Annotated in this window: 83 protein-coding genes (2 of these 83 running past the window's edge); 20 read left to right on the top strand and 63 right to left on the bottom strand. The window is 45.0% G+C overall.

The features are described from left to right. Positions 1 to 265: the end of a hypothetical protein gene (locus tag SIO70_RS12470; RefSeq protein WP_320581185.1), read on the top strand. It extends 1568 nt beyond the left edge of the window; 265 of the gene's 1833 nt are visible here — the last part of the coding sequence; its start codon lies off the left edge, out of view; the stop codon is at positions 263 to 265. A 64-nt stretch (positions 266 to 329) separates the two neighbouring features. On the opposite strand, the gene SIO70_RS12465 is transcribed toward SIO70_RS12470, so the two are convergent. The 5 genes from SIO70_RS12465 to SIO70_RS12445 all read right to left on the bottom strand — a co-directional run bounded on the left by SIO70_RS12465 (position 330) and on the right by SIO70_RS12445 (position 6697). Beyond that, the gene (locus SIO70_RS12465; protein ID WP_320581184.1) at positions 330 to 1316 is read right to left on the bottom strand and encodes a lytic transglycosylase domain-containing protein; all 987 of its coding nucleotides are present in this window, start codon (positions 1314 to 1316) and stop codon (positions 330 to 332) included. A gap of 41 nt (positions 1317 to 1357) precedes the next feature. After that, positions 1358 to 2227 carry a hypothetical protein gene (locus SIO70_RS12460; protein ID WP_320581183.1) on the bottom strand — a complete coding sequence of 290 codons (870 nt, stop codon included), beginning with the start codon at positions 2225 to 2227 and terminating at the stop codon, positions 1358 to 1360. A 129-nt stretch (positions 2228 to 2356) separates the two neighbouring features. Beyond that, the gene (locus SIO70_RS12455) at positions 2357 to 3739 is read right to left on the bottom strand and encodes a DUF5458 family protein (protein WP_320581182.1); all 1383 of its coding nucleotides are present in this window, start codon (positions 3737 to 3739) and stop codon (positions 2357 to 2359) included. Between the two features lie 23 nt (positions 3740 to 3762). After that, positions 3763 to 4206: a hypothetical protein gene (locus tag SIO70_RS12450; RefSeq protein WP_320581181.1), complete on the bottom strand. Its 444-nt coding sequence runs from the start codon at positions 4204 to 4206 to the stop codon at positions 3763 to 3765. Between the two features lie 49 nt (positions 4207 to 4255). Beyond that, positions 4256 to 6697 (bottom strand): ATP-dependent Clp protease ATP-binding subunit, encoded by a 2442-nt coding sequence (locus SIO70_RS12445; protein WP_320581180.1) that lies wholly within the window; start codon positions 6695 to 6697, stop codon positions 4256 to 4258. Positions 6698 to 7285: 588 nt separating this feature from the next. On the opposite strand from SIO70_RS12445, the gene tssD reads away from it, so the two are divergent. The 5 genes from tssD to SIO70_RS12420 all read left to right on the top strand — a co-directional run bounded on the left by tssD (position 7286) and on the right by SIO70_RS12420 (position 10953). Further along, positions 7286 to 7678, top strand: coding sequence for a type VI secretion system tube protein TssD (tssD, locus tag SIO70_RS12440; RefSeq protein ID WP_083720391.1), 393 nt, complete (start codon positions 7286 to 7288; stop codon positions 7676 to 7678). Between the two features lie 112 nt (positions 7679 to 7790). After that, entirely contained in the window at positions 7791 to 8084 is a 294-nt protein-coding gene (locus SIO70_RS12435) for a hypothetical protein (protein ID WP_320581179.1), read from the top strand. 289 nt (positions 8085 to 8373) lie between these two features. Beyond that, positions 8374 to 9702, top strand: coding sequence for a hypothetical protein (locus tag SIO70_RS12430; RefSeq protein WP_320581178.1), 1329 nt, complete (start codon positions 8374 to 8376; stop codon positions 9700 to 9702). Positions 9703 to 9956: 254 nt separating this feature from the next. Next, positions 9957 to 10604 carry a redoxin domain-containing protein gene (locus SIO70_RS12425; RefSeq protein WP_320581177.1) on the top strand — a complete coding sequence of 216 codons (648 nt, stop codon included), beginning with the start codon at positions 9957 to 9959 and terminating at the stop codon, positions 10602 to 10604. 61 nt (positions 10605 to 10665) lie between these two features. Next, on the top strand, positions 10666 to 10953 hold the full coding sequence (locus tag SIO70_RS12420) for a hypothetical protein (protein ID WP_320581176.1): 288 nt from the start codon (positions 10666 to 10668) through the stop codon (positions 10951 to 10953). On the opposite strand, the gene SIO70_RS12415 is transcribed toward SIO70_RS12420, so the two are convergent. From SIO70_RS12415 to dnaK, 3 genes are all read right to left on the bottom strand, one after another. Further along, positions 10922 to 12154 carry a PmoA family protein gene (locus SIO70_RS12415; RefSeq protein WP_320581175.1) on the bottom strand — a complete coding sequence of 411 codons (1233 nt, stop codon included), beginning with the start codon at positions 12152 to 12154 and terminating at the stop codon, positions 10922 to 10924. The two genes, SIO70_RS12420 and SIO70_RS12415, sit on opposite strands and share 32 nt — an antisense overlap. Positions 12155 to 12160: 6 nt before the next feature. After that, the gene (locus tag SIO70_RS12410; protein ID WP_320581174.1) at positions 12161 to 13171 is read right to left on the bottom strand and encodes a dipeptide epimerase; all 1011 of its coding nucleotides are present in this window, start codon (positions 13169 to 13171) and stop codon (positions 12161 to 12163) included. A gap of 407 nt (positions 13172 to 13578) precedes the next feature. Next, positions 13579 to 15480 carry a molecular chaperone DnaK gene (dnaK, locus tag SIO70_RS12405; RefSeq protein WP_320581173.1) on the bottom strand — a complete coding sequence of 634 codons (1902 nt, stop codon included), beginning with the start codon at positions 15478 to 15480 and terminating at the stop codon, positions 13579 to 13581. Between the two features lie 186 nt (positions 15481 to 15666). Between dnaK and SIO70_RS12400 the strand changes: the two genes are divergently transcribed. After that, positions 15667 to 16251, top strand: coding sequence for a porin family protein (locus tag SIO70_RS12400; RefSeq protein WP_320581172.1), 585 nt, complete (start codon positions 15667 to 15669; stop codon positions 16249 to 16251). Between the two features lie 84 nt (positions 16252 to 16335). Continuing rightward, positions 16336 to 18261 (top strand): arginine--tRNA ligase, encoded by a 1926-nt coding sequence (locus SIO70_RS12395; protein ID WP_320581171.1) that lies wholly within the window; start codon positions 16336 to 16338, stop codon positions 18259 to 18261. Positions 18262 to 18415: 154 nt separating this feature from the next. Here the strand turns inward: SIO70_RS12395 and SIO70_RS12390 are convergent, their stop codons facing one another. The 6 genes from SIO70_RS12390 to SIO70_RS12365 form a co-directional block, all read right to left on the bottom strand. Beyond that, entirely contained in the window at positions 18416 to 19030 is a 615-nt protein-coding gene (locus tag SIO70_RS12390; RefSeq protein WP_320581170.1) for a tetratricopeptide repeat protein, read from the bottom strand. A 36-nt stretch (positions 19031 to 19066) separates the two neighbouring features. Next, positions 19067 to 19555, bottom strand: a complete 489-nt coding sequence (gene cdd / locus SIO70_RS12385) for a cytidine deaminase (RefSeq protein WP_320581169.1) — start codon at positions 19553 to 19555, stop codon at positions 19067 to 19069. 42 nt (positions 19556 to 19597) lie between these two features. Then, complete coding sequence (locus SIO70_RS12380) at positions 19598 to 20083, bottom strand: nuclear transport factor 2 family protein (RefSeq protein WP_320581168.1); 486 nt, start codon at positions 20081 to 20083, stop codon at positions 19598 to 19600. A 150-nt stretch (positions 20084 to 20233) separates the two neighbouring features. Further along, complete coding sequence (gene lepB, locus SIO70_RS12375) at positions 20234 to 21415, bottom strand: signal peptidase I (RefSeq protein ID WP_320581167.1); 1182 nt, start codon at positions 21413 to 21415, stop codon at positions 20234 to 20236. A 102-nt stretch (positions 21416 to 21517) separates the two neighbouring features. Further along, a complete protein-coding gene (locus SIO70_RS12370; protein ID WP_320581166.1) occupies positions 21518 to 22180 on the bottom strand; it encodes an alpha/beta hydrolase in 663 nt (220 codons plus the stop codon). Positions 22181 to 22238: 58 nt separating this feature from the next. After that, entirely contained in the window at positions 22239 to 23423 is a 1185-nt protein-coding gene (locus SIO70_RS12365; RefSeq protein WP_320581165.1) for a sigma-54 dependent transcriptional regulator, read from the bottom strand. 161 nt (positions 23424 to 23584) lie between these two features. Between SIO70_RS12365 and SIO70_RS12360 the strand changes: the two genes are divergently transcribed. After that, positions 23585 to 24394 carry a serine O-acetyltransferase gene (locus SIO70_RS12360; protein WP_083720407.1) on the top strand — a complete coding sequence of 270 codons (810 nt, stop codon included), beginning with the start codon at positions 23585 to 23587 and terminating at the stop codon, positions 24392 to 24394. Positions 24395 to 24410: 16 nt separating this feature from the next. Next, positions 24411 to 25298, top strand: coding sequence for a cysteine synthase CysM (gene cysM, locus SIO70_RS12355; RefSeq protein WP_320581164.1), 888 nt, complete (start codon positions 24411 to 24413; stop codon positions 25296 to 25298). A gap of 139 nt (positions 25299 to 25437) precedes the next feature. On the opposite strand, the gene SIO70_RS12350 is transcribed toward cysM, so the two are convergent. After that, entirely contained in the window at positions 25438 to 26421 is a 984-nt protein-coding gene (locus SIO70_RS12350) for a pyruvate dehydrogenase complex E1 component subunit beta (protein ID WP_320581163.1), read from the bottom strand. Between the two features lie 184 nt (positions 26422 to 26605). On the opposite strand from SIO70_RS12350, the gene SIO70_RS12345 reads away from it, so the two are divergent. Further along, a complete protein-coding gene (locus SIO70_RS12345; protein WP_320581162.1) occupies positions 26606 to 27244 on the top strand; it encodes a hypothetical protein in 639 nt (212 codons plus the stop codon). Positions 27245 to 27298: 54 nt separating this feature from the next. On the opposite strand, the gene SIO70_RS12340 is transcribed toward SIO70_RS12345, so the two are convergent. From SIO70_RS12340 to SIO70_RS12305, 8 genes are all read right to left on the bottom strand, one after another. Beyond that, a complete protein-coding gene (locus tag SIO70_RS12340) occupies positions 27299 to 28471 on the bottom strand; it encodes an acetyl-CoA C-acyltransferase (protein ID WP_320581161.1) in 1173 nt (390 codons plus the stop codon). Between the two features lie 144 nt (positions 28472 to 28615). After that, positions 28616 to 29257, bottom strand: a complete 642-nt coding sequence (locus SIO70_RS12335) for a DUF3575 domain-containing protein (protein WP_320581160.1) — start codon at positions 29255 to 29257, stop codon at positions 28616 to 28618. 7 nt (positions 29258 to 29264) lie between these two features. After that, positions 29265 to 30008 (bottom strand): hypothetical protein, encoded by a 744-nt coding sequence (locus SIO70_RS12330; RefSeq protein WP_320581159.1) that lies wholly within the window; start codon positions 30006 to 30008, stop codon positions 29265 to 29267. Continuing rightward, positions 30008 to 30544, bottom strand: a complete 537-nt coding sequence (locus SIO70_RS12325; protein ID WP_320581158.1) for a hypothetical protein — start codon at positions 30542 to 30544, stop codon at positions 30008 to 30010. The genes SIO70_RS12330 and SIO70_RS12325 overlap by 1 nt, the downstream gene beginning before the upstream one ends. A gap of 221 nt (positions 30545 to 30765) precedes the next feature. Further along, positions 30766 to 32340, bottom strand: coding sequence for a RagB/SusD family nutrient uptake outer membrane protein (locus tag SIO70_RS12320; RefSeq protein WP_320581157.1), 1575 nt, complete (start codon positions 32338 to 32340; stop codon positions 30766 to 30768). 12 nt (positions 32341 to 32352) lie between these two features. After that, positions 32353 to 35769 carry a TonB-dependent receptor gene (locus tag SIO70_RS12315; protein ID WP_320581156.1) on the bottom strand — a complete coding sequence of 1139 codons (3417 nt, stop codon included), beginning with the start codon at positions 35767 to 35769 and terminating at the stop codon, positions 32353 to 32355. Positions 35770 to 35929: 160 nt separating this feature from the next. Then, positions 35930 to 36892, bottom strand: a complete 963-nt coding sequence (locus SIO70_RS12310) for a FecR family protein (protein ID WP_320581155.1) — start codon at positions 36890 to 36892, stop codon at positions 35930 to 35932. Positions 36893 to 36924: 32 nt separating this feature from the next. After that, positions 36925 to 37518: an RNA polymerase sigma-70 factor gene (locus SIO70_RS12305; protein ID WP_320581154.1), complete on the bottom strand. Its 594-nt coding sequence runs from the start codon at positions 37516 to 37518 to the stop codon at positions 36925 to 36927. Between the two features lie 241 nt (positions 37519 to 37759). Between SIO70_RS12305 and dnaG the strand changes: the two genes are divergently transcribed. Beyond that, positions 37760 to 39739 carry a DNA primase gene (gene dnaG / locus SIO70_RS12300; protein WP_320581153.1) on the top strand — a complete coding sequence of 660 codons (1980 nt, stop codon included), beginning with the start codon at positions 37760 to 37762 and terminating at the stop codon, positions 39737 to 39739. 36 nt (positions 39740 to 39775) lie between these two features. Here the strand turns inward: dnaG and SIO70_RS12295 are convergent, their stop codons facing one another. The 3 genes from SIO70_RS12295 to SIO70_RS12285 form a co-directional block, all read right to left on the bottom strand. Further along, positions 39776 to 40267: a dihydrofolate reductase gene (locus SIO70_RS12295; protein WP_320581152.1), complete on the bottom strand. Its 492-nt coding sequence runs from the start codon at positions 40265 to 40267 to the stop codon at positions 39776 to 39778. 29 nt (positions 40268 to 40296) lie between these two features. Further along, a complete protein-coding gene (locus SIO70_RS12290) occupies positions 40297 to 41091 on the bottom strand; it encodes a thymidylate synthase (RefSeq protein WP_083720420.1) in 795 nt (264 codons plus the stop codon). Positions 41092 to 41432: 341 nt separating this feature from the next. Next, entirely contained in the window at positions 41433 to 42611 is a 1179-nt protein-coding gene (locus tag SIO70_RS12285) for a proline dehydrogenase family protein (RefSeq protein ID WP_320581151.1), read from the bottom strand. A gap of 201 nt (positions 42612 to 42812) precedes the next feature. On the opposite strand from SIO70_RS12285, the gene SIO70_RS12280 reads away from it, so the two are divergent. Continuing rightward, complete coding sequence (locus SIO70_RS12280) at positions 42813 to 43592, top strand: DUF4974 domain-containing protein (protein ID WP_320581150.1); 780 nt, start codon at positions 42813 to 42815, stop codon at positions 43590 to 43592. Between the two features lie 26 nt (positions 43593 to 43618). Beyond that, the gene (locus SIO70_RS12275; RefSeq protein WP_320581149.1) at positions 43619 to 44896 is read left to right on the top strand and encodes an MgtC/SapB family protein; all 1278 of its coding nucleotides are present in this window, start codon (positions 43619 to 43621) and stop codon (positions 44894 to 44896) included. A 1-nt stretch (position 44897) separates the two neighbouring features. Here the strand turns inward: SIO70_RS12275 and SIO70_RS12270 are convergent, their stop codons facing one another. The 13 genes from SIO70_RS12270 to SIO70_RS12210 form a co-directional block, all read right to left on the bottom strand. Beyond that, on the bottom strand, positions 44898 to 45395 hold the full coding sequence (locus SIO70_RS12270; protein ID WP_320581148.1) for a hypothetical protein: 498 nt from the start codon (positions 45393 to 45395) through the stop codon (positions 44898 to 44900). 162 nt (positions 45396 to 45557) lie between these two features. Further along, positions 45558 to 46595, bottom strand: a complete 1038-nt coding sequence (locus SIO70_RS12265; RefSeq protein ID WP_320581147.1) for a sugar phosphate isomerase/epimerase family protein — start codon at positions 46593 to 46595, stop codon at positions 45558 to 45560. A gap of 272 nt (positions 46596 to 46867) precedes the next feature. Beyond that, positions 46868 to 47779 (bottom strand): bile acid:sodium symporter family protein, encoded by a 912-nt coding sequence (locus tag SIO70_RS12260; protein ID WP_320581146.1) that lies wholly within the window; start codon positions 47777 to 47779, stop codon positions 46868 to 46870. Positions 47780 to 47880: 101 nt separating this feature from the next. After that, positions 47881 to 48795, bottom strand: coding sequence for an RraA family protein (locus SIO70_RS12255; RefSeq protein WP_320581145.1), 915 nt, complete (start codon positions 48793 to 48795; stop codon positions 47881 to 47883). A gap of 3 nt (positions 48796 to 48798) precedes the next feature. Beyond that, complete coding sequence (locus SIO70_RS12250) at positions 48799 to 50034, bottom strand: amidohydrolase/deacetylase family metallohydrolase (protein ID WP_320581144.1); 1236 nt, start codon at positions 50032 to 50034, stop codon at positions 48799 to 48801. Between the two features lie 89 nt (positions 50035 to 50123). Further along, entirely contained in the window at positions 50124 to 51362 is a 1239-nt protein-coding gene (locus SIO70_RS12245; RefSeq protein ID WP_320581143.1) for an aminotransferase class V-fold PLP-dependent enzyme, read from the bottom strand. Positions 51363 to 51440: 78 nt separating this feature from the next. Further along, on the bottom strand, positions 51441 to 51902 hold the full coding sequence (locus SIO70_RS12240; RefSeq protein ID WP_320581142.1) for a RidA family protein: 462 nt from the start codon (positions 51900 to 51902) through the stop codon (positions 51441 to 51443). Between the two features lie 20 nt (positions 51903 to 51922). Continuing rightward, positions 51923 to 53443: a SusD/RagB family nutrient-binding outer membrane lipoprotein gene (locus SIO70_RS12235; protein ID WP_320581141.1), complete on the bottom strand. Its 1521-nt coding sequence runs from the start codon at positions 53441 to 53443 to the stop codon at positions 51923 to 51925. Between the two features lie 24 nt (positions 53444 to 53467). Next, entirely contained in the window at positions 53468 to 56914 is a 3447-nt protein-coding gene (locus tag SIO70_RS12230; protein WP_320581140.1) for a SusC/RagA family TonB-linked outer membrane protein, read from the bottom strand. A 52-nt stretch (positions 56915 to 56966) separates the two neighbouring features. Continuing rightward, a complete protein-coding gene (locus SIO70_RS12225; RefSeq protein WP_320582065.1) occupies positions 56967 to 57995 on the bottom strand; it encodes a FecR family protein in 1029 nt (342 codons plus the stop codon). 45 nt (positions 57996 to 58040) lie between these two features. Then, entirely contained in the window at positions 58041 to 58655 is a 615-nt protein-coding gene (locus SIO70_RS12220) for a sigma-70 family RNA polymerase sigma factor (RefSeq protein ID WP_320581139.1), read from the bottom strand. A 43-nt stretch (positions 58656 to 58698) separates the two neighbouring features. Continuing rightward, on the bottom strand, positions 58699 to 59763 hold the full coding sequence (locus tag SIO70_RS12215; protein ID WP_320581138.1) for an acyltransferase family protein: 1065 nt from the start codon (positions 59761 to 59763) through the stop codon (positions 58699 to 58701). A 53-nt stretch (positions 59764 to 59816) separates the two neighbouring features. Then, positions 59817 to 60254 carry a hypothetical protein gene (locus SIO70_RS12210; RefSeq protein WP_320581137.1) on the bottom strand — a complete coding sequence of 146 codons (438 nt, stop codon included), beginning with the start codon at positions 60252 to 60254 and terminating at the stop codon, positions 59817 to 59819. Between the two features lie 254 nt (positions 60255 to 60508). Here SIO70_RS12210 and SIO70_RS12205 point away from each other — a divergent pair, with 254 nt between their 5' ends. Both SIO70_RS12205 and SIO70_RS12200 read left to right on the top strand, forming a co-directional pair. Then, on the top strand, positions 60509 to 61081 hold the full coding sequence (locus tag SIO70_RS12205) for an RNA polymerase sigma-70 factor (protein ID WP_320581136.1): 573 nt from the start codon (positions 60509 to 60511) through the stop codon (positions 61079 to 61081). A 2-nt stretch (positions 61082 to 61083) separates the two neighbouring features. Next, positions 61084 to 61959, top strand: a complete 876-nt coding sequence (locus SIO70_RS12200) for a FecR family protein (protein WP_320581135.1) — start codon at positions 61084 to 61086, stop codon at positions 61957 to 61959. 90 nt (positions 61960 to 62049) lie between these two features. Here the strand turns inward: SIO70_RS12200 and nfi are convergent, their stop codons facing one another. The 3 genes from nfi to SIO70_RS12185 all read right to left on the bottom strand — a co-directional run bounded on the left by nfi (position 62050) and on the right by SIO70_RS12185 (position 64556). Then, entirely contained in the window at positions 62050 to 62715 is a 666-nt protein-coding gene (gene nfi / locus SIO70_RS12195) for a deoxyribonuclease V (RefSeq protein WP_320581134.1), read from the bottom strand. Between the two features lie 74 nt (positions 62716 to 62789). After that, on the bottom strand, positions 62790 to 63092 hold the full coding sequence (locus SIO70_RS12190) for a RagB/SusD family nutrient uptake outer membrane protein (protein ID WP_320581133.1): 303 nt from the start codon (positions 63090 to 63092) through the stop codon (positions 62790 to 62792). A 72-nt stretch (positions 63093 to 63164) separates the two neighbouring features. Next, on the bottom strand, positions 63165 to 64556 hold the full coding sequence (locus tag SIO70_RS12185; protein ID WP_320581132.1) for an alpha-L-fucosidase: 1392 nt from the start codon (positions 64554 to 64556) through the stop codon (positions 63165 to 63167). A 225-nt stretch (positions 64557 to 64781) separates the two neighbouring features. On the opposite strand from SIO70_RS12185, the gene SIO70_RS12180 reads away from it, so the two are divergent. After that, a complete protein-coding gene (locus tag SIO70_RS12180; RefSeq protein WP_320581131.1) occupies positions 64782 to 65639 on the top strand; it encodes a flagellar motor protein MotB in 858 nt (285 codons plus the stop codon). Positions 65640 to 65942: 303 nt separating this feature from the next. Then, on the top strand, positions 65943 to 68021 hold the full coding sequence (locus tag SIO70_RS12175) for a tetratricopeptide repeat-containing sensor histidine kinase (protein ID WP_320581130.1): 2079 nt from the start codon (positions 65943 to 65945) through the stop codon (positions 68019 to 68021). Between the two features lie 6 nt (positions 68022 to 68027). Here SIO70_RS12175 and SIO70_RS12170 read toward each other — a convergent pair whose 3' ends face one another. From SIO70_RS12170 to SIO70_RS12070, 21 genes are all read right to left on the bottom strand, one after another. Continuing rightward, on the bottom strand, positions 68028 to 68615 hold the full coding sequence (locus tag SIO70_RS12170; protein ID WP_320581129.1) for a sigma-70 family RNA polymerase sigma factor: 588 nt from the start codon (positions 68613 to 68615) through the stop codon (positions 68028 to 68030). A gap of 89 nt (positions 68616 to 68704) precedes the next feature. Further along, on the bottom strand, positions 68705 to 69238 hold the full coding sequence (locus tag SIO70_RS12165; RefSeq protein ID WP_320581128.1) for a collagen-like protein: 534 nt from the start codon (positions 69236 to 69238) through the stop codon (positions 68705 to 68707). Positions 69239 to 69368: 130 nt separating this feature from the next. After that, the gene (locus SIO70_RS12160; protein WP_320581127.1) at positions 69369 to 70394 is read right to left on the bottom strand and encodes a type IX secretion system membrane protein PorP/SprF; all 1026 of its coding nucleotides are present in this window, start codon (positions 70392 to 70394) and stop codon (positions 69369 to 69371) included. A gap of 6 nt (positions 70395 to 70400) precedes the next feature. Next, a complete protein-coding gene (locus tag SIO70_RS12155) occupies positions 70401 to 72167 on the bottom strand; it encodes an OmpA family protein (RefSeq protein WP_320581126.1) in 1767 nt (588 codons plus the stop codon). Positions 72168 to 72183: 16 nt separating this feature from the next. Then, positions 72184 to 73191, bottom strand: a complete 1008-nt coding sequence (locus SIO70_RS12150) for a PorP/SprF family type IX secretion system membrane protein (protein WP_083720457.1) — start codon at positions 73189 to 73191, stop codon at positions 72184 to 72186. Between the two features lie 17 nt (positions 73192 to 73208). Further along, positions 73209 to 77366: a PKD domain-containing protein gene (locus tag SIO70_RS12145; RefSeq protein ID WP_320581125.1), complete on the bottom strand. Its 4158-nt coding sequence runs from the start codon at positions 77364 to 77366 to the stop codon at positions 73209 to 73211. A gap of 21 nt (positions 77367 to 77387) precedes the next feature. After that, positions 77388 to 86312 (bottom strand): gliding motility-associated C-terminal domain-containing protein, encoded by an 8925-nt coding sequence (locus tag SIO70_RS12140; RefSeq protein ID WP_320581124.1) that lies wholly within the window; start codon positions 86310 to 86312, stop codon positions 77388 to 77390. Positions 86313 to 86348: 36 nt separating this feature from the next. Further along, positions 86349 to 87629, bottom strand: a complete 1281-nt coding sequence (locus tag SIO70_RS12135) for a DUF4302 domain-containing protein (RefSeq protein WP_320581123.1) — start codon at positions 87627 to 87629, stop codon at positions 86349 to 86351. Positions 87630 to 87635: 6 nt separating this feature from the next. Next, complete coding sequence (locus SIO70_RS12130) at positions 87636 to 88547, bottom strand: putative zinc-binding metallopeptidase (RefSeq protein ID WP_320581122.1); 912 nt, start codon at positions 88545 to 88547, stop codon at positions 87636 to 87638. 22 nt (positions 88548 to 88569) lie between these two features. After that, positions 88570 to 90021 carry a RagB/SusD family nutrient uptake outer membrane protein gene (locus tag SIO70_RS12125; RefSeq protein ID WP_320581121.1) on the bottom strand — a complete coding sequence of 484 codons (1452 nt, stop codon included), beginning with the start codon at positions 90019 to 90021 and terminating at the stop codon, positions 88570 to 88572. A gap of 16 nt (positions 90022 to 90037) precedes the next feature. After that, on the bottom strand, positions 90038 to 93673 hold the full coding sequence (locus SIO70_RS12120) for a SusC/RagA family TonB-linked outer membrane protein (protein ID WP_320581120.1): 3636 nt from the start codon (positions 93671 to 93673) through the stop codon (positions 90038 to 90040). 413 nt (positions 93674 to 94086) lie between these two features. Next, positions 94087 to 95085 carry a FecR family protein gene (locus tag SIO70_RS12115; protein ID WP_320581119.1) on the bottom strand — a complete coding sequence of 333 codons (999 nt, stop codon included), beginning with the start codon at positions 95083 to 95085 and terminating at the stop codon, positions 94087 to 94089. A gap of 226 nt (positions 95086 to 95311) precedes the next feature. Then, the gene (locus SIO70_RS12110) at positions 95312 to 95902 is read right to left on the bottom strand and encodes an RNA polymerase sigma-70 factor (protein WP_320581118.1); all 591 of its coding nucleotides are present in this window, start codon (positions 95900 to 95902) and stop codon (positions 95312 to 95314) included. A 331-nt stretch (positions 95903 to 96233) separates the two neighbouring features. Further along, positions 96234 to 98315 carry a T9SS type A sorting domain-containing protein gene (locus SIO70_RS12105; protein ID WP_320581117.1) on the bottom strand — a complete coding sequence of 694 codons (2082 nt, stop codon included), beginning with the start codon at positions 98313 to 98315 and terminating at the stop codon, positions 96234 to 96236. A 36-nt stretch (positions 98316 to 98351) separates the two neighbouring features. Further along, positions 98352 to 99509 carry a carbohydrate-binding protein gene (locus SIO70_RS12100; protein WP_320581116.1) on the bottom strand — a complete coding sequence of 386 codons (1158 nt, stop codon included), beginning with the start codon at positions 99507 to 99509 and terminating at the stop codon, positions 98352 to 98354. 58 nt (positions 99510 to 99567) lie between these two features. Further along, entirely contained in the window at positions 99568 to 101172 is a 1605-nt protein-coding gene (locus SIO70_RS12095) for a glycosyl hydrolase family 18 protein (RefSeq protein ID WP_320581115.1), read from the bottom strand. Positions 101173 to 101199: 27 nt separating this feature from the next. Beyond that, positions 101200 to 102996, bottom strand: coding sequence for a carbohydrate-binding protein (locus tag SIO70_RS12090; protein ID WP_320581114.1), 1797 nt, complete (start codon positions 102994 to 102996; stop codon positions 101200 to 101202). Between the two features lie 275 nt (positions 102997 to 103271). Continuing rightward, a complete protein-coding gene (locus SIO70_RS12085; RefSeq protein ID WP_320581113.1) occupies positions 103272 to 107378 on the bottom strand; it encodes a glycosyl hydrolase family 18 protein in 4107 nt (1368 codons plus the stop codon). A gap of 537 nt (positions 107379 to 107915) precedes the next feature. Beyond that, a complete protein-coding gene (locus tag SIO70_RS12080) occupies positions 107916 to 110249 on the bottom strand; it encodes an OmpA family protein (protein WP_320581112.1) in 2334 nt (777 codons plus the stop codon). Positions 110250 to 110270: 21 nt separating this feature from the next. Then, positions 110271 to 111281, bottom strand: coding sequence for a type IX secretion system membrane protein PorP/SprF (locus SIO70_RS12075; protein WP_320581111.1), 1011 nt, complete (start codon positions 111279 to 111281; stop codon positions 110271 to 110273). Between the two features lie 31 nt (positions 111282 to 111312). Beyond that, positions 111313 to 113040: a gliding motility-associated C-terminal domain-containing protein gene (locus SIO70_RS12070; protein WP_320581110.1), complete on the bottom strand. Its 1728-nt coding sequence runs from the start codon at positions 113038 to 113040 to the stop codon at positions 111313 to 111315. 1350 nt (positions 113041 to 114390) lie between these two features. Between SIO70_RS12070 and SIO70_RS12065 the strand changes: the two genes are divergently transcribed. Beyond that, complete coding sequence (locus SIO70_RS12065; protein ID WP_083720487.1) at positions 114391 to 115056, top strand: response regulator transcription factor; 666 nt, start codon at positions 114391 to 114393, stop codon at positions 115054 to 115056. Positions 115057 to 115208: 152 nt separating this feature from the next. After that, positions 115209 to 115343 carry the 5' end (the start) of a S9 family peptidase gene (locus tag SIO70_RS12060; protein ID WP_320581109.1) on the top strand. 1956 nt of this gene lie beyond the right edge of the window, so the window shows 135 of its 2091 coding nt (coding positions 1-135); it begins with the start codon at positions 115209 to 115211; the stop codon falls past the right edge of the window.

The following is a 115343-nucleotide window of genomic DNA, read 5'->3' as shown; positions in this document are numbered from 1 at the left end:
ACCTGAAGATATCAAAGCACTGGTCAGGTATGTGATGGGGAAAGAGCTGAGAGAGGTGAGCATTGTGAAAGGGGTGTCAGTAAAACCCGGTGCTTCAGAAGGATATAGCAGAACGCTGGATATAAAAATCACTTTATCTAAACCAGCGAATTTGTATGCAGAAGGAAGTTTGTTGTATATGAAAGATGAGATGTTACAACAATTGAAGGAGAATGGGACAAATAATTATCCGTATAGAATTTTCATGAATGATGTATTAATGTGATTAATACTATCCTTTTCAATAAAAGCGCTTTTGCCTGCGGCAAAAGCGCTTTTATTGAATGTAGCTATATTTTCTGTAAGCGAACTTCTCCTCCTGCTTTAAGCGTTTCGGGCGAAACACCTTTCTTCCCTCCAGCATCGCACAATACCACCATGTTACCAAAACCAAGATCTACATAGATACGGTTACTCACCAGCCAGCCCCTCCCCGACAGTTTTGTTTGCTTCCGGATATAGACACCATTTGCCTGCAAATCGTCCAACAACAATATACTTACCAGCTGCCCGTCTTCAAAGCTTGTACTGCTCTGCATCTTAGCGGCCAGTGTCGTGATAGCTGTTTTTTCTGACTTACCGCCGATATTGATTTTGATACTTCTGAATCGTTTATCTGACTCTACCGAAGGTCCTGAATTAAAAACAGAGGCATTCACCGTTGTCTTGTTGAATACATTGTATCCAAATTCAGGAATGTACACTTCAGGATATTCGAACAATTGCTTGATCGCAATGATCTTGTAAATGTACTGTGCCGTTTCGCTGTTCAGCATCAGCTGATAATAATCGCTGCTGCCCTGCTTACGGATATTGCGCGAGATATTGCCCGCACCACAGTTGTAAGCAGCAGCGGCCAGTGTCCAGGAGTGTAACTGATTGTATAATTGTACGAGGTATTTACACGCTGCATGTGTTGATTTCAGCAGCTCATTCCGCTCATCATTTGAATTACTTACGTCCAGTCCCAAAGTAGTAGCGGTAGCCGGCATCAGCTGCCAGATACCCTGTGCACCTACGACGGAGGTAGCATTGGTAAAGCCACTTTCCACCACAGGTAAATATTTAAAATCTTCCGGTATATGGTATTGCTGTAAGATGGGTACAATGAGCGGAAAATACTGTTCTGACCGGGCTTTCAGCGCTGGCAAAAAATTACGGTGACGGAGGTGGCCCTTAATCACATCCATCAACCGGTAATTTACAAAGTCCCGTTCCATGGGCACAGATTCGCCACAAAAGGCCACCTGCTGTGCAGACAGTACTTCTGTGATCACACAAAAGGTGCAAACAAGGATTATATGGAGATAACGCCGGATCATTTAGTGATCATGTATTTTGGCAAACCGCTCATTGGTACATACAAAACAATCTGGTTCTTTGTGGCTGCATTGTACATGATGAAGATGAGCTCATCGGACTTCTTCAGTACAGGTGCAGGTGTTACAAACACTACGTTTTCTTCATCTCTGCCGCCAAAAAAGGAAGGCCCTTTTCTATAGGCGATTGGCAAATGATGCAGGGTGGTTGTATCAGTATGCACTTTATGCATGATCGTTACTTTCTCTACCTGGTAGGGTGTACCACCCTGGTTCTTTATCCTGAAACACAAATACATCAGGTTGTTCAGACTCATCGCCTGCGAAAACGTGACCGTAATATCTTCCGAAGTGGTTTCATACTGCCGCTGTACCTTTCGTTGTTTCATAAAGTCTGTTGCGATGTTTCCTACTGTTAAGGTATCGACATCCGGCAATGGTGTGTTATTATCAGCTACGGGTTCCGCAGTGGTAGCGGCTGTTGAAGTGCCACCTCCGGCGCCTGCCCCACTAGTAGGTGTCTTTGCCGTAGCACCGCCTGACAGGTTGTACTTCAGTTTTGACAGTTCTACCTTTTCCCGGTAGGCCAGGATCATGTAAAAAATATTTTCTCCTTCCCTGATTACCAGATTGGTCGGGCGTGGGTTTGCCACTACCGGCCGGATAAATACGACATTTCCATCTACGATGCGATAGTCGTAATCTGAATTTTTTCCATCTCCGATTTGAAAGGTACTGATGGAAGATCCACAGGTAATAAGGGTGACGGCGCCTTTCGTCGTGATAATACTGTCTGGCTGCGCTTGTCCTGAAGCATTGCTCCATGACAAGAAGCAACAACAGAAAACGCCTAATAGCAATTGCTTCATCTGACTTTTTCCTTGCTTTTGATTTTATGTTTACACAAAAATGCTCCCGGCTTAAAAAACAGGCTCCCCCTCCAGGAGGGGGAACTACAGTTTGTTTATCATCAATAAGTTGAATCGCGGGTAACCATTTTATGCTTTGTCCTGCTCATATTCAGTATTCCATTCGTTCGCATCTTCCCCTTTGTGACCATCCATTTTGATGAGGAAGTTCTTGGCAGGGAAGTATGGTTTCAGGTGTATATCGAGGTGAATACGGTCTTTTTGTAAAGGGTCCTGTTCGAAACGGCGGATGTTGAAATCTTCGATCAGTTTATCCGGCCCAGTGATGCTATCCAGGAAGCGGATGATCTGTTTCATCAGGTCTTTGCGGGTATTGGCATTGAAGTTTTCAAATGCACGACGGTTCAGGAAGTCCATCAGTACTTTGGTCACGTAGTCAAATACACGAACGACAGAGTAGGTTTGTAAACCGATATTATCTCCATTGAACAATGTCTTTGCACTGAAGGCCATGACCTTGCCGTATTCCTTTACCATTGGGATGAGGCCCATTTTTTCAAGGCTGGCAATTTCACTTTTCTTCAGTTCAAACTTCACACCATCTACTTCGTTGATACCACCGAATTTCTTACCGGCAGTTACCTGCGACATGAGGGTTTTATAGATCTTACCTGCCAGCGCGCCGGAAGGTGGAACGTATAGGTTATCCTGCTCATTGATCTCGTCGAACTTACCACGGCCTACGAGCCAGTTGGCAGTCATGATCACATTGGAACGATGCACTTCGCCACCGGTCAGGTTCGCCAGTTCAAACATTTCCATTACGTCATCCGGAGCATCCAGGTGAGAGAAGTCTGTGACCAGCATGGCTTTGTTTTCATAGGCGATCTTCGCCCATTTTTCCAGCACCTTGTTGGAACCCAGGTAACCAGGCAGGATCAGTAAACTGTAGTTATCACGCAGATCGAGACGATCGTAGTTAGCAACCAGTTCCTGCTGAATGGCGTCAATGAAGCGGGTATTGTCCAGGTCTTTTATCTGATCGGCCTCCACGTTGATGAAGGAGATGTTTTTCACTTTGTCAGACTCAGTATTTTTAAAGAACAGGGCCACGTTGCGGTAAGAAGTTTCCAGTTCTTTGGTAGCTTCTACAGCTTCGGCCAGGTTATGGGTCAGAACTTTGCCTGCCTGTTCGGAATGTTCAGTACAATAGGTCACCATATCCGGGAGGTCCTGTGCTTCGGTGAGCACTTTTTCCCAGAGTTCCAGTGTTTTTTTCAGGTAGTCTCTTTCTCCTTTTTTGGAGCTTTCGGTCAGGAAGATATTGCGGCGGGCTTTACGTTCGGGATTGAGGTTTTGTACGCCTTCGATGGTGCCTTCCAGCAGATCAAATCCGCCGTATTTGGCCAGTATATCGAGATTTTCCTGTAGTGATGCGGATTGTTTTTGTCCGGGCGCGGTTTGCAGTTGTTCTTCCTGCTGTCCCCCCTGTTGTTTTTGTAATTCTGTCATGGGTAAGAATTAATTGGTACGAACTACTTTTTCAGATCTGCCAGCAGCTCTCTGATGGAACCCAGCAGGGCTTCTCTGGCTGAAGGATCTGCCAGTGCAGCTTTCAGGATCTTGTTTGTTTTCAGGTGTTTCATGATCCTGAGATACTGTTCTTTCTCAGTAGAGAGATCGTTCAGGAATTTGCTCTGGGCAGTAATACCTTTCACGCCAAAATCACCCAGGTTATGGAATTCCAGGTTTTCAGGTATGGTACGGCCGTCGGCATCGTGATAGAGCATGTTTACAGTGGGTTTGTAATGCTCAAACACATCTTCTACAGAAGTTAATCCCTGTACTATCTCCGGTTTAACAGGGGTTTGCTGGGTCAACTTTTCAGCAAACAGGGTCCGGTTATGGGAGATTTCAACAATGGCCTCATTGGCGTCGAGCTTCACCTCGGTGCCGCCAATTCCGTAATTATCATTCATAATAAATGGTTTTTACTACAATAAATGCGCTATGGTTCTACATTCTAAGTTAACGAATATCCCAGACTAATCCGCCATTTCCGTCCACGTCCAGTGCTACTTTCTGGTGTGGTTGCAAACTCCCTTCTATGATCATTTTTGAAAGCGGTTTCCGCAGTTTGGCACGGATCACTTCTTTCAATGGTCTTGCCCCGTACTGTGGCGAGTATCCTTCTACTGCCAGCTGTTCCTTTGCAGCAGCAGACACTTCGAGTTCTATTTGTTGTTGTCTGAGCAATTGCAACAGGTGTTGCAAATGGATGTCAAATATCCTGACTACATTTTCGGCTTGTATGGGTCCAAACGGCACGATTTCGGTCAGACGACCCAGGAATTCAGGGCGGAAATTTTTTGCCATTATTTCCATCAATTGTTGTGATGGCGGGATGACTCCCTGCCGGAAAGAATGAGCAATGATTTCACTGCCTATATTGGAAGTGAACAGAACGAGGGCATTGGAGAAATCGCCTGTTTTACCGAGGCGGTCATGCAATTTACCTTCATCCATGATCTGTAAAAAAATATCGAATACTGAAGGGTGGGCCTTTTCAATTTCATCAAACAGTACAACAGCATAGGGTTGCTGACGGATCTTATTTACCAGCAGACCACCTTCTTCATAACCAACATAACCCGGAGGGGCTCCATACAACAATGCGGCTGAATGTTCTTCTTTGAATTCAGACATATCAAACCGGATCATGCTTCTTTCATCCTGAAACAAAAAATTTGCCAAAGATTTGGCCAGTTCTGTCTTCCCGGTACCTGTAGGGCCAAGAAAGAAGAAGGAACCGATAGGCTGTCCGGGCCGGCTCAGGCCGGAACGGGATTCCAGGATGGCATCAGATACGGTTTTCAGGGCGTGGTCCTGCCCTACCACACGCTTGCGCAACTCCACATCCATGTTCACTAACCGTTCACGTTCACTGGATTGGATCTTTCCGAGGGGAATGCCGGTGCTTTCTGCAATCATGGTAGCCAAATCCACGGTTTTAACCGCATTGTGGACTTCCATGACGTGGTGATCCAGTTGGGTCAGCATATCGCCTAAAACAGCCTTTAAAGTCGCAATATCTTCGATCTTAGTGACTTCCTGATCAATATGCAGCCTTGTGGTGAGCAAAGCACTTAACCGCTGCATACATTGCTGGTACCACCATTGTAGTTCCGTACGATCGTCTTCGATAGCTTCAAATTGCTTACGCAGATCATCTACTACCTGCTTACCTGTATCTTCGGTAGTACGAATAGCCGCCAGCGTACGGTCTAATAAATTGATTGCACTATCCGGCAAACTACGTTCTTTGAGATAACGGCGTGACAGGCGGATAGCTTCTGTAATCACTTCATTATCCACTGTGAGGTTGTAATAACTTTCATAATCAGGCATCACTGCTTTGATCATTCTCGCGGCCAGGGTTTCATCTGGTTCAGCCAGGTTCATGGTTTCAAAACAATGACGGAGCAGGCTATCGGGTTCTATCATTTTGCGGAAACCTTCAGGGGTGCAGGAACCGATCACGATGAGTTCACCTTTGCCAATAGCGGCTTTGAGCACATTGCCCATACCACCGGCAGAGCCGGGTTGCTTGTCCAGCAAAGTATGGAGGTTATCGATGAATAACACATGACGACCTCTCTCCTGCAAATGGGAGATGATTTGCTGAAGCCTGTCTTCCAGTTCATTTTTATAGGCAGCACCGGCTATGAATGCGCCATAATCGAGTGCGTAGATATCAGTTTGTTGTAACTGTGCAGGAGCTTGTTTTTGCACGATGGCACGCGCGAGTGCTTCGGCCATACTCGTTTTGCCCACACCTCCTTCACCTATCATGAGAATGCTGGAACGTCCCTTACGGGAGAGGATTTCCAGCATGGTACGTACTTCAGCATCTCTGCCTGCCAGTGCATGCTTCATTTGCAGGTACTGGGGGTCAGTGAGGCGATAAATGTATTTCAGTTTTCCTGCGGCAGCGGGTTGTTTGGGAATGCCATTCAGGTTTGGCTGCGGTACATCTTTAATAAAATGCGTGAGCAGCTGTGTACGCTGTACAGGAAATGATTTGAGTTGTTCGAAAGTAAAACCTACACCCGGGGTACTGATAGCTACCAGCAAACACCAGGCATCTGCCATATCCATATCGTATTCCAGGCGGATAGAATCGGCTTCCTGCAGAACATTTCCGGCATTGTCATCGGCCTCAGGCTCATCCGGAATACGGGCACCTTTTGGCAAACCATCCAGTCTTACTTCGGCCCATTCTTCGAGGTAATACACATCGACCCCCATTGCCTGTAACGGGGCAGTGAGATTTAATTCTTTATGCAAACATGCCAGTAATAGGTGTGCAGGAGTATATTGCACATGCTGATGTTCTTTGGCGAGGGCCTGGGCAATACGTATGGCAGCCTGCACCTCCGGAGCTTGAATTGTATAAGTAGCCAGGGTCATTTGGGTGATTCAAGGTTTTTCTAAAAATATTATCCTATCAAGGGTTAATACTATTTTGGGTCATTATTACGCCCTAAAGATACGCGAAAATGTATATAAATTATTTATTAAGCGGTTTATCATTGCCCTTTTGCTCATAGCTGTTGAAACGATAAAAGTTTTGCCACTTCCCTGTTTTTATTACGGTAATAGTTAAACGACTACAATTCAATCAGATTTAATCACAATGTAATTCTAATACACATACATTTAAATCATCACTTAATAATTAATCATTAAACGATAACCATTAATTTTTTATTTTATTAACAGGGGTAGCGGATGTAATTTTAATCGAAGAAACGTCGAACTAGCATCGAACTAGCGTCGAAGAACACTCGAAGAATACTCGAACAACATTCGAACAACATTCGAAGAAAGCTTAAACAACATTCGAACAAATGCCTGACAAAAAAAATTTCCAATATCTCACAGAATAAATATCTTCGTGGTGACCATATTTCTCGTTAATCCGGCAATTGAAATTGATATAACCCCAATTCATTGCCTACACCATAAATTTATTGTTAAAAACAAAACCTTCAAGGTATGTCATTCAAAGCAGTAATGCGATTAGACGGTGAAGAAATCAATGTACTGGACTGTCAGTTTTCTTTTACCCAACACACAGATCATAATGGTAAGCCCGCCGCCCGCCCCATCGGAGGCTCATTGACCGTTCTGCTTGAGTCAGACGGCGACACCAATCTGTTTGATTGGATGATCTCTAATACGCAGACAAAGAGTGGCAGTATCATCTTCTATCGCCGCGATGCTATGTCCAAAATGAAAGAGCTCAAATTTACCGATGCCTACTGTGTAGAATATTTTGAGCATTTTCAGGCAAGCGGCGAAATTCCTATGCAGGTAAAGCTGGTACTCTCTGCCAGGGAAGTACAGCTTGGTAGCTCTACCTTCCAGAATCCATGGCCACAGGCTTAACATAATTACGTATGGCACAGTGATCTTTTTTGCACTGTGCCATACGTTTTTTTGGCCCAAAAATGGTATCAAAGTCTGACAGATTTGGTTTGGGAAAGTAACCTAATACTGTATGAGAAGATTTATGATACTTTCGGGGTTGCTATCTGCAATATCCGTTCACGTTATATATCAGGTGAATGTCACGCCAGGTGTCTGGATACCCAAACAATATCCTGAGATGCGTAAAGCACATGCGCCCAAAGATGACTATTGGTGGTCTATTGACTTTGCTACTTTTCTCAGCCCGGGCTCTGCGCGTACAACAAAGGCAGACAAGTTTACAGCCCTACGGCACAGACAATTTTCCGCTTACGGTAAAACACACGATCACCACACCCGGCCGTACAGAATGGGTGCTGGATAAACCTGTGTTCAATGGTGTGCAGGTCACGCTGTTTGAAAAGTTTAGCCATTAGTACTAGAGGAGAAACAATAACAATATGAATGAACAGCATCTTATCGCCCGAACAGTTCTGAAGAAAAAACAATAACTGTATGAATAAATAGCATCCAAACTCCCTAACAGTTCTGAAGGAGAAACAATAATGAATAAACAGCATCCAATCGCCTGAACAGTACTGAAGGAGAAACAATAATGAATGAACATCATCCAATAGCTAAACCACTACTAAAATAGAACCAATAACTGTAGCATGAATGAACATAATCCAATCGCCCAACTGGTGCTGAAAATCCAGCAGGCCTGGATGGACAAAGTCGCTAATAAACCTACATTCAAATTTGTACGTGTGCTGATCAGGCCCGAAGAATCGCGGGTGTATGAAGGATTTTGTAAACTGGAATCGACTGCGAACGGCCGGTTACCAGAGGTGTTTGTAACACAGCTGACAGCATTCACAGATACCGATACTTTCAGTGGTGCATTGATAACAGATTGGTTAGCGGAATATGATAAGAGTTCATCCATCATTACACAAGCAGCATTTAAATGGGATGCACAGCCTTACAGGAATTCTGTTTTGAATGATGAATTGTTATTAAAAATGCTTGCTTCCTTTCGACATGCATTGTCACGTGATTTAGTATTAGCACTGATTCCCAGAGAAGTCAGCAATACACTACATCTAAAAAAATGGATCAGTAATTTATTAAAAAAAGGTATTCCTGATGGTGTAAAAATCATGCTCATTGATCATGTAGGCAATGAACAATTCACCATTGCTGATAAACAATTTCCCGGTATGATCTGCAACCTGCATGTGCCCATGGATCTATCTAATGCCATTCAGAAATTAGCAGGACAAGGCGATCCGAACAATCCTGAAATTATGCTGCGAAAATGTGTATTTGAAATGGGAAATGCACTGAAGGATAAAGATGTGAAACGACTGCATAAGTGGGGCCAGCAGGCATTAGATTGTACACAGCGTAGCGGAAACAAAGGATTGTTTGCTACCGCACATATCATGTATGCAGGTTTGCTTTTCCATTTAAAACGGGAACCACAGATCCCACAATTATTAGAAAGAGGATTACGGATTGCAAAGCAAGGGATGTTGCAAAAAGATCCTGCCTGCTTACCACTTGTTATACAATTTTACGGTTACCAGGCAGCCTATGCACAAATCAGGAGACGATTCTCTGAAGCCATTCCTTTATATATGCAACAGGCAGAATTTGCGGAACAGCAAAATTTGCCAACTTCAGCACTGAATGCCTGGTACCAGGCAGCAGAGTTGTGCAGGCGTAAAGACGCTGGCAGACATTATGATGTGTTGGAAAGAGGCTACAAAGCAGGCGCACATTTATCGGATGATGAAATCAGTGCCTCTCTATATATCTATATTCTACGTGACTACTACGAGTATGCGTTTGCAAATAAGCTGTCTACTATAATAGAAGATATAGATGTTAAAATGCACCGTTTATTCGGTCCGGAATGGAAGGCGGATGTAGATAAAGTCAGGAAAACCCGCGCCCCAATGTTACTCCCTACCGAAATTTCGAATACAAATAATTGAAAATCAATCATAAAAAATATTACCCTACAAAGTTGGTGGGGTAATAGAAATTCCATTATCTTTGTGTTGTTAATAACAGGCAATCATCTAAAAATTTAATCACATGCCTAACAGAACAACATCAGAAAAATTCAATGGCCAATTTTGTTCTACACCCCCAAATGCCTGCTGTTGTATGTGCATGTGACACTAGCCTTTTATACCGTTTCTTAAAAATCGAACTACCATTAACAAATCAAATCAACCTTACTAACATGGCCACTATCAATAACAATTTATACAGATACGCTGACATCGCTCCTGAATTCGAAGTTGAATTTTTTCCTAAAAGAAGCCAGGACAGAACACCGATCAAACCATTACAGGCAGGTGAGACTTTACCTTCCTTCCATATACATAAAAAGAACATCATTGCTACTTCTGATACGCTCAAAACATTGAATGGTTCTCTGCCTGTAACACAGGTAATTGACCGTCCACTGGTACTGGCATTCCATTCTATTCACTGGAATAACTATGGTAATACACTGCTGGAAAAACTGCAGGAAGTATATGCTGATATCCGTGTATTAGGTGGTCAGCTGGTGGTAGCAACGACTGATGATAAACAAACTTTTGAAAACGCTACTGCACAGTATCAGCTGCCATTTGCTACGATCTTTGATCAGTACAATGGTATCGCTAAGAAGGCAGGTTTATATGCTACGACTGACCCTATCTGGGATAGAGTAGCAGGCGTCGAAGCAGATGTACCGGTTCCGGGTATTTATGTGCTGACACCTTCTCTGAAAATTGTGTATGCGAGTGTGGACAAGTGGTTTGACCAGCCATTTGCAAAAGAAGCCCTGCTGGAAGCTTTGGTAGCCGCTAGCCAGGAACAGGAACATGCAATTGCTATATAAGACTATACATATATATATTTGAGCAGTAAAAAGCTTTTGTCTTTCGACAAAAGCTTTTTTTATGTATATTACTATCATGTCTACAAAACGTCATGATGAAGATGCCTCCACCTGGACCACCGTTGTCTGGACGACGTTGCTGACTATCATTGGTTTTGGTTTTGCCTTGCTGCGGTATATGCAATTTTACCACAGTTTCGACGCAGGTAGTTTTAACCGGCTATCCAGGGTAGAACTTTTCATTTACCGGGCTACCGGTCAGTGGGGCCTCATCGCTATTATGCTCCTTATGGGTTTTGTGGGCCTGTTCAATGCGATTATTGCTTTTCGTGAAGTAAGACGCAGGTAACCTGTGGTGGATGGGCAAATACCTGCCAGGCTGCTTCTGATTCTGCTACTGATAAATCATTGTTGAATACTACTATACGATAACGCTGTCTGTACTCCCTGCCATATTCCAATCGCCACTGCTTCATTTTCGTCGGACTATAATTCAACATCAGTTCCCCATGTTCTGCTTTATCATCCCATATCCGCAAAGGTTGCGGTGCGTCGAAATTGTCAGGTGCACAGAGGATTAACATGCCAGAACGACCTTTAGCAGTATTGCCTGTTATTTTTACCCAGCGGGCGCGGGTACTGTCTGTATTATTGCGGGTGGTACCCCCATCGGTGATCAAAGTGGTGTTGCCTGCTTTCCAATCGGCAGTGGCTCTTAAGCCAAAACCGCCACCGTACCGGTATTGCAACAGGGTTATGCCATCTGTTACAGCGCAATTCAGTGTTGAAGTGTAATCCCATATATAACGGCTGGTATCCTTACCACTGTAATAGACTTTTACATCCAGCAATTCATCTATGGCTGGCTCCTCCCCAGCTACATGGCGTTGCAGTGCTTTGAACCCTCCCCATACGTTGCCCATGGTTTTACTTACAAAACTTACAAATTCCACCCGGCCTTCTTTCTTTTGCAGGTTCCAGAAGTCAACTTCTTTTCCTTTGAAGGAAGTGTGCGTCCAGGGATTCCAGATGCCATAGTGATGATAATGATCTTTGGGCTGTATATTGGTCAGGATCTGGCCATTGGGGGCATATAAAGGATGGATAAACCCACTGCGCTGATAAATACTATCTACCCCGGGAGGTGCTTTCATCACAGATGCATGATATTGTAAACGCACCTTGTCCAGGTCTGCGATTGTCAACACCCCGGTGCTATCAACAACAGACCAGATAGTATTGGTCATTAGTTTTGATCGGTGCTTCTTCTCTTCCAGCTCAAATACACGTGTTTCTCCGGGTTGGGTATTACCCCTCAGCAACATCCAGATCCTGCCGGGTTCGACCTGAAATGGGGTTTGAATGCGTTCTTCCCCTTTGATCTCTACCAGCTGCAACTCTTCTCCATCCAAAAAAGTATCGAAAGCGGCACTAACGGGTAAATTCGCACAGGAATATGCTCCTGCTTTTACTGTAAACCGGGCTACCTGCTGTGCCTGCAAATGGATCGTGCAACACAGCAACAACAAAATAAGGGTACTATTTTTCATAACGGATTATTTCAGGATTGCACCTGTACCCGGCCTGTCGGCATAGTAGATCTTCCCATCTATGATCTTCACACCATCCGCTACATCTTCCGCCAGTAACAACGGACCATCCATATCTACATAATCCAGGTAAGGCAACAGGTGAGCCACTGCCGATGTACCGACCGTACTTTCATTCATACTACCCGTCATCACTTTCAATCCCAGTTCCCGTGCTTCGGCAATCATCCTGCGGGCAGGCGTGATTCCTCCACACTTGGTGAGTTTGATATTGATACCATGGAACAACCCTTTGCAGGCTGCTACATCTGACTCCGTGATACAGCTCTCATCGGCGATCAATGGCAGTGCAGATTTCGCAAATACTTCTTTCATACCTTCCCTGTTTTCAGCAGGCATAGGTTGTTCGATGAACTCTACGCCCAGTTCCGCAAAGGCAGCGGCATTGCGCAGGGTTTCTTCCACACCCCAGGCACAGTTCGCATCGACTCTGAAGGTGGCATTTGTATGTTTGCGTAGTTCTTTTATGATAGCAATATCATCTTTTGTACCCAGCTTGATCTTGTAGATGGGCCATGGAAATTCTTCCAGCTTCTTCACCATGTTCTCCACGGTATCGATGCCGATGGTATAATCCGTCATCGGGTTATGAGAGATATCCAGTCCCCACACTTCATACAGTTTCTTACCCTGTATTTTCGCATACAGATCATGGGCTGCCAGGTCCAATGCACAGAGTGCAAAGAGGTTATCTTTCAGCAGTGGATACATAGTTTCCCAGAATGCTTCTGGTGTGGTGAGCTGATAGTTTTCGATGAGGGCACGGTGGGCATTGATATCCTCCATGAGCCGGGGTACGGTCATGTTATAATAGGCATTATCAGCAGTTTCTCCCAGGCCACTAAATCCATCCTGTTCAAGGGCTACGACCAGTAATGGCTGTACATCTTTGGACTTGCGTGAGATCGTGAATGTATATCTAAACTTTAATTCGAATGGATGTAGTGTCAATTGCATAGGATATAAATATAATAAAACATTCAAAAAAGCAGGCATTCTCCCACAGTAATGAAACCCTTTTTCAAAAAAACATTCAGGATAACGGGTATTCACTCACGATAACGAAACCATTTTACAAAAAGCAGGCATTCTCCCACAGTAATGAAACCCTTTTTCAAAAAAACATTCAGGATAACGGGTATTCACTCACGATAACGAAACCATTTTACAAAAAGCAGGCATTCTCCCACAGTAATGAAACCCTTTTTCAAAAAAACATTCAGGATAACGGGTATTCACTCACGGTAACGAAACCATTTTACAAAAAGCAGGCATTCTCCCACAGTAATGATGAAACCCTATTTTCAAAAAAAAAGGGCAGTATCTGGTGATACTGCCCTTTTCAAACTATTTACGCTAAAAGCTTATTTCACTTCTTCGAATTCTGCATCAGTTACACCTTCATTGCCAGCTGTGCTGCCATGAGGTTGTTGCTGACCGTCCTGTGGTTGTGCACCACCTTCCTGCGTAGCTTTGTACATTTCTTCAGAAGCTGCGGTCCATGCGTTGTTCAGTTCAGCTACAGCTGCATCTACAGCTGCTACTTCCTGTGTTTTGTGCGCTTCTTTCAGCTTGCCCAGGGCAGCTTCAATCGGTGCTTTTTTATCTGCAGAGATCTTGTCACCATATTCCTTCAGTTGTTTTTCTGTCTGGAATATCAGGCTATCTGCCTGGTTCAGTTTCTCGACCTTTTCACGTGCTTCTTTATCGGTAGATTCGTTCGCTTTTGCTTCAGCTTTCATCTTTTCGATTTCTTCCTTGCTCAAACCGCTACCTGCTTCGATACGGATGTTCTGGCTCTTACCAGTTCCTTTATCTTTTGCAGTTACGTGCAGGATACCGTTCGCATCGATATCGAAGATCACTTCGATCTGGGGAACGCCACGTGGTGCCGGAGGAATATCGTTGAGGATGAAACGGCCCAGTGTACGGTTCTGAGCAGCCATTGGACGCTCACCCTGCAGTACATGGATCTCAACACTAGGCTGGTTGTCAGCTGCGGTAGAGAAGGTTTCAGATTTCTTACTTGGGATAGTTGTGTTAGACTCGATGAGACGGGTCATTACACCACCCATAGTTTCGATACCGAGAGACAGTGGAGTTACGTCCAGCAGCAGTACATCTTTTACTTCACCGGTCAGTACACCACCCTGGATCGCAGCACCAATCGCTACTACTTCATCAGGGTTTACACCTCTGTTTGGTTTTTTACCAAAGAATTTCTCTACTACTTCCTGAATTTTAGGAATACGGGTAGAACCACCTACCAGGATCACCTCATCAATTTCGGAAGCACCCAGGTTCGCATCTTTCAGTGCTTTACGGCAAGGCTCCAGTGTTCTTTCCACCAGGTTGTCGCTCAGCTGCTCGAATTTAGCGCGGGTCAGTTTTCTCACCATGTGCTTAGGCACGCCGTCTACAGCGGTGATATAAGGCAGGTTGATTTCAGTTTCCTGAGAAGAAGACAGCTCGATCTTTGCTTTCTCTGCTGCTTCTTTCAGACGCTGCCATGCCATTGGATCTTTGTGCAGGTCAACTGCTTCGTCCTTTTTGAACTCTTCAGCCAGCCAGTCCATGATCACTTTATCGAAGTCATCACCACCTAAGTGTGTATCACCATTGGTAGATTTTACTTCAAATACGCCATCGCCCAATTCCAGTACGGATACGTCGAAGGTACCACCACCTAAGTCAAATACTGCGATCTTGCTATCCTGGTGTTTTTTGTCCAAACCATAAGCCAGTGCAGCTGCGGTAGGTTCGTTGATGATACGGCGTACATTCAGACCGGCGATTTCACCAGCCTCTTTTGTAGCCTGACGCTGAGCGTCGTTGAAGTAAGCAGGAACAGTGATAACTGCTTCGTTTACTTCCTGACCCAGGTAATCTTCAGCAGTTTTCTTCATTTTCTGAAGAATCATTGCAGAGATCTCCTGTGGTGTATATAATCTACCGTCGATGTCAATACGGGTCGTATTGTTTTCACCTCTGGCTACTTTATAGCTCCAGTGAGGAATTTCATTAGACACCTCGTCAAAATGGCGTCCCATAAAACGCTTCACTGACATAATGGTGTTAATTGGGTTTGTGATAGCCTGACGTTTTGCTGGGTCACCTACTTTTCTCTCCCCGTTTTTCAAAAACGCTACCACGGAAGGGGTCGTTCTACGCCCTTCATCATTTGCAATTACTACCGGCTCGTTACCTTCCATTACGGCAACGCAAGAGTTGGTAGTTCCTAAGTCGATACCTATTATCTTTCCCATAGTTTATATAATTCTCGATTGTAGTTGTAGATAGATTTGTCTTCATCGGGCTATAAGTCAATCTTTATGCCAACGGGATATGACATGCAATTATGTCAGTCGAGGTTGTCAGTATCGTAGAGGGCCCTACCCATAAAGGTTCGGCATAATATTTGAACCCTTTGACGAAATTTTTAACCTTATATTATGAAAAAATCTATTCTTGTTGTACTGCTGTTAGCCTGCGCTGTAGCAGGTGCCAAAGCACAAACCCTCACTTTCGGCGTTAAAGGCGGTTTAAATGTAGCCAAACTGACAAACATTGATAATTCACATACAAGAGCTTCGATTTACGCAGGTGGTTTTGCCAATTTTGCGCTGAATGACATGTTTGCCGTGCAGCCAGAACTGCTGTATTCCGGTCAGGGGTACTATTACAGGGATGCATTTGATAATAAGTATACGACCAAACTGGGTTACATCAATATCCCCGTGATGTTCCAGGTACACCTGGTTGAAGAGTTCTTCCTCGAAGCGGGGCCACAGGTAGGCTTTCTTGCATCATCCAAGGTAAAGGCTGGTAAAGTGACCGTTGATACCAAAGATGACATGACAACAGCTGATTTTGGATTAGGCTTTGGCCTGGGCTACCAGTTCCCCATTGGTGTAGGTGTAACTGCACGCTATATGTTTGGGCTGACGGATGCATATAAGAATGCGACAGAAACACATAAGAACAGTGTAGCGAGCATCGGTTTGTCTTACACTTTCAATAAGAAGTTTAAGTTATAATATATCTATTTTCACAGAAAACGCTCCCACCTGAGGTGGGAGCGTTTTTTATTTTACCTTTGCCGCTCGCAACAATGTTTCAGCATGAGTGTAGTATTTAATATAAAAACGGCTGCGGCCAAGGCCATCAAGGCCATTTTTGATCAGGAAGTTCCTGCTCAGGGTATTGCCATCAATTCTACCAAACCTGAATTTGAAGGTGAATACACCATCCTTGTGTTCCCTTTTACCAAATTCAGCCGACTGAAACCAGAAGAAACCGGCGATAAACTGGGTGCTTACCTGGTAGCTAACTTTCCTGAGCTCATTGCTGGCTATAATGTCATCAAAGGATTCCTGAACCTTTCCATTGCTGAAAAGTACTGGGTGCAGGACCTGCAACAACGCTTTAACACCAGAAATATTGGCAGAAAACCAGCCAATGGTAAGAAGGTGATGGTGGAATACTCTTCCCCTAACACCAACAAACCACTGCACCTGGGTCACCTGCGTAATAACTTCCTTGGCTATGCTGTATCCGAAATCCTGAAAGCCAATGGTTATGAAGTCATCAAGGCAAACCTCGTCAATGACAGAGGTATTCATATCTGTAAATCCATGCTGGCATGGCAGATCTTTGCCCATGGCGATACCCCGCAAAGCACCGGTATCAAAGGCGATCATCTGGTAGGCGACTACTATGTGAAGTTCGAAAGTATTCTGAAAGAACAGACTGAGCCGATCATGACAAGAGCACTGGAAAGTGATTTCAGAGACTTTAGTGGTGAAGACCTGGACAAAGTACAGAAACTGGTCACTGCCGCACAGAAGCCTGAAGTAAAGGCGGATGCAGAAAAGATCAAAAAGATCAACGACGATATCAAGGAACTGGCAAGGAAACAAACAGAGATCATGCAGCAGGCAAAGATCATGCTGCAACAGTGGGAAGCCGGTAACCCTGAAGTACGTGCCCTGTGGGCTACTATGAACGGCTGGGTGTACGAAGGTTTCGATAAAACTTACAAACGCCTGGGCATCAACTTCGACAAAATGTACTATGAGAGCAATACCTACCTGCTGGGTAAAGACCTCGTAGAAGATGGTCTGAAAAAAGGTGTGCTGTTCAAAAAAGAAGATAACTCTGTATGGATTGACCTCACTGCTGATGGGCTGGATGAAAAACTCCTGCTGCGTGGCGATGGTACCTCTGTATATATCACGCAGGACCTGGGTACTGCCCGCCTGAAGTACGAAGACTTCCACATGGATCGTAGTGTATATGTGGTAGCAGATGAACAGAACTATCACTTCAAAGTACTGCAACTGATCCTTCAAAAAATGCAGGAACCGGGTGCGGATGGCATCTTCCACCTGTCTTATGGCATGGTCGAATTGCCAAATGGTCGTATGAAAAGCCGTGAAGGTACCGTAGTAGATGCAGATGACCTGATCGATGAAATGATTGCGACTGCAAAGATAAATACCAACACCGATAAACTGAAAGACCTGAGTGATGACCAGCTGGATGGTCTGTATGAAATGATTGGACTGGGTGGTCTGAAGTTCTTCCTGCTGCGTGTGGATCCTAAGAAGAAAATGGTATTCGATCCGGAAGAATCTATTGCGTTACATGGCTTTACCAGCGCATTTGTGCAATATGGTCATGCACGTATCAAATCAATTCTCCGTGATGTAAATCCTGATGTCACAAAGCTGGAAGGCTACTGTCATAAGGGCAGCTTGTTGCCATTGGAGAAGGAACTGATCCTGCTGAATGAGCAATATGAAACGGTACTGGAAGAAGCAGCGATTGAAATGAGCCCTTCCGTAATTGCAAATTATGTGTATAATTTGACGCAGACTTTTAATAGTTTCTATGCTGAAAAAGTAGATGGTGTGTATACGTATTCTGTAACCAAAGCAGAAACGACTGAAAAGCAGAAGTTGCGTACGCAGATCATTATGCTGACTGCCAATACGATTAAGTCCGCGATGAAACTGTTGGGTATTGATGTACCTGAGAAAATGTAAATATTTCTAAAAGAGTACGTAAATATATATTAAAAGAGGCCGTATCTAAGTACGATATGGCCTCTTTTAATTCTGGTACCTGATGAGGATAGGTAGTCCAATAAGTAATTTTGAAAAGCATGATACAACTTCTTTTATTCTAAGCCTGCAGTGATTATAAGTTTGCAGTCGCTTGGTCACACAACATCCCTCCTTTCTTTGTATCACCGTTACCGATATATGATTTTCCCAGCATAAACCTTGCAAAAGCGTTTTCTGGTTGAATGTTTAACAATTGCTGCCAGTAAGTGATCGCCTGCTGATAATCGCCGTTGACATAACTATTCTGCGCGATTGCCTGAATGGCTGCTGTATCCTTTGGACGTAGGTCCAGACAGCGATGCAGGTGGCGAACGCCTTTGTTATATTGTTTGGATTGCATACAGGCTGTACCTATGTGAAGATAATAATCTGCATCCCGTTTGTACCCATTGTCTGCTGCTGCTTCAAATGCCGATACGGCTTCGGCAAACTGCCGGTTATTAAAATAGATCACGCCTAAAGCATAATAGAAAAGTGGTTCTTTGGGTTCTTTTTCTATAGCTGCTTTGATGGTATGCAGGTAAGAGCTGTCGCCACCTGGACCTTCACTATGATAATATGTGATAGCTGGACATAAGGGTGGAAATTCCGTTTTGCATGGAATCAGAGAATAACGCGTGCGGCTGTAAGTGGTATGCACAGTGAGCAATGCCAGCACAAGCATACATAGGATACGGATATACAACATAGGTTTGAGTAGTCCGTAAAGATAATCAAATTCTCTCTACTCCATATCTTCTGCGGTGAATCCGAATGGCAGCAGGTATTGTGCTGTCTGCAGAATGTACACTTTTCCACTCTGTCCACTCATAATAATACGGATAGGTTTATGTTGCCTGTTTTCATATTCAGAAATGGTCTGACGGCAGATGCCACAGGGAGAAATGGGGGCGTCGTTCTTACCACCGTTCTTGTTGTTATAACTAACAGCAATGGTATCGATGCCTACGCCGGGGTATAAGGAAGACGCAGTGGACAGTGCAGTTCTTTCTGCACAGATGCCTACTGGGTAACTTGCGTTTTCCTGGTTGGTACCGGGTACGGTTGCCCCATTTTCTAATTGAATGATGGCGCCTACATAAAAATTGGAATAAGGTGCATAGGCGTTTTCTGTGACTTTGCGGGCTTCGTTGAGCAGTTTTTCATCTGCCGGGGAGAGCTCGCTACTATCTTTGTATGAGGTATATTCGAATGTGAATTTTTGTTTGTCCATGCCTGAAATTACGAAAAAAATGGATGAAAGGCCTGTAGCCAGCTACTTTGCACGATGATCATAGCTCAATGCCTCGGTCGCTTTCCACTTTCCATCGACCAATAGCCAGACGATCGTGAATCTTGCCACACCTGTCTGGTAACGGGGTTTGTCTTTCTCTGTGACATAAAAGGCATGGTCACCATTTTCAATAGCACCATAGAGTACGCCATTGTTTGCCAATGGAAAGACCTGTAGTGTACCGGGAACTAAAAACCTTTCTAACTTATTCTTTTGTTTGCAGATGCCGGTTTGCATGCTTTCGATAAAGGCTGCTTTGCCAAAGGTGATACCACCTTTATCATGATAAAAACGAAAATCATCTGCGAAGATGTCATTGTAGGGTGCCAGGTTACACGTGTTGAAACCGATGTCGAAGATCAGGCTGTCACCCGTTTTGATGGCTTTATAAAGGGCGCTGGTATCGGCTACCTGTGCGAACAGATGACTACTGATCAAACAAAAACAACTAAGGAAGAAGGCTTTCATGTGTTACTGATTTTATGACACAAAGAACGGAAAGCAGGCAAGGATGACGAAAAAGAACTGACGAACTGAAGGAATACACTGACAAAAAGTAAAAAAAATAGCAAAGCCATTGCCTGCGGCAATGGCTTTGCTATAAGAATTATAATTGAACTACTTAATTGTTCTGAACAAACGGCTCCAGCGGATACTGCCTTTACCATAACTCATCCAGATCAGCCACGCTTTACCTACCACATGATCTTCCGGCACAAAACCCCAGTAACGTGAATCCAGTGAGTTATCGCGGTTATCCCCCATCATCCAGTAATAGTTCATTTTGAATGTATAGGAGGTAGCAGGTTGGTCATTGATAAAGATCTGACCGTTTCTGTTTTCCAGCTTATTGCCTTCATACACGCTGATAATGCGATCATAGAAAGCAATAGTAGTCGCATCGATCTTTACTGTTGCACCTTTTTTAGGAATGTACAGCGGACCAAAATTATGTTCTGTCCAGTGGTAGTGTGCAGTATCATGAGGGAACACTGCCACTTCTTCAGGATTTGGATTTACAAATGGTACGAGGTTCGTTACTACCGGCCAGGACTTCAGGGTCGCTGCTGCTGCTGGCGTCAGGTTGTACCTGTACTTAGCAGAATCGTAAGGACCATCTGTACCTGCGTCGATATCCATTTCATCCAGGCGGGAAGGGTTCAGGGCATCACCAGTAGTGGTTACCCAGTAACGGCGCTCACTTTCTGGTGGAATAGGCGCCTGCTGCCCGTTGATGAATACAACTCCGTCTTTTATAGTGAGGGTATCGCCTGCAACAGCCATACATCTCTTAATATAGTTCTCTCTTTTATCTACAGGGCGGGAAATCACGTGATTCTGCTCCCACACTGTTTCGCGGCCATAAGCACGCACCATCTGGTAGTAGCTCTGGTCCTGATTTTCCAGGGCCACAGTATCTCCTTCAGGGAAGTTGAACACCACTACATCATAGCGTTTTACATCAGAGAATCCAGGTAAACGTCTGTATTTCCAGTGTACTGCTTCAGAATAGGCTTTGGAATACTTTGTAAACGGCAGGGTGTGATGGGTAAATGGTACTGCCAGCGGCGTCATTGGGATACGTGGACCGTAACTGATTTTGCTTACAAACAGGAAGTCGTTCACAAGCAAAGTTTTTTCCATAGACGGGGTAGGAATGGTATATGCCTCAAAAATAAAAGTGCGGATCAGGGTAGCAGCGATGATAGCGAATATGGCTGCATCAAACCACTCTCTTATTGCAGATTTTTTCTTCTTTGGCTGACCCTCGTTATTCTTCTTCCAAAAAGCCAGGTTCATTCAGATGTTGTTTAAGATAGTTAATTTTACAAATATAATATTCTGTTGTTTGCAAGCTACTGAATAACAGATAAAAGTTTTCTTAAAATATTTTAACATTGTTTAGTTCAGCTCTTTTTTTAGTATATCGGTAATTTCCTTTGCCCGGTTATATACCATAAAGTGACCACCATCGGGGATCACGTAATCCGCTTTGACAGTACTGATCGGTAAAGTTAGGTCTTTACCGCCATGGATGTGCACCAGGGAGGAAGGTACAACTTCATTTTCCCAACCGATGAGGATCTTAATGGCCCAACGGAGGTACACAAAGTCCGTATTCCTCGCATAATCCAGTAGTAGTTCCTTCTCTGCCGGTGATTCCGCATTCAAAAAGAAGGGGATCATCAGGTCCCGGTGCTTTCCAAAAAGGATGGCATCCGGCAAAGCCAGTAATGACAGCAGGCGGGTACGTCGTACCAGGTTGAAATAGACAGGGCGCTCGGCGGTAGTCTTGATACTGCTGATCAGGATCACTTTGCTCACAGGGCGCTGGCGGGCTATTTCGACTGATAGAATACCTCCCAGAGATACACCCACCAGGGTTATATCTTCATCGGCAGGGATATGTGCTGTCATGCGGGAAGTGTAGCCGGCAAGGGTTTCATCCGGCAGTGGGGTGAGCCAGGGAATAAAATGGACGATATACTGATCCGGAAAAGAAATGTTCTGAAACACCCGTTCATCGGAGCCCATACCACTTAACAAGTATAGGTGTTTGGCCATGGTGATTAACAAATTGGAAAAAATGCTTCTGCCTGAACAGCAGAAGCATTTTTAAATATTATGCATTCACTTTCTTCTTTTCTCTGTTAGGAACTACATAGTCCACTACATCTTCAGAAGTGATGGTCTTGCCGGAAAGAATGACCAATCTCGCTACCACGTTGCCCAGTTCACGGATATTACCGGACCAGTTGTGGTTTTGAAGCGCTTTCATGGCATCCTTCTCGATACCTTTCTTTGCCATACCGTATTCCTGACAGGCACTTTCCAGGAAGTGTTCTACCAGGGCAGGGATGTCGTCACGACGATCGTTCAGAGATGGTACGTGGATCAGGATCACGGAAAGACGGTGATAAAGGTCCAGACGGAAGTTCTTGTCTTCCACTTCTTTCAGCAGGTCCTTGTTGGTAGCCGCTACCACACGAACGTCTACGCTGATTTCCTTATCGCCACCTACACGGGTGATCTTACCTTCCTGCAGGGCACGGAGTACCTTGGCCTGGGCGCTGAGGCTCATATCGCCAATTTCATCGAGGAAGAGGGTACCACCGCTTGCCTGTTCGAATTTACCGATACGTTGCTTTACGGCAGAGGTGAAGGAACCTTTTTCATGACCAAAGAGCTCACTTTCTATCAGTTCGCTGGGAATAGCAGCGCAGTTCACTTCTACGATAGGGCCGGAAGCGCGGTTACTACGCTCATGAAGCCAGCGGGCTACCAGCTCCTTACCTACCCCGTTTTCACCGGTTACCAGTACGCGGGCATCGGTAGGCGCCACCTTTTCGATGGTTTCTTTGATCTTCAGGATAGGAGCTGACTGGCCGATCATTTCCTGGGTTCTGTTCACTTTGCGGCGGAGTACTTTGGTTTCTGCCACCAGGGTACTTTTGTCCATCGCGTTGCGCAGGGTGACTAACAACCTGTTCAGATCCGGAGGTTTGGAGATATAATCATAGGCTCCCTTTTTCACGGCATCCACCGCTGTATCGATATTGCCATGGCCTGACACCATCACAATGGGAACATCCGGATTTGCTTCTTTTGCTTTTTCCAGAAATTCCAGCCCATCCATTTTAGGCATTTTAATATCGCAAAGGACCGCATCATACTGCTTTTCCCTGAACATCTTAAAGCCTTCAGCGCCGTCAGCAGCTTCGTCTACCTTGTAACCTTCATAGCTTAAGATCTCCGACAGTGTTTTGCGGATACTCTTTTCGTCATCTATTATCAGAATGTTGGCCATATCTTGGTTTTAGTGAACAACAGGCAAAAATAATATAAAAAAGGATTGGGTAGCAAATCGGGTTTCATCGATCAATTTGATATTTATCTACTACTTTTATGGACTTTTACGTAATTTCAGGTAATAGGAAGATTCACTATAGGCCTGTAATTCACTTGCATATGCAACAACTTTTAGAAGAATTAAGGAGAAGGCATCAGCAAGCTGCTGCAACCGCCTATCCCTCGACTAGCGCTGTAAACGAGTTTGCGAATAACTTTATCAACTGGTTATTTCCTGAATATCAGGGGAAAGTAATGCCAGATGTGGTGTTGTTAGAAGAATATGCGCATATGTTGCAATCCTCATTGCAACACCTTTTACAACCCATGCAACCACAATTGCCTGCGGATGCTGCAAAGCTGAGCCAGCAATTTATGGCGCAGGCGCCAGATATTTATGATTCACTGAATAAAGATGCAGAAGCATTGTTGCAGGGTGACCCTGCCGCTACCTGCCTTTATGAGGTAATCAGGGCATATCCCGGGTTTTATGCGATTGCATTTTACCGCATAGCCCATGCTTTACAAAAACTGCACGTCCCCCTCCTGCCCCGTATGATCACGGAACAGGCGCATAGCCGTACTGGTATCGACATTCACCCTGCTGCGGTCATCGCTCCTTACTTCTGCATGGACCATGGCACTGGTATCGTGATCGGTGAAACCACTGAAATCGGGGCGCATGTAAAACTGTATCAAGGTGTTACATTAGGCGCCCTGAGTGTAGACAAGGATATGGCGAGGAGCAAAAGACACCCGACTATCGAAGATCATGTTGTAATTTATGCCGGCGCCACCATTTTGGGTGGAGATACGGTGGTAGGTCACCACAGCATTATCGGTGGTAATGTATGGCTCATCAAAAGCACAGACCCTTTCAGCAGGATCTACTATAGGGCGGACGGGAGTATGAACACAGTGAACGTGTGATAAAATTATATAACTGATGCAAGGAAAAGGAATATTGGATTTGGTAGGTAATACGCCCATGGTAACGCTGAAGAACATCAGCGCCAATCCGAATGTGACCATTCTGGCCAAGCTGGAAGGCACCAATCCGGGAGGTAGTGTGAAAGACAGAGCGGCCTATGGCATGATCAAAGGTGCGCTGGACAGAGGGGAACTGAAACCCGGTATTAAACTGATAGAAGCGACCAGCGGCAATACAGGTATTGCACTGGCTATGATCGCTAGCCTGTTTGGCGTGGAGATCGAACTGGTAATGCCGGAAGATGCTACCCGCGAAAGAGTGCTGACCATGGAAGCCTTTGGGGCCAAAGTGATCCTCACGCCTAAGGAGCAATCTATGGAAGGGTCTATTGATTATGCCAATGCCCAGGTGGCCAAAGGCGGTTATCATATGCTGAACCAGTTCGGCAACCCTGACAACTACAACATGCACTATAAAACCACAGGACCTGAAATATGGAGAGATACCGAAGGTACGGTGACCCATTTTGTAAGTGCTATGGGTACTACAGGTACCATTATGGGTGTGTCTAAATACCTGAAGGAGGTGAATGAAGCAGTACAGATCGTAGGTTGTCAGCCAACGGATGGGTCAAAGATACCAGGTATCCGCAAATGGCCGGAAGCTTACCTGCCAAAGATCTTTGATCGCCAGCGGGTAGACAGGATCATGGATATAGCGGAAGACGAGGCAAGAGCCATGACGAGGAGACTAGCCAGGGAAGAAGGGGTATTTTGTGGCATGAGTAGTGGTGGTGCGGTGTCTGCGGCAGAGCGGTTATCGAAGGAGCTGGATAAAGGAGTGATTGTTTGTATTATTTGTGACAGGGGAGACCGTTATTTGTCTTCTGACTTATTTGGTTGAGAATTTTTTAGAAATTAAATTGATTTCGCCTGATGAAATTAATCTGACTTATTTTATTTGGTTTAATTAAAAAGTTATTTGGTTTAAAATAAAAAAGCCGCCTCAATTGAGACGGCTTTTTCTATTTCCCTGAAATAAATTACTTCTTCATGTACATTACTTCCTTCACCAGTTTCACTGTTCTTTCGATATCCGGCAGATACAGTTTCACCAGGTTTGGTGCGTAGTGCATTGGAGCATCGACAGCAGTGATACGACGGATAGGTGCATCCAGGTAATCAAAGCCTTCTTTCTGAATTCTGTAAGAGATCTCAGAAGAAATGCTGGAGAATGGCCACTGTTCTTCAACGATCACCAGGCGGTTGGTCTTTTTAACAGACTCCAGGATGGTGAACCAGTCCAGCGGACGGATGGTGCGGAGGTCGATCACTTCAGCCTCAATACCTTCTTTAGCCAGTTCTTCAGCTGCACCCAGTGCAACTTTCATCATTTTATTGAAAGAAACGATGGTAACGTCTCTACCAGCGCGTTTGATATCAGCTTTACCGATTGGGATGATGTATTCTTCTTCAGGCACTTCACCCATATCACCGTACATCTGCTCACTTTCCATGAACACAACCGGGTCGTTGTCACGGATAGCCGCTTTCAGCAGACCTTTAGCATCGTATGGGTTGGAAACAGATACCACCTTTAAACCTGGGATATTTGCATAGTAACTTTCAAAAGCAGTGGAGTGCTGAGCACCCAGCTGACCAGCGGAACCGTTAGGGCCACGGAATACGATCGGGCAACCTACCTGTCCACCACTCATAGCGAGCATTTTAGAAGCAGTATTCAGGATCTGGTCCAGGGCCAGTACGGCGAAGTTCCAGGTCATGAATTCCAGAACAGGACGAAGTCCGTTCTGAGCAGCACCTACACCGATTGCTGTGAAACCCAGCTCGGCGATAGGGGTATCAATCACTCTTTTTTCCCCAAATTCATCCAGCATTCCCTGGCTAACTTTGTAGGCTCCGTTATATTCGGCTACTTCCTCTCCCATCAGGAAAACCCGCTCGTCACGGCGCATTTCTTCCTGTAAGGCTTCTCGTAAGGCTTGTCTGAAAGCTATCTGACGCATGCTGTTACTCTTAAAGTTTGAAAGATAAATGCCTTTGGCTTTTCCCAAAGGCAGGGGCAAAATTATTGTTTAATGGTGAAAAAAGCAAAGATTAATTACCTCCTCCCCGACCTACCGTTAGGGAGGAGGTAATTAACTAAATAATATAAATTATTTATATATTAGTGCCGAATTATCCTTACCTATGTTTACCATTACCGTCCTGGCTACCTGCTTTCTCGCAGCCGTTTCCTGCAAGATTAAGAAGGTGAAAGCCCCTGTGATCACCCAACTGATGTGGTATTTCCATCTCACCATGCTATTTTTTGCTGTCCTCTCCGTGATCTTACTGATCAGCGGGTACGGTTTTAAAGGCACCTATACGGAACGGGTATTCTTCACTCTTTATGCTGGTTCTGCCATTATATTATATGGTCTGACCCAACCTGAAGTATCCGGAAAGCGGGTATACCTGGCGGCATTTTATGGTTTTCCCTTTGTCATGGCAGTCGGGTTGCTCCTGCCGCCGTTGCGTACACTGGCGGTTATTACCGGTTTAGGGTTATTGTCTGACTCCCGGATGGAAAGGTACCGGATCGATGATGATTTTGCCCTGCAAACCAAGTCAATAGACATTATAGACCGACACCCGACATTTAGCCTGGTGCAGGATAAGTTCTTTTTATTTGAAAAGATCACCAGCGATGTGATTATGCCTGAGAAAAATGTGCTGGCGGTAAAGATGGAAAAAAGAGGGAAGGACAGCGTGTGGTTGCACCTGAATATGGTGGAAGATGCAGGGAAGATGGCCAAACTGGATACGACTTTAAGTTTATACAGATAAAAGGATCTGCCTTTAAAAAAAGAAGGATCTGCCGGGTGGCAGATCCTTCTTTTTTTATACTCTTTCGATGATGATAGCACTCGCTCCTCCTCCCCCATTACAGATCCCGGCTACACCATACTTCGCATTATGCTGATGCAAAATGGAATTCAGGGTTACTACGATCCTTGCTCCACTACACCCGATCGGATGCCCTAAAGCCACCGCTCCACCCCACACATTTACTTTGTTCATATCCAGGCCCAGATCCCGCTGGTTCGCAATCGGCACACAGGAAAATGCTTCATTGATCTCAGCAAAATCCATCTGGTCAATTGTCATACCTGCTTTCTTCAGTGCATTATTCACCGCCTTTACCGGTGTAGTGGTGAACCACTCCGGTGCCTGCGAGGCATCTGCAAAGCTGATGATTTTTGCCAATGGCTTCAGACCGAGTTCTTTCAGCTTCTCTCCACTTACCAATACGAGGGCGGCCGCTCCATCATTAATATTGGAAGCATTTGCTGCTGTAATGGTACCGTCTTTCTGGAATGTGGGTTTTAGTGTTGGGATCTTTTCGAAGTTAACCTTTTTATAATCTTCATCTTCGGCGACTGTAACGACTGTTTTTCCGGGGATTTCTACTGGTACGATCTCGTCTTTAAAGTATCCATTCTCAAATGCTGCTGCGGCAAGTTTGTAACTACGCGAGGCATATTCGTCCTGTTCCTCCCGCGATATCTTGTATTCAGTGGCACAGATCTCAGCGGCATTGCCCATGTGAAAATCTTTGTAAGGATCCCAGAGCCCATCGCGGATGATGCCATCCGACAAGGTGCCATGGCCTAACTTATACCCGTTCCTCCCCTTATCCAGGTAGTAAGGTACTGCACTCATATTCTCCATTCCACCAGCCACAACCACATCATTATCACCCAGCATAATACTCTGGGCGCCCAGCATGATGGATTTCATGCCGGATGCACACACTTTATTCACCGTAGTACAGGGTACTGTATCCGGTAAACCGGCATAAATACTTGCCTGGTTGGCAGGTGCCTGTCCCAGGTTGGCACTGAGTACATTGCCCATAAATAATTCATTGACAGCACCTGGTGCCACACCGGCTTTTTCCAAAGCGGCTTTGATTACAATTGCTCCCATCCGGGTAGCTGGCAGAGTCGACAAAGCGCCATTAAACGAGCCTATGGGGGTACGCACAGCGGCGACTATAAATACGTCTTTCATTCCGTGAATTCTTTAAGATTGATTTGGTGACTATCAATCAAATATAACGGAATCAGAAACGGTATCCAAACTTGTTGTTCCTGTTAGGCCATTACCCGCAGTGCAGGCAAAAGGGATGTGCAAATGAGTAATGTTCTTTTCATATTAAAAACGATATCCGAATCTTACTTTAAATGGAATGTCTGGCAATGCGCCTCCGCCGTCATCGACATGGAACCAATCATCGCCTTCTTTATAACCTGTTTCCGGCGGCGGCCCCTGTGTATAGTGCTTCCACTTCCATTTCAAGCCTACGCCAACAGATGCTTCGAAGAAAAACTTTTCATCCTTGCCACCAAAGTTAGACTGAAATCCAAAACGACCTCCCAGTGCAAACACCTGTTTCTGCTGTTCGTATTTTACCAGTTCTTCATACACCTGCGTTCCATTTTCAGCATGAGGAACGATATAATTCTCGTAATGATTTACCTGCTTATATAATGCCTGTGCTGCAAAGAACCATTTATAATGTTGATGCCTGCCAGGGAAAAAATACTTTACATCCGGTGTGATGCGAAAGCCATAATTTTCTCTGTTGTATTTATTCATGTTGTATAAAATCCACTGCCCTTCCAGCGCAGCACTTATATTATTTTTGATACGATATTCAAAACCCAGGGCAGGTCCGCCATCGGGTTCTGTAAAGGAGACTACATTGACGAATACGCGTAACCCTGTTAATTTTTGTTGTGCTTTCACCGTAGTCATACAGCATAGCAGCCATATGAGAAAGTAAATTTGTTTCATAGATACATCAGTTTGAAAGCTGTGAAATCAATTTTGGGTTCTGAGGATTGGAGATGTCATAACAATCCAGTGAGCTCTTACTCCTGCCATACAGCTTTGTACCGGCGACCTGCAGGAAATAATACACCTTATCAGGAAAGGTGGTTTTCACCAGGTTCGTGGCCAGATCAATTACGCCCAACCCCTGGCTCTCCATGGAGGCATATACCGTATTTTCAGTCACTGCAAATGCACTTACATTCTGAGCAGCCAATGCCGTGGGAGTGCTGGTTGTAGTGTTGCCGGTAAGGGTGTACATCCTCACATGATCATCCGGGTTATCGCCGGTACAGGAGTAGCCTGGTTTATCAACCACGAATGCTTTATCGTCATATAAGGTCACCTTGTTGCAGGCGCTCCATTGCCAGTAAAAACCAGATGCATTGAACCCTCCTGAAGAAACATCATACACCACGGTACCATAATAATTATCACGGCATATGACAAGGTTATCATTGTACAGGTACATGGTGTCTACCGTCATGCTCAGGTTTTCACGAGCGGTTTCCACAGGTGCAGCAGGCTGAGAAAGGTCATAATTCACGACAGCATCATTGTCTGCAATGTACAGGTGATTGCCATTGATGACAATGCCTGCCTGGGCTACTGATTTGGAAGATGCAAGGTAACGCAGGTCGGCGGGTGCAGCATCTACGGCCATCAATACGGGTACTATCAGTATGAATATATAGCGTATGTAAATTTTCTTCATTATCGACGACATTTTGCGGAGGTTCCGGTAAGATCTTCACTCAGTTTCCAGGACACGATCGTGCCTTTGGTAGAATCGGCGCAAATAAATAATACGCCTGTAAAGGGTGGATAATCGTTCAGGTGCCATGCTTTGGAAATGCGGTTCGTTTCCTGCAGATTATTAAAGCTATTCAGGCGAATGGTGACCAGGTCATCGTAGTTACTGACGTACAGGTAATCACCTTTGATAGCGGCTGCGCGGAAGCCGGGGATGCTGATGAAAGCCAGTTTTTTAGGATGGGCAGGGTCCTGGTAGGAAATAACATGTAAGCCTTCGTCCTTCTCTTCTTCCAGTACATAGTCGCCGGAAGTGTAGAGGTTTCCACCATTGATAGTGGACTGGGGTGATAGAAAACGAACCAATTTTGAGTTAGGGTCTGCATTATAACCGGGCTCGTAGGGAGTTTTACTGGTGTCCCACTCATTGTCCGAGCCACAGGCATTTAAGAGTAACAGTACCCCGAACAGCGTACAGAATAACAGTCGGGTAGGCATAAAGATTTTTTAATAAAGCGGATCATTGGCGGTAGATGTTACTATTCATTTAAGATATTAACATGTCTTTAACTGAATTGGCCTGCGGCAGCAAGGAGGATCGCAATTATTCCGGCTGGCGCCGGTGGAGAGAAGGCTTTGCCGTCATCCTTTCATTCAAAAAAAAATGCTCCTGCCTTTCGGCAGAAGCACTCTTTAGTTTGGCGGGAGATTTGACTAAATCACCATCCTGTGTTGTTCGGCAATGCTGCCGTATTCACAGAAATTTCGGACTGTGGTACCGGCCAGAGATAATCGCGGGGATTGGTAAATTTCCTTGTTTCAATCACCACATTGCTACCATAATCAGAACGGGTAGCATCATAATTATTCAGGATACCATGCGCGACTCCCGGCATCACTGTCTCAGCTATTTTCCAGCGACGGATGTCGAAAATGCGGTTGTCTTCCATTGGGAACTCCACATGTCTTTCACGACGTACCACTTCTCTCAGTGCTGCCTGTGTAGGAGCAGTCGTTGCCGTTACTGCAGGCATACCTACACCCGGACGTTGTCTTACCAGATTGATCGCATCATATACAGACTGGTCGATCTGGTTCAGTTCGATCTTTGATTCTGCATAGGTGAGCAGTACTTCTGCATAGCGAATCAGCACCATGTCATTGTAAGAGTTACTATCCCAGTTACCATCAATATCGGTAGGTACATATTTCTTATAATAATAACCAGTGAATGAGGCATTGTTTTTACCCAATGCATCCAGGCCATTCTTATTTGTTACATCAATCACCACACCATTCAGGGTATCACCCGGTGTTACGACCACCTTTCTCAAACGTGGGTCACGATTTTTGAAAGGGTTCGCTGCATCATACAGCGGTGACTGATCGATCGGCAAACCATCTGTACATTCATACGCATCTACGAGTGATTGCAGGGGCACTACCTGTGACCAACCACCCATTGAAGGACCACCTACCCAGGTAGCCATTGCACTTGGATGTGTTGTCTTTACATAACCAGCAGTTAAAATGAGTTCCAGGCTGTTCTTGTTTGAACCATTAAACAGGCTGTTGTAGTTCGCATCGATCTGGTAATAACCCAGGTCCATCACTGCCTTTGCAGCAGTAGCCGCATTAGTATAATCACCTTCATACAGCAGTGTACGTGCTTTCAGTGCTAACGCTGCACCACGGGTAATTCTACCCTGGTCAGCAGTACCGTAGGATATAGGCAGATCTGGTGCAATGGCATCCACTTCGTCTACAATCCACTTGGCAACAGTAGCGCGTGGTGTACGTGCAACAGAAAATTCAGCTGCAGTAGGTGTATGATCTCTGAACACCACATCACCATACAATCCGATCAGCTGCTGATAAGCATATGCACGGATAAAACGGGCTTCACCTTTCAGACGTGCTTTCAGGTCAGCATCCATAGTCACCCTGTCTATATTATCCATCACATCATTGCAGGTGGCAATCATATGATACAGGTTACTCCAAAAATTCGCGAAAGTACCTGTACTGATAGAAGCACTTCCATTACCTACCAGCCTCACATCACTTGGCCAGTCGCTCCAGCTGTAACTATCATCTGTAGCACAGGAAATGAAGATACGGTTATCCACATCACCGAGACGGGTATAACAATTATTCACAGCATTGGTGGCATCTGTAGCAGTAGCCCAGTAAGTTGCCTGGCTGGTACTGGATTGTGGCTGATCGTCCAGTTGTTTATTACAACCGGCAAATGCGATTCCACCCAGCATGATTAATATCGATAATTTCTTCATGGCTTACTAAATTTAGAATGACACATTTAATCCGAAAGTGAAGGTCTTTACCTGTGGGTAATACCTGCTATCGTTTGGAGACTCCGGATCTATATCATTAGGCAGTGAAGAGAAGGTAAGCAGGTTAGCACCACTTACATACACACGGCATCTGTCAAATCCTGATTTACCCAAAATGTTGGATGGCAGAGAATAACCCAGCTGTACTGTTTTCAGACGCAGATATGCACCACTCCTTACCCAGTAGGAAGAAGCCTGGTAGTTCTGTGTAGTCGTGAGCAGTCTTGGGAAAGCAGCACCTGTATTGGTAGAAGTCCAGCTATCCAGGTGTTCTTCTCTGAAGTTACCATCGTTGCTGATAGGCGCTCTTTCTATGGGCATGGTCATGATATCTACTTTACCTACACCCTGGAAGAATGCAGAGAAATCGAAGTGCTTGTAAGATGCACCCAGGTTGAAACCGTATGTAAAGCGAGGCATGGTATTGCCGAGATACACCATATCACCACCTTTGCTATCCAGCGCCTGCGTGATGGTACCATCACCATTGATGTCTTTGTAGATCAGGTCACCAGGGCCAGTGGTACCAACGGTTTGCTTAGCATGGCCAGCTACCTGTTCTGCTGTCTGGAAGATACCTTCTGATTTATAACCATACAGCGCATTGATTGGCTGACCGGTTACAGTACCTGTGTAAATGTAGTTGGTGTTTGCACTGATCTGGTCAGTACCTTTTACATCCAGGATCTTGTTGTGTACATCAGAAATGTTGAAACCAACATTGTATTTAAATCCTTTGTCACCGATTGAGTTATGGTAGTTCAGACCCAGTTCCCAACCTATGTTCTGTACTTTGGCAGCATTCATAGCTGAAGGGCTCAGACCTACAGAAGATGGAATAGGCAATGTCATTAGGATGTTGTCTGTCGTTCTGTTATACCAGTCGAAAGTAACATCCAGTTTTTTCAGGATCGTTGCATCCACACCGATATCGGTCATAGTGGAAGTTTCCCATGTCAAACCACTGTTTGGATAAACAGATATACCCGCAGTTGGATTCAGCACACCACCAAAAGGATAGCTGCCATAACTATAGGTAGTCTGGTAAGGATAGTTGTAAGAAGTAGGATCACTTGAATTTACAACCACCCTGTCATTACCCAGCTTACCCCATGAACCACGTAATTTCAGATCATTCAGCCAGCTTATATCCTGCATAAATGATTCCTGTGATACTCTCCAACCCAGTGAGAAGGAAGGGAATGTACCCCACTTCTGGCCTTCAGGGAACCGGGAAGAACCATCACGACGAATGTTTGCTTCGAACAGGTACTTCTCATCGTAGTTATAGTTCAATCTGCCGAAGAAGGACACCAGGTTGTATTCCATAGCATAACCTGCTGTGCTCTGACCGGATTGTTCACCACCATTGAGTTGTGTGGTACCAGTTGCGAGATTCTTTCTGAAACCGTTCAGGTAATCGGTGGTTTCATTCAGTTGTGAAGCACCGCCTAACAATTTGAAATAATGTTTACCGATTTGTTTGGTGTATTCTGCCAATGCCTGGAAGTTTTTGAACCAGTAGCCCTGTGCTTCCTTGGTCAGATCGTTCTGACCTAACTGCAGAATTACGGAATTAGTAGGATGATCCGTATAATAATTCAACGTTTTGTCGCGGAGGGAGTTGTAATCAGACTGGTAGTTCACTGCTGCGGTACCTGTCAGTTTTAATCCTTTAACAAGGTCGTAAACGCCTTTGAAATTGCCGGAGAAGAGGTTACTCTTGTAGTTGTACAATCCACCTTCCTGCTGTAAACGGATGGGGTTCTGGCCACCTCTTACAATAGCCCAGGTACCATCTTTATACTTGTTCACCGTAAGTGGGTTGATCACTGCACCCTGGCCAAACTGGTACCATGCGGAACCAGATACGCCCTGTGGTTCATTTCTGTCATTCATACGGGCAGAGATGTCTGCACTGAATGTCAGTCGTTTGGTCACATTGATATCTGTGTTCAGACGAACGGTAATTCTGTTGAAGTCCATGTTGGTGATCAGACCTTTCTGATCGAAATAGTTTGCAGAGAAATGGTATTTCACATTTTCAGAACCACCTGCTATACCCAGGCTGTGTTCCTGTTGAAACCCGCTACCGGTCAGGATTTTCTTGAGCCAGTAATTGTCGGGGTAAAGATCGGTATCGCGGTTAGGGTCGTCGTAGGCAGAGATCTGGGAATCAGAATAAACCGCAGCGCCACCAGTGTTGATAGCTGATTGGTTTACCAGTTTCATGAAGTCCTTTGCACCTACATATTTTGCAAGACGGGCAGGATTCTGCCAGCCAAAATAATTGGAATAGCTCACTTTCGCTTTGCCGGTGACACCTCTTTTAGTGGTGATGAGGATTACACCATTTGCAGCTCTCACACCATAGATTGCAGCGGCAGCAGCATCTTTCAGTACAGAATAGGTAGCGATATCATTGGCATCGACATCGTTCATACTCATCTGCACCCCATCTACCAGCACCAGCGGATCAGTGTTGTTCAGTGTACCGACACCACGGATCTTGATTGTACCCTGGTCAACACCAGGCTGACCGGATGCAGTGGTAACGGTTACGCCCGGAGCAACCCCTTGCAGTGCTGTAGACACCTGGCCTACAGGTTTGGCGCTGATTTCCTTACCATCGATGGCGGTTACCGCACCTGTGAGGTTTACTTTTTTCTGTGTACCATAACCTACTACAACGACTTCAGACATGCTTGTCACATCCGACATCAGTTTTATATTGAAGGTCGTGGTACCATTTACAGGTACTTCCTGTTTTACATAACCGATAAAAGAGAATTCCAATACAGCGGTGGCATCCGGAACATTCAGTTTCCATGCACCGGTAGCATCGGTAGTAGTACCAATGGTAGTACCTTTTACCAGTACGGTAACGCCAGGAATGGGTTGACCTTTATCATCGGTCACCACACCAGTAACGGGTATGGCTCTCAGCGAGGTAGCAGTAATGGTTTCAGGAGTGATGGATGAAGAAGCGATTGTGTTTAAATCACCGTTGGAAGTAGTTGGCGTAGCAGGTTCATCATCTTGTGCAAAGATGATATAGAAACCTTCTCCGAGTTTTTTATAACGCAGTTTGTTAGGAACGGTAATAGTTTTCAGCTCATCTTCGAGGGAAGCTGTGCTTTCTTCTACGTTCGACAACTGCAATTTGGCCAGCTTGCTTTTGTACATGAAGTGTACATTGTACTTGAGCTCCAGCTTGTCAAGAACTGTTTTCAGCGATTTAGTCTGCGTTCTTTCGAAAGGAGCAGTGCCGGATTTCCCCAGCATAGCCAGGTCCTGGGCACTGGCAGGTATGTTGTTTAAACATACCATGCCCATAGCCGCCATAAAGGCACTAACGAACTTGTTCATGTGAGTGTGGTTTGTGTTACTGTTTTAAAAGACATAAGAAGCCCTGCTCCGCTATTGAGCAGGTGTGCTACTGCCTTTAAGCATGAATGAAATAAAAGCGCTGTTACTGTTGCATGCTGTTGTACACCAGCATACATCTCTTACGCATTGGTTGTTTTTCTTACTTTTTTTCTATTATTACTCTGTTGTTTTCCTTTTTGATCTTTACATGAAATAGTTCCGATAAACCTTCCAGCAACATATCCATGTGCTGACCGGGTACAGTGCCGGTGAACTGTTGGTGTAACAGAGAGGAGTCCCTTATCTCTACAGTTACGCCATAGGTATCTTCCAGTTGCTGTGCCAGCTGTGCGAAGGTGGCATTTTCAAAATGAAGATTGCGCTTAGTCCAGGAAGTATAGGTGAGTGTGTCTGTATGCTTCCTTTGTACAGTCTTCTGTTGCTGTTTGAATTCGACCAGGTCACCTGGCTGCATAACGATTGCTTTTTCTGGTTCTTCACTGCTATGCAGGCGGACTTTGCCTGAACTAAGTACTACCTGCATACGACCATGTCTGTCGATGAGATTAAAGGTGGTACCTAATACTTCTACCTGCATCCGGCTGGCAGTATTGACCAGAAAAGGCCGTGGAACGGGAGATTTCTGAACGGAGAACCAGGCTTCTCCTTCTATCCAGACTTCCCTGTTTTTTGATTGATCCCAATTATCATAATAGCGTAATGTACTATTGGCATTCAGGGTGATCACTGATTGATCTGGTAATACGACGGTACGTAGTTCTCCATAAGCTGTATGAATTACTTGAAGCTGTTGATGATGATAAAAGAAAACTCCTGCATAGGTCATCACTATCAACCCTGCGGTGACAGCAGCTACTTTTAGCATAGTGTAGATGCGGCGTCGTGGCTTGTAAGCGATGCTATTCATTACCGTTTCGTACAGTGCCGGCGATGCGGTGACATCACTTCCTTTTCCTTCTTCCAGGTCCTGCATGATCGATTCTTCCAGGTACTTTTTACCTTCATCCGTAGAGAACCAATCCAGAACAATTTTATATTCTTCTGGTGTGCATTGATCCTGTCTGAACTTTTGTAAAAGATGCTGGTCGATAAGCGGCTTCATATATAGTACTACACCTGAGGTTTAAGAAAGTATTATGTCCAGGAAAAAAAAAGTTTGTAAACGATTACAGAGAGGAGAAAAAGAAGTTTTAAAACTGACTTCAGGGTCTTGCTGGCCTGTGAATATTGGAACTTTACTGTATTGATACTCAATCCTAAGCGCTGGGCAACTTCTTCATTGGTGAGCCCCTGCTCGGATCTCATTTTAAAGATATGTTTCTTTTGGGCAGACAGGCTGTTGATAGCAGTATCCACCGCTTTTTTATAATCGTTGAATATGACAGAAGATTCGGTTTCCTGGTGAATTTCGCCTGCATTGTAGGTGATTTCATAGTTTTTGACAAGCATGCGCTTGTTATTCCTGATGAGGTTCAGAATATAGAATTTGAGGGTTTTGAACAGGTAGTTGCGTACCCCCTGCAACGGATCGAGTGCGTCTCTGTGTGTCCACAGTCTGACGAACGTTTCGTGCACAGCATCTTCAGCAGCCGCTGCGCTTTTCAGGTATTTGAATGCTACACTGTACAGTAACTGGTGATAAGTAGCATACAAGTCCTCAAATGCGGAGTGATCGCCGTTCTTCAGACGCGTGGCCAGAATTTGATCGTTGTTGATTTTTGATTCCATTCCGAGTTAGATAAAATTAGTCTGGTTATGGAACTTTATTAAATGTAAAATTACCCATTACAGGTATTTTTTTATCAGATAGCAGGGTTTGGGGTTGATTATAAAGGCATTACTCCTTTTTTTACGAAGGATAATAAAACAATAGCAAAATTCTTCTCATTTATATATAGGATTATTAAGGGTATATGAGTCAATTATGCAATATCGTATCGCACCCGGCCAAAAATGACTAATTTGCGGTGTGATATCGCAAGCAACCATACAACAGATTCTCGCCCGCATTGACATTGTAGAGATCGTCGGCAATTTCGTGAAGTTGAAAAAGAGAGGCGCCAACTACCTTGGCCTCTGTCCTTTTCACAACGAAAAAAGCCCGTCTTTTACCGTCACACCCAGCAAGGAAATCTACAAATGCTTTGGTTGCGGCGTCAGCGGAAATGCTATCAAATTCCTCATGGAGCATGAAAAATACTCCTATGTGGAAGCCCTCCGATGGCTGGCTCAACGCTACGACGTTACCATAGAAGAGACGGAAGTCAGCGCAGAAGTCAAGCAACAGCAGCAGCTGGCTGACAGTCTGTATATTATAAACAACTTCGCCAGGGAATACTTTTCTAATACACTTTTTAATACCGATGAAGGTCAGAACGTAGGTCTCAGCTATTTTGAGGAAAGAGGTTTCACGCAGGAAACCATCCGCAAATTCCAGCTGGGATACAGCCTGAACGTATGGGATGCCTTTACCAAAGCCGCCCTTGCCAAAGGCTATAACCTGGAATACCTGCAAAAAACAGGTCTGGTCACCATCAGGAATGAACAACCCGGCGATAATTACCGTGGCAGGGTGATCTTCCCTATTCATAACCAGAGTGGTAAAGTACTAGGGTTTGGTGCGCGTATTCTAGTAAAGAACGACCGTGCCCCCAAATACGTCAACTCCCCGGAAAATGAGATCTATGTCAAAAACCGGGTATTATATGGTACTTACTTTGCCCGCCATTCTATCGACAAACTGAATGAATGTCTGTTGGTGGAAGGTTATACCGACGTCATTTCCCTGCACCAGGCCGGGATTGAAAACGTGGTGGCTTCCAGTGGTACCTCCCTCACACAGCACCAGCTGCGCCTTATCAAGAAATATACTAACAACCTCACCATCCTTTTCGATGGTGACAATGCTGGTGTAAAAGCGGCATTGCGTGGTTTGGATATGGCTATTGAGGAAGGATTGAATGTGAAACTGGTATTAATACCTGATAAGGAAGACCCGGATAGTTATGTACAAAAAATAGGCGCAGACGCCTTCAGGCAATTTATTGCAGACAATAAGCAGGACTTCATCCTGTTTAAACTGCAAATTTCCATGCAGGATGCGGGTACTGATACGACCAAGAAATCCCAGCTGGTAAATGAAATTGCGGAGACCATCGCCAAGATCGATAAGACCGAGGACTTTACCAAACAACAGGATTATATCCGCCAGTGTAGCCAGGTACTGAAAATTGATGAACAAGGTCTGATCAACCTGGTGAATAAATTCATCAGAGAAAAATTCCAGAAAAAGGAACAACTGTTTACCAGAGACCAGGAGAAAAATACCTCTCCATCCGACGATGATCTTTCTCCGGAAGCTATTGCTGCCATGGAAGCCATGGAGAATGGTGGTGTAGTGTCGGACAACTTCTTTAACCCTGATGAACGACAGGAAAGAGAACTGGTGAAAATACTGCTCCGCTTTGGGGATAAACCATTTAGTGAAGAAGATAAAAATACTGTTGCCGACTATATTTTCCACCTGCCTTATGATTTTGAATCACTGGCAGATAATGAAATTGTAAAACGAATTCTGAGGGAGTATAAGCAAATGTATGATGAGGATAACCTGCCGGATAAGAAATGGTTCCTGTATCATGCCGATCACGATGTAACGGCTATGGTAGTACAGATCATGGAAGATAAAGAGGCAGAGCTGAGTCCGAAATGGAAAGAAGAATTTGAGATTGAAACGGTGTATGGAGATAATGCTTACCTGAAGGATACGATCTCTACTACGAATTACCTCATGCTACGAAAGATACGGAAGATGATTATGGAGAACCAGCAGGAGCTGGAGCGGGCTACGGATTTTGAGGTTCAGATCAATTGTATGAAAATGCATAAACACCTGAAGCAGTTAGAAAATGAGTTGACGAATGGATTGGGGACGGTGATATTCAGATAATTTAAAAGGCCGGGGCAATTGCCCCGGCCTTTTAAATTATTTCTCGCGTTCCCACACCTGGAAGGTCAGCGCATGTGCATGCCGTTCATCCTTCTCATGCCTTTCATTCTTCACCAGTTTCCACCCGGTCGGATCAAATACAGGGAAATAAGTATCCCCATCCACTTCCGCATGCACCCTTGTCAGGTACAATCTATCTACGATTGGCAAAGCCATTTTGAAGATCTCCCCTCCTCCTGTTATGAAAATCTCTTCTGTACCAAAGGTTTTCGCCTTTTCAATACCCGCTTCCAGTGAAGGCACCACAATCAAACCCGGGCTGCTATAATCCTGCTGACGGGTGATCATGATATTCGGTCTGCCTGGCAATACCCTTCCTAATTCTTCAAATGATTTACGCCCCATGACAATTGGTTTTCCCATTGTCGTGTCTTTGAAATATTTCATATCCACAGGCAGGTGCCATGGCAAATGATTATGAATACCGATTACATTATTTTCTGAAGCAGCAACGATAATAGAGAGCATGTAGATAATTTAATGGGAGGAATAATGACTTATACAGCTACCGGCGCTTTGATATGAGGATGGAACTGGTAATTTTCCAGCTCGAAATCTTCAAACTCAAAGGAGAAGATATCCTTTTTGTCAGGATTGATCTTCATTTGTGGTAGTGGATAAGGAGTGCGGCTCAGCTGCAGCTTTGCCTGTTCTATATGATTGCTGTACAGGTGTACATCGCCAAAAGTATGTACAAAATCACCTGGCTCCAGGTCACATACCTGTGCGATCATCATGGTGAGGAGCGCATAGGAAGCGATGTTGAAAGGAACACCCAGGAACACATCTGCACTACGCTGGTAGAGCTGGCAACTGAGGCGGCCATCTGCTACATAAAACTGGAACAGGCAGTGGCAGGGGCTGAGTGCCATCTCTGGCAGGTCTGCCGGATTCCATGCCGTCACGATAATACGACGGGAGTCAGGGTTCTTTTTGATCGTGTTGATCGCGTCGCTGATCTGGTCAATGACTTTACCATCTTTTGTTTCCCAGCTTCGCCATTGTTTACCATATACAGGTCCGAGGTCACCGTTTTCATTGGCCCATTCATCCCAGATCCTTACGCCATTGTCTTTCAGGTATTTAATATTGGTATCGCCCTTTAAGAACCAGAGCAGTTCGTAGATAATGGATTTCAGGTGCAGCTTTTTGGTGGTCACCAACGGAAAGCCTTCCTGGAGATTAAAACGTAACTGAGCTCCAAAGCAGCTGACGGTTCCTGTACCAGTACGGTCGGTTTTTACGGAGCCGTGGTCCAGAATATGTTGGAGTAAGTTGAGGTATTGTTCCATTCGGCAAAAATAAGGAAAAAAGAATCGCTTCCCGTGGGGGGTGGCTCCAATCGTTTTTCGATGCAACTTCGATGTAACTATACTACCACTTCATCATTAAAGGGTCATCAAAAGGGTACTAAAAGGGCACCTCAATATCCCAGGGATAATGAAGTGCCCTTTTGGTGTCCTTATGGTGCACTTATAGCACACTTATAGCACTATAGCTGTACCGAAGCTATACTATAGGTATACCGAAAGCAAAATGGGTGGTAGTGCTGTTACAGTCAGTAACAACAACATAGTTGTCATTTTAGGTTTCATAAATGGGATTTCTTCTGATACGACCCATTTATGAAATGTTACAATCCCCTTCTCTGCATTTCCTTACGCAGTAATCCCAATTCGCGGCCCATTTGTCCGGAGATGGAAGTATTTTCCTGTGCACGGCGAATGAGATAGGGCATCACATCCTTTACAGGACCATAAGGCAGGTACTTAGACACCCGGTAACCGGCATGTGCCAGGTTGAAGGTAATGTTGTCGCTCATTCCGTACAATTGGGAAAAGCTGACATGTGGGTGTTGGTGAGGTAGATCTTGTTGTTCCAGCAGCCGGGCTCCCAGCATACTACTATCTTCATTGTGTGTGCCAATGAAAACGGCGAGTTTATCCAGGTGTTGCATGCAGAAGTCTACCGCGGCGTTGTAATCCGTATCGGTAGCTGCTTTGTTCGGTTGGATGGGGGAAGGATAGCCCATATCCTGCGCACGTTTGCGCTCTTTTTCCATATAGGCGCCTCTTACCAGTTTTGCACCTAACAGGTATCCCTGTTGTTGTGCCTTCTGGAAGGAAGCTTTTAAAAACTCCAGTCGATCGTGACGATACAGCTGGAAAGTATTGTAAATGATCACTTTTTCTTTGTTGAACTGTGCCATCAGTATATCGGCCATGTCATCTACCGGTTGCTGTATCCAGCTTTCTTCCGCATCGATGAGCAGTCCTTTGTTGTATTTAGCAGCAGTCGCAGCAATGGTCTGGATTCGTTTTGTCACCCTGTCAAACTCGGCTTTTTCCTCATTGGAGAGGGTTTCGCCGGCATGCATTTTTTCCAGCAGGGAAATACGGGCAAAGCCGGTTACCTTGATGGCGATGAATGGAATGCTGGATTTGTCGCCGGCATATTCGATCGCCCGAATGAATTCCGGTACTGCATGGTCATAGTTCTCTTCCCCTTCCATGGCTTCTACGCCATAGTCAAGTGCCACGCCTACGTGGTATTTGTCCAGGGATTCAGCGGTACGGGCAGCTTCTTCCAGGCTTTCACCTCCGCAGAACTGATCGAAGATGGTGGTTTTGATGATTCCTTTTACGGGTAAATGCATCTTAAAGGCTAAGGGCGTAAGGGCTGCTCCCAGCTTTACCAGCCAGGGTTTGCCGATGTTACTAAACAGAAAGTCAGCTTTTTTCAATGCTTTATCCGTTCTGGATTCAAAGGCGATGGCGGTATTCTCGAATGACAAAGGTTGCTGCTTTTCCATGGGGCGCAAAGTTAAGGTCCCGCCCAACATCCACAACGGAGGGGGGCCCCTGCTTTTAGTCAGGTTTAGATAATATCAAAACAAGTGAAGTTTTAATTAAATAAATTGATAATAAAGGATCATTTTTTATTTGATCCCAATGGGGATACGGCCTATAATTTTTTCTTTATTTTTATACCTTCATCAAAATCAAAATTCCCAGTGCCTTTAAACAAAAAGTCCAGCATATGGCTGTTTATCATTCTCGTTCTTGTCTTAGGCGCCAATTTAATTGGCAGGTGGTATTTCAAACTGGGGAAAAAGCCGGCCCTGGCATCATTCAGAGAGGCGCAGGTCAATTATACCGCTCATGAGGGGAGCATGGGTACCCGTACCTCCCTTACACTGCCAGATAGTACTGAGATATTGCTGAATGGGAATTCTACCCTGCTGGTACCTGACAACTATGCACAAACACATACCTTATTGCTGGATGGGGAAGCCTGGATCAGCACTAAACATGCTATCAAGCTGGTTACCAATATTCTCACTATCACCAATAATGCCCCTGCCAGTTTCAGAATTCGCTGCTTTGAAGCACAACAGGGGGCAACTGCTTACCTGGGTAGCGGTACGGTACAGGTAGCTAAATCCTACCATTCTACTACTGATAATCAGGCAGAAACGCTAGGTATAGGCAATATGGTGCTGGCGAACAAAGAAATAGACCTGATGGAAAAGGAGACCTACCAGCCTGCAGAACTGGATCATTGGCTGAAAGGCGAATTGACCTTTTCCAATGTACCGTTTATGAATGCAATGCATACACTGGAAGAGTGGTATGGTACGGAAATTTATGTAGATGGAGATGTGTCGGGGTTACCTGCTGTAAATGGAAGTTTTCCTGATCAGTCACTGGAACAGGTGTTGCAAACGATGCAAAAATCAATGTCTTTTTCCTATCAGTTCAAAGGAGACAGGGTGAAATTGAAGGTAAAGTAATATTCATTAAAATCTGTTTTTAACCCATGGATGCATTCATGCACTTAGATGCGGCGCCCATCGCTTTGAAAATGGCAGTTTCCACTGGCATCGGCATGCTGGTGGGCATGGAAAGAAAATGGTCTCAAAAAGAGGCGGGTATCCGTACATTCTCAATAGTAGCCTTACTGGGTATGCTAAGTGCCGTGATCAGCGAGCAGTTTATAATTATCTCCATGATTGGCGTATTTCTGCTGGTCATTGCTATTAATGCACGGAGTCTGCTGACGGAAAAACAGGTTGAAATCACGACCTCTGCTGCCCTCATTGTTAATTGTGTGTTAGGGATTCTCGTGGGATTAGGCCATATCTTCACCCCTGTGGCTGGTGCGATTGTAATGACAATGCTGCTGGCCTGGAAATCAGAACTGAATAAATTTGCCGGGGGATTGCTGCCATCAGAAATCAGAAGTGCCATTTTGCTGGGATTGATCGGCTTTGTCATTTATCCTATCCTGCCTGATAAATATATTGATCGCTGGGAACTTTTCAATCCCAGTGATGCCTGGATCAGCATCATTGCCATTGCGGGTATTGGCTTTGTGAACTATGTATTTCTGCGGATCTTCAGTACGAGTGGATTGTACCTGGGTGCGGTATTCGGAGGATTGGTGAACAGTAGTGCCACCGTGGCAGAAATGAGCTCGCGGGTGCAAACATCAGGTCTCAGTTCGAAAATGACGACACTCTGCATGCTGACCACCATAGCCATGTTTGCCCGTAACCTGGTGATTGCCACCTTATTTTCTCCGGCCTCTTTATCGTCTACCCTGATTCCATTACTAGCCATGTCTATAGTGGCCGCTCTTTTTATATGGAGAGATAAGATCCATCAAACCCAAATGACGGAGGATACCGGCACGCTAAAACTTGCCTCTCCTATTTCATTGCCTAAGGTATTATGGTTTGGCTTATTGTTCATCCTGATCCAGGTAGGTGGCACCTTGCTGACAAGGGTATTTGGCTCATATGGTTTACTGGCTACCGGTGTATTTGGGGGATTGGTGAGTAGCGCCAGTACGACGGCCGCAGCAGCTACCATGGCCATGCACAACAGAATAAGTCCGGCGCTGGCAGGGAATGTAGCAATACTATCCTCGCTGGCAAGTGCAGTGGTAAACCTGCCGCTAGTCTGGAGAAATATCCAGGATAAAGGAGTGGTGAGAAAGCTTACGATAGAGTTGCTGGTTGTGCTGGGTGTAGGTATTATTTTAGTGATACTGGACAGGACCTTCCAGCTCTCAGAAATGCTTTTGAAATTATAGGTTAGTTTTCCTGCATCCAGTTCTGCTGGAAGATATCAGCGAGATCATTTACCAGCGAAGGTATGCCATCGACCACCACTGTGATCTTATTACTCACACGGTCCTGGGTATCAAAAGCCGCATATTGCAGGGTAAATCTTTTCCCCAGTAGTTTTTCAGGTATACCGATGATGATCGCCTCATCCCCGAAATTACCTATTTTGTACAGGATCCTGGTCCCTACTACCTGTACAAAGTACCCCGCCAGGAAGCGATCCTGTGGATTAGGATAGATGTATACGTACTGGTTACCCACCATACAGTGGATACCGGTCAGTAGAACAGGAGCCTCCGGACTGGCCGAAGAAACTGGAAATCCTCCTCTGGAACAAGTACCATAACCCACATCCAACACCTCATTTTCATCTACGTCCTCAAAGAAGGATATCAGCTTATCAATATAAAAGGCAAGAATCATAAACATACTTGCCACTGCGCCGAACAAAATAAATTTATCCATTGAGGAAGGTTGTACTACAAACTTACAGTTGCTAACAATGTTTTTGGGGACGAACTGCTAAACGGCGGACGAAAGAAGCATTTAAAAATTGACTACTAAGATATTATAAAACTATCAAGTTAAAAGATGTTTGATAAATGGTAACATAAGGGAGGGAGGAACTTAGCTAAGTTCCTCTCCCACTTTCTTTAGAAGTGCTAATGTTTTTCTCACCCCTTCATCTTCGGACAATTGGTTGCCCTCGTATTCTATACCGATATGACCTGTATAACCGGCCTCTTTTACGATCTTCAGCATTTTATGATAGTCTGTTTCTACGCAGTTACCATTTGCATCGAAATCATAGGTTTTGGCACTGGCGCCTTTCGCAAAGGGCATGAGCTCTGTGACCCCTTCATAGCGGTCATATTCTTCCAGGCATTTAGTTTTTGCCCATGCTTCAGGCGTATTGGCTTCAGGTTTTGTTCTGTTCAGGCAGAAGTTGCCAAAATCAGGGAGGGTACCACAGTTAGGGCGGTTGATTGTTTTCATGACACCAGACAGCCATTTACCATTAGATGAAATGCCGCCATGGTTTTCTACAATTACGTTGATATTATGGGTACTTGCGAATTCTGATAATTTAGAGAGGGATTCTACGACTGCTTTGGCTACATCCTCCGGCTTACCTTCGCCGGCAGCGTTGACGCGGATGGCGTGACACCCCAGGTATTCTGCGGCTTCCACCCATTTGTAATGATTCTCAACCGCCTGGTGTCTCTTCTTTGTATCCTGATCGCCCATTTCTCCTTCACCATCACACATGATCAATACACTCCTTACACCATTGTCGCTGCAGCGCTTTTTCAGATCAGCCAGGTAGCCTTTATCTTTTGCTTTGTCCTTAAAGAACTGGTTCACATACTCTACTGCCTCAATGCCGAAATCCTTTTTGGCTTTCACCGGGAAGTCAAGGTGGCTCATCTGGTTCGCAAATAATGCCTTGTGGAAGGACCATTCTGCCAGGGAAATTTTAAAGAACAAAGATTTGGCCGTACCCAGCGCTTCCGCTTTGGTGGCAGCGGTGGTATCCTTTGTATCTGATTCTTTTGTTGATTGCCCATTATTACAGGCAGCCAGAATAGTTGGAACCATGCCGGCGCCCATTGTATACAATGCCAGTTGACGAAGGAAATCCCGACGATGAGAGTGAGAATTCATATACGTGGTTTTGATTGATGAAAATGGATTCCGGCCCCGTTTTTGAGACCTGCTTATTCACTAACAATTTATCAAATTAACAGGACAAAAGAAAGATGACCAAAGATTATTTGTAAAAATTTCGCCGAAAGGCATACTTTTTTCGCTTTAAGTTATTATCTTTTGCCTCTCATTCCCGTTTGTCTTTATTATAGATTCCACCACGTGACACCGAAAGGTGGCTTATATGATAAAACTAGCGCCGTACTACTTACGGTAGTACGGCCTCCACGTTATTCTTCAGGGGGATGCCTATGCCACCAGCTGGCCAGCAAAGACCCCGTTACATTCATCAACGGGCCGAACACGGCCGGCGCCAACCCTACCGTTGCTATCTTACCCATACTTTTCGCTATCGCAGATGCCAACCCTCCATTTTGCATTCCTACTTCTATCGCTATGGTACGGCAATCCTGCTCCTTCATCCGGATCAGCTTACACAACCAGTAACCCAGTCCATAACCTGATAAATTGTGTATCAGTGAACTAAGTATCAATAATAAACCTACATCCAGCAAGCTATCCCGCCCATGGGCAGTAATGATCACAATGATAAATCCAATGGCAGCCATGGAGATCTTAGGCATCACATTGTCCAGCCATTTCGCCCTGCCACTCAAAAAATGATTGAAGACCAGGCCCGCTGCCACCGGCAGGATCACCATTTTAAAGATGTCCCACATCATATGAGTGACGCTGATATCAATATAACTTCCCGCCAGCCAGCGCATGAGCAATGGTGTCACGAAAGGCGCCAGCATCGTGGAAATAGCCGTAAGTGTTACTGACAATGCGAGGTTCGCTTTTGCCAGGTAAGAGATGACGTTCGACGCCATGCCACAAGGCACGGTGCCTATCAATACCACGCCTGCAGCGATTTCCGGGGGAAACTTAAAGAGATGCGCCAGCCCCCAGCCAATGAAAGGCATGATCGTGAAATGACAAAGTACACCTGTCAGTACACCCATAGGCATTTTGATCACACCATAAAAATCACGGAGACTCATGGCTGTTCCCATGCCGAACATGATGATCTGTAATAAAGGTGTGATTAGTTTTGCAAGGTCGTAATCCCCAACATGGGTAAAATATTGCGGATAGTATAGCGAAGTTGTCACAGCGGCAAAGATCATTAACGTATACACGTAGCCGCGAGTTTGTGGTTTTCCCGAAAATAATATTGCTAAAAGTACCCAAAAACCAATAATATAAGGGCCGAGATGATTCATAAGTGGATATTTATTTTTTACCAGGTTCGTTTTTCTAACATTTTGTCCAGCTCCTGCCTGGTCATAGGTGCTTTACCCGCCTGCTTATGCTGCCATTCCAGAAAAGCCTGCCTGATAGCATCTGTCCAGTTATTGTCCAGTTCTCCGGGAGTATATTTTCCAGTCTTCAGCATCTCAAAACTAAATGCATCTTTGACCTGTATAAAGGCAGCGATAGCAATTACTTTTTCTGCGAGATGCGCAGGTACGAAAATAACGCCTTCTTTGGAAGTTAGTACCAAGTCACCCGGCAGTACAACAGCCTTTCCTATACGAATAGGTACATTCATACCAGACAACATTACGTTTTTCAAAAAGGATGGATCCCAGTCTCTCACCAGCGCATTAAAACCCGGGATCTCTTCCAGCCCATCCAGGTCACGGGCCGATGCATTGAAGACTACACCATTGCCAGAGCGGGCATAGATGGCATTTCCTAGTGTAGAACCGATCAATGTACCATCTGCAATTTTACCGAATCCATCCGCCACATATACATCCCCTTTCGTCAATTGTTGGATGGGCCATGAATTACTATTGCCTTTCCAGCCTTTTTGTTGTCCGCGTTCTTTCAGATGTGCTTCTATATCCGGTCTGGCCGGAATAAACATGGCCGTGACCGCTCTACCTGCCATCACGCTATCCGGATGGATCATTTTAAATCCACCTTCAAACTGGCAATGGTATCCCTCTCCTTCCAATATCGTCCATACATCATCCAACCCTACCTCTTTGGCCAGTGCAATCACTGCATCAGGAATACGGGGACGGCCGTCCGGAAAGCGTTCTCCTTTCCAGTCGGCCGTTAAAAATATCAGTTCCTCTTTAGATATTGTCTGCGCGGCAACGCTATTCAGCAGCAGACAGAGTGGAATCAAAAAAAACAGTTTCATATTTTAATTTTCGGTTTGTACTGAGATACTATCTGCCAGACCATTCAGGTCATACACGACCTTACCCGCACGGATGGTGACTTCGCAGGCGATCCTTTCTTTCCCTTCCAGTTTTACACCCATAGGATCTGCATAGCCAAACTGTCCTTTCTCTAATCTTAATATAGCAATGTCCGCCACGGTGTTTTCTGAAAGAGCACCCAGTTCTTCATGACGAATGGCTTTTGCAGCATCATCTGTAGTAGCTTTGATCAGGGCATTAAAACTCATGCCCATTGCCATGGTTTTCGACATCACATTCAGCAGGTCTTTCATGGCAGCATTCATACTGCCTGTGTGAATATCCGTACTGATCGTATTAGGCAGGAATCCCGCTTTCATAGCCGGCATAGCGATCTTGTAGGAAAAGCTGGTGCCACCATGCCCCACATCGAAGAGGATGCCTTTTTTACGCGCAGCCCAGATGTAATCAGGTACTTTTCCATTTTCATCTACGATAGGCATACGTCCTTTTACATTGGCATATACATGGGTAAAGATATCGCCGGGGCGCAGGTGTTTTTCAAACAATTCATTGAGAGGCAAAGGTGGATTACTACCTCCAAAGTCAATCATCACCGGGGTTCCCGTCATCTCTCCTGCCTGTACCGCTCTATCTACGGGTGTCCATTCTGCACCTTCAAAGTGTGCCACCTTGATCCCTACTAAATATTTCTTATACTGGCGGATGGTCAGTGCTGTCATCTTTGCATCCATATCATTCGTATCCTGTTCATAAGGCCCACCACGCATACCACCACCTACAATATTCAGAAATGCCAATACCCTCGTTTGCGAATGGCGGATGGTCTGATCCAAAAACGTTTCAAAGCTGCGCCATCCCGAGCTACCAGCATCTACTACAGTCGTCACACCGCAACGGAAAGTAAAGCCATCTGGTGCTACGGCACTGTAACTATTATTTAAATACCTGTTAGGCGTGGTACCAATGAAATTATGTGTGTGAATATCAATAAGCCCCGGCGTCACGTACATTCCTTTTGCATCTATGATGGTGGCGGCTCTTGTAGCATCGATGTGTGGTGCTACCTTTGCGATGGTATCTTCTCTGAGTGCAATATCCATGACTGCATCAATATGATTGCGCGGGTCAATGACGTGCCCGTTTTTTATGAGGAGGCTGTATTGTTGTGCATGCAAAGCACTCCCAGCCAGCATGAGAAATATTAAAAACCTCATTTCTGTTACTTTAATGTTAAGACCTGTGTGGTAAAAATTAACAGGGAGCCTTGAGGCTCCCTGTGGGTGACTAAACACACTCCAATTTATCAACCATGCGTTTCTAACAAAGCTTTCTCTGTGAGCGCTTTTTTCAGCGCTGCGGCTACTATCTTTTCCTGTCCGGGTACCAGCATCCAGGTAGTGATGGCAACGGCATGCTGGTTTTCCCCATCAGCTATTTCTATGGATGGAGAACCGCTTCTTAGTTTCTCTTTTAATTCTGCTGCGGTAGCAGGGATCTTTTTGGGATCCCAGCTTATATGCAGGGTAGGCACGTGATTGGCGATAGCCGGTACTTTCACGGTAGTGGTCACACCACCTACGGAAGTTGCTGCATCGCCAATCAACTTAATTTGTGCTTCCCACATTTTCCATTCTTTGTCATGATCGGTAGCCAGATAAGTTTCCAGCGCTATCAGCATACCGAGTATTTCTTCTTTGTTTACTTTCAGACCACGGCCAATGGTATTCCCTCTTGGAGGAGCACTGAGGCGCGCTGCCTGAATGTATTTCTTTCTGCCCAGCAGTAAACCGGCACTTTGTGGGCCACGAATACCTTTACCACCTGAAAAACAAACCAGGTCATACCCCATGTTCGTATACTTCCACAGGTTTTCCACAGGAGGCACGTCTGCCGCACAATCTATCATGGTAGGGATGTTGTGTGCCTGTGCTATTTTCAGGAACTCTTCTACCTGTACCGGTCCATCAAAGTTATTTGCATTCAGGAAATACATCAGCGCAGTCTTGTCGGTGATAGCGCTGATCAGTTCTTCTTTGGTATCTACATAAACGATCTTCAACCCTGTATTTTTCAAGGCATGTGCATATGCGATATCATGCTTGCGCTGGATGATCACTTCTGTTTTCATACCAGTACCTTCCAGGTGTGGCAGCTGTGCTACTTTTTTTTCATCCATGCCTGTGAGCACACCGGCGGCTCCCAGGGTCATGGCAGATGCACAACCAGAAGTAACTGTAGCATATTCACATTTCAGCAGTTCTGCAATGCGGGCGCCTACTTTATCCTGTAGCTCATCGAGCAATACAAAATCTTTCGAAGCATAGTTGATGGCATTCATCACTTCAGGACGCATGAGCGATCCTGTCATTGCTGTGTAGGTGCCTGCCGCATTGATGAAAGTGCGGATACCCAAATCTTTGAAATAATCTTTTGCTACAGCAGGTGCTGCGGCGTCAGTTAATGGCAATATATTAGCACTGCCTGCGAAAGCCCCGAATACAGGGATCACAGACATGTTTTTCAATAAGTCTCTGCGGTTCATGAGTAGTAAAATAAAAAAGTGAGGAAGAAAGGGGGGATCGCTTTAATAAGCGATCCCGTAGAGAAGGGGGAACTATTCTTATAGAGATGCAATGCAGTCCATCTCTACAAGAGAGTCTCCCGGCACTCCTCCATAAACAGCTACGGTAGTGCGTACCGGAGGGTTAGCGCCAAACCGGCCTCTATATACCTCATTCATGGCCTTGTAATCGTTCAGGTCATGCAGGAATACGCTTACTTTCAATACCTTGTCCATCGAAGAACCTGCCTTTTTCAACTGTGCTTCCATTTCTTTCAGCACATGATCTGTATGTGCCTTAATATCGCCTTCAAAGTGGGCGCCGATACCTGCAATGTATACGGTGTTGCCATGCACTTTGAAACTGGAAAATAAAGGTACTTCCTGGTCATAAACTACATTTCCATTTTCTGTTGTGGCAGGCAGTGTCGCCCCGGCAGCCTTTGCTACGGCACTGATACCGGTCATACCAGCTGCGGCGGCAAACATTTTTTTCAATACGGATCTTCTTTGGTTTTGCATGATTTCAAAAGTTGAGAGGATTATTCTTTATCCCACCATATGCGGGTTGTCATCAGGTTTGCGCCTTGTCTGTCTACCGCTTCCTGCAGGCTTGCTGCGTTCACGCTTTCTTCTGAAGGTGGATACAGGAGGCGGCGGGGAATGGTACCACCAGTAATATTGCCGGAGATATTCACAGGCGTGAGTGCAGGGTAGCCCAAACGGCGCCAGTTGGCATGAATCTCCTGTTCATCGAGGAACATGGATACATAGTATTCATTGCCGATCATTTGTAGCTGTTGATCTGTGGTACCAGTAAGGGTATGTGCTGCCTGGTAAGCTGTGATTTTACTTTCAGCAATCACCCCTGCACTGCCAAATTGTGCCCAGTTGCGCATAGAAGCACCAATGGCGGCAGAGAAAGTAGTAGCTGCGTCACCGGAATACCAGCCTCTTACAGCCGCTTCTGCCAGGTAAAGATTTACTTCTGCAGCACTCATCACAATGATAGGTGCAGTATATTGTAAGATTGTTGACGGATTTGGTTCTGAATAATTCACGAAGCTATCTGGTTTCAGCAGCAGCCCATTGGGCATACCGAATTGCAATGCGGTGCTGGTATCTGCCTTTCCATCCTTCCATACGATGGCCATTACATTCAGGCGGGGATCATTATTATCTTTCAGCAAATTGATAAAAGTCCGGGCCAGTTTACCACCTTCTGTATTGCTCGTACCATCTGCCACCGCGTAGTCGTTGGAAAGCAGGGCAGCCGCTCTTGGATTCCTGTTCAGCGATGTACCATCTGTATATTTCATGGTAGCAATGTCTGCATCATCTGTAATAACACCACCTGCAATTGCCTTCTGTACCCAGGTCTGTGCAGATGCTGCATCGACTTTTGACATGCGCATACCCAGGCGCAGCATCAGGGAGTAAGCAAATTTCTTCCACCTGGTTACATCCCCTTCATAGATATAATCACCTGCGCCAAAAGTTGTTTTGGAGGCATCGAGCGCCTGAGCAGCTTCATCCAGTTCATTCAGCATATCGGCATAGATGTCCTTTTGTGCATCGTAACTGGGCGTAAAGTTGTTAGTCGTATATCCCTGTGCAGCTTCAGAATAAGGAATGTCGCCATAGAGATCCGTTATGCGGTGCATGATGAATACGCGCCAGATGCGGGAGATGGACAATTCATTGACTTCTGAAGAATCCAGTGCATTGATAACGGTCGCTATTTCATTTACAGCTCCGGGAAATCCGGTTGTAAAGTAATCGTAGGGATAGGTACCTTGTTGAAAATAATATTTGTCTCCTATACCCGGTACGTCTTTGTATGTAGCAAATTGCTGCATAGATCCCCCACATGCCAGTGCATCTGTGGCAAACCAGCTGTTGTTCAGCGCGTCCAGCAGTGCTTTGCTGAACATATATTCCGGTACTACGCTGCTGGATGCATCCGGGTTCACATTCATTTCCTCAAAGCCCTTGTCACATGACTGGATCAGTAATGTAGCTGCTATGGCTGTATATATAAGAAAGTTAAATCGCATTTTCATAATTCGAGTGTGTAACATGAACAATTAGAATTTAGCCATCAGGTTCAGACCAAAACTTCTGGTGCGTGGAATACCAAACGCTTCGAAGCCCTGGGCATTGCTGTTTGTGTAGCTGGATTCCGGATCAAAGTTGTCCGTATTCTTGTACAGGATAAGCAGGTTACGCGCTACGAAAGACAGGGAAGCGCTCTGTACGATCTTCAGATTATGCACAGGTAACTGGTAACTCAGTACTACCTGGCGCAGTTTTACGAAGCTACCGTCGTACATGAACTGATCTGTATAATTCTTGGTATTGTCGTAGTAAAGACGCAGATTAGATACCGGGATGGTGTTGGTATAAGCATTGCCATTCTGATCAACGCCACTCAGTTCCAGACCGTTTTCACGACCTTTCAATGTCTTTTTGTGCAGACCAAAACGGGTAGCATATACATTCATTACAGAGAATACCTTGTTGCCGAATTTACCGTCTACCAGTACATCGAGTGACAGGCGTTTATAATGGAAGGTATTGCTCAAACCCATGGTCAACGGTGGTACACCGTTACCTAAAGTCTTCAACGCACTCTTTTGCTCGTACCCGGTAGCGCTATTGTAAATAGTCTCCCCTTTTTCATTTTTCGCTACGCTATACCCTTTGATCACACCATAGGGGCTCCCTACGGAATTGTGTACGAATGCCCAGCTACCTACGCTGGTAGCCATCTGGAGGGTAGTGAGACCAGCTGCCAGTTGTTCTACTTTGCTCTGGTTGTAGGCCACATTATAGCTCACATTCCAAGTGAAGTTTTTAGATTTTACTGGTGTACCGGTTAACAGTACTTCAATACCCTTGTTCGATAATTTACCCACATTCAGCAGTGCATTATTATAGCCGGAGGTGGTAGAGATAGCCGTAGTTACGATATCGTTCGTCGTATGCTTGTTGTAGTAAGTGATATCGAAACCGATACGGTTATTCAGGAGCTGTGCTTCAACACCTACTTCGTAAGTAGTAGACGTGAGTGGCTTGAGGTTGGAATTGGTGACCAGGTTTGCACCGTTCGACTGTGTGATTGTTTGTACAGGTTGACCTTCATGTCCACCCTGTACCATACTATAACTCTGGTTCAGGATGTATGGATCAGGCGTTGCACCACCTACCTGTGCCCATGAGGCGCGTACTTTGGCAAAGCTGATAGCTTTAGGCAGCTGCACTGCATCAGAAAGGATGAAGCTGCTACCTACAGCAGGATAAAAGATATGATTATTCTGAGGACTTAATGTTGAAAACCAGTCTTCACGACCGCTGAAGTTCAGGAACACGACAGATTTATAGTCCAGGTCTACCGCACCAAAAATAGAGTTGGTCGCAACATTGTTTCTTGTAGGCGTAGTTGTGACAGTACTCAGGTTGGTATAGCTGTAGAAGAATGGAATAATGAACTGTGTACCGGTAATGGCTGTTTGATTTGATTTGTATCTGCGTGAATTTCCACCTGCAAGTACGTTCAGCCCGATTGTACCGGCGAGTTTGGTATTGTAGTTCGCCGTGAGCATAGAGTTGGTTTCTGATACTGCATTTCTTATGCCGCTGTATTCACCTGCAGCACCTGTAGTATAAACTGTACCAGTTGGAATGATACCTACATAGTCGTAGTTGAAGAAATCGCGGCTGATATTTCCTTTTACATACAGGTTCTTGAGGATGTCGTATTTCACACTAGCCTGACCAATGAAACGGTTTTTGGTATCATTGTTTTTGAAGCGGTTCACAACGAAATAAGGGTTGGAAGCGTACGCAGTTTCATTCCATTGTATTTCACGACCATTTTCATCATAACCGGGATCCAGGGAGCGGATGTCCACTGTATTCGCGATCATATAAACGCCCCAGTTAGGGTTGCCGGTAGCATCCCCGGAACTGGAGCGGTTTGTGGCATTCTCTACATTATATTGCGCTATTGCTTCGATGCTGATCCTTTTACCCAGGACAGCGTTCAGGTTCAGGTTCGCAATTTTCTTGTCGAACTTTGAATTAGGAACGATGCTTTTGCTGTTGGTATTAGAGAGCGAGAAGCGGAAGTTCAGTGCTTCATTACCACCGTTAAAAGCTACGGTGTTAGTATAGGTAGAACCTGTACGGTAGAAATTCTGGATATTATTTTTTTGTGGGGAGTAAGGATGTTCTTTACCGTCGAATGCGATATAATTCTGACCATCCATTTTAGCACCCCAACTGCGACGGCCCCAGGTTACTGCCTGTGACTGTGAAGAAGGTTTTACACCGCCATCACCCTGGCCATATTCATATTGCCAGTCAGTAAATACAACAGGTGTTTCTGCGGTGAAGGTAGAATTGTAATCTACCCCAACCCCCTTTCGGGCACGACCTTTTTTGGTAGTGATGAGAATCACACCATTTGCTGCGCGGGAGCCATAGAGTGCAGCAGCAGTACCTCCTTTCAATACGCTAATGGTCTCGATATCATCAGGGTTGATGCCACCAATACCATCACCACGGTCTACGTTCTGACCACCACCACCGGTAGTAGGGCTTCCGCCTGGTGTGGTGTTATCAATAGGCATACCGTTTACAACATAGAGTGGTTGGTTATCCCCATTCAATGAAGTGTTTCCACGAATGATCACGCGGCTGGAACCACCAGGGCCGCTGGCCAGGCTGGTAGCGTTCACACCGGCAATTTTACCGGTAAGTGCATTGGCAACGTTCACCTCGCGGGCCTGTGTGAAGTCACTACCCTTTACTTCGGTCACTGAATAGGCCAGTGCTTTTTTATCCTTTTTGATACCCAATGCAGTCACTACTACTTCGGAGAGTGCTTTGTTGGATTCAGCGAGTGTTACATTTACCAGGTCAGCAGCACTGTTGACAGTGATCTCCTGTTTATCAAAACCGATGGATGAAACTACCAATACTATAGGTAGTGTAGCATCTTTTAAATTTAGTTCGAAATCTCCTTTATCGTTGGCAACAGTTACGAGAGCGGGATTACCTTTTACTGAGATGGTAGCGCCAGGTACAGGTGCGCCATCGGGGCCGGTAATTTTCCCCTTCAGTTTATCGGCAAAGAGTGCGTTGTAATTGAGAATAGTCGTATTTACGTCCCTTGTATAAATAGAATACTGAGTTTTGTTGACCCGGCTGTAGGCAAGCGCGAAATCAGACAGTAATAATTTTAAGGCAGCTTCTGCCTCCATTGTTTCTGCTCTGTCTACGACATCAGCGGGCACCATTTTACCGTCCAGCAGTCCTTCCCTGTATGCGAAACGGATATTTTGCAGCTTTTTCAGCCTTATCAGTGCATCTTTCAGTGACATTGTTCCTGCCTTGTGGTATGGGATATTGTCCGTCTGCCTCATGGAAGCATACATCGCGGGCGTCTGTGCGCTGACAGGTGCAGCAATACCTGGTAGCAGGGCACAGGAAAGCAGCCCCAAAATGAGATTTTGGTTTAAAATGTTCATTAGTTTTTTTTTACGTGTACTGTTTATACGCGCTTCCTCCGCGTACTCCCTTTTACTTTCCTGATGTGATGACCAGTTCCTTTTTGGATGGCTGATCGATTGTTACGTTTAGCGTAGTAGTAATTACGGTTAAGAGTTCATCAACATTCGTTACGTTAATATCTCCTTCAATCTTTAACTTTCTGAGTGAGGCATCAGCTACTTTTACGGTATAGCCATAGTTATCCTGCAGTGTTTCTATGATCTCACCTAAAGTGGCGTCTGTAAACGTAAGCTGTATCTCTGTCCAGCGCTTTATCTTCTCGGGCTTATCTAACTTTCTTGTTACTATTAAATTATTGTCTGCGTATTCCACATAGTCACCAGGCAACATAACGAGTGAGCGATCCTTATTATAATCTACTTTGATCTTACCTGTAATCAATCCGACTTTGGTTTTGCCATGACGGCTTCTGACATTGAAGGACGTACCCAGTACTTCAATACTAATACCATTGCTATGTACTATAAATTGTTGGCCAGGGCCGGTTCTGTTGATATGTTTTACATCAAAATAGGCTTCACCATCTATCCATACTTCTCTTGGTTTAGTGTCACTCCATGCTTCATTGAATGATATGGCCGAAGATGCATTGAGTGTTACGGTACTATGGTCAGGCAATGTCACTGTTCTCATTTCGCCATAGCCAGTTGCTATCTGCTCCATGTGATTGCGGAAGTAATGGTTCACTATCATATAACCTCCGGCAGTCACTACCAGGGCCACTGCTGCTGCACGCACCCAGTTGTTTAACCAACGCAGGCGGGTAGGGCGGGCACCCTGACTTTCTATAGTCGCCGTAATCCTTTCGAGTACACGGGCTTTGCTATCTTTATTGTCCCAGAACTCCTGTGACCGATAGGAACGGATCACATTTACAGCAAACTCAAAGTTGGCTGCTGCTGCAGGATATTGTACAGGGAATTCGCTCCAGAATTGTGCTGCTGCAGGGTCTTGTTCTTTGCCTGATACCCATTTGATAAAAGCATCATCGTCCAAAAAATCCTGTAGTGAATACGCTAAATATTTATCATTGTTCATCACGCTATCCCCTGTTTATTGGTATTATACATGACATATTGAAAATTATCCCTCCAAAACCGGAATTTTTTTTGAAATATTTTTCAGCAGGAATAAAAGGCCGCATATAAGCAGCCAGGTTTGTTTGTTGGAGGCCTTTTGCAGGTTGTCGAGGGCTTTATATAATAATTTATAGGTAGAACTCATATTAATGTCCATGATCGTGGATATCTCTTCGTAGGACATGCCTTCATAAAATCGCAGGAAGATGATCTCCTGTTGCCTGGCAGGGAGGGTATTGACCAGGTCTATTACCTGCTTACGCAGTTCCTGCTCCTCCTGCCGGAAAGATGCATCAGGAATAAAGTTGACAGTAAAGCCAGTCCCTTCCCCATCCAGTTCCACAAATTTTGAAAGGGACTGGATCTTACGGAATAAGGTAGAACGGAATGCTTTGTACAGGTAATTTTTTACAGATACAGGTTGACCCAGTCGCTGGCGGGTAGTCCATATTCTCACAAAGAGATCGTGCACTACATCGTGGATGAGGTCTTCATCCCGCGTAAACTTACGGCCGTAGTTGTTCAATAGTTCGTAGAACTCTCCATAAAGAGCGGTGAAGGCATCCCAGTCCCCCTGTTTAAACGCATTCCACCATAACACATGACTCTCCGATTGCATAGACAGTTGATTTTGGAAGACGCCTAATAATACAAAAAACTGGTCAAATCTTCAAGATAATATTTCGTTTGTACAGGATCCAAACGGGTATAAGCATGAGTAGTACCAATGTGATAGCTGCTGCCAGTGAGGCATTGAGCGGCGACAGGAATGGCATGAACAGGGAGGAAGGTATACTGTGTATTCTTGGTACCAGTCCGGACAGTACATATGCCGTGATGGCGTTCCGGCCAAATGCTACAAATGGCGGTGTAATGCTTTTATATCCCTGTACGTCTATGAGCCAATAGCAAAGCGCTAATCCCATGCTGGCCAGCCCTGCTGTAAATAATACGAATGAACTGGTCCACAATTGTTTGTTGATCGGGAAAAAGCCATCCCATACCAACCCTGCCAATACTGACAGGAAGCCTGCTGTAAATAACCAGGCAACCTTATCTGCTTCAGGCTTATCTTTTCTCCTGACCCAATCACCCACCATAATCCCCAATAAACCGGTACTGATCGCAGGCAATGTGCTTAAGAGTCCTTCAGGGTCCCAGGTGCGGGATTGCTTCCAGAGGTGATCAGGGGTGAGGATCAATCTGTCTACCCAGGCACCTAAGTTGGTTTCCGGTTCCAGGTTGGGATACCCCACACCCGGTACAGGCACAAGGGTCATGAGCAGGTAATAGCCTACTAACAGCCCGCCACAGATCCAGATCCTGGTTTTGCTGCTGGTTTTCAGGTACAATAATGATATGATGAGGTAAACTACCGCAATTCTGGCCAATACACCCGGTATACGGACGTGTGCGAAGTCGAACTTAGGGATCAATCCAAAAGCCAGTCCAATGCCAAATATGATGGCCGCACGGCGAAATACGTGGAGGATGAGTGATTTATGTAAGGTAGGGTCTTGTCTCCTGCTGCTCAGGGCAAACGATACTGCTACGCCTACCATAAAGAGGAAGAATGGGAACACCAGGTCTGTAGGTGTGCAGCCATTCCATTTGGAGTGCTCCAGGGGGGCGTAGATGTGGCCCCAGTCTCCGGGATTGTTTACGAGGATCATACCGGCTACGGTAACGCCGCGAAAAAAGTCTAAGGAAAGTAAGCGCTGTTTCATTGAATGAAAAATATAAAAAAAATGGGAATCATTATAGTGATTCCCTTTCTCATTTATTCTTTCTGTGCTATTTGCATTTTGACGAGGGTCGCCCTGTCATAAAATACAAGCTTAGTTATTTTCAATGATTTTTCGTCTTCAAACTGAATATCTACCTGGTAATAATCCGGGAATTTATCTTTCGGCGCGTAATACCGGCACCTGAAAAACACCGTACTATCCGTCTTCATGGCTGTTACCGCAGGGATGGTCATTTCTGCCACATCCCGAATACTTTCTGCCGCACCTTTCATGTTCGACTTTAGGAGATCGTCGTATTGTACTTTGTTCTGGTCCAGTAATTTTGCCGCTTTATCGGGTTTTCCATCCTGGACATACTCCATAAAGTTTATAGCGACTTCCCGCTGGTCTAAATTTCCTATGTTCTGGGCAAAAGCGGGTTGCAATGCCAAAAGGCATAGCACCATAACGAGTAAATAGTTGTTTTGCATAAGAAGGGAAATAAAATGATGGTTGAATTTGAATATGACTCCCTGGATTAGACAGCCCTTGCACTGACAGGTTTAAATTTATCCGTACTATTGTTATGTCTAATTTAACGAATTAACCTCATAAAAGAGAAATATATAAGGCCTGGGCAAAGGGCCATGCCGATGCTGCCAGAAGAAAAATTATATGAATAGGGGTATTTGTTCTTTTCAGTTGTCTACCTTTAGACGCAAATTACCATTGGGCTATAGAATTTGTGAAAGAAAAATTATCAGATAATCATACAATTGAGCAATACTTCTTCGAGTATTTCGGGGATCTGCATCGGTATGCTTATACGTTGCTAAAGGATAATGAGGAAGCGAGAGATGCGGTACAACAGGTATTCATGCTCCTATGGGAGAAAAAGGAAACGCTATCTATTAAGCAGTCAGTACGGGCTTACCTCTATGCCGCTACGCACAATCACTGCCTGAACAGGATTAAAAGCCTGCAAACCCGGCAGCGGCATTATAAAAGTTTTGCCACAGGACAGGAACATGCTACCTGGAACAATGAAGAGCAGGTATCCGTCCGGGCCCTCAAAAAAGAAGTTTTGTCTGCCATGGAATCATTGCCTGATAAGTGCAGGGAAGTATTCTATAAAAGCAGATTTGAAGAGAAAACTTACGCTGAGATCGCGAAAGAGCTTGACATATCCGTTAAAACAGTTGAAGCTCACATGGGTAAGGCTCTCCATGCTTTACGTACAAAATTATCAGACAAAACGTATTTCTGGATATTAATCTCGTTTCGTTTATTGACTGAAATTCAAAAATTCTTTCACTGATTATGGCAAATATTCAAATCACCGACGAGCTCCTGTCCAGGTACTTCGCTGGGGAAGCCTTCCCTGAGGAAGCAATGGCGATTGACGATTGGAAGATGAGCCATGCGGATAATGCCAGCCTTTTCCAGGCCAGCTGGGATGCGTGGCACATAGCCAGTGAACATCCCTATTCACTCCCTGATTTACAGGCGGTATGGCAACAAACCAGGCCCCGCTCCAAAGTACGTGGGCTTGCATGGGTGGCAGTGGCAGCAACTTTGCTGACTGCCGTTGCATTGTTATGGTTACAACTACGTAAACCTGCTACCATCGAGATTGCTGCAACCCTACAAACGGTGACACAAACACTACCGGATGGATCTGTGGCAAAGGTGGCTCCTGGTGGCAATATCCACTACACCAACCGTACTATTCAATTGAAAGGGAATGGTGAATTTGATGTGAAGTATGACCCCTCACATCCGTTTATAGTGAAAGCAGGCCCTGTGCAGGTGACGGTATTGGGGACCGCCTTTCATGTAGCAGAAAGTGATTCGCTCATCATGGTAAAGGTGCGTTCGGGCAAGGTAAAAATGCAAAAAGACAGTAAGGAAGTAATAGTTACCGCTGGCCAGATGGCATATTACAAGGCCGGTGCTTTAGTGCTTGAAAACTATCATTTTACTTTTGACAACAACACACTGGGCAGTATTGCCGAAAGACTGTCTATGGCATATAATAAAAAAATTGTGTTGCAAAATCCTGCTATGGCAGCTTTAAGACTAACCAGCATATTTGAAGACAAAACCCTTGACTATATGCTGGAAGTGATCACCTCTACGCTCAATCTAAAATACACTTATCGTAACGCTGATGAAATCCTTATTGAAGAAGAGTAAATTCTTCTATGTTATATTGGATATCAGTTGAGATCATGGATAGGTACCCGTGCCTCCGTTTTCTACAACCTCAGCAAAAAAACTCACTCACTATTCATTCTTATATGCCAGCATGGCTTCCCGACCATAATGATCCGCTTTGCGTGTAGTTTCCGGCAAACGAAATTCTGCTGCCATTTTCAACACAATTTCTGTAGCTGTAGCCAAACTGATTTTATGCCCCGGTGATACAAACACAGGATTAATACCGGGTTGTGTACGCAGTACATTGCCTATCGTTTCTTTATTATCTTCCGCCAGTAAAGGAGAGATGCTACCACGGTCTTCCCCTGGTGGTTCGAAATCACCAAAAAAGCGGGTTTTCCCACATCCTAATGTCGGAATATCCAATACCACACCGAGGTGGCATGCCAACCCAAATCGTCTCGGATGCGCTAATCCATGGCCATCACAAACGATCAGGTCAGGATGTAGCTCCAGTTTTTTCCAGGCCTCCAGTAAGACAGGCATTTCTCTGAATGAAAATAGACCAGGGATGTAAGGGAAAGTAACGTGCATAACGTGGGTGGCAACGGCTTTTACCTCCAATGTATGAAAGTCCAGTACAGCAATAGCACCAGCTATCAGGTCGGTTTCTTTATCATATTCGACATCTACGCCGGCTATGAGTTGTAGGTTTTCGGGTAACTGATCTGTTAGTACCAGTTGTTGACGAAGGGTGTTCTGTAGGTCAATAGCAGCTTGTTCTGTTAGCATGGTATAAAGGTAAAAAAGGTTGTATCAAAATCCAGATACAACCTTTTTATGCGGGTGGGTAGGATATTCTGGTATTAGTACCCGGTGTTCTGCTCATATAATCCCCCACTGGCAGAAATCTCCGCAGAGGGTACCGGATAAAGCACATAAGCTGGTACTACTGTTTCTACATTGGTTACAGCATCTGCCGCAATCCATGCATTCATCGTAGTCACCGCCATACCTTCACGTACCAGATCATTCCATCTAAGGCCTTCACCTAAGAATTCTTTTCTGCGCTCTTCCATCAGTTGCTCAATGGTTACATCGGACAGGTCACTCAGGTAATTATTTTTATGTTTTTTTAACGGACTGGGGAGATGAGGGAAATTAATCAAATGAAAACGCTTTTGCCAAAGGCAAAAGCGTTTTCATTTGGTGGGGAGTTTTATTTTAAAGAAAAGAATTGATTATTTTCTTTCATCGTACACACCGAATTCCGCGATTGCAGGGGGTGCACTACTTTCTTCAATTTTTATTCTGACTTTTCCACCTCTTACAGCATCAAATCTGTGTATTCTCACACGACCCTGTTGTACACCTGCTGGTAAGGGTTTCCATACACCACCATCGTTGTATTCCAACTGGTACTTCTTAATATGCTCGCCATCTTCTACAATGGTCACCATATTAAAATCCTTCTCCCTGTCAAAGTCCACTTCATACCAGGGTTGTTTCACCTCAGCATTTGACTGCCAGCTGGTACGGAAGTTATCATCATTTGCAAAGTCCATGATATTCATATCATCACTCCAACTGGAATTACTGTACTGGAATTTCGCAAAGTTTTGTGCAGTAATGGGTGCTGCACCTTTTGGCAAAGCAGGTAATGGACCTGCCGGTTTCCACATCTTTCCCATCTGTGTCAATGCAGCAACTGCATTATCATCAATCAACCCTTCACGGTTAGGCGCTACATTCAGGATGAAGTTACACCATGCTTTATTCAATTGAACCAGGTTGTCATTGACCAATTTTACAGGATCTTTCACGGGTGTGGTTGGGAAACTTTTTTTCCAGAACCAGTTCTGATTAATTGGCAAACAGGACAATGCAGGCAGTTGATTACTTTCTTTTGAGATGTGCTGACCGGCCCCCTGTTCATAAGATTTGATATCTGTGTAGAACAGTGCATCTGTTGGATATTTCGCTGCATTCAGGTCCATGAGCAGGCAGTTTGGTTGCAGTGTCTTTACCAGATGGTAGATGTCATCAAACGGTACATCTTCGTAAGAGATGCGTGACCATGGTGCATCCCATCCATCTATAATCAAAGCCGTGATCTCCCCGTAATTGGTAAGTAACTCTGTGAGTTGGGCTTTGATCATTTCAATATCCTGACGGGTAATGCCGTGGGGACGCAATTTATGATGTGTATCTAAAATGGAATAGTACAACATCACTTTCAATCCTTTTGCTCTGAATGCGGTTACATATTCTTTTACGACGTCACGCTTCAGCGGACTATTCATAACATTGTAATCTGTTGTTTTGGTATCCCATATACAAAAACCACTATGGTGTTTTGTAGTCAGGCAACCATAAGACATATTCGCGGCTTTGGCAGTTGTAGCCCACTGGTTACAATCCAATTTAGTCGGATTGAAGGCAGTAGCAGGCGTTTCAGGGTCAGGCCAGTCCTGATCCATGAAAGTAGGAATGTTAAAGTGGATGAACATACCGAACCGCAGATCAACAAATTGTTGCTGTAGTGTGGATAACGATTTTGATTGTGCGCTTAAAATGGCTGGTGACAAACACAGTACCCCTGCCAGTAAGCGGGAAAAGAATTGTTGCTTCATATGAGACCTATACGTGGTTAAGAAGACCAATATAATATAAGCATGGCGCACTGTACCTACCCTGATAAACTAATACCATGATTGGTGAAATTGCCATCAATCTCATCATTTTAACAAATTTACAGGTATAGTTCACCCCGCCAAAAAAGATTGTGGCAAGGTTTTGGAATATTACCAGTGTGCAGGTACCAAACTTGAGAGTTATTTAATTAAAATAAAATTTATATGAAACTAAGGATCATATTGTTGGCAGCATCGTTGCCTGTATTATTGTTTTCCTGTGTAGGTACAAAGAAGTACAAGGCTTCGGAGGCCCGCTATGTTTCTCTGAATGAGAAATATGCTGCACTGCAGGGGCAATTACAGGATTGCCAGCGTAGTCTTCGTGATTCCACTGCTGCTTTTGAACATCGCAGAAATATCACAGACGAACGTACAGAAGGGCTGAAAAAGAACAACAACGAGCTGCTTGATCAGCTAAAAAACCTGTCTGTGATCAGTAATTCACAGGCTGAAAGCATCAAGAAATCATTAGATAATATTGGCGCAAAGGATGCCTACATCCAGGACCTGCAGTCAGCGATTGCCAGGAAGGACTCCCTCAACATGGCATTGGTCATGAACCTGAAAGGAGCTATCGGCGATCTGAATGACCAGGACATCAACATTAAAGTTGATAAGGGTGTGGTTTACATAGACATCTCTGACAAACTGTTGTTTGAAAGTGGTAGCTATGACATCACTGCGCGTGCAAAAGAAGTATTGGGTAAAGTGGCCAAAGTGCTGAATAATCAGCCTAATATCGAGTTCCTCGTAGAAGGTCATACCGATACCAACCCGTACAAGAAAGGCGTACTGCTGGACAACTGGGATCTGAGTGTGAAGAGAGCGACTGCTGTAACCCGTGTTTTACAAAACGATTATGCAATCAATCCAGCACGTATCACTGCTGCCGGTCGTAGCGAATACGTTCCGGTAGCCAGCAATGACACACCGGAAGGACGAGCTGCCAACCGTAGAACAAGGATTGTGATCCTGCCGCAACTGGATCAGTTCTTCAAGTTGTTAGAAAAGAAGCAATAAATTGATGGCTGAGGATCACGAAAGTGGTCCTCAGTTTTTCTTCCCCCAATACCAATAATCATCTGAAATCTAATTGCATTTAAAATATCCATTACTTGAAAAAGTATTCTTATATCGCTATACCACTTACATGTAATTTTTCACCCCCTGTTACACATCCTGCAAAAAACGCTTTACCTTACACTATGGTGGGCAATAACCAGTACCTGTTACAAAATGTTTTGCTAAAAAATAGTTTAGCTATTATTAACGTTATAAGATGTAATGTTTATTATTAGTATAAAAGAATTATCCCTTTGGCGAGTGTTCTGGTATGTGTTGTTTGTGTACATGCTTTTAGCGTGTATTGCCTGTAACCCCGGTCAACAGAACAATGTTGATCACCCTAAATTTTTCGAAGCTGTCATCCGCCAGGCTGACAGTCTGGGTACAGATCCGGACAGGGAAAAAGAATTGCGCTACCTGGATTCTGTATACGCCCGTTTTCAACATGCGGGTCCGGGCGATCTATACCGTAAATACCTGTTCAAAAGAAACTACTATTACGACAAAGACTACTCAAAAAGCCTGATCTATTGCGACAGCATGCTGTACGTAATGAAAGATCTCAAGGACGATAAAAGGTATACGAAGTCGTATGTGAACGCACTTTTGAATAAAGGGGATGTGCTGGTAGCACAAAAACGGCTGACTGAAGCTTTCGAATACTATTACAAGGCAAAGCAAATAGGTGAAACCACTCATGATACTGCTTTCCTTGCTGACTATTACAATCAGCTAGGCATGATCTGCTACAGGCAGGAGAAATACTCAGAAGCTGCTAAGTATTTCAAAACTGCCACACACCTTCGCCTCATTTGTGGTGAGCAGGATTTCCCGGCCTTTTCCTTTATCCAGGAGAATATCGACAATACTGCGCTTTCCTTTGACCGTGCCGGCAATTATGACAGCGCCAGTCTTTATTTCCAGAAAGCCCTCAGCTATATCAGTGAAAACGAAGGCAGGTTCAGTATTGCCGCCAATGAGAAGCGCTATATCGCGATGGCAAAAGGTATTATATACGGCAACCAGTCGTTCATGTACCTAAAAAAGGGAGACACCGCCAGTGTTGAGCCCCTGCTTCTTGAAAGCATCTGTATCAACAATCAGCCTGGTTATGCCAATGACGACGCCTATTACACACAGCTCCGTCTCGCGAATCTCTACATCAATACCAACCGGATGCCGGAGGCATATAAGATGTTGAGTAAGATAAAATCGGCAATGGATACTATCGCACTTCCGGACAGAGAACTGCGCCTCAGGTGGCTCAAAGCAGAAGAAACCTGGTTTGCAAAAACTAATCAACCTGATAAGGCATACGCTTTCCTAAAAGAATATACCTACATCAAAGACTCGCTGGACAACCGCAACCGGAAAATTCACGAAGCAGACATTAGCAGGGAATTTGATAACGTAGCCCGTCAGCAGGAAATCATTTCACTCAAAAATGACGACCGGCTCAAGACCATCCTTTTAGTCATCACCAGCCTCTTCCTCGCATCAGTGATTGTCATCGCCTTCCTGATCTGGAAAATGTGGCTTCGATCCAAGCAGAATCTGCAACTGGTGGGTATTCAGAATGCCAGGCTTACCACTGCCCTGCGTACCCTGGAAAGCAGGGATCAGGAAAATGCCGCGCTGCTCAAAGTCATTATTCATGACCTGAAAAACCCTGTGGGCAATATCGGTGCTATCGCCGGCCTGCTATTAGATGGCGAAGAGTTCGATGTAGCTCAGCGCAAAGCCATGTACCAGATGATCGCCAACGCAGGCAACCAGGCATTTGAAATCATTAATCAACTACTCGAAAATAAAAACAAAGGACAACTGGCTGGTCTGAGATCAGAACTGACAGATCTCCCCCTCGTTCTGATGGAATGTATCGATCTGCTACAGTTCAAAGCACAGCAGAAAAGACAACGCATCAGGGTAGGCCGCATGCCCGCAGGCATGGCCTATCTTGACAGGGATAAGATCTGGCAGCTCTTCTCCAACCTGATCGACAATGCCATCAAGTTCAGTAATGAAAGATCCGTGATCAATATCAGTGCTACCCGGACAGACAATACCTTTACCATTATGATCAAGGATAAAGGCATTGGTATTCCGCCGGAATTAAAGGACAAGATCTTTGAGATGCACACTTCTGCGGGAAGACCGGGTACAGCCGGTGAGCAGTCCTTTGGACTGGGGTTATCCATCTCCAGAAAAATTGCAGAAATGCACAATGGCCATCTGTGGTTTGAGAGTGTACCAGGTAAGGAAACAACCTTTTATGTAGAGCTCCCCTGCGAGCCCAGTAAGCAACCTGCTGTCAAAGGTGCGCGTCTGAACGTATAGTGTTGGTTATAAAACGGCTTCCAGTGCCTCGCGCTCCATCAGTTTTCGCATGTTGATGATGGCATACCGAACCCTGCCCAGGGCGGTGTTGATCCCCACGTTGACGGTTTGCGCAATCTCTTTAAAACTCAGATCTGCATAGTATCGCAGTATCAGTGCTTCCCGCTGTGTTTCTGGCAGGCGATCCATTAATGCCTGTACGGCGGTATTGGTTTCTTTGATAATAATGCGTTGCTCCTGGCTGATGTCTATACGGCTATCGCCACTGGTAATGTCATCGTTGTAGATGAGTGCAAAGGCAGGCCGTGCATTCTTCTTCCGGAAATGGCTGATACAGCAGTTGTGGGCGATTCTCACTGCCCAGGCTATGAAACGACTATTGTCCAGATAATGTCCTTCTTTGAGTGCATTAATGATTTTGATAAATACATCCTGGAAAATATCTTCCGCCAGGTGCCGGTCCTTTACCAACAGCATGATGGTTGTAAAGATCCTGTTTTTGTGTCTGTACACCAGTACCGAGAAAGCACTATCGTCTCCCGATCTGTAGAGTTTTATTAATTCTTCATCTGTCAATTCACTATATCTTTTCATGGTATGATTATTAGATGTTGAAAAAATTGGCCGCTCTCGATAAAGCAGCCCTGTTACTTGTGGTTTTGATGGAGATGGTCATTAGTAAACTAGTTCTTCAGATGCAGGTAAGCTTTTACCTGTTCGTAATTGTTCCAGTCGATGCCTGCTTTACGTGCAGCTGCTTCGCCACCTGGAATGATCACATATCTGTATTGGAAAGCCTTGTTTCCATTATCGTCGGTATAAGTGCTAAAATCAGAATTGCTGTAGATTTCAAAGCCACCTGTAAAGATTGATACGTTGATAATATAGCTGCCATCGAAGTAAGGCAATGGCATTACCACCAGCTGGCCGCTGCTTGTATAGTATTGAGTATATACTTTTACATCACCACTATTCAGTATGTCTGCTGTGATTTTTGGAGCATCTACATCTACAAAGTAAGTGGCATCGTCAGATCCCAAAGTGAATGTTGCATCCTCCCAGTCAGAGTAAATGATACCTGCATTTCCAGCCACACCTGTGTCACCTTTTTCACCCTGTGGACCTGCAGGACCCGCATCACCTTTTTTACAAGAAGTCATTCCAAGGGTAAGGGAGAACATACATGCCACGAATAAATAACCGAAAACCTTTTTCATAAATTAAATTTTGATTGTTTGTTTTGATAGAATTGATTTTAATTATTTTATCTCCATCTGATATATTGACGTTCGCTTCGCGAACGTGGGTTAGTGGGCTGTGCCTGCCGGCCGCCCGAAATGAAATGAATTAGAAATTACGCGGACACAGATCACCAAACCTGTTCCCTATTAAGAAACCAATCAATATCTCATGCGATCCTTTACTCACCGTATTCAATGATGAGGTGGTATAATCATAGGAGTACCCGATATTGATTGTCGAATTGATATTCACACCAAACATGGCTGCAAATCCATCAGAGATGCGGTAAGAAGCTCCTAACCACATCCTGTCGCGATACTGAAACTTCGTATTCAGGTCAAAGCTGACAGGTGCAGCCGTAATCATCCTCACCATCACGGAAGGCAATACACTGATATCATCATTGATAAAAGCACGATACCCTCCTGAGAAAAATAAATGTGGCACCAGCTTACCTCTGTACAAAGAATCACCCACTACTTTTCCATTGTCATACGCGATCTCCTGCGGAATGATGTTCTGTACCGCTGCACTGATATAATAGCTGCTGCTGTAGAGCATCAACCCTGCATTCACTTCCGGCCGCCACTTGTTCAACTGTATGCTTGCTGCCACCACCGGATCTCCCGCCTGCTCAAAATCCAGCTTCGAAGCATCGAGCGACACCTGTTGCACTCCCACTGAAACTCCTGCACTCACACTGGTACGTGGCGAAATAGGAATATGATGTGCATAGGTACCTGTGATGGAAAACCGGTTCAGCGGACCTGTTTTATCATTCAGGATCGTCATCCCTACACCTGCATGCGCAGGCGGTGTAGTATACTGTTGCCAGTAAGCTCTGCCTCTTGGATTCTCTCCGGGAGGCGTCAAACCTGTGATACCCGCTTCAGCATAATCACTCTTACGTAATGGTCCATGCACAGTGAGATAAGAAGTAACCGGGGCACCGTTCAATCCTGCCCACTGATGGCGATGGCTCGCCTTTACATCCCAGTAGTTCTCAATTCCTGCTACAGCAGGGTTGATGATAAACGTGTTGAGAATGTACTGGGTGTAGTGCGGTTGTTGCTGTGCGTAGCTGCTGGCGGACCAGGCCAGCAGCAACAACAGCAGGGGTAATCTTTTCATAGTTTACTATTTAATCACTTTGAATTCCGTCCTTCTGTTCCTGGCCCTTCCTTCAGGATTATCTGATCCATCCGTATTGGTATTAGGCGCTATCGGCATGGTAGCCGCATATCCCTTCCAGGTAAGACGTTCTGCTGACACACCTTTGCTCACGAGGTAATCCACACAACTCTTTGCACGTGCTTCAGACAGTTTCCGGTTCAGTTCATTGGAACCTTTGCTATCTGTGTGTGCACTCAGTTCTATCTTCACTTCAGGATGTGCCTGCAGCATGGCAACCAGTTTATCCAATGAAGGGAAAGAAGCCGGTTGCAGATATGATTGATTGAAATCGTAGTATACATTGTCCAGTACAACAGGTACCTCAGCTGGCGGAGGCGCTACAGCTACAGGTGTTTCGGTTACTGGTGGCGGCGGAGGTGGTGGTGGCGGTACGCTCTTTTTCAACGTAAACAACTCTAAGCAACAGCTGGCAGAACGATCGGATGACAACCATACTGACTCCAGGATATTATCTTTACTACCCTTGCTGGTAAAGTAGATATCATCTTTCACAGAGTTTACAGGATAACCGAAATTCACCGGTGTTGTATAACCACCTGCGCTATCTTTTGTATAGAAGAAATCATATCCACCCATACCTATTCTCCCATCTGTAGAGAAGACCAATAAGCCGGAAGGGCTATGGTAATAAGGAGCCTGTTCATTGGAAGCGGTATTCACCACAGGGCCTAAATTTTTTGTAAAGAAAGGAGTACCGTCTCCATTCAGTTGCGCTTCCCATATATCCAATCCTCCTTCACCACCTGGCCTGTCACTGGCATATAATAAGCGCTTGCCATCGGCAGTGACAAATGGTTGTTGTGCACTAAAACCTGTGGCATTTACGATTGAATCCAGCAATACAGGTTCTGCCCAGGTATCACCATTTTTATGACTGCTATAGATCGCTGCTTTCTTATTTTTTACCCAGCGGGTCAGGAACATAGTATTGCCATCCGGGGTAACAGTGATCACGCCCTGTTCTTCACTTTTGGGTTGTGCCAATGCCAGTTTGGAAATGCTGTCTGGTACTTCGCCACTGAACTTTGCGCCATATATCCTGTTGGTATACACATGATTCTTTGCAGCATCATTATCAGGTCTGGTAGAGGTGAATAACAACAAGGTATCGCCCAGCCATACAGGGGCATAGTTGGCACCTTCAGGATTCAGGTTGGTATTTCCTTTCTCAACAGTAAATAGAGAAAGATCAGGGCGCGCAAGTTGTATAATGATGAAGTGAAGGTTCTGTTGTTCACGCTTTGCATCATCACGGTATTTATCATCTGCCTGATAAGTATCGAGGAAATAAGCGAATGCTTTTTCTGCCAGATCATAACGGCTCAATGCACGCAGTGATACGGCATAATAATAAGGTGCTAATGGATATTCTGTTTTTTCAAACTCCAATGCCTCTGCATACCAGGGCACTGCTTTGCTATAATCATGCAGTAAGCGATAGCTCTCTGCCAGCTTATAGATGGCCTGGTGTTCAGAGCTTACAGATACCTGCTTTTTGCTGGCTACCTGTTGTGTATTGTAGGGTTTATAAACGGCATTGCTGACGATGGAACGGTTGCCTGCCAGATATTTCTCATAATACTGTGCAGCAGAATTGTAGTCCGCGTTCCTGAAATAATAGTCAGCAGCCTTGAGGTAATTGTAAGCAAACTGGGCTTTGCCTGCCATTACTGCACCTAACAGTGCTGCTGTGAAGAAGATCTTTTTCATGGTTCTTTATTAGATTTTAGAGACGTGGGCACACAAATTCTACTTCAGGTGTTTTAAAGAGTTTTCTGCCTATCCAGGTCAGCGAGAGTTCGAAGCTGTTGGAGCCTCTGGCTATCTTGCCCAGATCGGAATTGTTGATATCATAGCTAACGCCAAGGGTAAAGCCGCCATAGGTAAAGCCTGCATGAGGAGCAATGGCATCTTTGAAACGATAGTTCACGCCCAGCAGGAAATCAACAGTCGGTGTTACATACATCTGACCGTATGCGCCTATCATCTTTTCTTCTGCATTACCCTGATGGAGATATAATAAATTCGGTGTGATACTAAAGGTTTCATTGACCGCTATTTTCACACCGGCATGACCTGTAAAGCGCATAGGGAAACGTGCATCACCACTGGCACTAAACTGATCGGTAGGACGTGTAAGATGACTCACCCCGAAACCACCGAAGATGTTATACTTCTTACCTGGCTCTGCATCGTAATACAGTACACCAGCACCGGCATCGAAGGAGGTAGCAGATGTTCTGCCTAAGACCTCTGCACTTGGAGTGCCCGGGTTATAACCAGTCACTGGGTTCCACTGGTCACCAAAGGTGAGTTTGGAAGCATCAAAGCGGCGTTGGATCAAACCGGCCTGTATACCGAATACCAATCTGTGTGTTTGATTAGCACCCAGCTTTACACCAGTATAAGAGGCACTGGCATAACCGGTCGTATAGTTATATCCACCATCACCAGCGGATTGATTCAATACACTGACGCCAACATTGAATTGCTTATTGGTAGTAATGTCAGCGGCTACACCATAGGTAGCAAACGGACTGCTGATGTTTCCCCACTGGGTACGATAGATAGCCGACACACGGTAATCGCCGTCAAAAGCACCGGTCAGTGCGGGATTCAGCCAGGAGGGGTACACATAGTACTGGGAGAAATGCGGATCAGATTGCGCATTTGCCTTATCAGCCATTACAAACAATAGCGGGCAAAGCAGGATGAAGGTGATGATATTTTTCATTGCGAGTTAATATTTGCTTATTGAAGTATCGTAACGTACCCGGTGAGAGGTGCGAACCCGTTTTTCAGTTTGATGATGTAGTAGTAGGTCGCCAGTGGCAACAGCTTGCCATTCCACATACCATCCCATGGCGCATCGTAGCCGACGGAATAGTATACCCTTTGTCCATACCTGTTGAATACTTCGATGGTAGCACCTGGATAATCAGCGAGGTTGGAAATCACCCAGCGATCATTGATACCATCTCCGTTTGGAGAGAACGCATTCGGTATTTTCACAGGTTTCAGCACTTTTACTTTCATCTGGTCCTGTGCACCACAGCTACCTTTGCCGATAGCGGTGAGTGTGTACACCTGGTCTGCCATTGCTACCAGCCATGGGTTCAACACATTGGCAGACGAAAGCCCATCACCCGGTGACCAGCGAAATACCAGTTGGGTGCTATCGTTGGCCGTTGCATTAAATTGTATGAGGGTACCCTGTGGTACAACGAAGTCGTCGCCGGCATCGATCACGGGTTGCAGGTATACCACTACCTGGCTGCTTACAGGCGTAGATACACAGCCTGCGCCGTTAGTAACGGTGAGCTGTACGGTGTATTCACCTGGCGTGGTATATTCTTTCACCGGGTTACGGCTGGTAGAACTACTGCCATCACCAAAGGTCCAGCTCCATGTCGTGATGTTATCACTGGCATCTGTACTCTGATCAGTGAATATGCTTTCAGTACCCTGACAGAGTGTATCGGGTGATACGGAGAATTGTGCCACCGGTTGGGTAAAGAAGGCGCTTAACACTTTGTCTTTACTGCTGCTGCAACCATATTTAGTAGTAGCGGTCAGTGTCACCGTATAGCTGCCTGCCTGCTGGTAAACATGCGTTGGCGAAGCAGTCGTACTGGTGGCTGTGCCATCACCAAAGTTCCACTGATAGCTCATAGATGATTTATCAGGTGTGGAAGTGCTATTAGTGAATTCAGCAATCCCTTCCGGCATACAGATATGCTGTGGTAGTGCAAAGTCTGTAGTCGGATTAGGATGTACAGCTACTGTGTGGGTAGCGGTATCACTGACGCAACCATTGTCACTGACCGCTACCAGTTTCACAGTGTAGGTCTTCCAGACAGTGTATGTTTTGTTGAAGGTTGTATTATCAGTATGGCTCTCGCTGTTACCATCACCAAAGTTCCAGTTCCAGGAAGCGATGTTACCTGCTGAGATAGTGGATTGATCACTGATCACCACTGGCGCTCCCAGACATACATCTTCGGCCGTAAACGCAGCAGCTGGTTTTGGATTCACTTTGATAGTGGCAGAGATAGAGTCTATGCAACCACTGTTGGTAGTAAATACATACCAGATGGTGTGTGTGCCTGCACCTGCGGTCGTTGGATTGAATGCCCCGGCAGTACTTGTACCCGGACCTTTGTACACACCTGTGCCAGTTACACCATTGGTTACGGCAGCTTTTGCTACATCAATTGTTCCTTTCTGATTGACGCAGACAGAATCCAGCCTGGTGTAAGTGAGTTTTGGTTTCAGTTTAAAGACGGCAGTTACAGTCGTATCTTTCGTACAACCATTGGCTGTGGTCGCACTGTATTTGATTGTATAAGTACCAAATGAAGTGTATGTATGTTGTGGGTTTGCATCTGTGCTGGTGTTTGGATTGGCAGGAGTAGCCGCTGCATCACCAAAGTCCCAGGTATAGGAGCCCAGTGTTTGTGCATCAGGTACCGTGGTCGTACTGGTGAACTGTACGATGCCATCTACTGCCAGGCAGTTGTCAGGATAGGTAAAGGATGGAACTGGTTTGGCGTAAACAGTGACTGGTTTTGTTACCGTATCGCTCACACAGAGGTCGCTTACCTTTACAATATGCCTGATATTGTAAGTGCCGTATGTATCATAATGTTCAGTCTGCGCGGCGGCAGTCGGATTGTTATTGACAGTGCCATTGCCACCATCCCAGTACCAGCCTGCTATAGGTGCGCTACCAGCAAAGGACGACTGATCGGTAAGCGTTACATCACTGCCTTCACATACACTTTGTACACTGATATTGAAATCGGCAGTAGGTCTTGGATAGATGGTGATAGATGCAGTGCTATCAGCAATACAACCTTCTTCTGTAATTACACTCAGCTGTACACTTTGTGTACCTGGTGCAAAAGCATGTGTCACATGCTGACCACTATCTGATACAGGTCCGGCAAATGTCCATTTCCAGCGGTTGACATCGTATCCGTTTCCGCTTGTGTCTCCTGTAAAGTAGACGGAGTCTTTTGTACAACCGGTATGTGTATAAGAGAACTTCGCGGAAGGTTTTTTCTTTACTGTCACAGAGATCTTCACCTGTTCGGTGTGATCACATTTTTCAATCTCAGGATTGGTGTTTGTAATGGTAATATCGTAAGTGCCGGTATTACTGAACTGGTAAGTGCCCGGCAGGGTGTATTTGTAATAAGGTACGCCATTCACTATTTCCTGACCAGTGCTAACCGGATTAGTGACCACCACATCATTATTGGGAGTGATCGCACTACCCAGCTGACTTATTTGCCACACCATATTTGTAGGATGGTAAGCCAGTAATACAGACAGTTCTACAGGTGTATTGGTACAGGTAAAATCGTTTTTTACATTGGCAGTATCATATTGGTTATGGATCGTACCCACTGCATTCAGGTTATTGATCATGGTACCCGCATTGTACCCATAGCTTTCCACGGAGCCTAAACCATATGTTACAGCAGTAAAGGCAGAATCGCTGGAAACAAGACATTGAGCCTGAGCAGCTGACCACCGTTTAATGACTATAGAATAACCCGGAAGATTAGGATGTGCATAGGTATAATTCCACGCATTATTTAACCCGTCTATTTTCAATGATTGGGTACCTGCTGTAGGAATGATCAGGGTGAGGTAATTTGTGGTAATATTCTCCCTGGTATTGCGGTAGAAGCCAATATTTTTGATGGCCTGTTCTATCGGACTGAGGTACACCATTTCCGGGTCTCCATCGCCGGAGGTGTTTGGGCATGCCCCCTCAGAGGACATAAACTGCGCGACCATGACTGGTTTATCGGCTTCTATATAATCGGCCGTACCACTCGTAAAACGGTAATAACTATTCCCGGTCAGGCCGGTCAATACCACACCATTCCTCTTTACCACCGTAATGGGATCCTTCACCAATACTTTATAAATGTTGGTCATAAAAGAGGACGGACTGGCAGATGTGCTGGTGGGTGCCAGCAGATAACGCTTACCCCATGCCTGCGAAGGGAAAACCTGCTGCATGTTGTTGTCGCCACTGCCTCCGGTACCTATTGTACAACCAATGGCTGTACGGCTACTGCCGGAAAATACAGCAATAGGATAACAGGTATCACCCGGATTTGCAATAGAGCGCACTTTGGTTCCCGTTAATTCAACTCCTGAGCTGCCATTTGTACTGCCTACTACCTGGTAAATCTGTCCCTTATTCAAGGTCACCGTAAAAGGTACATTGGCCATGTTGCCGTTACGGGTCAGTGCTGAAGGTGTGATTTCCACTACCGTACTATCATGGCTCGCGATCACATACATCCAGGAGAAACAATCTGGCAGATAATTCTGCTCACTATTCAGCGATACATAATAATAACCCCAGGTATTCACAGGCAACAACGTAGTGGCGCCGGAAGATGCAGAACCAAATATGTGGCCATATGCAACAATAGGTACATTGCTCACGATATGAATGCCCTTGTACCTGAAGATACCTTCGCCACCTGTACCACCAAAACTGGGTGGCACTGAATACAAACGCGCATCGTAGGTTCCGCCTTTCGGTATAAAATCGGTCGCAATCACCGTATTGGCGGGTATAGAATAAGTACGACTCCAGCCAAGACTATCTACGGACACAGTGACTACAGCAGGTTGTTCAGCACTCAGGTACAATACCATCTCCTGTGAGTTGGTCCAACCGGGTTCCATAAACTCATGGTGCCCATAGGCTGTCCAGAACTCTGTTCCTTTATTGGAAAGGTTTTGTGCATGACCTGATAATACAATGATGAACAGCGAGACCAATGTGAGCCACAAGGAGCGCTGTATGCTGCGGCTGTTGCCCCCACCCGTAGGTGGAGAGCAATAGCAAGCAGTATAATTTAAAACAGGATACTTCATGGGATAACTATTTAATTAGGCTTACCTGATCAGGTTCACTGAACCTTTTCTATCTATCGCACTACCATCTATCAGTTTCAGTTTTACCACATAGATGTATACTCCTGAAGGCTGCGCCTTACTCTTGTAGAAACCATCCCAGCCTACAGACTGGTCATTTGATTCAAAGACCTTCTCACCCCACTGGTTGAACACCATAAAGTGTACTTCGCTGATAACGGCACCATATACTTTCAGCACATCATTCAAACCGTCACCATTTGGAGAGAACGCATTTGGTATATAGATACCATCAGTGAGTGTAACTGCTGATACAGGATCGGAGATCTTGTCTTCACAACCTTTTACTTTCACGATCAGCGTTACTTCCTGCACTGGTTTCAGGCCTGTAACTATATGTTCTGTACCCTGTGCACCAGATGAAGGTGTAGCCCAGGTATTACCACCATCGATACTTACCTCGTAACCAGTTGCACCAGGTATTGCATTCCATTTGAAACGGATGGTGTTTACACCGATGCTATCCACTTCTACTACAGGTACTGTCAACTGTGGCAAAACATTTACGGTGGCGGGTGTGCGTGAGGTGCTTACACAACCATTCTTCATTGCCTCTACATAGTAGATACCAGGCGTTGTTACCGGATTGATGGTAAATGTATTGCCGGTATCCAGCAGGGCCCCACCTGTTTTCGCATTGTACCAGCTATAGGTTACACCGGTTTCAGGATCTTTCACTGTGAAGGTCACAGATGAGTTGTAACATACTGTGAAGCTATCGGTCACGAGTTTCGCTGCAGTTGGTTCATTCGCTACTACTTCTTTTGTTGTATCACCGATACAACCTTCGGAAGTGATGATGTGCAGTTCTTCAACATAGGTACCTGCGGCAGGATACTGCCTGGTTACTTTTTGTGTAGAAGCTGTCGTACCATCTGCGAAATTCCATTTCCAGGTATTGATGGCTGCATTGTTTTCGGTGGTTACACTCCCTGTCAGCTCTGCGATATCAGCTACGCAACCGGAGTAATCCACACTATAATCCACTACTGGTTTCCTGATCACCTTGATGGTGAGAATCACCTCTGAAGTATTGTCACAGCTTTCGATCTCAGGATGCTGCATCTTCATTGGTATGTAGTAGGTACCTGGTGCAGTGAACATGTAATCACCTGTCAGGTCATATTTATAATAAGTCTTTCCATTTGCAACAATGCTATCCAGTGCTACAGGGTTTGTTTGGATCACATCGCCTGCAGGCAACAGGTTGCTTACCTGGCTCAGTTCCCATGTGATGGAGACTGGCTTGATCGGCAGCATAGCTGTGAAGTGGAATGGCGTACCGGCGCAGGTATAATCAGAACTGCTGCTGGAGCCATAGTTATTGTTAAAGGAGGTAGTGGCATTCAGATTTCTCACCAGTGTACCGGCATTGAAACCATAGCTTTCTACACTACCCATACCATAGGTGACTGCGGTGAAGGCAGAATCGCTGGTTACTATACACTGAGCAGAAGCAGCTGACCATCTTTTCACCACTACTGAATATCCTGGTTTATTAGGATGTGCATAAGTGTAGTCGAAGAGGTTACTGTTATCAATCAGGAGAGATGGTAAAGCACCTGTAGGGATAATCACGGTGAGGTAGTTGACATCTATCGCCTCCAATACATTGCGATACAAGCCTACCGCATTGATACCCTGTTCCAGCGGACTTATATAGAACATTTCAGGATCACCCATTGAACCGGTATTCGGACAAGCACCTTCTGATGCCATGTACTGTGCTACCATGATCGGTTGATTAGCTTCCAGGTAATCGGCGGTATTGCTCTGGTATTGATAGTAGCGTCCATTGATTAAACCTGTCAGCGGCACATTATTCAGTTTCACAACGGTAGCGGAGTCTTTCACCATTACACGGAAGATATTCGTAGAGAGTGTAGCAGGATCATCAGAACTGCTGGTAGGCGCTGTGAGATAATGCATACCCCATGCCTGTGACGGGAAGTTTTGCTGGATCGCATTATCACCTGAGCTACCGGTTGAGCCATCACAACCCAGGGATGTACGGCTATTGCCGGAGAAGACCGCTACCGGATAACATTTACCTGCTGAGTTGGTGATTGATCTAACCTTACTACCAGACAGGTCATATCCTTCTGATCCACTCATGATCGCACCCAGTACCTGGTACACCTGGCCTTTATTCAGTGTTACAGTGAATGGCACCTTCGCAGGTTTACCTGCCAGTGTAGGTACGGATGGTGTGATTTCAACTACTGTGTTATCATTGTCTGCGATAATATAGAACCAGGAATAAGAAGTAGAACTATAGTTCTGACGGGATGTGAGTGCATAATATTCATATCCGTAAGTTCCTACAGGCAACAGCATGGTTGCACCGGAAGAGGCAGAACTATATATGTGTGCATAGGCTACGATAGGCTCGTCACTTTCTATGCTGATACCTTGTTCATACAATCCTTCACCCAGCAGACGTGCATCGCTCAAACCTGATTTAGGGATGATATCTGATGCCAGTACTGAGTTGGCGGGTACTGTATATTCTTTCCTGTAACTGGTACCATGGATCTTCACTACTACATGTGCTGGTTGTTGTGCACTCAGGTACAACACCATGTTCTGCGAGTTATCCACATTCATGTAGTACTGGTGACCATAGCCTACCCAGAAACGGGTACCTCTGTTAGAACTATCCGGTAGTGCAGGGAAGCTTGGTACATCAGGTTCGCTGCCTTTCAGACCGGTATACCTGTCGAGGTATGATAACTGATTTTCAGAGATCGTCTTGAAGTCAGTATCGACCTTACTGCTATCATTCACCACCCAGGCGGAGTCATTGTTCGTTCTACCCAGGTGAATTGTTTTTTCATCTGTGAATGTACCCTGCCATGAAGGCACATAGTATTGTTTGAAATCAAAGTTGCTGTACTGTCCACTTGCATCTACATCGGTGTAGAAGTACATAAATTCCTGCGTTGGCGTCAGGTTTGGCGGCTTGATACCTGAGTAGCGTTTCAGCGTCAGGGATGTAGGCACAGCACCTGAAGCAGCCCAGGTAACTTTCGCTACAGTATCTGTACCGAACATGAATGTCTGGGTAATACCCGGAGATGGAGCAGCAGGTACAGGTGTTAACAACACGGGTTCTACAGCTGGCAGGAATTCATATGCACCCATGTCAGGTACACCTTCTGCCAGTGTTTGTGGGCGGTATGCACCATTTATATCATGTGCATTACCTCTTACCTGTACACCACGGCCATGAATCGCCCATACTTCCGGGTTATTCAGATCTGGCAGCAGGTTATTATTCCCTGCTTCGAATGCAGGTTTGTATACGATGGAGTGTACATCCTGATCAGCAGCTGTGACGAAATCATTCAGTGTCGTATAGTTCACACCGGTATTCGTGTTTCTGATCAGGTTCGTACCAGATGTATACAGTGTATTGTAATCACTGTTGTGATACCCCACACTGGTTGTATACATGGCATAACCGCCTCCTGTATGAGAGAAGATATTATTTCTGAAGAAGACATTACTATATCCGGCAGAAGCGTGACCCAGGTAAGCAGCGATATTGTTGGTAGCTGAAGTAGCGGCACTCTGAACAGTATTGTTATAGTACACACTATTTGCATCACTACTGCTATACAGGCCATAAGAACTGCTGCCTGATGTGGCGATGTTGATCACATTGTTTACGTTACTCACGTAAGTGGAATACTGGTGGCCCAGACCATACATGGTACCGGTATTGCCTGTTGTGGCAATCACCCTGTTTCCATCCATCTGCGCAGTATCCGCCTGCGATGCCTCACAACTATAGGTGTAGATACCATAGGTTGTGGTGCTTGCATTGTTGATGCTTACGATGTTATGGTTAGTTTTGAACGCACCGTCATCGGAGTAGTTATAGATACCGTAAGCTGTGCTGGCCAGCGGTGCAGTCAGGTTTACATTGTTACGGGTAATAACGATATGATCTACATAAGATGAATAGATACCATTTACATAGGCACCAGCTATAAAGTTGCTGTCAATCACGATGGACGTTGCCAATTCACTTGTACCTGTACCTGAGAAGTAAATACCACTGGCCCCATTCTGGATGGTATTACCGACGATGGCATTATTGTTTCCTTTAAAGCTGGTTGCATAGACACCTACCATATTCGTACTGTTCGAAGTTGTAGAAGGCATACTCAGGATGTTGGTGAGTAAGCTATCGTACGCTGTAGTACCAGCCAGTTCCACTACTCTTGCATAGGTGGAGCCAGTCGCTTTAATGGTAATGTTCTTATAAGTCACATAGCTGGCACTATCCAGTTTCAATACATAGTTCGCAGCCGAAGTTGGTGGGGTAGTCAGTGTAACTGATACAGGATCACCTGTCTGACTACGGAAAGTGACACGGCTGGTATCTGACGCACCTGGTATTTTACGCATACGGATCCGCTCAGTATAAGTGCCAGGCACTACATCGAAGATCACCCAACCGGCTATACCACATTCCAGTGCTGTCACAGCCTGTTGGAAGGAAGTGAAGTTACGGCTGCCTGTACCTGCAGGATTGATGGTGTACAATCCTTTTACCAGCGGAGCATTCATCGCCACTGTTGCGATTGTGGAGAAAGCGCTGTCGGTGCCACTACATACGATCTTACAGCGGAAGTAGTTGAGCATACCCAGCTCCATTTTGTACTGAGATACATAGAGCGTATCAGATACATTGATCCATGGGCCAGTAGCCGTATAAGAAGCCTGCCACTGATAAGTCATGCGGCCACCCGGTGTATTGTTTGTGAGATCGAGGGTGATCTGGGTACCCATACAGATATTGCTGTTTGGCGTTACTACCGCAGTACCCGGATTTAGCGGAGACACACATGGTACGATGTCTATTTCATAGGCACCGATATCAGGTGTGGTCGTGCTCCTTGTTTTTTGTACGATATCGTTGGTGATACCTAATGGGATACCTGTATTATCCAACGGATAGATCACCGGTGTCAGGTTGCCATTTGGCGCATCCGCATAAACAGGGTCTATACTGATGGTAGCTGCATCCTGACCGGTAGTGCTTCTCCAGTCTGCCAACGTAGCCTGGTTACTGTTACTGTAACCGATAAATTTATTGTTGCCACCACCAGCTACATAGTAGTCATTGTGGTCAGCGAAGAATTCTGTACCGGTCGATGACAGGTAAACTGCATACTTATAGTTGGCACCAGAGTTATTGATAGTAATAATGTTATTCTTGAAATTAATACCAGTGGTTGTACTGGACTGATAGTAGCCTCTTGAATAGTAAGAAGAGCTACCACCTGTATTATCCAGTGAAATTGTATTGTGGTAGTAATTGATATTTGGAGAATTGTAGTTGTAGAAACCATACTGGTATCCTGCACCGGTAGTTTTGTACATGATATTGTTAGCTACCAGTATAGGCGTACTTGAATTGGAAGACACACTACTGAAGTAAATACCATAGAAGTAATTGGTAGAAGTCGGTGAGCCGCCAAATGGATTGGTGAACCTGTTCTCCAGTACACTCAGGTTCGTGTTTTCACCGTAAGCATACAATCCATAGTAATAACTCACATTGGTACGGGTAGGTCGTTGTATGGTGTTGCCTTTCAACAGCGTACCAGAAGTATATTCCAGGTAAAGACCATAGTAGTAGAATTCCTGCAGAATATTGTTCCTGATAATTGTTCCATACACAGGATCACTGCTGCCACCTACAATTGTCACGCTATACAAACCACCTGTCACGGTATTGCTGTCAATCACATTGCCTGTACAACGGGTAGCACCAGTAGTAGCCGGATCAGAGTCAGAAGCATTGATCACGACACCGGCGTAGTTTGAATTATAACCATCCGTAGTATTCGTAATGATGTTACTATGTCTTACCACATTGCTATCAGCATGATCGATGAATTGTACACCATACCCGTAGGTACCTGTACCGGTTGCATCGATGTTCAGACTATCGAAAATGATATGGTCTGTGTGCTTCAGTTTTATAACTGCGCGCTCATCGGTGGTATTGGAGCTATAGTGGATCGTGTTGCCATTACCCAGGAAGGTGATGGTATTGATGGCAGAAGTACCTCTTACAGAGTCGAGCGAGAACTGTTCTTCATAAGGTGTACGACCTGCTACAACATTGAATACTACAGGGCCTGTAATACCACATTCCAGCGCGGTTTTCACAGCTGCAAAGCTGGTATAGTTGGTAGCGCTGGCTGGTGAATTCTTATCCACCGTATAGGTATTTGGTGGCAATGCAGGGTTCACAGTCAGCAAAACGGGTGTGGAATAAGCGGTATTACCACTACAGGTCACTGCTGTACGATAGTACAGGGTGGCGGTAGACACAATCACCGTATCAGGATAATTGATAGGCGTACCTAGGTTTGTCCATGGTCCTGCAGCAGTAGTCGAGTACTGCCACTGGTAGGTTTGTGTTAAACCATTGCTATTGCCGTTCAGGCCTAAACCTACATTCGTACCCACACATACCGGATTCTTGTTTACAGTCGATGTACCAGGCACTGGTGGTGCAGTACATGGATCCGGTGTAAATTCATAGGCACCCATATCCGGTGTAGATGTACTACGGGTAGTGCTGTTGATATCTGCTGCGATACCTACTGGGAAGCCTCTGTCATTTACTGTCTGACTGCTTGGGGCATAATTACCATTCGTACTGTCCTTATAGATAGGATTCGCTGCCAGTGAATTGGCATCCTGTGTTGTAGCAGTTTGCCAGTCGGTCAAAGTAGCCCTGTTAGCGGAATAATAACCGGTGTAAGCATTGGCAACTGTCGCCGCCAGGTAGATATTGTTATAATTGGATACGATATCGCTTGATGTGGTACCAAAGTAAATACCATGCTTGATATTCTGTCCACCACGATTGATGGTGATCATGTTGTCCCTCAGGTAAACACCTGCTGCCTGGGAAGTCTGGTAGAACCCTCTTGTTACATAAGAGCTACCTGGTGTAGCAGATCCATCCAGTGAGAGGGTATTATGATAATAGAATATATTGTCTGAAGAACTGTTGTAAAATCCATAAACAGAACCACTACCTGTGAGGTTGTAGATCAGGTTATTGCTCACCACGTTCTCCAGGGTATTCAGCGCATCTACGCTGGTAAAGTAAATACCGTAGAAGGTACTGGTACTGGTGGGGTTACCACCAAATGGGTTAGTAATCCTGTTTGCATTGATGTTTAATTTCGTACTCAGGTTCGTCACATAGATACCATAGAAATTATCCACAGAAGTACGTGAAGGACGGCTGATCGTATTCTTCTCAAATGTGAGGTTGTAAGCTCCATAGATATACATACCATAATAGTAGAAATCCAGGAACTTGTTGTTGATCACCTTATTGCTGGCATTTGAGGCCGTCGAGCTGGCTACCAGCGTCATGCTATAGTAACCACCCGTCACGGTATTATTGCTAAAAGTATTGTTGTCACAGCTGGTGGAGCCTGATCCGGTAGCGGATGTAGCAGATGCACTTACGACGATACCTGCAAAATCTGATGAGGTAGAAGTCGTATTAACAAGGATCTTACAATTATTGATGGTATTGTAATCTGCATCATTCAGCAATTGTACACCAAAGCCATATTGGCCGGAAGAACTGCCTTTGGCCTGAATGACCAGGTCATTGAAGGTGATATAATCTGCACCATTCAGTTTGATCACTGCTCTTTCTGCACTCGTTGTACTGAGGTAAGCGATCGTATCATTGTTGCCATTGAAGGTAACTGTATTCGTTGCTGAAGCACCCGGAACCGGTGTCATAATCAGCTGCTCATTGTATGCAGAAGCCGAATTGGCCACTACATTAAATACCACTGCACCGTCAATACCGCACTTGATATAATTGTATGCGTCATTGAAGGAAGCAAAGTTGCCTGCACCTGTTGGCAACGCTTTATTGATAGTGAAAGTACCATGTACTAACGATGGACTAGTGACCTGTACGCTCGTAGAGTTCGCCGCATTACTGCTGGCAGTACAGGTAACCACGCAGCGGTAATATGAAGACACAGTCTGCGTGGTAGTAAGTGATGACAATGTATCATTGGGAATGTTTGTCCATGTGCTATTGTCAGTAGAGGATTGCCACTGGTATTTCAGACCGGAAGCAACCGTCACACCACTGAGTGAAAGTGTAAAGCTTTCATTCAGACATACTGCTGAAGCACTGCTGGCTGCAGTACCGGCTGTGGGAGTACCGGTACATGCAGCGGCAGGAGTCCAGTTGAAAATAATGTCAGGACGGGTCGTCGATGCTGAGTTCACCTGTGAGGTGCCACAAAGACTGGTGCCCGCATCCTGGTAATATGTATGGGATCCATTGAACGCAAGACCTGTCGTGTAAGGGAATACGGGGTTATGTGTATAGGAAGCTGCGCCTCCACATACCTCTACCAGGATATTGTCCGTACCATTCCAGAAGAAACCTGAAGGAATGGTGAAAGAGTTCAATCCCACCACCGGCATATAGTTCAGTGGTCCGTAAAAGTTATTACCTACTGGTTCATAATATGAGTCAGACAATGAACTCACCGTAGTGCCGACTATTTTAATAGCATAGTTCTCGGCACCGTCCACATCGCTTCCTACAGATGTGGCGTTGAATTTCAAGGCATTGATCATACCAGGGCCCATGCCTTTGGCAGTCAATTCAGAGGCTCGATAAAGATATTGGGCCCGGGTAGCTTGATACCAGTCTTGTATAGGACATGGATAAGATGTCGTAGAGTTACTACCGTTGCCCAGACCGATGGTAATATCAGTCTGTGCACGCAGGCCAATGGCCGGCAGCAACAACAATAACAGGTATAAGACAGCCCCGAGGCGTACAGAAACAGGCTTGGTTCTCATATGGGTTCTCTTTTTCTATTATTTAGGGTTAATGCATTAGAATAATTGCCAGCTGATCCAGGTACGGGCATCCTTTACATTCACCATGTCATAGGTATTGTAGTCGCTGGTTTGTACAAAGTAGTAACCGGTACTTTCTGTGAACCTGGTGATGATATTTGATATGGTGGTGCTACTGTAATCAGGGATGGTATACCATGTGCCGCCATAGGTGAATGTGGCAATGCCGCTGGTGCTGAATTTTGCTTTAAAGGCCGGTCCGTAGTAACTGTTTTCCATGATTCCATTAAAGTCATATCCACTACTCTGGAAATTGGGATAGTATAACAGGTACTCAAAACCGGAGATAGATTTGAAGTCGTAATAGTCATCCTGGCCATCTACATGAATTCCTGCATCAGAGTAGTAATAGTCAGCTGCGTTTATAGCTGTATTGTACCAGCGGGAGCCAGCGGTGCTGTCTACGATATAGGGTTTTTTATCACTGTTGATAGTAACAACTCTGCCATTGACCTTCAGGGTCATGAGCTGATTGTCTTCCGACCAGGAGACATCATCAAATCCATTAATGGTTTCCCCGGCATCGGTAAATGGTTTGTCAAAGGAGACGCCAGTGGGTGTTAAGTAATAACCGGCACTGAATTTTACGTTAGCATTTACGATTTTGACGCTCTTGAACTGCTGGTTGATATAGATGTCGTAGTCACCTTTACCAGTATGCAGCTTTTTAAAATAAGTAAGAAACCGGGAAAAATAATTAAAATCCCAGTTCCGTTTTCTATCGTAATAATCCTGTGCCTCTTTGGAGGTAGCTTTGACGAGCACAGCTTTACTACCATGCAAACGTCCTATAAGTTTAATTGTATCACCGTCGCTGCTCATGCTATCGAGTATGAACTCAAAATCGGATAGCAACCCGCCGCCATAATAACCGCCGTTAATACCAGCGTCGGGATCGCAGAGTATATGAATATAATTGTAGGTATCAAATAATAAACAAGGTTGCTGCAGGGCTTTCAACCTGTAACTGCTTTCCTGCATAACGGAGAGTGTGGATGAATCCCAGTCAGCATACATCTGTACACGATTTGCTGTATCGAATTTGAAATAAAAACTAAAAGGTACAGTGGATATAGCCGAGGGATATACAATCCCTTTCCATCCATATTCGGCACTGGTAAGCGCAGCACTGTAGGTACTGAGCACTTTATTAATTCTTTCATCGGGCGATTGTTTAAATACATTATCATCCTCCTTTTTACAGGCGGCAAAGCATAATGCAGTCAAAAAAATATAGAGGTATAAATTTGTTCTCATAAAGCATCAATAAAAAAGTGCGTTAATACTGTCTCTGGTTGCTTTCTGCAAAGCGTAGAAGTCTACATCGTAAGCGGACTTGTAGTAGTTCACCACCATCGCTTCTTTCTGCCGCAGGGCTGCTACGGCCTGTGCCTGAGTAGTGCCGTTGTCGCTGGTCTTATCCTCTATGCTGTTTACAATCCTGTCAAATCCTTCTTTTCCTTCTATCAGCATAGTGGCGATCATCTCTACGAAATCCTCATTCTCACTGCTCATGGCATACGGCGTCACAAAACCATCCTGGTGTGCATCGGAATCGTAGATATTGTTCCAGTTTGCTGTATAGAGCCCAACACTGATCTTTTTAAACTCGGTTGGGTACATTATATTCTGGTGGAGAATATGCCCGAATTCGTGCTCTATTACGTGAAAGATCTGCTTCACATTAGAAGTATCACCTAACTGGTAGCCATCCATTTCTTTGGTACGGAATTCATTCAGCAGGTACATCACTACCTTACGACCACCTTCGGCAGTACCCAGGGTGATAGTACCGTTGTCATTCCAGCTGGCGCTGCCAGAGAGGATGAAAAATTTGGGAGAATACTTCTTGAAGAAAAGTTCTCCGGCATATTTTATATAATTATCTATCCATACTTTCATAATTGCCTGCATGGCAGGAATCACTACTTCTTCTTTAGGCGGTACCAGTGTTTTGGTCACATCAAATTCAAACTGGTCCCATTTGTACTTCACCTCTATGTTGTAAGGAACAGTGAGGGAATCATACAGCCATTTGTCTAAAGAATCCTCGACCCAGGTGTCGCCACCCAGGCCGGGGATGTCTTGCACACCACTTAGATCATCGTTATCTTTTGAACAGGCTGCCAATGCGATCACCAGCAGGAAGAAAAAGAGTGCGTTTAACGGTTTCATATATGCGAAATATTTTTGGTTGTTATCTGGGATTCAAAGCGAGACCTGCTGTCTGGGCCGACAATGGCAATTGCAATACACGGCGGTTATCACCGGCCACTATCGAAGTCTTAGCGCCATTGATATCATAGTGATTTACAGTGATGCCGTACCGTTGTATATCAAACCAGCGATGTCCTTCCTGTATAAACTCCGCTCTCTTGAAACCAAGGATGGTGTTTAACAAAGCGTTACTACTGCTGGAAGTATTATAGAAGGTCTCTGCTTTGGCAATGGTCACCGCATGGGTTGTGGCGTCATAGTTTACGATACGCTTGCTGGCGAAGAGGTTCAGATCATCCAGCACATCGTTCGTATTACCTAAATAAAGATTAGCCTCTGCCCTGTTGAACAATACTTCTTCTGTTGTAAACAGCGGCACCATCACATAAGGATCACCTATAGTCGCATTCACAGATGCCTTTACGAAGTATTCTGTCAGCTTTGGTACAAAGTAGTCGCGTGTACCATAGTAGTATATTGGATATGTGTAGCTACCACCTGTTACATTGCGACCCAATGCTACGGACTCTATGGAGTAGTCCATGCCAAAGCGATACTGCGCTACATAACGACCATACAGGGACTGGGTTTCTACAAGTAGCAGGTTACATTTTTCAGTAGCCCGCGCATAAGTTTCCCACAGCACAGATGGCGTCATGGTTCTGTAAGTGGTATTCCATGGGCGCATGTAACTGGCCAGGTCATTGTTAGGGAAAGTTTTGTTGGCAAACTCCACCACCTTTGCATAATCTTTCTTAAACAGGTAGAACCTGGTAGCAAAGGCGTAAGCTGCTGATTTATTGAAGTGGTAATGAGGAACGTCGTATTTTTGGTCGTTGATCAGCGGAATGCCTGCCAGTAAATCACGTTCAATCTTATCATACACATCGGCAACCGTGCCACGGTCGTATTGTTTGAATACCACCGTTTCAGGCTCCGTTACATACGGAATACCCGGATCAGTAGCTGCTGTGGCAGCGTTATAGAATCTGGAGAAGAATGTCACCAGCATAAAGTGTGCATATGCTCTTGCTACCAGCGCCTCTCCTTTTTGCGCCTGGTACTGGGTGGTGTCAGTAGCGTTTTCACATGCCTTGAGTGCATTGTTGCAGGCAGCAATAGCTTTGTAGCAGGATGTCCAGTACCACTCAGGAGAATCTTGATTGATGTCGTTCACATCATTGAAGAAATATGGATCTTCATTTGTCCTTTCTATCACCCCGGCCCCTTTGTCTGTTGCATTGTCAGACATCGCTTCACAAAACACGATGTAGTTGGCCTGCGGATATGCAGTGCCTAATAACTGAGATACCTTTTGCGGTGTATTTAACTCTGTCCAGGTACTATCAGGAGATTGGTCCAGATATTTACTGCAGCTACTCATAGCAAGCAGGCCCAGACTGATCAATGATACCCGTGTAAAATTTTTCATGTTAGTCTTCTTCTTTTTAGAGTCCTACTTTTAATGAAAGTGTGAATTGCTTTTGGATAGGTTGTGCTACACCACCCGTGTTGAAGAATTCAGGATCCTGTCCTCTCAGCTTACTGTCTGAATAAATAAGCCATGGATTGATGGCAGCACCTGTTACGGACAGGTTTTTCAGCCCGGTCTTTCTGACCAGGTACTGTGGCAGCTGATACGTGAGGGATACTGTTTTCAGACGGATCATATCGCCTTTGGCCACTCTATCGGTCGAATAGTTATAGTTGTTATAAGGATAAGTGCCGTAAATCACATTTTGCTCCAGTGCATCGAGTATAGAAGGTGTTCTTGTCACCGTCTCATCGCCCGGCATTACCCAACGGTCGTAAAACTCTTTGGGCATAGCATCCAGGTCAGAGTAGTTTGTCTTGAATGCAGGGTACAGACGGATCTTGTTGCCCCACTGGTAAGTGACAAATACATTCAGGGATAAATTCTTATAATGGAAAGTGTTAGATAAACCGCCGTTCGCCGGAGGATCTACCGGTCCCTCATATACGAGATGAGAAGTATTCAGGTCCTGCAGGTACACATCTGCACTGATATCACCATTCTGGTTCAGGAAACGGGGATAACCATTTTTGGGATCCAGTCCTTCGTATTTGATAGAGAACAATCCTCTTACAGGGTATCCTTCTTTATTACCTCCTTCAGGCACCACCAGGTCAAAGATGGACGGGATGTTCTTTGCATTCGTGATCCTGTTGGTATTGTAGCCAAAAGTCACATTCGCTTTCCAGCCCCAGTCCTTTCTGCGGATCACATCGCCCCCTACCATCACTTCAATACCTTTTGAATCCATATCTGCATAGTTGGCTGCTTTGTACAATTCACCACCGATACCGGACGTTTTGATCAGGCTGATCAGGTCAAAGCTCTTTTTCCTGTATGCATCGATAGAGAAGTTCAGTCGTCTGTCGAAGAAGGTACCATCCAGACCAATGTTCGTTGTATACATCTTCTCCCAGGTCAGGTCGTCGTTTTGCAGGTGTGCAATCTTAATGACAGATTCTACTTCATCGAGGTGTCCACGGTTGGAATTTACTGTCTGGTATACAATGTTGGAGTTGGTGGCAGGTCCCATGCTGGCAGTGAGTCCATAACTAGCGCGTAGTGCGAGGTAATCTACCCATGTAGCTGGTTTCATAAATGCTTCTTTATCGATGTTCCAGCTACCAGATATACTCCAGGTAGGTAACCAGCGGGCATTTTTAGAACGACCCAGTTTGTTGGACCCATCGTAACGGGTAGTACCAGTCAGGTTGTATTTCTCTTTGAATGCATAAGTAGCCGTGGCATAAAATGCTGCAAAGCGATCGTAGTCCTGGCTCATACCATAGTAAGGGAAATTGCTTTCGATCGTTTGCTTCAGAATGCGTGGGTCAGTGAACGCCACACCTCCGTTATCATACTGGTAACCATAACCGGTGTTGGATGAGTTTTGCCTGTCAGCATACTTTACCTGCTGCCCTACCAGGACATTCAGGTTATGCCTGTCTGCCACATTGAGGGAGTAGTTTAAGCTGTTACGGAAATCATAGTTCACCAGCAGGTCTTCAGTACGGTTGTAAAAACCACCATAGGGCAGTACCACTTGTGGCAATGCATCAGGGTTGTCCGGATCGCGATATAGGAACTTGTTGTTCTCTGCAATGGTCGAATTACCATTTGCACGATATGCATTTGCCATATTACTGTTCTCAGTGATCTGGTGTTCACGTGAAGACTTTACATAGCGCAGTGCGCCTACGAGTTCATAACGAAGGTTCTTCATGAGCTTCCAGGAAAAGTCGCCCTGAAGGCGCAAGTCCATCATGTTTATTTTGAGATAGTTGTTTTCAACCTCAGTCAGGATGTTAAATGGTGCAAAGTTTCTTCTGAAGTATTCTCTGTTACCGCTTTCATCAAAGGCTGTCAGCGTACGGCTGGTGTTCAGTGCATAGCTGAATGGGTTGATATCAAAGTCGCGGTCATACTGTCCTTCTACAGGGTTGCTGGTACGGCTCAGTGCACCGGGTGCTTTTTGCTGACGTACAGAGCCTAAGACAGAGAAGCCGGCAGTAACCTTGTCGGACAACTTATAGTTGTTCCTGAAGTTGAGTGTGTACCGGCTTACTCTGTCGGCTACTGTCCAGCCATTATCGTGATAATAGCTGGTGGAGAAATAGGACTGAGACTTGTCTGTACCAGAGGAGATACTGAGGGAGTGTTCCTGAATAAAGCTGGTACGGAACAGGATGTTGAACCAGTCAGTATTGGCAGAAGCATATCTCAGCAGGAACTTCCTTTTCGCCTCCGGGGTGTTTTCTAATGGGAAGTTTCCATTTTCATCCGCATTCAATTGCTCATACATCTTTCCATAGACCCCGTTATCACCACGGGAAAGAATATCTGAAGTCAGTGCGCCTTTGCGTTCCAGTTCTGCCAGTACTGACATTTGCTGGGCTGAGTTCATGATATTATAATTACCATAATTTGGTTTCAGCTGTGTGCTATAGTTACCGCTGTACATGATAGATGGTGTACCTATCTTTCCTTTTTTGGTAGTAATTACCACTACCCCGTTCATAGCGCGGGCACCATAGAGAGCGGTAGCGGCGGCATCTTTCAGGATGTCGAAGCTCTCGATATCGTTGGGGTTCAGACCAGCGACAGAAGAACCCATCAGCGTAGTAGGGTCGCCACTGGAGAGCTGATCGTTGGAGATGTTTACCACATCTTCCAGCACTACACCGTCTACCACCCACAGTGGTTTATTGTCACCATTGATAGAGGTAGCACCACGTACACGGATCTTTGGGGCAGAACCAAATGTGCTGGATACGTTTTGAATAGACACACCGGCTACGCGGCCTTCCAGCATGCGGCTCACATCGGGCATACCGTCTATCTTTGCGTCTTCCATTTTAATGCGGGTAGCAGCGCCGGAAAACTTGCTCTTATCAATGTTCTGAAACCCTGTTACGACTACTTCCTGTAGTTTTGTTGTTTTTTCTTTCAGGAGCACCGTCAGCAAATCACCGCTAAAGGTGGCCATCGGGATCTCCTGTGGTTCATAGCCAGAGAGGTTGATGACCAGAACGGCATTTGCCGGAATATTTTTCAGCTCGAACACACCTTTGTCATTGGTAGTAGTCCCCCTGGTTGTCCCTTTGATCATCACTGCTACACCTGGCAGTGGTTCTCTGTTTGCGGTGAGCACCACACCTTTAATGTCCTGTGTGCGGAAGGCCACAGAATGACCAGTGCTGGTAACGCTTGAATTAATCTTTTTGTCTGCCTGACGGATGATGATACGATCATACAATACGGTATACGACAGTGAATAAGGTTTTAATAATCTATTGAGGAGCGTTCCTACCTTTTCGTTATGAGCATTCACATCGACCTTGTCGATGGCTGTGACAGAATTGCCTGCGTATATAAAAGATACGTCGGCGAGATTCCCGATCTTGTCCAATGCTTCTTTTAACAGTACATCTTTTAACTCAAGGGATATTTTCTTCTCCAGTGCATCCTGTATACCAAAACCGGCAGCGTGTATAGATAACAGTAACGCCAACACGGTTAGTTGAAGGAATAGGGTCGCCTTTTTAAACATTGATCATAAATTGTTTTGTGCGTTTCAGGAAATAGAGTGCCCATTCCGGCTCTTGTGAAGCCAGGGCAATAGCGCACCTGCTGCGGTGCAGTCATAGTCTTTTATGGATTAACCGATTTTTCGAAAATGGTTACCCGGACGGCGTGCGTTTAGATTTCGTCATGTTTTTGCGATTCATTTTGGTTGTTGCAATGTTTGCTTTTCACAGTAAAATGGCTAACCTTGGTTGGGTTTCACAGCGATTACAACAGGCCGATTGTAATCATGCAGTACAGGGTCAGGATGCCTTCCTGTAGCGGGATTGCGTACTAAACCCCGTTCAGGCATTCCTTCACAGTACAAAATGCTAGTCCTATCCTCTCATAAGGTTGTCTCGGTTAACTGCTTGTGTCTCTTTTTCCTACTTCATTTTACTACTGGCAGCTGCCTCCACTGATGGTGAATCCGTTTCCGGCGCTGTCTTTATTGATTCTGGCGTTCAACGATAAAGCTATTACGTTTAGGGCTTTCTCAGGTTCATCAATAGTATTGAAATCACCATAAAAGGCGCAATGCTGTAAGCGTTTGTCTACTGTAACATTAATATTGTAATACCTTTGCAGGTCGTTTACCACTTTTATGAGCTCAGTGCCGTCATATACGAATCGGCCCTGTTGCTTCTGTAAATAAAATCTCGCATCATCGGAAGCATCTGACATTTGCAGTTGGTCGGTAGTTTTGTTGTATACGGCCCTTTTATTGGCGGTGAGGATCACTTCCTGACCATCATTACGATCTCCATCTATAGCCTGTACCTGTACCATTCCTGTCAAAACCACTACTTTTGCTTCCCGGGCATCCCGGGCTTCAATATTAAAAGAAGTACCCAGTACCCGTGTATTTATTAATGGAGACGCGACGATAAAAGGATGTGCATTGTCGTGCTGTACATCGAACAGCGCCTCTCCTGACAATGCTACTTCGCGCTCCGCTTTACCATAATCTCCTTTATATTTCAATGAGGACCGGGGTTCCAGGAACACCTTTGATCCATCTGGCAACGTCACTTTCTTTCGTTGCTCTCCTGATAATACAATCAACTCCTTTACAGGCGGATGTGATACCTTGTAGTATCCTATTCCTGCCGCCAGTATCAACATGGCCGCTGCCGCTGCCCTCCACCATAGTCTTCTCACAATTGGTTGTGGCTTTGCTGCTATGCGCTGATGGATATTTTTCAATATCCTCTCAGAGTCCTCCCTGGCCAGTATTGGCTCGGCGGTAAACAGGTCCGCATTGAATTCCGCTGCGGCAAACTCCTGTAATTCCGTAAGATCTTTTTCATTCAAATATTGCAGAAACCACACTCTGTCTTCCTGTGTCCAGTTCTTATTATGCAACAGATGTTTGAAGTATTCCTTCCTGTTCTGCACTATTTTGATTGCTTATTTACACTAAATACGTGGAGGTGGTATATGTGGGTGGGTGGTTTTTGAAAAAAATTTACATATTCTTAATACTAATATGTTGGGTAAAAAGAATTGTGAGAAGATACAGTTGTAAATTGCAGATATTACGGTGCATTTTTATGCAGGTATATACGAAAAAAACCAGGCCCTCCTCTAGAGAGGGCCTGATCAAGATAGCTTAAAGGTTCTCCTAGTCGTGGTAATTCAGGAAAAGGAGGAATAACACTATGTATTTATGTTCTTTGTTTTTTTGAATATATTCATTGAGTTTAGCCATTGCTATCGACAGATGTTCCTTCACCGTATTCCGGGAAATATTCATCTCTGCTGCTACTTCATCATATGTCTTCCCTTCCAGTTTACACATCGTCACAATTTTTCGCTTTTTGGGAGATAACTGTGCAATTGCCTCTTCGAGCAACTGATATTGCTCTTCATATACATTCTTATTATCCAGTCCCAGATCTTCTTCCGGATTTATATTATATAGTTCCTTGTGAATGGTTTGCTCGCGCAGCTTGCGCCTTACATAGTCTACCGATAAATTAAAACTGATTACAAATAACCATCCTGCCACCGACTGGGTAGCATTAATTTCCTTTCTCTTCTCCCACAATTTGGTAAACACCTCCTGGAGAATATCCTCTGTACCAATCGGTTCCTTTACAAACTTGAAAATGTTACGGTACACCGCCTGGTGATATTTCCAGTACAGCGAATCAAATGCACTTACATCGTCCTGTTGTAACAATACTACTAACTCGGCATCTTGTGTATTCATATCACGACATTTATATAACCCGTATTTATCTAATACAAGCTATATGGCTGTTTAAATGGGTCCGGGTTTCAATACAATGGCTCCATCAATCCGAGAGATAAAATAGTAACATTTCTTTTTATTGTGCACTATTTTATAATAAAAAAATAAATTAAAACTAATTGAAATGTGTTTACCCTTGTAATATCGATGCAAAGTAATGTACGTATTAAAAAGCAAAACCACCAGTTAACAAATGTAACCGGTGGTTTTACTATTGGCAGGGTTTGCTCGTCACAACGCAGCCACGCTGCAACTGCATCCTATACCTTTTTTGCTTAGCAATTCATCATCAATATTTTACAATCTTTCTTGTTTCTGTTTCCACACCATTGAATACTCTCACAAGATAAACTCCAGGAGCTGCTTTGGACAGATCTACCTTTTCGCCGCTTACAATACGTTTTGGCGCCAGGATAGTCTTGCCATCCAGGGTGTAGATGCTTACATAGAGGTAGCCATCCTTAGTTGGCGCTTTCACCTGTACTTCGTTGGCAGTTGGGTTAGGCGTTACAGTGAGTGATGTAGAAAGTTTAGTCTCTTCCGTTACACCGTCCTGTACTTTTTCTGCCGATGCATCAGCAGGAGCAGCAGTACGGGCAGCAGATGCTGTAGAAGCACGTACTACCAGGGAAGTAGTCCAGTCATTCAGGTTCACGGTAGAACCGTCAGACAACCCTACTGATACCAGGCAGGACCAGTCGCCTCTAAACAGGTAAGCCTCGCCGGCGAAGTTAATGTCCTTATACAGGATCACTTCGTAACCGCTTGCAATCTTCATAGATGAAACATCATCGTTCGCTGCACCCAGCGCAATCAAATCCGCCATGTTGTAGCTACCTACACCCAGCGTAATCGCATAGCCACCATAATTACAATCTTTATAGATAGTAGCTGCAGCAGATGAAGGCGCAGGAACCGTACCTGTAATCTGGTAACTACCTAGTGAAGCATAGTTGGAATAACCGGTAGTAGCAGGATCCAGATAACCTGTACCGGTAATAGAAACGTAATATGTACCTGCAGAAAGGGTCGCACTCAGGGTAGCAGGCAGACCAGAAGGATTACCTGTTGCTACTACAGTACCACTACTGTTGTACAACGTAGCCAGGATATCCAGATTTGGCTGACGGGTAGGTGTAGCAATGCTCAGAGACAGTGCACCACCTCCTGTTGTAAATGAGAAGAAGTCCAGGTCGCCTGTACGCTCAACCACACCACTTTTATTAACGGCACCAGAAGTACTCACTCCCAGTGAAGACGCAGTAGCAATGGTTCCACCATAATCATCTGTTCTGTAACCTACACCATAAGTAGCGCTGGAAATTTTAGCCAGATCATCTTCAGTGTTGTTTGCATACTGGTATTCACCTTTACTCCATTGTACAACTGGTACATAATAACCAGCACCCATGATAGGCGCCCAGGTACCATTACCCAGGTAGTAACCTTCTGAAGGAGAAGTACGGCCATCATGACCCAGACCAAAGGTATGGCCTATTTCATGAGAAGCTGCATCACCAGCCCCCTTTACGCCACCATTGAAAACCCAGCAAGGTGTTTCGTTACCCCAGTTGAAAGAACCGATGTAGGCCACCCCACCACTGCCAGGCGCAGCTGTGTTGGTAGGAGTGAAGATGCAACGCATTCTTCTGTTAGCTGGATATGAATTATACACTGCTTCATCATTGGTGATGTTCAGTTGGAATGGGCGGTAGTCTTCACTTACCAGTTCCCATACTTCCAGCTGTTCAGCATCACTCAGGTTAGCAGCTGCTGCATTGATGGTCACACCATTGTTCCAGTAAGAACTGGTTACAACCTGGCCATCGAAATCGAGCAATACCACACCATTAGCGTTTGGCAGACTTTGCAGAGAGCCCAGTGCAGCTACGCTGCTGGTAGCTGTAGCAGATGCTACCTTAGCACCACCTTGTGGAGCAGGTGCTGGTGTATAATCGATACAAAGAATAGAATCCAATGGTACCTGTTTCACATAGGCAGTACCGTTTTCAGTATAATATTTATAACCAGTTTTGGTTTTACGGAGAATCACGAAACCACGTACATCTTCTCCTTTAACTTCCAGGTAGAAAGATGAACCAGCTACACCATCAATCTCACCGGCCATGAACTCCTCTGTTTTATTGTCTGTACGACGGGAGTTTACTTTACCAGTCAATACCGTATTTGGACCTACTTTTAATTCTGCTGCGCTGGTCAGACGAGCATTAGAAGATTTTGCCTGTGCTCTGATATCGTCGCGAAGGCCAGCGGGGGAACCTAAGCGATAAGGTTGTTGTTGCCCGAAAGCAAGTGCCGCCGACATCATCAGCATAGTTGCGCCAGATAGAAATTTTACAATTGTGCTCATAAGGGTTTACGTTGATAGATTAAAACAAATGCTCCTTTACAGTTTTGTAATCTTGAACCAGTTCAGGTTCCATCCTCCGGCCTGGGCGTAGATACCGAAGTTGTACGTACCGGCATTGATGGTTACGGTATGGGAAACCGTCGTCCAGTTCTGCCAGCCACCTGTGGATGGTATATCCAGGTAACCCAGGACAGTAGAACCTGCATTCAGGTCAAGAGAGAGACGACCACCACCACTCAAAGAAGCTACACGGTATTCAATTTTGTAGGTACCGGTAGTAGGAATGGTGATGCTGTTGTAAGCCATCCAGTCACCTGTGTCGATGTAACCAACGTTTGACCCACCATTGGTATCAGTAGTAGTTTCAGTTTGAACACCAGACATAGAGCTGTAAGATTCTGCTTCTACCTGTTTGGTAAATGAACTGGTACCACCATCCTGGTATACTCTTACATAATCCACATACATTTTAGCAGGGAATGCAGCATTATTGATGGTGAAACCAGGCCAGTTACCGCCAATAGCGAAGTTCAGGATGATGAAGAATGCCTTCTGGAATTCTTCAGTACTGCCTACGTTGTTAGCGATATTGATTTCGTTGTACTGAGCACCATCTACAAACCACCTGATATAGGTAGGGGTCCATTCGATGGAATAAACGTGGTAACCAGTCACGGACACAGGTGTGTTACTGCCGTAATCGGCATGACCACCATTGGTACCTACCCAGTGTACAGTACCGTACACGTTGGATTCGATGTTAATGTGTTCCATGATATCGATTTCGCCGCAGGCTGGCCAGCCTACAGAACCGATGTTGTCGCCCAGCATCCAGAATGCAGGCCATGAACCAGAAAAAGAGGGCATTGCAATACGGGCTTCAATTTTGCCGTATGTCCAAGATTTTTTGCCCTGAGTCTTCATACGGGTGGAAGTATAGCTGGCACCGCCGTAGCTCTCGTTTTTTGCGGTAATTACCAGCTGACCATTTTCGATACTGGCATTTTCTGCCCGATAGTATTCCAGCTCGTTATTGCCCCAGCCACCGGCGCCGGTCTCGAATACCCAGTCAGAGCCAATGCTGCTGGTGAATTCGTCTGCCCACACCAGTTGCCAGTTTTGTGCCATGGCAGTGCTACCTGTCAGCGCTAACATAGCGGTTAACAATAGAGGGAATTTCAAGGATCGAATCATAATTGAGGGTTTTGGTTTTAAATGGTTAATAAAAAATCGATATGGTATATCTCTAGCCTTATTGTTTTACAAACTTTTGCGTGATTCGTTTTTCACCTTTTGTATAGATCAACAGGTATGTACCTGCTGGTAAACCTGATACCGCGATCTGCTGTACCCCACTCTTTACATTTAATACCTGCTTGCCATTCAGGTCGTAAACAGTGAGGTAACCGCCTGGTTGGGTGTAATCACCTTTCAGGTGCAGATCGGTTGCTACAGGATTAGGGTATATAATCACACTGCTCTCATGCGTATCGGCAGTGGTTATGGATGTAGTAGTTTCAGCTGCTGTGGTCTTAGCTGATGATTGTTTGGTGATCTTAATCCAATTCAGATTCCAGCCACCCGCCTGTGCATAAATGCCCAGTGCATAAGTTCCAGCTGTTACACTTACTGTATGAGAAATCGTGGTCCATGTTTGCCAGCCACCAGTTACCGGAACATTTAAATATCCCAATACAGTAGACCCTGCATTCAGATCGAGGGATAACTGTCCGCCAGTGCTTTCGCTGGCAACACGATATTCAATTTTATAAGTACCTGTTGATGGGAAGTTGATATTGGCATAAGCCATCCAATCGCCGGTATCGATATAACCCACATTTAAACCACCATCCGTATCAGTTGTAGTTTCTGTCTGTACACCTGACATAGATGTATAATTCTCTGCCTGTATCAGTGTGGAAGTACCACCACCGGTGCCACCCTGTAATACACCCAGTTCAGTATTGATAGCGGATACCAGTGAATAGGTACCTGTTGCATCGCCTGAGAGTTCCCAGATCATAATACCACCACCAGAATTGTAAGCCAGGTCAGTTTTAGCTTTGATGGTAGTGATACCATTGTAGCCTACACCACTATAAGTATCGCTATATGGATCAGCACCTCTGGCTATCAGCGCAGCATAAGTTTCCCAGGAAGGACGTCCGTAAAAAGGTACACCCAGGATTGCCTTTGAAGCTGCCAGGCCCCTGCCCTTCCAATAAGTGATGGCCTGCGATGCATAAGTATAAGTAGAGTGATCGTAGTTGTTATAATCGTACGCCATGATGTTCAGGTAATCTACCTGTGCGAATACACTGCTCAGAATGCTTTCACCACCTGTACCTACTACTGCGGCCGTCAGCAGTTTGCCCTGATTGTGCAGAGCTGTGGCCAGTTGTGTCATGAGGGATACATAGTTGTTGGCAGATGCACCTGCATCAGGATATTCCCAATCCATATCCACACCATCCAATCCATACTGATTTACAAAGCTGAGCAGGTTGTTCACAAATGTGGTGCGATAAGTACTGTTGGCTGCAATGGATTCAAAACCGCTGTCATCACCATTATTCCATCCACCTACAGCAATCAGCACTTTCTTTCCGTTCGCATGTGCGAGAGAAACCAGGCTGGAAAGTTTGGAAGAATTTTCAATGGCCTGCAAACCACCGGTAGAGGTAGGAAGCAGGAAGGCATAGTTGATGTGGGTCAATTTGCTATACTGAATAGCATTCACATCACCTGACCATGAAGGCATATATCCCACTACTTTGAATTGCGAGAATACCTGAGAAGAAGAAATAAGGGTTGCAATGCTGAGAAATGCAGCCCTTATCCATTTGTTTGTTTGCATATGGTTTATTTTGAGGGAGTGAAAAAATTAATGCTTGATAAACTGACGGGTGGTACGATTACCATCTTTGATGATGACCAGTGTATACATTCCCGGTATTAGCCGGGATATATTGATAGTATTAGAATTTGGTTTTAAATTAATCACCTGATTACCTGTTACATCATAAACCTGTATCAATGCACCTGTCAGGTCAGCATTGATCTTTAATTCATTTTGTGCAGGGTTGGGATAGATATTAAATACTGTCGTTTTGGGAGTAGCTGCCACTCTCGCTCCTGATACAGGTGTAATACTCCACCAGTTCAGGTTCCAGCCACCAGATTGTGCATAGATACCAAAGGCATATGTACCGGCTGTAATATTCACAGTTTGCGATACAGTTTGCCAGGTTTGCCAGCCACCGGTTACAGGAATGGTTTGATATCCCAGCACAGTAGCACCTGCATTCATATCCAATGATAACTGACCACCTGTTGATTCACTGGCCACCCGGTAATCTATACGATACGAACCGGTCGTTGGAATATTAATATTTGAATACGCCAGCCAATCGCCGGTATCGATATAACCTACGCTCAAACCACCATCTGTATCCGTAGTTGTTTCTGTCTGTACACCTGACATTGCGCTGTAACTTTCTGCCTGAATTTTAGTAGTTGATGCGGATGAAGTTGCAGCTACTTTGAGTGAACTGATGATATCATTAAAGCTGTTATTCACCAAACAGGAATTATTTGCATTCACCAGCAGGGAACTGCCACCATAATTATCGTCTGCATACACCGTGGTCTGGTAGCCACTGGCCAGCTGAATAGAAGAAATATCATCATTCAGTATACCATGTGATTTGAGTTGTGACAACGTATAATTACCAGTTGGTAAACTAATTCCTAAACCACTATAATTACAATCTTTATAAAAAGTAGCCGCAGCCGTATTCAGACCGCCACCGCCAAATACACTATTCACAGCAGATGCATAACCAGCAGTTGAACCTGAGTTGTCAATATCATCATACAACCAGATAAAACCACCGCCCAGTTTACTACTACAACTACTCTTCCATGAATTTAATGTACTCGTCACCTGTGTAGTAGATTTTTCTGCATCCCACAAACCTGCGTAAACAGGAATAGACCCAAAGCTCCAGCTGCTACTGCAGGGACTATTGCCAGCGCCCCCTGAATAACATTGCAGATCAACACGGGTAACTGTACCTGCCAGCTGACTATTCGTATTTGTCGCTACGCTAGTCCAGTAACTGGTATTGGTATAAGGCACCAGTGTCACCTTATAACCCAGGTTACCCAGCATCACAGCCAGGGCAGTAGAAGAGCTTACATCATACGTGCTTTCATCATCAAAAGCAATCGCATCTACAGCAGGAATAGCATTTTTCAATGCCTGGAAATTTTTGTACAGGATACTTGTGCTACCTGTGCCCTGTGCCGCAATCAAACTTTTAATATTTGCGAAGGTACCGGAGCCCCATGCGCTGATGCAAAACTCAACCCTGTTGATAGTGGTAGGGGCAGACTTGAGCAGGGCAATATCATTTGCAAAATTAGGATAGGTGCTGGCACCCACATAAGATCCATTTTGCACTAACGGGAATTCGGCATTGAAGTTAAAGTTACCGCTGGCATCGATATGTATGGTCCATACCACTACATAAGTAAAGCCTGAATTTTTGAGTTCACTGATGGAGTAGCTTCTGTTTTTATATACAGGTCCACCAGCATAAATACCTGATTGAGCAAAGAGCGCAGTATGAACCGAAAGCGCCATAAGCAGCAATACGATACAGTTCTTAGCATTCATAAAGAATGATTTTAGCCTGTTAATAAATGAGGATTAACGTGGAAAGAAATGAAGAATAAATTGGTAGGAGTGTAAAAGTTTAGTTCATGCAGGTTCAGTTTTAAAGAGTGAATAAAGCCGCATCGGAGACCGCCCCGCTTAGGGGGCGGTTCCTGCGGTGAGGGAAAAGTAAAAAATCTTACTGCAACAGTTTTTCAGAAATTAGAATTAGGAACTACGGGAATTTTAATCTCCCGTAGTTCCTAAGGATAGATGGAGCTTATCCGCTCAGTAAATTACATTTTAATCACCTTCGCAGCACCATTGCGACCTGTTTTTGCATTGGATGTTTTCAGTATCCATGTACCCTGAGGTAAACGGCTAACATCCAGTGTAATCACCTGTGCACCTTTGGCGCCAGCTACATATTCTTTTCTGATCACAGGATTGCTACCATTGATGCTCCACAGTTCTACCCAGATCTTTTCACCAGCAGCAGCGGTTAGGCTTACCTGCAGGTTGTTGCCCGTAACAGGGTTAGGGAATACGAGGATCTGATCTTTGGCAGTTGTTTCGGCAGCAACTACTGTTGTATTGGTAGTTCTTGCAGCAGAAGCTGTACAAGCACCCAGTGGTTGCCACCAGTAGTCAGCAGTACCAGGCGTAACATTGTACAGGCCATTAGCAAGGCTTACATACAGATAACCGTTGTACACTACTTTATCACCTGCGTTGTACACAGAAGGATATGGCTGGTAAGTAGCCACACCTGCACAGTTTCCGGTGCTGGTAGATCCGCTTACGGTGATGCTTACAGCAGTGCTGGTAGTAGTGTTCCCACTGTTGTCAGTAGCTTTTGCTGTGAGGGAATAAGTACCTGCAGCTACGCTGGTCCAGCTGTAAGTGTAAGGTGAAGCAGTCACAGTACCCAGCAGTGTAGAACCATTGTAGAAGGCTACGCTCGCGATAGTGCCATCAGCATCAGATGCAGCAGCGGTGATAGATACAGTAGCAGGGGCAGTATAAGAGGCACCTGCAGATGGAGAAGAGATGCTTACAGTTGGTGCAGAACCAGTACCGGTTCCACCAGAGCAATCACCTGTATATGTCCAAACCTGGCTATCGCCGGAGTGGGTATCAGGTTGTTCACCCTGTGTCCACCATTTAGCAGTATAGATCTTACTGTTATACACCACCTTGGTGCCACCGGTGTAGATACCGGTAGCAGTCCAGGCAGCGATACCGTCGCAAGTACCGCTACCTGTGCTACTTGTTACTACAATGCCAACAGCTGCAGAAGTTGTTACTGCGCCGGCGTTGTCTGTCGCCTTCGCAGTCAGTGAGTAGCTGCCTGCTGCTACACTACTCCAGGTATAGGTATAGGGACTGGTAGTAGAGGTACCCAACAGTGTAGAACCGTTATAGAATTCTACCTTGGCAATAGAACCATCGGAATCTGTAGCCGTAGCTGTAATAGTCATAGAAGCTGGTGCTGTAAATGAAGCATTGGCAGCTGGTGAAGTGATGCTTACAGATGGTGACTGATTACCGCCGGTAGTACCAAAGAAGAATGGATAATAGTTGCTGGCGAATTCTTTGTTATTCACCGCATCCCAGTTGATAGACCAGGTCATGATACCACGCAGACCGGAATAACCAGCGCTGTTACGTAAGGTATATGTACCACCATAGGACTGACCCTTTACTAAATAATTCAAAGCATTCAATACAGCTGAAGGAGCAGTGTATCCGCTACCTGCTGCACCCGGAGCCGCTGGCAGACCGAAGGCTACCTGGTCAGGACGCAATGCAGGGAATGTCTGGCTGGTACCGGAAACAGGGAAACCTGTCAACAGCATTTCTGTCATAGATACGATAAAGTCAGCTGTAGCAGAGCTATATACTTTATTATCCAGGGCAGTTACTGAACCAGTATTGTACAGCTGTGGCTGAATCCAGGACAGCTGATCTTTCAGACCATAAATGATAGGCAGGTAAGCACCTACCAGTGGAGAGTAAGTAGCACCGTAAGCAGTCTGTACATAATATGTTTCAGGCGCCATGGTCAGCAAGCAATTTTTACCCTGTGCTGTACGATAAGAGATGATTTCTTTACATGCAGCGATCAGGTTTACCACTTTCGCGGTAGTAGGCGCTGTAAAGTTATTATCCCCGTTATCCAGCTGGAGGGAAGTACCGCCTTCGATATCCAGGTCGAAACCATCGAAGTTGTAGTTGTCCAACACAGCTTTCATGCTGGAGATGAAGCTGGCTTTAGCTGTAGCAGAAGACAGCAACAGGGTTCCGTTTTCACCGCCGATAGACAGTAAAACTTTTCTACCCTGTGCCTGTAAAGTTGCAATGTCAGATTTAATTTCACTTTCAGAAGTAAGGCTTGCATCAGGAGTGAAGCTTACTGTAGCATAGTCAGTTCCGGTAGTAGCAAATGCAACTTCAATAACATTATACCTGGAATCTACATCTTTTAGACGGATGTAAGGAGCAGAAGCCAGGTTCCAGTCATGCCAGTAACCTACCAGTACCTTACCGGAAGTATTGTCAGAAGTAGAAGATTTAACGGTAACGGCGACTGCGGTAGAAGTGGTAGTAGCACCAGCATTGTCGGTAGCAACGGCAGTGATGGAATAGCTACCTGCACTTACATTGCTCCATGAATAAGTATATGGAGCAGCGGTCACAGTTGCGAGCAGCGTAGCACCATTATAGAATGCTACTTTGCTGATAGAACCATCGCTGTCAGCAGCAGAAGCTGTGATAGAGATAGATCCACCGGCAGTGTAAGAAGCGCCACCAGCAGGAGAAGTGATGCTCACGGTTGGTGACTGGTTGGTAGTACCTGTTCCGTTTGCAAATACAGCATTCAGCTTATTGACCAGCGGAGAGGTAGTAGCAGGGCAATAAATCAGTTTACCTTTTGCAGTCGTACTGCTGGTCATATTCAGCATATCGCCGAAAACCTGCCATACAATCACACCTGCCAGGCCATTGTCATTGATATATTGTGCTTTAAGGCCAATAGACTTTTCGTTGTCATAGCTAAGGAAGTAGTTGCCTTTCGTCATGTAAGGCACCTTCGCATTATCATCCCAATGATCAGTCCAGCCAGAACCGGAGCCGGTCTGCTGCAGGATGTAGCTATAATTTGGTGTACCATCCCACAGGTTCAATGCCCAGTTGGTATAGTCGGCACAGGTAGAAACAGGACCATCCGGCTGTACGGTTTCACTACGTTTGGTAGTTGCACCATTCAGCGCGGCAGTACTTGTACATACTACACCACGACCATAGAAAGGCGCACCGATGTTCACTTTAGACATGTTCACACCCAGTGCTTTCACACCTTTTACAGTAGCGTCGATAGAGAATCCGGAATATTCAGCACCCGGATAATCATACAGCGGAGCATTGTGTCCTGCAATGTTTGACCAGCCACCATTATAGTCATAGGTCATCAGGTTGAAGTAGTCCATGGATTTATTCAGGCGAGTCCAGTCGAAACCTGAAAGTTTGGAAGGAACAGCGGAGAAAGCCGCAGTGATCAGTTTACTTGAACCGATAGCAGCTCTCACAGCTTCTACGAGGGTAGCGAAGTTTGCATAGTCTGCCTGGCTGTAGTTTTCGATGTTCATACCAGGTCCGTTGGGATATTCCCAGTCGAAGTCGATACCATCAAAACCCATGTTGATCAGGTCCACGCAGTTAGCTACAAATTTAGCACGCATAGTAGCGTTAGCGGCAGTAGAAGGATAGTGCTTACACATACTCCAGCCACCGATAGAGGCCATACATTTGATGCCTTTCTGGTGACACAGGTCAATCAGACCTGGTGCGCCACCCTGTTTTGGAACGCTTAACGGAAAACTACCGGACAGACCTGTATTCACATTCGTCCAGCCACTGCCTGAATTACGGTATCCCAGTGTGTAGGCATAGCTGCCATCTGAGATATAATAAAGAGGGGCGTCCAGTTCTCCTTTGAGGAGGTACAGGTCCCAGCTGCTGTAAATATCCTCATTTATCAGAGCGGCTGGTTCCTGAACGGCGCCTACCTGGTAAATGTTTTTGTTGCGGAAGTCACCACTATGGAGGGAACCATCTTTGGCTACGCCAAAAAAGGAGAAGTTGAGGATGGTGTACTGGGAGTAGTCCACGTTCAGCTGGTTGTAGCCACCTTTGGGAACAATACCCGATACATCTTTCCAGGCATCCCATTGGGTGATATAGCCTATCACCTGTTTTTTGTGGTTTGCTGTGGTCGCGGTTACAGAAGGGCTTACCTGTGCCCTGGCCTTACCGAGGCCGGTTATTAGCAGAAGGAAAAGAATTGCATGTCTTGCATAGGTGCATAGCCATGCATTACGAAAGGTAAAGTTTACTTTCATTATCGCTGGATTTTTGTAGACGATATGGATAGGACTGTGCCACTCACATTATCTACCCTGCTGTCTGGCTGGTGGGAGGGTTCCACTCAGGCTGAAATGGCAGTAGCGGGTATAGGCACACGTCTGACTCTCTGACGGATATGCTTTATTGTAATTACAGGGCCGGGTTTTCAAGGTTTTTCGGGTGCTGTAATAATAGGGCAATAAAGCCTGTGTTTCACAGAATAGAATTATTATTTATTAATAATGCTATCGGCTTGGGTAGGTGAAGCGGTCTACCCTGGCCTGATATTTTATGTTCTTTTAATGCATATGGTTATAAAGTCACTATATAGGAGTCGGGTCATGCGGGAAATGGTACTATTGCGAATTTCTATTTTTTAAAAAAAAGAAAAATTCAGGTATTGGCGGATGCCGAAGGCAGTCGCCAATACCTGAAAAGGGGATTTCTGGCGGGCAGTCGCCGGCCAGAAATCCCCTGAAAAAAAAATCCCGGTCGGCGGGCGCCGACCGGGATTTCTCTCCTTTATGTCTATCTTAATTCTTACGTAATATTTTCAACATGGTACGTCTGCTAAACTTATACTGTTCTTCCGTACAATTTGTTCCTCCTTTACAAGGATCGTTCGGATCTTTACCAATGTTTTCATAATACAACCTGCTGCTAGCCACACCTTTCTTAATCAGGTAATCAATCACCGCATAACATCTCATTGCAGACAGATCCTTATTATAAGCATCAGAACCACGGCTATCTGTATAAGAGGTGATCTTCAGTTTCCAGTTAGGGAACTGGTTCAACACCACTGCTACCCTATCCAGCATATCCCTTGACTTAGTAGTCAGAATCGCACTGTTATAATCGTAGAAGAACATCAGTTTTTCCATCTTATCGATGATGGCGTTATCCATTTCGCTGAACTGGTCTTCTGAATAATCTGACTTCGTTTCAGGAGCGGGTTCCTTCACTGGTTCTGCCACTGGTGTGACTGGTTCTGCCACCGGCTCAGGCAATGTTGCTTTCGGCTCTGGTCTAACCGGGCGCTTAGGCGTTGATTGCCTCGCAGCTGGTTTCTTCGGATCTGCTTTTTTCACTGGTTCAGGCGCAGGCTCCTTTACTGGTGCTGCCGGTTCTGGTGCCGGAGTAGAAGGTGTTACACTTGGCTCAGTATATGGAACAGTTACCTGTTGCATTGGACTGGTCACCACAGGTTCTTCTTTTTTGGCAGGTGCAGGTGCCGGAGGTGCTGGCGTTGGTGCAGCAGGCACTGGCACAGGAACAGGCACTGGTACTACTGGTGCTGTTTTCCCTCCTTTATGGTGTTTGGAAGATTTCTCCTCTTTTTCCTTTTCTTTCTCCTTTTCCTTCTCTTTTGCCCTTTCAGATTTAGAAGACCCTTTCTTAGTTTCGGTAGTCTTTACCTCATCAGGCTTTACCACTGGTTCTGTTGCTGCAAGCACCACCGGTGCTGGTTCATTGGTTACAGGAGGGGCCTGGTAAGGCGCCATACCACCATCGCCATTAAAACGTTCAGCAAAGTGAGTATCCATGAAACGATAGATATCATCACTACCACCACCACCAGGACGGTTAGAGGCGAAGTAGCCTTCATACATATTCGCTTTCATGATGAAACCCAGGTCATCTCCACCGGAGTTAAACGGCCAGCGCAGGTTCTGCAGCTTGGTCCAGTTGCTACCGGTACCAGTTGCACGGTAAATATCGAAACCACCCATACCCGGATGTCCTTTACTGGAGAAGTACAACATACCCGCTTCGTTAAAAGTAGGGAATGCTTCGTCAAACGGTGTATTGATAATAGGACCACAGTTTTTAGGCTTGCCCCATTTACCATTCTTTTGTTTCTCACTATACCAGATATCCATTCCACCCACACTACCTTTTCTGTCAGAAGTGAAATACATCAGCTGACCATCACGGCTCAGGGCTACGTGACCGGAAGAAAAGCCTGCTGCATTGATTTCTTTCAGCGGTTCCAGCGGCGCCCAGGAGTCACCTGTTTTATAAGACCAGAACACGACCATAACACGCTCACCGTTTACAGGGCCACGCTTTGTCTTATTCGCAATATCCTGCTGCCAGGAGTTCAGTGTTACGTAGACAGTATCTTCTCTTGGATTAAAACATACAGGGCCGACGTGATAAGGTATCTTGCCCAATAGCTCTGGTAATATCTCTTCTACATATGTATTAGCAACACCCTGTGCATACTGTTTAAAGAGGTATGCTTTAAAATAGGGTTGCCCTGTGCGCGTATCAATCTGCGGTGTTTTTTCCGGAGCATTGGAAATTGCCATTTTCCGGTAACCGTTTGATACGAGCAAAAGCCCCTGCCTGGTTACACCACTTACGTAGTCGGAACCGGAGGAACTCAATTCTTTAATATCTTCCATCGCCATATCGACACGATCTGCTTTCCACATAATGGCGCTATCACATCCTGCGCTCATTACATTTTTTAATCGTAAACTATCCGGCTTGGTAGTGACAAATTTTGCTATCTGTACTTTTGCCTGCTCATATTTCTGCAGGTTCTTTAGTGTCTCTCCATATACCAGATGTGCAACGTTAGGACAGTTAGGTAAGGCATCAAGTTTTTTGAACCAGTTAGCAGCTTCTTCATAGTAGCCAACTTCGCGGTAACACATTGCTATTTTTTGCAGCAACTCGATGTTAGTCTTATTACGGTTCTTATTTGCCAGTTTCGAATATAAGGAGCCGGCTGTGGCAAATTCCTGCCTGTCGTAAGCCTCGTCAGCCAATTCACGTACACTCTTAGATTCCTGTCCAAAGAGTGTGACAGGGACGACTAAAAGTGCACATAATAAAATTGCGTAACAACGTAGCATATTAATTCGATGATCTTAAGATTAAAAATACCGGGGATTGGAAGTACTGTATTGCTTAGAATTAAATAGGATGCCGATTGAAATTTCATGGCTGCCGCTTTGCATGCCAGCCAATTTATTTAAAGTCATATCATAGGAATAGCCGATACGGTATTTGCTCGTAATGTAGTACTCTAATATAGCACTTGCTGCGTTGGTAGATTCCACTGCTGTAGCAGTAGTAATCGCTTTGTTTGTAAACACGCCTACGTTAGTTCTGTAAGATCCCCCGATCCACAGCAGATTATCGATGTACATCATCAGGTTCAGGTCTAAACCTGCAGGACCTGCGAAATCACTCTTAAACATAACAGAAGGTTTCAGTGAAACCTGTTCCGACAGGCTGTACATATAACCTGCAGTCAGGTAAACAGATTGTCTTCTGCGAATACTTTCATATGTATATCCTCTCCATTTATAACCACTGCTGGTAAATTTTGAAAAGAGGTCCAGTGCAGATACACCGAAATAAAAGGTAGGAGAATAATAGTAAACACCTACACGGGCATCAGGAGTTGTTTCCTTTGCAGTACCATCAGGGATGATACGGTCACCGGAATCCAGGTATTCGAGCGTAGTACCATCCAGACTATACTGGGTAGCACCCACACCGATACCGAAGCAGATACGTTTAGTATCTTCATCATCCAGGCGGATACGGTAAGAATAAGATCCATAGATGGAGATAGCGCTCTGTGGGCCCAGTTTATCTACCATGGCCTGCACACCCAAACCAACATTTGCATCTCTGTTTGGGCGCTTCAGCGGACCATCGAGTGAAACCATACCTGTTTTAGGTGCACCAGGATATCCACTCCACTGATCGCGGAAGGTTGCATTCAGATACATTACATCTTTATAACCGGCATACGCAGGGTTTACAGACAGGCCATTAAAGATATACTGGCTGAACTGAACACTTTGTTGTGCCTTGGCGCCTGCTCCCAGACAAAGTAATAATACTACAGTAAACCAATTTTTTCTTGTGTACATATTTGCACTTTTAGAAATACAGTTCATTCAATTATCTAATAATCATGACCCACCCCTTGTAGGTTGTATAAGTGTCAACACCGCCGGTGGTATTGTGTAATTCAATTCTATAGAAATAAGTTCCTTCTGCTAGTCCTGTTCCTTTCCAGTCGTTCTGATAGTTATTGGAGTAATAAATCTGCGCACCCCAGCGGTTGAAGATATACAGCTTGGAGTCCGGGTATTCATCAAGGTTTCTGATGTAGAAGTAATCATTCTTACCGTCACCATTTGGCGTTACCACATTACTTACAAACAGACCCGGCTTGCCACCCTGAACGGTTATACTTGTAATTGTTTTGCCTTCACAACCACTTTCATTCGGGTCACAGTTCATTGTATTCTTGATAGTATCACCGTTGTTAACAGTTGCAGTACTTGTAATCGCTGAATACGCAGTCAGATCTTCATCAGCAGTTACAGTATAACGTACATAACTGATGGCGCCTGCTACCAGGTTACTCACTGTCCAGTAGACAGTTTGAGTTTCAGTATTCAATGGGTGAGTAGCACCATCATAACCTTGTGTATAGGTAGTACCTGATGGAACAACCACGTTGATCTGTACCTGTGGGATAGTAACACTACCGGTATTGCGCGTGTATATATAATATGTCAGTACATCACCGGAGCTTACGTATGTGCTGGCATTTTCATTCAGTACGATCATCCATGTATCGAAACTGGATGATTTGGAAATGGTATTGGAAGTAGAGGCGTTTGAGTTGGAAGCAGTATTCGGATTGCTGGCGTCGCCTGTTGCAGCGGGATAAGTTGCAATCTTTCCTTTACCATTGCCATTGTCTACATAAGCAGTGTTGGTAATGGCAGAGGCACCGGTGAGGTCAGTAGAAACTTTGACCCGATATGCTTTCGTTACATCTGCACTATTTACGGGCAGACTTGCAATGGTCCAGGTAACCAGGCCATTCGCATCAGCAGTAACAGAATTGTCTGCATCTACGAAAGTGGTATAAGCAGGCACATATGCATAGATAACCACGTTACTCAGGTCTATAGACCCCTTGTTGCGTACGTGTACAGTATAAGTGAGCACGTCGCCGGCAGTCACAGTAGTGGTAGGAGATACACTGAGCCATGAAACAGAGTTAGCCCCATTATCTACAGGTGTAGAGAGTGCAGGCCAGGTAGTGTAAGTACCACCCATAGTACCTGGAGTTGGCAACAGACCATTTCCATCTCCTGCATCTACATAGGCAGTATTTTTAATGTACGCAACACCTGTCAGATTGGAACCTACAGTCACCGTCAGATTTACGTAGGAGCTATTACCTGCTGCGATACTGGCGATTGTCCAGGTAATCTTGCCATTAGCATCTGGTGTTACACTGCTGGTAGCACCATAAAAAGAGGTGTTTGCAGGCAGCGTATCGACTACGGTCACATTCGTGAGGGCGGTAGTACCATTGTTCTGTACATAAATAGAATAGGTGATGTTGTTACCACTGGCATATGAGTTATCTGCTCCAGTTGGGGAACCAGCGGCGGTTATCCATGTAGAAACAGTACCTGCTGTGGGGCGGCCGCTATGGGAAGCTACATTCGTAGCGCTGGCTGGAGTCCAGGCCAGACCTGCAATAAGCAGCATCAGGGCCAGAAAATAATCTGAGATTTTTTTGGCGCCAGTGTGAATCAGGCCTACTCGTTGCTGCCTGAAAAATGGCAGGGTAAAACGAGCGGAATTGTAATGTTTGCGCATAGGCATAGGATTACTATAAACTAGTGGTAAGTTTCGAATATTTGTCCCAATGATTTGCTGAGTTACATGCACCTACTTTGCTCCCTCTCCTTATTATATATATAATGTACCCGCACAGGTCTGAGGCGGTAAGTGGGCGCCCTCAGCAACTCGTTCAGAGCGGTCCAGATCTGATATAATGCAGCGTTTATCATTGGTTATGGTTTTTTGACTATAAAATCCCGATTGTCAAGGATATAGTTAATTCGAATATAAAAATATCTATATTTATTGATAAAACAATATTTTTTAGAAAATTAATACCCCACAAATACTACCATTTGGTTATTATAAATCAAACTATTACAAATTTATTCACTCTTCATACCTGGCAGCTCCCATCCAAAAATCAGCTCTTCATTTCCAATTAATGAGTAGTACTCACCTTCCCCCTTTGGCCTCATATGTACTCTCCGCAAAGGATTTATGGAAATCTTAATATGTTCTCCTCTATAGTTTTTCAGATAGCCATAAGAGTAAGTTCGATTCTGTTTTCAGATCGTGTTTATACAAAATTTGACTCATTAGAAAATGCGTACAATGTGGATAACTTTTTTTAAGCCCAGGAGGATTTAAAAGAACACCCTTTTTTAATATGATATTATTTTAACATGTTTTTATAATTACAGATCATCCACTGAGAACTTTAAAAATTAGTATATTTACTAATGCATTTGTGGCCCGCTTATTTGTTAATGAACTGGTTTATAAGCAAATGGTCCAATTTCTGTACAGTAGATGACGGCTGTGTTCCCATAGCAACATGAAGATGAGGAAGGTTACATATAAAATAAGGCCCGGTGTACCTATGGTAAACCAGGCCAGTAAGTGGTTATAAGGATATTGGTGTGTTTAATCTGATACCCCGTCAAAGTTGGCAAATCAAGCTGGAAGCGGGATTTCTTTTCATTTTTTCATCGTTTAAAATGAGTATCAGCACATCTATTTTTGAGTACTAGCGCTTATTTTACAGGTATGCGATAGTATTCCTTGAAGCCACACCCGTTATTTCATACATATTTACGCAGAAGAAAGACCACTCCCATATCTTTTTAGAAAGAAACCTGACTATATCAACTGATGGAGGCAGATCCGACAGGCACTAAAAAAGCCCGTTTCTATCTGCATATCACCGGAGGTAAAAACTTAATATTAACCAAGTAAAAGATGTATACGATTACACCGTTTTTTCCTGGCGTTATGCGCTATCAAGACTCAGTTCCTGTCCCCATTTATTTACCCAGGCATGAGCAGGCAAATCTTTGAAGTTTCGCCTGTTAAATTTTTCATACCTGTATATCAACTTTTCTAATGAACACTGCAGTCTATAAAATATTACTTGTAGATGAAGACCAGGTATTTGTAAGGCAAACGCGGCAGTTACTTGTATCACAATCATATGACACATACACAGCCGCGTCAGAGGAAGAAGGGATCATCATCTGTCAGAACCATCAACCAGACCTTATCATTTGTGGTGCCCACTTACGCGGTACCGGAGGCCACCATTTTATTATGGCCCTCAGAAATGATCCGGCTTATGATCACATCCCGCTCATATTTATCAGCTTGCGGGATAACCGACAGGAGATGCGTATGGCCATGAACCTCGGCGCCGACGATTACCTGGCCAGACCCTTCAGGAAACGGGACCTGCTCCTCAGCATCCGCTCCCGACTGGGTCGCTTCGCCAAATTTAACCACGTCAGACCTCCTGAAGAAACCAGCACCGTCTCTCTGGCCAATCCCAACACTGCTCAGCAAACTTTGTATCACAGATTGGGTAAGGCAGAAAACAGAATCATTAAAATGATCGCTGAAGGTAAAAGTACCAGGCAAATGGCTGACGAACTGGGTGTGTCTATCCGCACAATCGAGAATCATCGCTACAGAATTGCCGGAAAACTAGGTGTTTCCGGTCGTAACGCACTCACCGAATTCGTGATCAGGAACATTATCCAGCAACAAAAATCTTAATTCCACTGTAATTGGTTTTTGCTTAATCATTGCAGGTCCAACTAAATATCGCTGATGTATCTTGCTTCAGCGATGTTTAGCTGCATTTTTTAAAAATTGACATTATCTTAGTCCCACCACCATCCTACCCACCATTGTAAACCAGATAATGCATGTGCAAACCATCTTTACTAACAGCTTTTTATTTATGCTTCGCCTCCATGGCCTATGGCCAACATTATACCATGGAAGCCGTTACCGCTTACCCCTTTCCTTCTGAACTTACTGCTTCGGCACAGGGTTCCAGA

Source organism: Chitinophaga sancti (assembly GCF_034087045.1).
Lineage (GTDB): Bacteria > Bacteroidota > Bacteroidia > Chitinophagales > Chitinophagaceae > Chitinophaga > Chitinophaga sancti_B.
Note: the sequence above shows the minus strand (reverse complement) of the source record. Positions and strands in the feature narration are given on the sequence as shown.

Coding starts and splice junctions, on each gene's coding strand:
- SIO70_RS12200 (WP_320581135.1), top strand. CDS start 61,084: ATGGCAAATATTCAAATCACCGACGAGCTCCTGTCCAGGTACTTCGCT.
- SIO70_RS12220 (WP_320581139.1), bottom strand. CDS start 58,655: ATGCAATCGGAGAGTCATGTGTTATGGTGGAATGCGTTTAAACAGGGG.
- SIO70_RS12230 (WP_320581140.1), bottom strand. CDS start 56,914: ATGAACATTTTAAACCAAAATCTCATTTTGGGGCTGCTTTCCTGTGCC.
- SIO70_RS12400 (WP_320581172.1), top strand. CDS start 15,667: ATGAAAAAATCTATTCTTGTTGTACTGCTGTTAGCCTGCGCTGTAGCA.
- SIO70_RS12100 (WP_320581116.1), bottom strand. CDS start 99,509: ATGATTCGATCCTTGAAATTCCCTCTATTGTTAACCGCTATGTTAGCG.
- SIO70_RS12165 (WP_320581128.1), bottom strand. CDS start 69,238: ATGAAAAAGGTTTTCGGTTATTTATTCGTGGCATGTATGTTCTCCCTT.
- SIO70_RS12305 (WP_320581154.1), bottom strand. CDS start 37,518: ATGGAATCAAAAATCAACAACGATCAAATTCTGGCCACGCGTCTGAAG.
- SIO70_RS12340 (WP_320581161.1), bottom strand. CDS start 28,471: ATGAAAGACGTATTTATAGTCGCCGCTGTGCGTACCCCCATAGGCTCG.
- SIO70_RS12095 (WP_320581115.1), bottom strand. CDS start 101,172: ATGCAAACAAACAAATGGATAAGGGCTGCATTTCTCAGCATTGCAACC.
- SIO70_RS12360 (WP_083720407.1), top strand. CDS start 23,585: ATGCAACAACTTTTAGAAGAATTAAGGAGAAGGCATCAGCAAGCTGCT.
- SIO70_RS12275 (WP_320581149.1), top strand. CDS start 43,619: ATGGATGCATTCATGCACTTAGATGCGGCGCCCATCGCTTTGAAAATG.
- SIO70_RS12210 (WP_320581137.1), bottom strand. CDS start 60,254: ATGCAAAACAACTATTTACTCGTTATGGTGCTATGCCTTTTGGCATTG.
- SIO70_RS12420 (WP_320581176.1), top strand. CDS start 10,666: ATGTATATTACTATCATGTCTACAAAACGTCATGATGAAGATGCCTCC.
- cdd (WP_320581169.1), bottom strand. CDS start 19,555: ATGGACAAACAAAAATTCACATTCGAATATACCTCATACAAAGATAGT.
- SIO70_RS12295 (WP_320581152.1), bottom strand. CDS start 40,267: ATGCTCTCTATTATCGTTGCTGCTTCAGAAAATAATGTAATCGGTATT.
- SIO70_RS12270 (WP_320581148.1), bottom strand. CDS start 45,395: ATGGATAAATTTATTTTGTTCGGCGCAGTGGCAAGTATGTTTATGATT.
- SIO70_RS12390 (WP_320581170.1), bottom strand. CDS start 19,030: ATGTTGTATATCCGTATCCTATGTATGCTTGTGCTGGCATTGCTCACT.
- SIO70_RS12120 (WP_320581120.1), bottom strand. CDS start 93,673: ATGTTTAAAAAGGCGACCCTATTCCTTCAACTAACCGTGTTGGCGTTA.
- SIO70_RS12185 (WP_320581132.1), bottom strand. CDS start 64,556: ATGAAGCAACAATTCTTTTCCCGCTTACTGGCAGGGGTACTGTGTTTG.
- SIO70_RS12320 (WP_320581157.1), bottom strand. CDS start 32,340: ATGAAGAAATTATCGATATTAATCATGCTGGGTGGAATCGCATTTGCC.
- SIO70_RS12265 (WP_320581147.1), bottom strand. CDS start 46,595: ATGAATTCTCACTCTCATCGTCGGGATTTCCTTCGTCAACTGGCATTG.
- SIO70_RS12250 (WP_320581144.1), bottom strand. CDS start 50,034: ATGAGGTTTTTAATATTTCTCATGCTGGCTGGGAGTGCTTTGCATGCA.
- lepB (WP_320581167.1), bottom strand. CDS start 21,415: ATGAACCTGGCTTTTTGGAAGAAGAATAACGAGGGTCAGCCAAAGAAG.
- SIO70_RS12430 (WP_320581178.1), top strand. CDS start 8,374: ATGAATGAACATAATCCAATCGCCCAACTGGTGCTGAAAATCCAGCAG.
- SIO70_RS12285 (WP_320581151.1), bottom strand. CDS start 42,611: ATGGAAAAGCAGCAACCTTTGTCATTCGAGAATACCGCCATCGCCTTT.
- SIO70_RS12215 (WP_320581138.1), bottom strand. CDS start 59,763: ATGAAACAGCGCTTACTTTCCTTAGACTTTTTTCGCGGCGTTACCGTA.
- SIO70_RS12075 (WP_320581111.1), bottom strand. CDS start 111,281: ATGTACACAAGAAAAAATTGGTTTACTGTAGTATTATTACTTTGTCTG.
- SIO70_RS12070 (WP_320581110.1), bottom strand. CDS start 113,040: ATGCGCAAACATTACAATTCCGCTCGTTTTACCCTGCCATTTTTCAGG.
- SIO70_RS12065 (WP_083720487.1), top strand. CDS start 114,391: ATGAACACTGCAGTCTATAAAATATTACTTGTAGATGAAGACCAGGTA.
- SIO70_RS12135 (WP_320581123.1), bottom strand. CDS start 87,629: ATGAGAACAAATTTATACCTCTATATTTTTTTGACTGCATTATGCTTT.
- SIO70_RS12140 (WP_320581124.1), bottom strand. CDS start 86,312: ATGAGAACCAAGCCTGTTTCTGTACGCCTCGGGGCTGTCTTATACCTG.
- SIO70_RS12155 (WP_320581126.1), bottom strand. CDS start 72,167: ATGAAAAAGATCTTCTTCACAGCAGCACTGTTAGGTGCAGTAATGGCA.
- SIO70_RS12330 (WP_320581159.1), bottom strand. CDS start 30,008: ATGAAGAAAATTTACATACGCTATATATTCATACTGATAGTACCCGTA.
- SIO70_RS12335 (WP_320581160.1), bottom strand. CDS start 29,257: ATGAAACAAATTTACTTTCTCATATGGCTGCTATGCTGTATGACTACG.
- SIO70_RS12435 (WP_320581179.1), top strand. CDS start 7,791: ATGAGAAGATTTATGATACTTTCGGGGTTGCTATCTGCAATATCCGTT.
- SIO70_RS12350 (WP_320581163.1), bottom strand. CDS start 26,421: ATGCGTCAGATAGCTTTCAGACAAGCCTTACGAGAAGCCTTACAGGAA.
- SIO70_RS12395 (WP_320581171.1), top strand. CDS start 16,336: ATGAGTGTAGTATTTAATATAAAAACGGCTGCGGCCAAGGCCATCAAG.
- SIO70_RS12225 (WP_320582065.1), bottom strand. CDS start 57,995: ATGAACAATGATAAATATTTAGCGTATTCACTACAGGATTTTTTGGAC.
- SIO70_RS12245 (WP_320581143.1), bottom strand. CDS start 51,362: ATGAACCGCAGAGACTTATTGAAAAACATGTCTGTGATCCCTGTATTC.
- SIO70_RS12160 (WP_320581127.1), bottom strand. CDS start 70,394: ATGAAAAGATTACCCCTGCTGTTGTTGCTGCTGGCCTGGTCCGCCAGC.
- SIO70_RS12170 (WP_320581129.1), bottom strand. CDS start 68,615: ATGAAAAGATATAGTGAATTGACAGATGAAGAATTAATAAAACTCTAC.
- cysM (WP_320581164.1), top strand. CDS start 24,411: ATGCAAGGAAAAGGAATATTGGATTTGGTAGGTAATACGCCCATGGTA.
- SIO70_RS12370 (WP_320581166.1), bottom strand. CDS start 22,180: ATGGCCAAACACCTATACTTGTTAAGTGGTATGGGCTCCGATGAACGG.
- nfi (WP_320581134.1), bottom strand. CDS start 62,715: ATGCTAACAGAACAAGCTGCTATTGACCTACAGAACACCCTTCGTCAA.
- SIO70_RS12110 (WP_320581118.1), bottom strand. CDS start 95,902: ATGAATACACAAGATGCCGAGTTAGTAGTATTGTTACAACAGGACGAT.
- SIO70_RS12455 (WP_320581182.1), bottom strand. CDS start 3,739: ATGACAGAATTACAAAAACAACAGGGGGGACAGCAGGAAGAACAACTG.
- SIO70_RS12150 (WP_083720457.1), bottom strand. CDS start 73,191: ATGAAAAATATCATCACCTTCATCCTGCTTTGCCCGCTATTGTTTGTA.
- SIO70_RS12180 (WP_320581131.1), top strand. CDS start 64,782: ATGAAACTAAGGATCATATTGTTGGCAGCATCGTTGCCTGTATTATTG.
- dnaK (WP_320581173.1), bottom strand. CDS start 15,480: ATGGGAAAGATAATAGGTATCGACTTAGGAACTACCAACTCTTGCGTT.
- SIO70_RS12125 (WP_320581121.1), bottom strand. CDS start 90,021: ATGAAAAATTTTACACGGGTATCATTGATCAGTCTGGGCCTGCTTGCT.
- SIO70_RS12445 (WP_320581180.1), bottom strand. CDS start 6,697: ATGACCCTGGCTACTTATACAATTCAAGCTCCGGAGGTGCAGGCTGCC.
- SIO70_RS12410 (WP_320581174.1), bottom strand. CDS start 13,171: ATGCAATTGACACTACATCCATTCGAATTAAAGTTTAGATATACATTC.
- SIO70_RS12380 (WP_320581168.1), bottom strand. CDS start 20,083: ATGAAAGCCTTCTTCCTTAGTTGTTTTTGTTTGATCAGTAGTCATCTG.
- SIO70_RS12090 (WP_320581114.1), bottom strand. CDS start 102,996: ATGAATGCTAAGAACTGTATCGTATTGCTGCTTATGGCGCTTTCGGTT.
- SIO70_RS12240 (WP_320581142.1), bottom strand. CDS start 51,902: ATGCAAAACCAAAGAAGATCCGTATTGAAAAAAATGTTTGCCGCCGCA.
- SIO70_RS12255 (WP_320581145.1), bottom strand. CDS start 48,795: ATGAAACTGTTTTTTTTGATTCCACTCTGTCTGCTGCTGAATAGCGTT.
- SIO70_RS12105 (WP_320581117.1), bottom strand. CDS start 98,315: ATGAGCACAATTGTAAAATTTCTATCTGGCGCAACTATGCTGATGATG.
- SIO70_RS12325 (WP_320581158.1), bottom strand. CDS start 30,544: ATGCCTACCCGACTGTTATTCTGTACGCTGTTCGGGGTACTGTTACTC.
- SIO70_RS12460 (WP_320581183.1), bottom strand. CDS start 2,227: ATGAAGCAATTGCTATTAGGCGTTTTCTGTTGTTGCTTCTTGTCATGG.
- SIO70_RS12365 (WP_320581165.1), bottom strand. CDS start 23,423: ATGGCCAACATTCTGATAATAGATGACGAAAAGAGTATCCGCAAAACA.
- SIO70_RS12145 (WP_320581125.1), bottom strand. CDS start 77,366: ATGAAGTATCCTGTTTTAAATTATACTGCTTGCTATTGCTCTCCACCT.
- SIO70_RS12415 (WP_320581175.1), bottom strand. CDS start 12,154: ATGAAAAATAGTACCCTTATTTTGTTGTTGCTGTGTTGCACGATCCAT.
- SIO70_RS12290 (WP_083720420.1), bottom strand. CDS start 41,091: ATGGAACAATACCTCAACTTACTCCAACATATTCTGGACCACGGCTCC.
- SIO70_RS12345 (WP_320581162.1), top strand. CDS start 26,606: ATGTTTACCATTACCGTCCTGGCTACCTGCTTTCTCGCAGCCGTTTCC.
- SIO70_RS12425 (WP_320581177.1), top strand. CDS start 9,957: ATGGCCACTATCAATAACAATTTATACAGATACGCTGACATCGCTCCT.
- SIO70_RS12130 (WP_320581122.1), bottom strand. CDS start 88,547: ATGAAACCGTTAAACGCACTCTTTTTCTTCCTGCTGGTGATCGCATTG.
- SIO70_RS12315 (WP_320581156.1), bottom strand. CDS start 35,769: ATGAACAAGTTCGTTAGTGCCTTTATGGCGGCTATGGGCATGGTATGT.
- SIO70_RS12450 (WP_320581181.1), bottom strand. CDS start 4,206: ATGAATGATAATTACGGAATTGGCGGCACCGAGGTGAAGCTCGACGCC.
- SIO70_RS12235 (WP_320581141.1), bottom strand. CDS start 53,443: ATGAAAATGCGATTTAACTTTCTTATATATACAGCCATAGCAGCTACA.
- SIO70_RS12310 (WP_320581155.1), bottom strand. CDS start 36,892: ATGAAGCCGCTTATCGACCAGCATCTTTTACAAAAGTTCAGACAGGAT.
- SIO70_RS12080 (WP_320581112.1), bottom strand. CDS start 110,249: ATGCTACGTTGTTACGCAATTTTATTATGTGCACTTTTAGTCGTCCCT.
- tssD (WP_083720391.1), top strand. CDS start 7,286: ATGTCATTCAAAGCAGTAATGCGATTAGACGGTGAAGAAATCAATGTA.
- SIO70_RS12085 (WP_320581113.1), bottom strand. CDS start 107,378: ATGAAAGTAAACTTTACCTTTCGTAATGCATGGCTATGCACCTATGCA.